Source organism: Flavobacterium limnosediminis JC2902 (assembly GCF_000498535.1).
Taxonomy (GTDB): Bacteria; Bacteroidota; Bacteroidia; order Flavobacteriales; family Flavobacteriaceae; genus Flavobacterium; species Flavobacterium limnosediminis.
This window is the reverse complement of record NZ_AVGG01000005.1, coordinates 57,672-173,014: the sequence shown is the minus strand read 5'-3', so window position 1 is coordinate 173,014 and position 115,343 is coordinate 57,672. Positions and strand designations below refer to the sequence as shown.

Sequence of the window (115,343 nt, the reverse complement as noted above, 5' to 3'; positions counted from 1 at the left end):
AATTCTGCTTACGCCATTTATTCCGGGTACCTCCATTGAGTGGACCGTGGTTCAAAACGGTGTAAGTGGTGCCTCTGACGGAAGTGCCTCTGAAACCACTCCGGGAGCAGGAATACCAATCAGTCAGATTTTAACAACAACCGGAAATACGCAAGGAACTGCTATATATACTGTTACTCCTGTATTTAACGGTTGTTCAGGAACTCCGGTAACTATTGTTATTGAAGTGAATCCTTTGCCGAGTATTAGCATTCCTGACGGAGTTGTTTGTATCGATTCCATAACAGGTGCTTTGATTTTTGGATATGAAATGAATACCGGTTTAAGTGATACTGACTATGATTTCCAGTGGTATTACGGCAGTGATATGACAACTATTATAAGTACAGCTAGTTCTTATACAGCCACTCAGGACGGTCTGTATACCGTTTCGATCATGAATTCGAGTACGAGTTGTGACGAGGTGTTTATGATTAATGTAAACGAATCTAACCCGGCGCAGAGCGCAACAGCGGTGGTTACGAATTACTTTGAGGACAGCCAGGCGATTACGGTTACTGTGGCAGGAACTGGTTCGTATCTGTACAGTTTAGACGGAGGTGCATTCCAGACAAGTAATGTATTCCTTCACGTTTTACCGGGAGAACATACAGTAACGATTCACGATACTGTTGGTTGTACAAATATTGTTCTTACAGGTATTTTGACTATTGGTTATCCGCATTTCTTTACACCGAACGGTGACGGATATAATGATACTTGGAACATCTGGTCGTTGAGTGGTAATCAGCCAGATTCGGAGATTCATATTTTCGATCGTTACGGTAAGTTAATCAAACAGATGGTTCCGGCAGGAACGGGATGGGACGGAACGTACAACGGACAGGTTATGCCATCTACGGATTACTGGTTCACGGTGAAATACAAAGAGAACGGTGCTGAGAAAATGTTTAAGGCACACTTCTCGATGAAACGATAAACATCGAAAATAGCAAGTAATAAAAAAAGTCATTCGCATTGCGAGTGGCTTTTTTTATTAACCCTATTACGGTACTTCAACAACCCCTTTGACCACGTCTGGTAACGTGGTAGACCACGTTCGAAATACCATTTACCACGTTATGGAAGGTGGTCAACCCCGTTCCAGACCCCGTTTACCCCGTTGGTTGACGTGGTAAACCCGGTTTGGAACCCTATTTACCCCGTTGGATAACGTGGTTAACCAAGTTGAAGACGCCTTTCATCCCGTTATAAGACGTGGTAAACCCCGTTTGAGACCTCACTTACCCCGTAAAAGGACACATTTGTATTTTTTTTCAATTGCCACTCCAAACAAAGAAATGGTTTCCCTAATAGCCCTGATGGAAGTGGCATCTTTTACACCTGACAGGTTTTTAAAACCTGACAGGTGTAAAAATAGAACGTCCCGATAGCTATCGGGAAGCAGGAATAAGGATAGCAAAAAAGCCCTAACCATTCGCTCCTGAAAACAAAAAAGACGATCCTTTCGAACCGTCTTTTCTGAATTATATAAAGAGAATTAAATTATGCTAATTTCTTCAAGATAGCGTTTAATGTTTCGCTCGGACGCATTGCTTTTTCGGTCAACGCAAAAGACGGTTGGTAGTAACCACCAATGTTTTGCGGCTTGCCTTGTGATCCGATTAACTCGGCATCAATCTTAGCTTCGTTTGCTGATAATTCGGCAGCGATAGGAGCGAATTTCGCTTGTAACTCGGCATCCTTAGTTTGGTTTGCCAACGCTTCTGCCCAGTACATTGCAAGGTAGAAATGCGAACCTCTGTTATCAATCTGACCCACTTTACGAGCAGGGGATTTATCGTTTTTAAGGAATTTGTCATTCGCCTCATCTAAGGTTTCTGCCAATACTAATGCTTTTGCATTGTTTTGCGTTTGCCCTAAATGCTCCAATGAAGCTCCTAAAGCTAAGAACTCACCAAGAGAATCCCAACGTAAATAACCTTCTTCCACGAATTGCTCTACGTGTTTTGGCGCAGAACCTCCGGCTCCGGTTTCGAACAAACCACCACCGTTCATTAACGGAACGATAGACAACATTTTCGCTGAAGTTCCTAATTCTAAGATAGGGAACAGGTCGGTTAAGTAATCACGTAATACGTTTCCGGTTACGGAGATTGTATCTTGTCCGTTTTTCAGTCTTTCTAAAGTGAAATTGGTTGCGTCAACGATATTCATGATTCGGATGTCTAATCCTGTTGTGTCATGATTTTTTAAGTATTTCTCAACTTTCTTAATCATTTCTCTGTCGTGAGCACGTTGGTCATCCAACCAGAAAACAGCAGGAGTATCAGATAATCTTGCTCTGTTTACCGCCAATTTAACCCAGTCTTGGATAGGTGCGTCTTTAGTCTGACACATTCTGAAAATATCTCCTGCTTCTACGTTTTGCTCCATGAAAGTTGTTCCGTTTCCGTCGTGAACTCTCATAATTCCGTTAGCAGTAGCCTGGAATGTTTTATCGTGTGAACCGTACTCTTCCGCTTTTTGCGCCATCAAACCAACGTTTGGTACAGAACCCATAGTTGTTGGATCGAAAGCACCGTTCTTTTTACAGAAGTTTACTGTTGCTACATATAAACCGGCATAGTTTCTGTCCGGGATTAATGCTTTAGTATCTTGTAATTCGCCTTTTGCATTCCACATTTTTCCTGAAGTACGTACAAAGGCAGGTACAGAAGCGTCTACAATCACATCCGAAGGAACGTGGAAGTTGGTAATTCCTTTATCAGAATTCACCATTGCTACAGCCGGACCATTGTTTAAAGCTGCTGCAAGTGCTGCTTCGATTTCAGTCTGTTGTGGGTGTCCTGCTATTTTAGCGTAAACATCACCTAAGCCGTTTTTGGTATTTACATTTAATGAAGTTAAAACATCCGCATATTTAGCGAATACTTCTTCGAAATATACATCTACAATGGCAGAGAAGATGATTGGATCGGACACTTTCATCATCGTAGCTTTCAAGTGCACGGATAATAATTGTCCTTTGGCTTTAGCATCTGCAATTTCTTTTTTCGCGAATGCTTTTAAAGCCGATAAGCTCATAACCGATGAATCAATCACTTCACCCGCTTTTAATTTAGAAGCCGGTTTTAAGTTGGTTACGTTTCCGTTTGCGTCGATGAAGTCAATTACGAATTGCGTATCATTTTCAATAGTTACTGATTTTTCACTTCCGTAGAAATCACCTGCATCCATATGAGAGATTTCAGTAATGGAATCCGAAGACCAAGCGCCCATTGAGTGTGGGTTCGCCTTAGCGTAATTCTTAACTGATTTCGGTGCACGACGATCGGAGTTTCCTTCACGCAATACCGGATTCACAGCCGATCCTAATACTTTAGCATATTTTGCTTTGATTTCTTTTTCTGCATCGTTTTGTGGTTCTTCCACAAAGTCAGGAATGGCAAAACCGTGAGATTGTAATTCGGCAATAGCTTCTTTTAACTGAGGAACCGATGCCGATATGTTTGGTAATTTGATAATATTTGCTTCCGGAGTGGTTGCTAACTGACCAAGTTCTGTCAGAGCATCTCCGATTTTCTGATCGTCTTTTAAAAATTCAGGGAAATTCGATAAAATTCTTCCTGCCAGAGAAATATCTCTTAATTCGATATCAATATTTGCCGGAGCGGTAAAAGCCTGTACGATTGGTAAGAAAGAATGTGTGGCTAACATTGGTGCTTCATCCGTCAGGGTGTAATGGATTTTAGATTTCTGTGTCATCGTTGTGTATTTTCAGAATAAATAATAGATGTGTATAATGTTGCTTAAAAAGCATCGCAAATATAAGAAAATCGGTGCGAAAAGTAATCGTGAATTTGATGGATTTCAGCGAATTATCAGATTGCTATTTTGGCAACTCTTAATTGTGAATCTGATAATTTGAGCGTGAATTTTTTGCAAAAAAAAAGCCCCAACAAAGTTGGAGCTGATTTTATAATCTTCAGAAAGTTGATTATCTTCTTCTTTCTTTGATTTTTGCTTTTTTACCAGTAAGTTCTCTGAAGTAGTAGATACGAGCTCTACGTACTTTACCTCTTTGGTTCAATTCAATTTTTTGTAGAGCTGGCATGTTTACAGGGAAGATACGCTCTACACCTACAGCACCAGACATTTTACGGATTGTAAAAGTTTCTGTTGCGCCAGTACCTCTTCTTTGGATAACTACTCCTTTGAAGAACTGTGTTCTTGTTTTTTCACCCTCTTTAATTTCGTAGTAAACTGTGATAGTATCACCAGCTGCGAATTCAGGGAAATCTTTTCTTGTTACTAATTCGTCTTGAACAAATTTTAATAAACTTGACATGATTATTAATGTTTAATGTTTGAATCAGAGCAACATTCACGGTTATCGTCAGAGGTTGGGCTGAATTAGGCTGCGAAATTACGAAATAATTTTAAAAGCAAATAATAAATTGAAAGAATTTGTTTGAAATCAACTTTTTTAGAATTTATTCTTTTATGAATTTAGTACTGCTTGTTCCATTGTCGGAAACAATCTTCAGAAAATAATTTCCTGTTTTCAATCCGGAAACATCAATAGTATCAGATGGGGACATTACGGTTTGAACCAATTGTCCTAAACTATTGTAAATGCTAACAGAGGTGATGTTAATGTTTTGTTTGTTATTAAAGTGTAAAACCTCTTTTGCCGGATTTGGGTGCAAACCAATATAGTTTTCAAACTCGAAATCCTGAGTGTCTAAAGTGTTGGAGACAATTGTTGAGGTTGTGTTTGTGATTATCGGGAAGTTGTAATCGAAATAGATATTTGCTGTATTCGTAAAAGTAGTTCCCAATGTTAACGTAGGTTTTGTTTTTATCTTGAATACAACATAACCGTCATTCAATTCATCTGCAAAAGGTAAGTTGATATTTTCGAAAATGAATTCTACGGTATTGGGGTTTGTGGTTTTTGTTACAAATGAATGACTGCCGGTAACCGGTAATAATGTTGCGATATCGAATTTAGAAGTGTCAATAATGTCTTTTACCACAATGTTTTCTGCGGGGTATGTTCCTGTATTTTCAAATCGAATCATGTAATGAACATAATCACCAACCTTGGCAGTAGGGATAGCATTTCCCTCCAAACACCTTTTGTCATTTGGGTCATATGAGTTTACTACAGTCTGGTTTAGTCTGAAAGTATTGTCAGATATTACCTGGTCAGTAGCGGAACTTGTGATTGTAGCTGTAAAGGATAGATTATTACCGCCATTTAAAGGAGGAGTATCCATTGGAGAATTAGCAGTCATGGTAATGTAAATTTCACGCTCCCCTAAAGGTTGTAAGTTGGTAAAACTCCAGCTTAAATTATTAGTTGTTTGTAATGTTGCTGTTGGAGCTGATTCTGCTAAATCTAAAACAGCATCATTAAAATTCAGATTTACTGTACCTGTCTGAGTAACAACACCTTTGTTTCGGTAAATGATCTTATATAGGGCATCAAATCCCGGTCTTGCCGGCATAAGTGGAATTATCTTTACATCAAGGTCATAGTATGCCCCGTTATAATCAATACAGAAATTTTGAATAAACGGGCTTGATGCCGAAGGGAAGCTCACGTTGGCTGTGGTAGGAGATACAGAAAAATATGTTGGATTTTCAAGAAACGGAGTTAAAGTGTGAGGGCCTGAGTTTAAAGGAATTAGATAATTTCCTGAGTTATCCGCAATGATGGATCCGGAGACACCTAAGTTTGTATAATTGATTTTTAAATTCGGGTAGTTGATGTCTGAAATATCGCAATCATTGTTGTTGACATCGAATTTTGAATTTCCCTGAACCGTGTAGTAGGTTCCTCCGGGAACAAAAGTGCAATAAGTATTTACGATACAACTTGAGCCATAACCATAAGAGTTGATTCTTGATTGATAAGTTGAAACTTCAAAATCGTCTGCACAAATGTAACGAATGTTGGGGTTTGTGGAAAAATCTATGGTTCCAGGGCCATTACCATTTTTGAGAATTAAAATATTTAGTTGGTTGTTTTGGCAGTAAATAGTGGTACAGTTAGGGGCAGTACTAACATCGATACTTGTAATTTGATTATTATTACAGCTTATGGATTGAAGTAGAGGAAGGTTATTGGTTGTCAATGATGTTAATTGGTTGTCCCAACAATGTAAACCCACAAGATTTGGAAGATTTGAAACGTCTAGTGTGTGTAACTGATTGTTAGAGCAATTTAAGCCTCCAAGATTATTTAGACCGCTTACATCCAAACTTGTAAGTGAATTTTGGAAACAGCTCAGGGCAGCTAAACTTGGTAAATTACCTAGGTTAAGTGTTGATAACTGATTTTGATAGCAAATTAAATTGTTAAGATTTGGCATGCCAGAAATGAGTAAACTTACTATTTGATTGCTGTTACAATCCAGTTTTATGAGATTTGTGAGCGGTCTTGCATCTAAAGTGGTTATCTGGTTGTTATTGCAATTTAATTCTCTAAGATTGGTAAACATCTCAATTCCTGATAAAGATGCAACAGAGGAATAATTCACATCAAGATAGGATACATTTTGAGCTTCACTAATTTCAATTTGGCCGTTATTGTTTTGATCGACCTGAAAATATTCGTTGGCTAAATTTTTAGCTACAGTATTTGTGCTAAGTGAGGAAATTATTTTTGTTTTAAAATTGTTATCATTAAAGATAACAACTTGAGCATTGGTTACGATAAATGAAAACAAAATCAAGAATAAACAGTAGTTTTTTTTCATTTGATTATTAATGGGTTGGGTGGTAAATGTAGCTATTTTTTTCGGATTGAGAATTATTCTTCCAATAAATCCGGTCGGCGTGTTTTAGTATGTTCATACGCCATATTCTCACGCCATTTTTCAATTTCGGCAAAATTTCCACTTAACAAAACGTCCGGAACTTTGTGTCCTTTGTATTCTGCCGGTCTTGTATAAATAGGAGGGGAAAGTAAGTTGTCCTGAAAACTGTCGGTCAATGCCGAGGTTTCATTACTCAAAACTCCCGGAATCAATCGGATAATGGAATCGCATAAAACAGCTGCTCCCAATTCGCCTCCCGATAAAACATAATCGCCAATGGAAATCTCTTTGGTAATGAATAAATCCCTAACACGTTGGTCGACACCTTTATAATGCCCGCAAAGAATAATAATATTTCCTAAAAGCGACAGCGAGTTTGCCATTTGCTGGTTCAGCGTTTCGCCATCCGGAGTCATGTAAATCACTTCGTCGTACTCGCGCTCGGCTTGCAATTTTTCGATACAGGCAGCAATCGGTTCCACACTCATCACCATTCCGGCACCGCCACCAAACTGGTAGTCATCCACATTTTTGTGTTTGTTGGTGCTGTAATCGCGAAGGTTGTGCATGTGTACTTCCACCAATCCTTTGGCGATGGCTCTTTTCAGGATGGAAGCTTCAAACGGGCTTCGGATTAAATCGGGTAAAACGGTAATGATATCGATGCGCATATTTTTGAGTTGCTGAGTTGCTGAGTTACTGAGTTACTGAGTTACTGAGTTACTGAGTGGTAAAGCGGCAAAGATACAAAGTTGTAAAGTATCTGCCAACTGAATACTGTAACTGCCAACTGAATTATACCCCAAACTGTCTCAAATGATGATCGAGATGTTTCCACTGCAGGTTGTCCCATTCCTCATTGGTCATAGGGCCAAAGAAAGGATGTTTGTTAGTTTTGATTACTTGTGGGCCTTGCGTGAACTTTTGGACTTTTTCGATTAATTCTGCTCTCGTGGCTTCAAAATCATAAGAACCTTTTCGTATAAAGGCCGGAGCTGTCGGGCTGTCTTTTTGAAATTGTGCCGCTTTAAGTAATTTTCCTTTAATAACATAACGGCCCAATAATGCCATAATAGGGTTCATTTTCAGATGAAGGTCTCCGTAAACAACGTCAAGCGGACCAATACAGTGTGACATCATCTGATCGACGGTCATTTTTCCCCAATGGGAAAGTGAGGTCGGTTTTAATTTGTTGATTCGGTTGATAATGTTTTGATTGCCATCGGCTGTAAATAAACTTTCCATATAAATTTTTATTTTTTGATTGCGGTTAGTGAATAGACCATCGGGATTTTATTTCCTAAATGTTTGATTCTGAATTTTCCGGTTTCGAATTCTTCGGTTTCATTGAAACAATTGTAGGGTGAATAATCATATTCGTTAAAGGATTTGATTTCCAGATCATTGTTGATTACGGCGTTTAAAACTTCTGAAAGAGGATGATTCCAGGTTACGGTTTGTGTCGAAATTTCGGCCTCTCTGTCTGCATACGTTCCGGATTCATCTTCGATTATCGGTTCCATATTAAAATAACTATAGAACACCTCTTTAAAATCATTGTCGAACATCCAGACAACCGGGTGAAATTCTGCAAAGACAAATTTTCCGCCGGGTTTCAGAAAGTTAGAAACCACTTTTGCCCATTTGTCCAAATCGGGAAGCCAGCCAATAGTTCCGTAACTGGTGAAAATGATGTCGAATTGTTCTTCGAGATGATTCGGCAAGTCGTAAACGTCACAATTGATGAATTCGGCATCAAGATGTAATTTCGAATTGAATTCGCGTGCTTTTTCGATGGCTTTATCGGATAAATCCACGCCGGTTGCTTTGGCGCCAAGTCTTGCTAATGAAAGTGTGTCCTGTCCGAAATGACATTGCAGATGCAGGATTTTCTTCCCTGAAACATCTCCTAAAAGTTCAAGTTCTATGTCATTCAGCGTGTTTTTTCCGTTGAGAAAACTTTCCGTATCATAGAAATCGGACGTAACATGTACATCGGTTTTGTTATTCCATGTTTTTTTGTTGATGTTGAGATAATCTTTCGGGATTTCCATAAATGCGTTTTTAATTTGTCTTAAAGATACAATTCCATTTGAATATCCGCACGAGCATAATCGGTTTCATCCATTGGTGTCTCCTTAAAATTATATTTTCTGTAAAGATTGAGTGCCGGAATTAATTTGGTGCTGGACAACAGCATGATTTTTTCTGCTTTTTTCTCTTTTGCAAAATCTATGCAGGCATCAATCAGTAAATTACTCAGTTTTTGTCCCTGGAATTTCTTGTCTACAGCCAGTTTTGCCATCTCGTAAACCGAATCATTTACCTTTTGCATCGCAACGGTTCCGGCCACTTCATCATCAATCAAGCAGAAAAAGATTTCTCCGCCGGGTTTTAATACCACTTCCTCAATATTTTCAAAGACTTCTATATCGTGAGGTTCCACAAAAAAGAATTCTTCCAGCCATGCTTTGTTAAGTGAAATGAATCGGTCTTTGTATTGAGGTTGAAAGGTAATTATTCGGGTTGTCATTTTTGATGATTTTATCTCTCAAAAGTAATCAGAATCCGAAATATCCGAAAACGGAAGTCGATTATTTATGAAACTTTTTACATTTTAAATTCGTAATTTTGCGGTTCAGAAATTTAAAGCAAAACAAAATGCAAGACGGAATTTACGCAAAATTTAATACTTCAAAAGGGGTTATTTTAGTAAAATTAACTCATGATAAAACACCGGGTACGGTTGGAAACTTTGTTGGTTTAGCCGAAGGGAATTTAGAAAACGATGTAAAACCACAAGGAAAACCGTATTATGACGGATTGAAATTTCACCGTGTTATTCCTGATTTCATGATTCAGGGCGGATGTCCGTTAGGAACAGGAACGGGTGACGCAGGTTACAAGTTTGATGATGAATTTCATCCGGAATTGAAACACGACAGACCAGGAGTGTTGTCTATGGCAAATGCAGGTCCCGGAACAAACGGTTCTCAGTTTTTCATTACGCATATTCCAACGGAATGGTTGGATAACAAACACACTGTTTTCGGACACGTAGTGGAAGGTCAGGATATTGTTGACGCCATTGTTCAGGGTGATATCATCGAATCATTGGAAATTGTTCGTGTAGGAGCAGATGCTGAAAAGTGGAATGCCATCGAAGCTTTCAGAACATTTGAAGGTTCAAGAGAGAAAAGAATCGCTGAACAAAAAAGAATGGCTGAAGAAGCATTGGAAAAATTGGCTGCCGGTTTCCAGAAAACAGAAAGCGGTTTACGTTACCAGATCATCCAGAAAGGAAACGGTAAACAGGCTGAAAAAGGTAAAACAGTTTCAGTTCACTATCAAGGTGCTTTGGATAACGGAATGGTTTTCGATTCATCTTATAAAAGAAAGCAACCTATCGAATTCGCATTAGGAAGAGGTCAGGTTATCGAAGGATGGGACGAAGGTATCGCATTATTACAGGTTGGTGATAAAGCACGTTTTGTCATTCCTTCTTATTTAGCTTACGGTTCTCGTGGCGCAGGAGGTGTAATCCCTGCTGACGCAACGTTGGTTTTCGATGTGGAATTGATGGATGTGAAATAAGCACTATTAATAAAATGCAAATTACAGGAATGTAAACGTAAAATTATTATCATAAAAGCGCTCTTTCAATTTTTTTGATTGAGCGTTTTTTTTATATTTGAAATTTAAATATGTAATTTTTTTCTTAAAATATGAAAATTAGACTTGTAATCGTATTGTCAGTGCTATTGGTTTCCTGTGCCAGTAAAAAAGAGAAAATAACTAAAGCGACCGCTCAAATTCAAATTGACGACCGGATCTCACTTTTCAGGAACGCCTATAATATGGCGGTGGAAGATAGAGAAGCCGATTCGATTTATCGCAATATGGTTAACGATTACTATTTTGAGTCCAGGAAAAAATACAGCAATCTAAGGAATCATCCGTTAATAGATTTTATAAGAGGAGGAAAGTACTGGGGAGTTGATCTGCCTTCCATAGCCCTGTGTTTTGAAAATGAAACGTATAAAATCAGGAAAAACGTCGATTTTGAAGATTTGAACGATAACTTTAAATGGTATGCGACACGGATGGATACGCTTTCTGTTTTATTGGCTGATTTTCATCAAAAGAGTAAAAACAATGTTGTTAAATTAGAAGAGATAGATTTTGAAAAATTTAACAATGAATTGATTTTGAATAAAGTAGATGAGAAGTTTAACGACTTTTTCAGAACAACCGTAAAAGCAAAAGTAAATATTTATTTTGATCCGCTGAACAACTACGTGAATAAATCGATTACGTTTGTTGATGAGGGGCCAAAAATCACCAATTTTCTTATCGGTTACTATTCAAAAGACATCAATGATACTCCGAAGCATTTTGATGTGCATTGGGATGAGAATTATAGAAGAGCAGTATTTCAGGGGATAACAAGTTCATTTACATCCAAATTGTTTCGGAAATATTATGATAAGGAATTGAAAACAGCTTTACTTCGTCCGAAATACCTAGATGTTGATTTGGAAGCTGAAATAAACAGAGGAATCGCTGCCAAACTCATGAGTGTTTATTATTCGGAGGAAGTAGGTGAGAAGGAATATGAAAGATTATCACCCAATACAAAAATTGTGTTTGATATGATGGGGAAATACGTTGATGATAAAGAAATGAGCATCAAAACCATATACAAAGAAATTATGATTGAAATGAAAAATGCTTATAGATAACCCCGCTTTTGTACCTTTGCGTTATCAAAACATACAAAATGCGTTACCTGATTTTTTTATTTTTCCTGACAATTTCCGTTAAAGCTCAGATTCCTGCCATGCATTGTGGCTTTGATTTTACGTCCTATCTGGTTTTGGATGTTCATGAAGACGGAAAAAAGGAAAATGTCAAAAATCTGAAAATTACAGTGGTTGACAGTTTAGGAAAAGAGGTGATTAATCTAAATAATATCTACAGTTTCAGGGACAGTGACAAACCGCTTCAGTTTTCCATGAACTATCAGATAGATGAAAACGGAAATAAGATAACAACTGAAAATCCAAAGGCACGTTGGTTTTTCCCATACGCGAAAGACAATTATCTATTATCCGTTGCCGCTACTTTTCCGGCAGACAATTTCAGCGTTAAAATAGAAGATCCAAATAAAAAATACAAAACACAAATCATACAGTTGTTTGCTTTTAATATGTATGTGTTGTGCGCAAGTCAGAGTGATAAAACGGTTCAGTTCGGACGAAAAGCCAACAGACCGATTGATGTAGTTTTGGAGAGGAGATAAAAAAAACACCTTCAAAAAAATGAGGTGTTCTTAAAGAGGTCTAATTGTCAGAAAGGTTTTCAACAGCAATTATTTTTAACGTTTTTATTCCCGCAGGTAATTCCCATTCTATCCGATCTTTTTCCTTAAATCCAATTATGGCAATACTTAAAGGTGCCAGAATAGAGACTTTATTTTCTTTTACATTGGCCAATGACGGTAAAACAATTTGAAATTTCATTTGCCTTTTGGCAGGTATATCTTCTACCGTTACAAAAGAATTTATCCGGATTATGTTATTTTCAATAACGCCGTCTTTAATTATAACCGCTCTGTCCAATTCGCCGTTTAAAAGAGCCATGTCTTTGGCATTGCTGGAGTTAATTTTTTGTTTGGCCAGATTTCGAAGTAACTGATACTCGGCTACCGTAAATGTTGGAATAGGTTTCATAATAGGTTAGTTTAAATTAATAATTTCTCTTTTTGATTTTATGCGGTCACTAAAGTAGATTTCTGTAAAATTCTGATTGGAGTTAAGGTCTGTCCTTTTGTAAAAAACGTCGGGAGTAATCTTCGACAGCGTATCAAAACCACAAGCTCCAATAAATTCACCGAGTGCTTTTAAAGTGTTCTTATGGAAATTCGCCACACGTACACTTTTATCCGTTACATCAAGTCCTTTGTATAATGATTTGTCCTGAGTTGCAATACCCACAGGACATTTTCCACTGTCGCATTGCAAGGCCTGAATACATCCTAAAGCAAACATCATTCCCCGCGCACTGTAGCAGGCGTCTGCACCTAAAGCTATTGTTTTCGCAATATCAAATGCGGATATGATTTTTCCTGAAGCTAAGATTTTTATATGTTCCCGAATTCCAAATTGGGTTAATGTCCTGTTTACGAATACTACCGCATCAGAAAGCGCCATTCCCATATAGTCAATGAATTCCAGAGGTGCTGCTCCGGTACCTCCTTCAGCGCCATCTACAGTTATAAAGTCAGGGTAAATTCCGGTTTTTATCATGGCTTCGACAATGTCTATGAATTCATCTTTACGACCGATGCAAATTTTAAAACCAACCGGTTTGCCTTTGGACAAAGTACGAAGTTTGTCAATGAAAAGTATCAGTTCGTGAGCATTTGAAAAGGCCGTATGTCCCGAAGGCGAATGAACCGTTGTATGTGGTTTAATGCTTCGGATGGCTGCAATCTCAGGAGTGTTTTTTTCAGCGGGAAGCAAACCTCCATGTCCGGGTTTTGCTCCTTGGGAAAGCTTCAGCTCAATCATTTTCACCTGAGGATAGTTGGCTTTATCGGCAAAAAGGGTTTCCGAAAAACCACCTTTCTCATCCCGACATCCAAAATAACCGGTTCCTATCTGCCAAATCAGATCACCGCCCTGCAAGTGATAATCGCTAATGCCGCCTTCGCCGGTGTTGTGTGCAAAATTACCCAATTGCGCTCCTTTGTTTAGGGAGGTTATGGCGGTTTTACTTAAAGCACCGTAACTCATCGCGCTGATATTATAAATGCTTGCGCTGTAAGGTTGCAGACATTGTGAATTACCGATTATGGTTCGGAATTGTTCAATATTTGTTTTTTTGGGATACATGGAATGAGCTGCCCATTCATAGCCGATACGATTTGGGTCGTCCTGCATACCGAAGGAAATGGTTTGCTTTTCGTTTTTTGCTCTTTGGTAAACAATAGATCGTTGTCTTCTGTTGAAAGGTTTTCCGTCCAATTCCCCTTCAAAGAAATACTGACGAAATTCGGGTCGGAAGGATTCGAAAATATAACGTAACCGTCCAATCAGCGGATAATTTTTTCGAACGGAATGTTTTGTCTGAAAGCTATCTGTCAAAACAATTGATAAAATAACCATAGGTGCGATAAGGAATGTGAAATATGCTTTGTACTGATATAACAAAAAAATAGTTCCCAACAGAAACCCAATGGAAATCATCCAGATAATTTGGCGTGCAGTCAGTTTGCTAAAAAGTTTTTTTTGAGCCATGATAAAAAATATGATGTAAAAAGAAATATCGCAGAAGATTACTCTTTTGCAAAAAAAATAGTGCGTGTTAAAAAGAAAACCCTCCGTCTAAAGAGAAATCAGAAAGCAGACGGAGGCCTAATTGATGAAGGCCTTGCTGTGTGAAAACAACAGCGTTACACCACTCTTGATGTAAGAGTGTTCCATAAGAACTAAAGATGTGAGTGTAACTTGCAAAGTTTGTGGTTTTTATTTACAATGCTAATTTAATAAAAGTAAATGATTTGCCTGTAATTTTAACGCCATTTTATGTTACAACCCAAACTTGGTTTCTGGTTCGGATTGATGCTTCGGTTGTAAATAACGCCGTCAATCGCACCACGCAAATCATTTCCGCTTAAAGGAATACCGTTTCCGGGGCGACTGTCATCCAATTGTCCGCGATAGACTAATTTATCCTGATTGTCGAACAAATAAAAATCGGGAGTGCAGGCCGCATCGTATGCTTTGGCGACTTCCTGTGTGGCATCAAAGAGATAAGGAAACTCGAATCGGTGTTTCATTGCGAAATCCTGCATCAGTTCCGGAGAATCCTCTGGATAATTAACGATGTCGTTACTTGAAATCGCAATAATGCCAAGGCCTTGTACGTGATAATCGTTGGCTAGCATCACTACTTCATCAATTACATGGTGTACAAACGGACAGTGGTTGCAAATAAACATGACAAGGGTGCCTTTTTTACCTTTTAAATCCGCGAAAGAAAACGAATGACTCGAATAGGTGTCTTTCAGATAAAACTCGGGTGCAATAGTGCCCAGCGGTAGCATGTTGGAAGGTGTGCGTGCCATGGTGTGTTTTGTTTGTACCAAATTACGACAAAAATAAATTTTTCGAAATTATTTTTTACATTAGTGCGGTAAATTCACAGATAATGAAAACGTTGCAGCAATGGTTTGATGAATATGAGGTCAGTCATCAGAATCCCGTAAATAAAAAAATACATTTCGTTTGTGTTCCGGCGATTTATTTTTCCATTATCGGATTGCTGATGTGTATTCCGAGTGGAATTTTGCAACGGATTTCGCCTTTTCATGAACCAATGATCGACAATTGGGCGGTTGTGGTATTGTTTTTTGTACTGTTCTTTTATTCCCGATTGTCGTTATGGATGGCCATTAAGATTTCGGTTTTCTCCGCGATTTGCATCATTGTAAATTATGTTATCGGTTTTCAGTATCTGTTGTGGAAAGTTTCCCTGATCATTTTTATTTTGGCGTGGACAGGACAATTTTACGGTCATCAGCTGGAAGGAAAAAAACCGTCGTTTTTAAAGGATATTCAGTTTTTACTGATTGGTCCGGCATGGGTAATGGAAAATCTGTTTTCATCTAAAAATAAAGGATAATGCTTACCTGGGAAGAATTTGAAAAAGTGGAAATGCGCGTTGGTACAATCATCGAAGTCAACGATTTCCCCGAAGCCCGAAAATCAGCTTACCAACTCACCATAGATTTTGGAGCCGAAATAGGTGTCCGGAAATCATCGGCACAAATCACCAAACGCTATACTAAAGACGAATTGGTAAACCGACAAATAGTAGCGGTGGTCAACTTTCCGAAAAAACAGATCGGGAAATTCATGAGCGAATGCTTGGTATTGGGATCTGTCGGGGCGGATAATGATATTGTGTTACTGGCTCCGGATGTTAAAGTTGAAAATGGTTTACGGATTGGGTAAATCCAGTAACGATAACAATGGGGATTTAGTAAAGTGATATCGAATGAGTTTTATTTTGCAGAGGACTCAATTATTTTATCTGCAACAAATTTTTTTGATGCTTCTCCCTTTTCCAGTTTGTAGTGTATAGTGCGTATGTTTCCCGTGGGATTGCTGTTGGGATCTTCTTCATTATAGGTTTTAAAACGTTGAATGAGTTTTTTTTCTGCAATAGAAAATTCATCGTGTCCCATATACCCTTTGTTGGCTTTGGGATTATCAGAAATAGTAGGGAAATAAATTTGACTGAGAGACTTTCCGTTATTTACCGAATATCCTATAACATTTCCATAGCTGCCACTTCCGGCGGACGTAGTGTAAATTAAAATCTCCGGAAATCCGTCTGAATCCAAATCTGAAATTTCTGCGTTTGTAACGGTTCCGTCAACTACCATCCTAATTTTTTTGTTGTCTGTTTTTAACCCGTAAGGTTGAATGGTAAGCTGTTGCAGGGAACCTCTTCCGGTTGAACTGATATCAAATCCGATATTTTGAAAAGTCAATGTTTTATAGAATACTCTCGGATCAATTTGTTTTTCATCCAAAGGGTCGTTTGTTTTTTTGTAGGTGTTTGCCAAACTTCCTCCGCCGGAACAGTAATAATTCAGGATGGTATTGTCATCATTATTCTCAGTAGCGATATTGATTGTGTTGTTCTTAAAAGCAAACAAAATGCTTTTACCATCGATAGTGCTTTTGAATAGGCTGTCGTTTATTCTGATCGCGTCAGTATCGAAAGTACAGGTTGGTTTTTTCTTATCGGCGCGGGAACGAACGGAAATATGGATTGTACTGTCCGATTTTTGTTCTACAGAAACGGCAACCCAATCATAACCCTCATTTCGTTTTGTGTAACCTTCAGAAACATAGTCTCCCATTAATACCGGCGAATCATCGGATTGTGCTGTTTTTTCTATGGTTTCGTGTGCTTTTTCATTTGTTTTCAGATTATGTTTACAACTTGCCAGAGTAATAAATCCTAATGTAATGAATGTGATGTTTTTTAAAATGTTCATTTTTTAATTGTTTTTCGTTTGCAGCATAATCGAAACCGGTTCGTAACTATTTAAAACACTGAATCCTGTTGTTTTAGTATTGTCAAAATAGTTTTTTACTTCAGAAGTCTTTTTCTCCGTTTCCATTTCAAAATTTCAATCCACAAAACAGAGACCGAACTGACCAAAAGACAAATTCCTAATTGCGAAACGGAAAGCGGTTCCACTTTAAAAAAATCAGCCGTAACGGGCAGGTATAAAATCAGCGCCAATAAGCTGAGTGTGGCACTATTCAAAGCTAACATTATGTTGTTTTTATATTCCAATGTGGTGAAAATCGAGTAGAGAAAGGAACGATTCGCAAGTGATAATATAATATTGGCAAATACCAAAGTCGTAAAAACCATGGTTCGCGTCAGTTGTTCGCTTGCGTAAGTTTGAGCGCTGAATTGATACATAAAAAGAATTCCGATGGTAATCGCCAATCCCTGAAGGATGCTCGTACTCATTTCCCTGAAAGATAAAAAGGTACTGCGTAACGCGCGGGGAGGCAATTGCATACTGTTTTTTTCTATCGGTTCGTTTTCGTATACAATGGAGCACATCGGACCCATTACCAATTCAAGGAAAATAACGTGAACCGGGGTGAAAATATCGGGATACTGCCAGCCTAAAAACAAAGGAAGCGACACGGTAAGGATGATAGGAATATGAATGGAAACAATATATTGCACCGCTTTTTTTATGTTGGTATAAATACGTCTTCCTGTTGCCACGGCCACAATCATTTTTGATAAATCATCGTCGATAAGAATAAGATCGGCGGCACTTTTTGCGATTTCGGTTCCTTTTTGTCCCATGGCAACTCCGATGTGTGAAGCTTTCAGTGCCGGGCCATCATTAACACCGTCACCAACCATTGCCACAATCTGGTTGTCGTTTTTCAATGCGTTGACTATTGATAATTTGGCTTCAGGAAACATTCGGGTGAGCAGGGTTGTCTTGTTGATGACATGAATCAGTTCCGAATTGTTCAATTGCATTAAATCGGCTCCGTTTACGAATTTTTCAGCTTCCGCAATTCCGGCTTTTTCCGCGATGGCTTTTGTGGTGATGTTATTGTCACCGGTAACGACTTTCACCTTAATGCCCGCATCATAAAATTGTTGGATAACCTTATGGATGTTCGCTTTCGGCGGATCAAAAAAAGCAATCAGTCCCACAAAATGAAACGGTAACTCTTGTTGGGTTTCCGGAAAATCATTTCCTTCAAAATCGGAGTAACCCACACCCAGTATTCTGAAACCATTAGAAGCCAATGAATCGGAAACGTGAAGAATTTGGTTGCGTTGTGTTTCGTTGAGGTTGGATATTGTAAGAAGCGCTTCGGTGGCACCTTTTGCGGCAATGATGCGTTTTCCTTCTTTGTTCTGAAACAAATGGGTCATCATGGGTGGTTTACCGTCAAGCGGATATTCGTGAAACATCTTGAAGGATGTTCTTTCGTCAACGGGTGTTATTTTTTCATATTCCTGATGCAGTGTTTTTTCCATCGGATCAAACGGAACGGGTTCGCTGGCCCACATCGCCGTTGTAATAACCTTTCGGATTTCCGGATCGTTCCAGTTTCCTTCTTTTGAAAGCTGATTGTTGGCAAAAGCATAAACGGCCTGCAGGCTCATTTTGTTTTCGGTCAGTGTTCCGGTTTTGTCGGTACAGATAACGGTGGCACTTCCCAAGGTTTCCACGGTTCGGGTCTTTTTTACGATGATGCCTTCCTGCATCAGCCGCCAGGAACCTAAGGCCATAAAAGTGGTAAAGGCCACCGGAATTTCTTCGGGAAGTATGGACATGGCAAGTGTCAGTCCTTTAAGCAAACTGTGAAGAATATCGTTGGTTTTCCAAAAATAAACGGCCCATACCAATACGAAAACGGCAATTCCCGCATAGGCCATTTTTTTTACAAAACGCTCAATCTGTTGCTGAAGGGGAGTGGCTTCTTCTTTAATATTGATGAGGGAAGAACCTAGTTTTCCCAGAACCGTGCCGCTGCCAATTTCGGTAACGCGGAAAACAGCCAAACCGGAAGCGACCAAAGTGCCGCTGAATACTTTTTTATCTTCTGTTTTTTCCGATTTGAAAACAGAGTAAGCTTCACCGGTAAGAGAAGATTCATTTACGGAAAAATCGTTGCTGTGAACAATTTCACCGTCGGCATTGATTAAGTTGCCTTCTTCGGCGATGACCAAATCGTTGATTACAATTTCTTTTGTGGGGATGCTTATTTTTTTGCCTTTTCGGAGTACGGTTGTAAGCGGTTCGTTTAGGGCTTCCAATGCTTCCAGTGCTTTTCGGCTGCGGTTGTCCTGATAAAAGGAGATTCCGGAAACGGCGATAACGGCACTCAGCATAAACCAGGCTTCACTGTTTTGTCCGAGAATAAAATAAATTACCGAAATCGCTACCAGTAAAATCAGCATGGGTTCTTTCAGTAATTCGAACAATGCCCGCCACCAATGGTATTGTGGCTTGTTAAGTTGTTCGTTGCTGCCAAACTGTTTTCGTGATGCAGCGACTTCATTGTCGTTTAAACCGGTGAGGTGTTCGGGAATATTTATTTTATCAGACATTGTTATCGGCTAACGTTCTACTCAAATTTACGTTTTTTCTGCCATATAACGGGAGGGTAGCAGTCGGTTTGTAAAAGCAAAAAGTCCAAAATTTCTCAACTTTGGACTTTCGGCTATATGTTTTTCGAAGGACTATTAAATATCGTCAAAATCGATATCGGTATAATTTCCGGAAACTTTTGTTTCAGTTTCTTCGGTTCTTTCGCTGAAATATTCTTTTTTGAAATCTTTTTGGTGTCTTTCTGAAATCACTTCTTCACCTTTATGGTTTAACACATAGGAAGTCATTTCGTCTAAAATCTCTTTAAAAGCGGCAAAATCCTCTTTGTATAAATAGATTTTGTGTTTTTTAAAATGGAAGGAACCGTCTTCTTCTGTGAATTTTTTACTTTCGGTAACAGTGATGTAGTAATCGTCAGCTTTAGTCGCTCTTACATCAAAGAAATACGTTCTTCTTCCGGCTCTTAAAACTTTAGAAAAAATTTCTTCTTTTTCTAACAAATCATTTTCTCTCATAATCCTTCTGTCAAATATTAATTGTGTTAAGTAGAAACCAAAAATCTAAAAAAAAACCAAAATATCCAACATTTTATTGCATTTCTTTTTCCGAAAGTTGCTTATAGAATAATTCTTTGTAATAACCCTCCTGATTTACAAGCTGATAGTGTGATCCCTGCTGAATTATTTTTCCGTCTTCCAGAATAATTATCTGATCGGCGTTTTTTGCCGATGAAACACGGTGACTCACAATAATGGTGGTTTTATCTTTGCAGAATTCCATCAGATTGTTCAGGATAGCTTCTTCTGTTTCGGTGTCAACGGCTGAAAGACAGTCGTCTAAGAGTAGGATGGGAGCGTTTTTAATCAGTGCGCGTGCAATGGAAACGCGCTGTTTTTGTCCGCCTGAAAGGGTTATTCCGCGTTCTCCCAAAACGGTGTCGTACTGGTTTTTGAATTTTACGATATTTTTATGAACAACCGCTTTTTTGGCTGCTGCGATAACTTCTTCGTCGGTGGCATCTTCTTTTCCGAATTTGATGTTGTTTTTTATCGAATCCGAAAACAAAAAAGCATCCTGCGGAACAAAGCCGATATGGTCACGCACATCATACAGGTTGAGGTTTCTGATATCGGTTTCGTCAATTTTTACTTCACCCTCTTTTACATCGTACAACCGACTTATAAGTGAGAGAACGGTCGATTTTCCTGAGCCCGTTTTGCCTAAAATAGCCAGGGTTTCTCCTTTGTTGATGGTAAATGATACGTTTTTAAGCGCTTCAATATTGGTGTCATCATAAGTGAATGAAACGTTCTCAAAAGCTATTTTTCCGTTGATGTCGGATTTTGCATCAACTGTATTCTGAATCTCCGGAACCACTTTCAGGAATTCATTAATTCGTTTTTGAGAGGCTTCGGCTTCTTGTACCATCGAAGAAACCCAGCCCAGGGAAGCTACAGGCCAAGTCAACATGTTGATGTATAAAATGAACTGAGCGATTACACCGATATCCGGAATAGAACCGTTGATGTACATCATTCCCCCCACATAAATTACAACAAGATTACTGATTCCGATCAGAAGGATCATCAGCGGACCAAAAAGTGATTGTACTCTTGCCAAGTCCAGGTTTTTAGTTTTGCTTTCGTCTGATAATGTAACAAAATCTTTTTGCTTGTCGTTTTCGATGGCATACGCTTTTATCACCCTTATTCCGGAAAACATTTCCTGCGTGAAAGTGGAGAGTTTTGATAAATTCTGTTGATAGGCAGTGCTTCGTTTGTTAATTTCGGAACTGATTTTGAAAATACTGTAGCCTAAAATAGGTAATGGTAACAACGAATACAGGGTTAATTCCGGGGAAACCACATACATTTGAACGGTTACCACAGCAAAACGGATAATCGTATTTATCGAATACATTACGGCCGGACCTACATACTGACGCACTTTACCAACATCCTCACTGATGCGGTTCATTAAATCTCCCGTACGGTTTTGTTTGTAAAAATGTTGTGTAAGTCTTTCGTATTGCTGGAAAACTTCATTTTTCAGATCAAATTCAATATGCCTAGACATCACAATTAATGTCTGGCGCATAAGGAAGGTGAGGAAACCGGCAATTAAGGTGGTGACTAATATCAGTATGATATTTTTAAGCAGCACGGCTTGAATAGCCTCTGGTGATAATTTACTGTGCTCCAAAACTTTAATGGAGTCTCCAACTAATTTCGGGGTGTATAAAGTAAAGAATTGTGCTACTATGGTAATAATAACTCCGAGAAGAAAACGGTATTTGTATTTTATAAAATATTTGTTTAAATATTGAAGTTCTTTCATTGTATTTTAAGTTTCTTAAGGAAATCTCATTTAAAATGTTAAAAAGATTGAGATGTGTTTTTAAAAACGATTAATCTGTTCTGAAAATAAATATTAATTAAAAATTAAAATAGACTTTTCATATTGAAATATTCTGAATAAAGGTGTAATTTTGCATCCTGTTTTTGAATATAATTCAACTTATAAAAACATTTACAACATGATAACAGAAGTTACAAACGCTGGTGAGCTTCATAAAATCGACCCTGTTTTTGGTCAGGTTTCATTTGATAATCATGAGCAAATCGTATTTTGTCACGACAAAGATACTGGTTTAAAAGCAATTATTGGTGTTCATAACACAGTTTTAGGACCTGCTTTGGGAGGGACAAGGATGTGGAAATATACGAATGAATGGGAAGCATTAAATGATGTTTTGCGTTTGTCTCGCGGAATGACTTTCAAGTCGGCGATTTCAGGTTTAAACCTGGGTGGAGGAAAAGCGGTTATTATCGGTGATTCCAAAGTGGATAAGACTCCGGAACTTATTATTAAATTCGGTCAGTTTGTAAATTCATTAAGCGGAAAATATATTACTGCTGAAGACGTTGGTTCTACTACAGCGGATATGGACTTGATCAGAGATTATACCCCTTATGTGACTGGAATTTCCGAGTCAAGAGGTGGTTCAGGTAACCCTTCTCCGGTAACGGCTTATGGTGTTTATATGGGAATGAAAGCTGCTGCGAAATATCAGTTTGGATCTGATAATTTAGAAGGTAAAAAAATCTTGGTTCAGGGTATTGGTCACGTTGGTGAAACTTTAGTGGAATTAATCACTAAAGAAGGTGCGCTAGTTCAGATTGCCGATATTAACGAAGCTCGTTTACAGGAAGTTGGTGCCAAATACGGTGCGAAAGTTTTCAACAGTGGCGATTTGTACAGTGCTGATGTGGATATCTATGCTCCTTGTGCTTTAGGTGCTACGATCAATGACGATACTATCGAAAAAATCAGAGCTAAAGTTATTGCGGGTGCTGCAAATAACCAGTTGGCTGTTGAGCAGGTTCACGGTGCAAGATTACAGGAAAGAGGCATTTTATATGCTCCGGATTTCTTAATCAACGCCGGTGGAATCATCAACGTTTACGGTGAAATCGCAGGTTACGGTAAAGAAGAAGCAATGCGCAGAACTGAAAATATCTACAACACTACGTTAGATATCTTCAACTATGCTAAAGAAAATAACATTACTACACACCAGGCGGCTATGAGAATGGCGCAGGAGCGTATCGATGCAAGAAAAAAAGAAAACGCTGTAAAGTAGTTTTTGAAAAATAATATTTCATAATTTTGCGGAGCGGAAGGCTTTCTTTCGCTCCGTTAATTTTTAAAGTTCTTACAACAAGATGGTAAACAGAAGACATATCCGTGTGAAAGTGATGCAATCCATTTACGCTATGCATCAAAACAATTCCGATAATCTTGAAAAGGAAGAGAAATTCCTGTTTCAGAGTATCGAAAATATTCAGGATTTATATCTTATCATGCTTTCTGCCTTGGTGGAAATCAAAAAATCGGAAGAAGATTTTATAGATAAATCCAGCAAAAAACATCTTGCCACAAAAGAAGAACGCAATCCCAATACCAAATTTATAAAGAATCAGGTGCTTGAATTATTGGCAGAGAATAATTCATTGAGCATTGCTTTGGAAGACAGAAAAATAACGAATTGGAAAAACAATGACGATTATATCCTGTTACTTCTTGAAGCGGTTAAAAGCAGTGAACTGTATGCCAAGTACATGCAGACAACCGTAAATAATTTCGAGGAAGACAAGCAGTTTGTTGTTGATATTTTCTCGGAAATTATTGCTCCGAATGAAAAACTGTATGATTATTTAGAGGATAATAAGCTAACATGGATTGATGATATTCCGTTAGTGAACACCATGATTGTGAAGCAGCTGAAACAAATCAAATCGGCTGAGGATACATCATTTTTCGTGCCGCGATTGTATAAAGATTCGGATGATAAGGAATTCGTGAGAAACCTTTTCCGTAAAACGGTTCTGAACAACAGTGAATTAGCCAAGGAGTTTATCGATAAGACTCCGAATTGGGATGCTGAGCGTATTGCCGAAATCGATACCATCATTTTAAAAATGGCGATTTGCGAATTTTTAAAATTCCCTTCCATTCCGGTTAAAGTGACAATTAACGAATATTTAGAATTAGCCAAAGAATATTCTACACCAAAAAGTAGTATTTTTATCAACGGAATTTTAGACAACTTAGTCAAAGAGTACCAAAAAGAAAATAAATTAATCAAAACCGGAAGAGGTTTAATGTAATTAACTTTTTTAAAACTATGATCAAAAGAACTTTTGGAATGTTGGCTGTTGCGGCTTTAGTACTGTCAACTTCATGTAAGAATGAAAACGCATCCGAAAAAGTAAAGGCGGAGAATGTTGAAAAAATAACGGCTGAAAATGCAACTTCAGGGAAATTGCCGGTAATCAAATTTGATAAAACCGAGCACGATTTCGGAAACATTAAAGATGGTGACAAAGCGGAGACTGTTTTTAAAATTACTAATGAAGGTGAAGCCGATTTAATTATAATCAATGCACAGGGGAGTTGTGGTTGTACCGTTCCGGAATGGCCAAAAGAACCGATCAAACCGGGAGCTTCCGCAGATATGAAAGTCACTTTTGACTCTAAGGGGAAACCGGGTCAGCAACAAAAATCGGTTACCTTGACAACAAACACGAAAGAAGGTTCTGAAAAAGTAACCATAAAAGCAAATGTATCACCAAAACCAGGTCAATTGGTAACAAGACCAGTAAATTAATAAGAATATGGGACAAATAAGTCAGTTTTTACCGATAATTTTAATGTTTGTGGTTGTTTATTTTTTAATGATCAGACCCCAACAACAAAAAGCCAAAAAAGAAAAAGAGTTTGAAGCAGCTGTAAAAGTAGGCGACAAAATCATAACTAAATCCGGAATCCACGGTAAAATTGCCGAATTGAACGATGATTCAGTGGTTGTTGAAACCATGGCAGGTAAAATTAAAATGGAGCGTTCTGCTATTTCTATGGAATTAAGCATGAAAGCTAATGCTGCAAAATAATTTTTTCAGTTGTATAAACGAAAAGTCCCGATTAGTGTCGGGACTTTTTTTTTTGGCATTTTAAACTTACTAAAAGTTTAGTTTTCGCTTAAATCTTGGGTTGGCTTTTTTTTATCCGCAAAAAACACTTCAGCTTTCACGAGCCAAGAAAAGGCAAACGCCCATAAAGCAAGAATTTCAAATGTGATGAAATAGGGAGTGTCTTCAGCTGAATTTTTTATAGCAGGAATGTTGTAGAGAAGCAACATGATAATACTAAAAACAATAGTCCATCCGCAGGTTTTATAAATTTTATTCCTGAAGATTTTCCTGGGGGTCAGTTCGCCTTTACTTTTGATAAACTGAACCAATGAGAAGTAGGCGAGGGAAGAAAAAAAGCAACCGGCAGCGATGTAATGGATCCAACTGACAGGATTCTGGGCAGCATTGAATTCAGCTGTCGGAAAAAAAGCAACTCCAAGCGCAAAAATACAAGCTATATTCCCTGTGATATTATCAGATAATAATTCCCCTTCTTCCTTATCATGTCCTTTATAGGTAAATAAAAAGATGGCAACGGCACACAATAAACCGACGAAAACGTCTCCCATGCAACTGTAATAATAATGGCTGATTGAAGGTTTTAGTATATTAGTCTTCTGTTGGATTATATTTTCCGCTATCTGCTGAATAATGTCTCCCGCTATAAGGACTATTGGTAGAAAAAATCCTGTTGCACCAACGAACAAACGTAACTGTTTGTATGAAATTAATTCAGGAGTGGATTTTAAGAAATTCATGATCAGTTGTTTTGAAGGCTTAATCAAATATAAGTATTTATCTTACATTTTGTAGTGATTCGATTAAAAATTCATCTTGATTTCTTAGTCCGGAAATAAGTATCAGAAGGATAATAGAGAAAGATTCCAATGATTTACAGAGATTAATCTGTGAAATTCGTGAAATCTGTGTTTTGATTATAGTAAAGCGGCTTAGAGGTCTTTGATCGCAGTATTTTCAATTTATCGGTATTTATCATTCAAACCAATACCTTCTAAAATCATCGGTTTTATTTTTTCAATACGGGTTAGTTTGGTTTTTTCCTGTTTCGCAGTTTCAATGTATTCCAGAAACTCACGTTGTTTATAAGGCGAGAAAGTATCGAAAGCTTTTGCCAGAGTTTTGTCATTTTTGAATTCGGCTTCCAGTAATTCGGAAATTATGGCTTCTTTCTTTTCCGGTTTTTTGGAAATTCCGGCTTTTTCATTGGCGATTGCCTCATTCATGTACTTCAGAATTAGTTTTTCGTTTTTCAGAAGTTCTTCTTTTGATGAAAAACGCCATTGACGTAAAGCCTTAGTAACCCCTTCATTGGCATTGACCAAAACCTTTTTCTCGTCTTTCAGGAAAACTCCGTTAAAAAACCAGATAGCCACATAGGATTTGAATCCGCCTACACCCACCACATTTTTTGTGTTGATAGTATATACCGAACCGCCCCATTTGGTCATTTCTTCCAATTCGGTTTTGGCAATAAGCGACTTTAAAAAGTCCATTTCTTCAGCCCATTGATTGTTTTTATTCCACGGATTTTTTTCTTCCATAATGAAACTATTTTGTCCATTCGATTTTGACTGCCGAAATGATATCCAGTTCCAAACGAATGGTATTGTTTGTCTTAAATTGATTTCTAATGTAAAAATTTATTGGCGATTTATAAGCGGAACCATCATTTTTTTTATCGTTATTATGATCGATTACCCAGCCGTTGAGTGTGTCAGTTTTGGATTTTAATCGCTCCAATAATTTTGATCCGAAGCCTTTTCCTTGTAAGGAAGCATCGATAATGATGGCAAACCAAATTTCATTTTCCCTTTCAAAAAGAAGAGCCCATCCAAGTATTTGTTGATTTTCATCCGTCAGTAAAAAGTGGGTCTTATTGTCAAGTTTATCGAGATAGTTTTCAAAATCAGACAGCGAGGGGTAATTTAATTTTACGGGGTACTCCTCATTCCAAAGGTCAAAAAGCTGAAGTTTTTGTTCTTCTGTGAGGTTTGTTTGTTCAACGATATTGTGCATTATGTTCTTCGGTTTGTGATTAATAAAGAAAACCGCAAATTCGAAGATTATTGTTTGTTATACAATCTGCGAATCTGCGGTTAAAATTTATTGGTTTTCAAATATTCAGATAGTTTTTATAACTCACCACTGAATACTGACCACCATTTTACTTCTTATACTTTTCAGCGGTCAATTCGGCAATCTTAATGATTACATCGATGGCTTTTTGCATACTTTCCACCGGAACATATTCGTATTTACCGTGGAAATTGTGTCCGCCGGCAAAGATATTCGGACACGGTAATCCCATGAAAGATAAACGCGAACCGTCTGTTCCACCGCGAATCGGTTTGATTAATGGTTTGATGTCTAAAGCTTTCATGGCTTGTTCAGCTAAATCAACGATGTGCTTCACCGGTTCCACTTTTTCACGCATGTTGTAATATTGATCTTTTACCTCAATTTCAACGATGTCGGCGCCAAATTGCTTCGCGTATTTTTTGTTGAATTTATCAGCGATTTTCACCACTTCTTTTTTGCGTTTTTCGAATTTCTTACGGTTATGATCACGGATGATTAATTGCACATTCGTTTCTTCAATGCTTCCGTCCAAATGCACTACGTGGAAGAATCCTTCGTATCCTTTGGTTCTTTCCGGCACTTCATCTTTTGGTAATTTGGAAATGTATTTGGTAGCCAAAAGCATGGAATTGATCATTTTTCCTTTGGCATAACCAGGGTGAACGCTTTTTCCTTTGAATTTCAGTTTTACACCGGCCGCGTTGAAGTTCTCATACTCCAATTCGCCAATCTGACTGCCGTCCATGGTATACGCCCATTCGCATCCGAATTTCTCTACGTCGAAGAAGTCTGCACCACGGCCAATTTCCTCATCAGGAGTGAAACCAACTTTCAGAGTTCCATGCTTGATATGCGGATTCTTAACCAGGTATTCCATCGCAGTAACGATTTCGGTTACCCCAGCTTTGTCATCGGCACCCAAAAGCGTAGTTCCGTCGGTTGTAATTAGCGTTTGTCCTTTATATAACAGTAAATCTTCGAAATAACTCGGAGATAACACGATGTTTTGTTCTTTGTTCAGGATGATATCGCCACCATCATAATTTTTAACGATTTGCGGATTTACATTCGCTCCGGTAAAATCGGGAGTCGTATCGAAATGCGCTACAAAACCAATGGTTGGAACGTCATAATCTAAGTTACTCGGCAACGTCGCCTGAATGTACGACTTATCATCAATAGTTACATCCTGTAAACCGATGGCTTTTAATTCTTCGACTAATTTATTGGCTAAATCCCATTGTTTAGCGGAACTTGGTGTTGTGGTTGAGTTTGGATCGGCTTCCGTATCAATAGTTACGTAACTGATGAAACGATCGATTATGTGTTGCATGTCATTTAATTTTTGAGAACACAAATATAGGGTTTATGCTTTAAAATCAAGAAGTAAATAAACCTCGATAAATAAAAAAAGCTCCGTTATTGGAGCTTTCTTTTGTATCGTAGAAATGGTTTTCAGGACTACCAATCGCTTTTGCTTGCGTTTGATTTTGCCATTTCTTTTTTAATATTTGATTTGATGGTTTCTATTTCGGCATTAATAGCAGCGTAGTAGGCTTTCAGCGTTTCTCCGGCTTTAGGTTTTTGAGCAGCTTTTTCGGAAGCAGTCTTGTCAAACAATTTTTCAAGAGGTGTTTCTGAAACTTCTGTCTTGGTCAGGATATTTTTTATTTCGTATTTGTATTTGTTGTCTTTTGACAGAATCGAAATCGTGTAAAACAACTTCACTTTTACCTCACTTCCGTTTGCCTTAATGGTCATAATTGAATACTGGGTGTCAGTAACCGAATATGATTCCTTATTCTGTTTAAGTTTGTCTTGTGTTACTTTATAAGTGTTCACGAAGAACATTTTAGAGTTGGTGTACAGGTCGTCTTTGGTTTTTCCTTCAGCCGGAACCACTTCCGTAAAAATAATTTGTCCGTTTTCATTTAAAGGGAATTCAAATTTTTCCTGTGCGATGCTGTTTAGACCGAATAATACTAATAATAAGAATATTTTTTTCATACTTAGGGTAATAAATTTTTAATTTAATGTTTGGGTTTGTTTTTATAGGGTTACAATATTACTGTTTTTTTTAAATTATTTATGAAAAAATGAAAAACTTGAAAATATTTATTTTGATGGGTTTTAATTAATGAAAGGATTTTTTTGACTGAATAAAAAATCATTTTCATATATACTACAGAGGTTGTTTAAAATTGTTGATTCGAAGGATTTTTAAGCCCCAGAAGATTCTTTTTTACTAATCCTTTACTTTGAATAAGTACTTTAAATTTCATTCCCATATCTAACAAAAGTGATTGGGTGAGCAATGCCTCTTTTTGAATTGTTTTGATCGGATCTTCATCGGTTGATGCCGTTTCCCGGAGATATTGCTTGAATCCGAGTGATAATAAGAAATTAGCTTGAGTTGTTAATCCGAGGCATTCTAAACCGTTTTTTAATCCCCAATGACACAGTGCTGAAAAATTCACATGCGATGTAATGTCCTGATTTCCGATATCATCATACGGATGTTCATTTATGGTGTGTTTGTTGTAGCATACCACGGTACCACATCTTTTCTGAGGAGTGTATAATTTCGAAGAAGGAAAACCGTAATCTATTGTTATTACGTATCCTTTTTTTAAAGAACTTGCGATTTCAGTGATCCATTGTGTGGCTTGTAGGTTTATTTCTGTTTGGAATCCTTTTGGTAAGTCAATATTCAGTTGTTTCAGGTAATCGTTCAGTTCTTTTGAAGCGGGTCGGAGCACTTCATGAAAATCATCTTTATAATCCACAAAAACCTCCATCAGTTCATCTTCCATGACAACCCTGTGTACCGAAAAATTATCGACTACCTCATTGGAAAGTATGCAGCCTGTGATTTCCGGAATGTCATGAATCGTATCGTACCAGCTAACATTTTCATGTAAATGTACTTTTTCTTTTTCTCGCATTACCGGACTTTTTTCAATAATGCAATAGTTCAGTTTTTTGTAAAAATCGGGAACACTTTTGAGATAATCGAGGATGTCATGGCACAGTTTACCAGTTCCAGCTCCATATTCAACAACAGTAAATGTTTCTTTTCCTGCGGCTTCCCACATTTCTTCAAGCTGATGTCCGATCATGGCTCCAAATAAAGGTGTAAGATAAGGACTTGTATAATAATCACCCTCAGTTCCGGTTTTTTCCCCTTCGGAAGTGTAGTATCCTAATTTCGGATAATACAAGGATATTTCCATAAAATCCCGAAATGATATCGGTCCTTCATTTTTGATTTTAGCTATTATGATTTCGGACAGCAGCATCATCGTAAAGAAGATTTAGCACTATTTATTTTGTGTTCTATTTAGTGTCAATTGCGTTCTGTTTAATGTGAAAAGTGTATGAATGGTGAGAATAGGGCAGCTAAATAATCGCATAAGACAGCATCGGTTATGGTTTTTTGCTGGGCCTAAAAACAAGTATTAGTCTTCATTCAATTTTATGAAAACCTTTGATTTTTAATAAACCCGGTTGCTCTACAGAAATTAAATTAATATTTCTTTCCGCCATCATTAGCTTCAGAGTCCTCTGGTTTTTTATAATCATTGTTTAAGAAATCTTCCAGATTTTTTTTATCCTTTTCATTTTGTATAATTAAATACGCCACTAAAAATAATGAAACAATGATAACCACTACAATTAGAAGTACAGAAACTTTCATGGTTATATTTTTTGTTAAAGGTAATTATTTTTTTGCTTAATTTAATCGTAATGCATTGTTTTTCAGTGATTTGCTAAATTTTTGTAGTGGTTTTATTAAAAAAGGATTTGTAGTTTGTAGCCTTATTTATGACTGTTAATTTATTTCGACTTCTACTTTAAAAATATGATCTTTAGTTTGTGAGTACCTTTGTTTACAGATTCATTCAAAGAATTCGACTACCTTTTTTGAATTAATTTTCGGGTAACCGAATTTGTCCCCTCACGAATGCGATTTAATGAATAATCTGAAAGGTTGTAAAATGCAAAAAGCCTGTAAATCATACGATTTACAGGCTTTTGCTTCAAAATGAATTTGTTTTAGTGGAGTCGGAGAGAACCTCGTGACCTGTATAAATGCTTTATTTAGAGTCTTTTAAGAAAGTTTTTATTTTAGGGTAACCGAATTTACCCCCTTATAATAACCTTTGTTTATTTACTAAATCGTATGGGTAAATATAGGAAATAATGAAGTGTTTACCAATGTTTTTGATTGATTTTTGTACTACTTATTGAACAAGTTTTAAAACGGTATAGTTTAGTTGTGGTCAGTGAATATGCCACAATATTTATCCTATTATCAAAGGAAGTACTTGTTCTAATTTAAGACCTGTATATTGACAGAATTCTTCAATTGTGATGAATTGATGTTCCTGTTTGTTTAAATGCTTTCTGAGGTCTATTAGAAGTAATCGTGAGTATCGATAACTTTTTCCAGTAATTCTTTGAACGTCTTTAGGATATATGCAAACTCTTTTTTGTTCTGTTTTCATACATTAACTATGCCTTATCTATACATGTGCCATACTTTATATGTTGACAATATGCAAGTGAAATAAAAGCATTTTCAAAGATATTTAATTCAGTTTATTTATTTGGTGTAAAAATGAGTATAAATAGTCCTTTTTGGGCATTTTGGTCTTGTAAGGTACGAGTCCTTTGATTTTAAGTTGAATAGTGAAAGCTTTGCATCTGTAAATCGGTTATAAGGATGCATCGTGGACGGGTTTATGAAATTTAAAAAGGCAAACTTGGTGTTTGTCTGAATTCATTAATCTAAATTATTTAAAAGTTATGGCAAGACAGAAAGGCATAATTAAATTAAAAGGTACTATTGGAGATATTACTTTTTACAAAACACAAGATGGACATTTAGCACGCGAGAAAGGTGGTATTGATGCGAGTAGAATTGCAAGTGATCCTGCTTTTCAGAGAACGCGTGAAAACGGTTCGGAGTTTGGAAGGGCAGGGAAGGCCGGCAAGATTTTGAGAACAGCCTTACGACCTATGTTGTTGAATTCTGCTGACAGTAGAATGGTGAGCCGTTTAACGCAAACCATGGTCAAAGTTATCCAGGCTGATACTGTAAGCGTTAGAGGTTTGCGAAATGTAATTGACGGAGAAATCGAACTGACCTTGGGCTTTGAATTCAATATTCGGGGGAAATTGGGAACCAGTTTGTTTGCACCTTTTACCTCAGCGATTGACCGAGTTGCCGGTACACTGGATGTTAGTGTTCCTTCGTTTATCCCTGCGAATATGATCGCAGCTCCTACAGGTACAACGCATTTTAAATTGATTTCAGGTGGTGCTGAAATTGATTTTGAAAATGAAACGTATGTTGTTGAAACATCCGAAACGGCAATTTTGCCATGGGACACGACTGCAACGGCGGTTATCAACCTCAGTAATGCAGTTACTGCCAACTCAACGCACCCGTTAGTTTTGGCTTTGGGAATTGAGTTTTATCAGCAGATGAACGGTCAAATGTATCCACTTAAAAATGGCGCTTATAACCCGTTATCTATTGTTAAAGTTGATGGAGGTGTTTAATATAACAAGAAAGGAGATTTGAAATGAACGTAGTTGAAAGAGCAAAAGCACCAACACCGAAGTTTTTTAAAATTTTGAGAACAGTTGGATTGGCTTTATTGGCCGTGAGCGGTAGTATTGTAGCTACTCCTGTTGCTATACCTTCGGTTATTGTTACTGTTGCGGGTTATGCCGCATTAGCAGGTGGGGTTTTATCGGCAGTAAGTCAAATTACTGTTGATGATTATGCCAAACGGGAACACGAAATTGTGAAGCGATTGCAGGAAGAAAATAAATACTTACCTCGCGATGGAATCAAATAATTCAATCCATGTGGGAACAGCGGCCGGAACAGTTTTGAGTATTGTGCCTAATATCAGTTCCGAAGATATTTTAAAAACGATTGTTTTGGCAATTGTCGGAGCAATCGTAAGTTTTACTGTCTCTCTTCTTTTGAAGAGGCTGACAAAAATCAAAAATAAATAGTCCGGTTTTGATTGGTAACCTTTTCCGGATAATTAGAAAGCCTAGTTTTTTTGACTAGGCTTTTTCTGTTTTTATGCTTCCTTAAATTGATTCAATGTTACTTCTTCAATTACTACTTTAGCATTTGAGGTATATAGTCCGTTATATTTTGCGATATCAATGGCTTTCATTCTACTGTCGAATATTCCAAAATAAATTCTCGATGATTTGGTTTTCCAAATATCTGTTTGGTACAAAATAAATAATTTCATAGGCTGTTCTTGTTATGTTTATGGGTTTACTTTATCGTTTGCAGTACCTGTGTAGGATGGTTCTGCGCAAATCGTTTATAAGATTGATACTATCATGAAACTGCTTTTCTTTTAATTCTAAGAGTCGTAATGTTTGAATGTCTTTTTGGTGTTGCTTGTAGTCCTTATAAATTTCTGTTACTCTTGGGAATAACTCTTTTTTAAATTCGTCTAATCGTATAAACGGAATAACCGAACCGATTAAAAACTGATGCCAAAATTTTGATTTCCATAAGCTGAAAGCTATCCAATAGATGTTTTCGCAGTCTTCTTCGTTTTGGAAGATGAGTACAAAACTGTTAGTGAAAGCTTCTTTTTGCGGCTTTCCGCTGTTCATTCCTTTGTTTAGAATGAATAAATGAGGTTTGGCATAAATAGTGCCTTTTCTGTGGGTTTTAACAATGTAGTTTATCATGGCTCCGGATGTTTGGGTTATGCTCGGCTCCTGCCTCGCACAAAAATTATTTCAAAAGAAAAAAGAGAAAAAAAGAAAGCCATCTGGTCAAGTGGAGGGTTTCAGAAAAGCAAGTTTTTCGGATAAAATACTACCCGATAGGGTGGAGATTTTAGCCGAAACCCGTAGGGCTTGAACTTGCTTTTTTGAAAACCGGAACTAAACTTTGCCTTCTTTTTTTTTCTTTTTTGTTTTGATGACCGAATTGTTTCAACTGAAAAACTCACAGGTGTATTTGCTACTAAACGAAAACGTGTTTCAATGTGGCTAGGGTCTTGAAAGGGTATAAAATTTTGGGGCAGGTTGAAATACCGAAAGAGAATCAATTAGAACTACTTTCAACCTGAACCAAAATTTTATACTCTTTCTTAGTGTTTGATTTTTGGGGATGCCAAAACAGTGTTCAGTGAACAGTTAGCAGTATTCAGAGGGGTTTGTTTTCTGAAAATGGAAGGCATCTCCAAAAAACAACTGTAAACCACTCTTAGTGCGATGGCAGTAGCGGAAGCATGGGTATTGTTTCTTTATTTGTTAACTAAAGGTCTGCTGATTGGTTTTATGCCGGCTTGATGCTTAAACGAGTGAAAAGGAGAAGTGAAAAGTGAATAGTTTATGAAAGGAAAGCATTGAGCTGGCGTAAAACCAATTACATCAATGCTACTGACAAATAAAGAAACAATACTTATGTGGGGTGCTTTTGGCTTTGTGGGTGCTGCTTACTGGAGATTCTTCGAAAAGCTCAGAATGACAACAAAATGTGTTATGAAAAATAGACAGCACTTACAAAGCCAAAACTATTACTACCGCTTTAAACACAAAGAAGCTAAAAACAGGAAACGGAAACTCCTGCTGAAATGAATTTAGCCTAAAAATTCCTTCTGGAAAACGACGCTTGTTAAAGGCGGTGGTGAAGGGCGGTATTTTTGGTAGCCGGGTGATGCGATGGAAGCTGCCAAAAATGTTGCCCTGGAGCCACCGACAATCGTGTGAGGTGTACGTTCGTGATTTTTAAGTAAGGAGGTGTTATGTGCAGGGGCTTACAATTGTTGTTCCCGGCTGGCTTTGTGAAGTTTGGGATAAGTATGCCTTTTGATTTCTCTTTATCGCTAGCCATAACAAGTATAAAACCAACACACCTAATTACCCAAACACCCGAATTGCACAAAACCACCGGTAACAGCAGTTGTTTTTTATGTCGTTGTCAGCACTTATTTCGAATTCTGGTTTAAGGAGGATTTGCCAGGTATAAAATGAAATTAGCGAAATGAAGCAAACAAAGAACCGGCTTTAGGAATGCCTGGACTAAAGACGGTTTTTGTGCAGGTGAATGAGATAATGAATTGTTTATTCTTTATATCCGTAGAATACATTGAAGCTGTACTCTTGGTTAAAGCGAAAAACGTAAAAAGGGTTTAATATTGTATCTTTTGGTAATACTTAAACATACTTTGTTGCCGATGTTTTCTTTTGTTTGCACATCCGCTTTTGCAATGCTAAGTGCAGTGCCATGCATTTTTTATTTTTTTATGCTTAATCAGTTTAGAAGCGGTATATTTATTCCCGCAGCTTTAGGATATTATTTTTTTTGAATGTTTGCTATCCGTTCTAATGTGAAATTGTCTCTGGATTGAATATAAGCTACTTTGGGTATAGCTGTTGCCCCAAGTTTTCTTTTTTCAAAAGTTGCTGAAAATCCGAAATTAACTTTTTTAAAATTAAGGTCTTTACTTCTTTTCAGAATTTGATATAAGATTTGTTTGTAAAGATTGACTTTTGTTAAATAATCGTAGTTCATACCGATAAGGAAAGGGCTGTAGCTATGATCATTACCTTTATAACAGAAAGCGATTCCAATTGTCCGGTCTGTGTTGTCTTTTTTGAGGTACATTAGAATAAATTCCCATTGCGGATGATTGTTCATTTTTTGAAATACTTCTATCGGATATGTGAATGTATTAATCGCGTAATTTTTATTTTTAACGCTTTCGTAAAGATTGTATGCGATATCTATTTCTGCAGCCGTTAGTTTGTTTTTTATTTTTACTGCAAAATCTTCTTCAAAAGCAAGAATTTCATCTTTAAAGTGTCTTCTCGAACGCTTGGATAAAATATTTTTAAAATCGTTACTATTTTTCCAGTCCATTTTATCAAAGATGCATGACTCCGGCATGTCTATTTTTATAAATCCATGATTGTGAAATAAGGAGTTCCATTTATTATCTGTTGCAAAATCTCGGAGCACCATTAACTCTGCATTTGATTCATGATAGATTTCCTCTGCCTTTTCCAATAGAAGTTTTAATGCTTCTTCTGCCAATGGATGAGCATTATCGATGTAAAAATGATTTCCTTCGGTAAATAGTGTACCCATAGCCAGCACTTTTGAAGTGAAGTGATACGGTTCTTTTTTTCTTATTTCTTCAATTTCCAGCGAAACAGACTCCGGAAAGAGCATATCATCTTTCCAAGTTGAAAGCGTAAATACAGTCGCTACTACAATTTGATTTTTTTCATCAGAAATCGAGCAGTAATAGAATTCCCAGTTATTTTCTGAAGCAGGATTGTTTTTGAAAACCGTTTCCAAATAGTGTAGTAAGTCCCAATCTAAGACCGTTTCTGAATTATGAACATTGTTCCAAGTATTTTTATCAAAATCATTTATCGTCTTTTTTATGTTAAACCTTAAAGGTGTTTTTAGTGGCACTTCTTTTGAAATGCGATATTCATTAGTATTAAAAGCTCTGCCTATTTTCTGCCTATTATTTCCAGTTTCAACCAGTGTTTCCTGTAGTAAATCATTCATGGTTTTAACCAGGGATTTAATTTCATCTGCATTATTGTGTCTTGATATTGTTATTCTTATTCCGGTATTTTTGATTGGTACTGCCGGATAGAGTGCCGGATTTGCAAAGTAGCCGGACTTAAAAAGTTTTTGAATTAATTTATATGTTGTGGCCGGCATGGCTGTACCAAGGAAAAAAACAGGAGAATTGTTGAGTTCTATCATGGGTAAGTCCGTTTTTGAAACGCATTGATGGAATAAATCAATTCTTCTTTCCAAATCCTTTTGTAAAAACTCAATTTCTTCCGAAAGATGTATGTTTGCCGAGGCAATGGCGGCTGCAACTGAAGCCGGTTCCAGTTGGGCTGAAAAGGTTAAGGGGCCTCCAAAATTTTTTATTTTTTCTCTCATTGCAGGATTTGAACAGATAAGGAATGCACCACTTGCTCCAAATGTTTTACTTAAAGTTCCCATTAGTAATATGTTTTCTGGAAGTTGATTTAATTTACTCATTACAAAGCCAGTACCGTTTTTTCCTTTCCAACTCATCCCATGAACGTCATCGAAGTAAATATGTAATTGCGGGTATTTTTTTGACAGTTCAAGTAGCTGAGCTATTGGGGCATAGTCACCAAACATTGAATACACCCCATCTGCCATGTACCACACTTTTTTATGTTTTGAGGAGTACAGTTTTAATTTGTCTTCCAGCATATTGCAATTGTTATGTCTTATAATATCAACCGGTATTCCCCTTAGTTTTAATTGGGAACAGGCATTTTGTACACTCCAATGTACCTGATGATCTAAAATAACAGCATCTTCATTATTGATGATGGAAGGAATGACTCCCAAGTGTCCCAAAGTGCTATTTTTTGTAATGATTGGTGGGATATTATACATCAGCTCTATTTTGCTTTCCAATTCATTATAAAGTGGGTTTGATAAGTAAGTTTTTGATAAGGGAAATTGAGTACCGTATTTACAGATGGCACTTATAGCTGCTTCTTTTATTCTTTCATCCTGTTCCAAGCCCAGATATCCCGTGGTTCCAAAATGAAATAATTCTTTCCCATTTATTTTAATAGTATTACCTGTAAGGTGCTCATCTTCTGAATATAAATGCAGTACGCCTTCTTTTTTAGCTTCAGCGATACTTTCATTTATCGTATCAAAAAAATTGTTGTGTCTGATTTTTGCCATAATTATTTAATATTAAAATGAGAATATTCTTATATTTAATTTTACTTTTGTACTATAAATTTCTTCATAAAAAACATATTTAGGAATCCATTAATCCACATAATACCTTTTAGACAACACTTACTCCCAAATTGATAACTAAACCGTTTTATTTTTAGAGGAGTTATTTAAGTGATTATTTGTTGTGGGGGAAGTGTAATTCTGGTGTGTTTAAAATTATGCGATTATGGATGCAGATTACTTTGAAAATGACTATGCCCGTTTATGGATTGCCAATCAAATTTTATTTTTTGAGTACAAAGAAAATGTAGTACTTGATTTAGAGGCCGCTCAAAAAGTAGTGCTTGACAGACTAATGATTCAGAATGAGAAAGAGTATCCCGTTTTATGCGATGTAAGAGGTATTATTGACTCGGATAAAGCAGGGAGAGATTATTTAGCTCAATCCGGCTCGATAATGTCAAAAGCAGTGGCGTTGCTGGTGCATCCCAATACTTCACAGGTGATGAGTAAATTTTATTTGGAAGTCAGTAAGCCCCGGGTTTCAACCAGAGTTTTTACCGATAAAAATGAGGCTGTAAATTTTCTACAATATTTTATATAAAAGTTATTCAACAATGGACAGACAAATTACTAAAGACAGGATTAGGAGAATTAGCGAAATGATACTTGAAATGGCTCAAGGAAATTTTGTGTTTCAGATTGAGCGTTCCAAAGAAGATGATGAATTGGAAGGTCTAACCGTTTTAGTGAATATGATGGCTCAAGAGATGGAAGCTTCACTTTTGCATTTACGGTATATTAATCCGCGGTATAATTATAAAAATTTATTACAGGCAGCATTTGTTTTGGATTGTGATTTTAAAATTATACATTTTACTACAGATGCTGTAGACCTATTAGGATTTGATGACAAATTTTTGAACAACTGCCTGTTTGAACATTTACTTACAGAATCATCGATTCTGTTATTGAATGACATAAAATCTGAATTGAACTACAATAATGGAAGTATTACAGTTTCTATAAACTATAAGACAAAAACGGATTTGATTTTGCCCACCTTATGCACTATTTCGAAATTGGTGGAAACAGAAAACTATATTATAAGTTTTGCAGTTATCTTGAGAGAAGAAAAGCAAGATTTTAATTTGTCAGGAACCGAGGAGAGGAATGATCTTATGGAGAAACTTTCCTATGCAGACATTCAATTGATTCAGAAAGTTTACGATTATATTTTAGCGAACATTGATTTACCACTTCCTACTATCCAAGAACTTTCCAGGATGTTTAATACAAATGAGTTTAAGCTAAAACATGTTTTTAGATTGATGTTTAATACCAGTATTTATAAATTTTATACCACCGAGCGATTGAAAAAAGCTCATTTACTGATTCAACAAACTACTATACCGTTAAAAAATATTGCAGACTTAACCGGTTTTTCCACCTATCCAAACTTTTCCAGAGCATTTAAAAACCACTATGGTTTTACGCCAAATGAAATAAAAAGGAGATAACTGCTATAATAAAATACTTTTTTGATAAATCTAACTCCCGATCTGATAATTCGTATGATTTTGTAATTCAGAACTTTACATTGTTAAATAAAAAATAATAATGATATGAGTCTGAGTGTTACTTTTCGCAGAAATTTAGTTGAGCTAATTTCTTTTCTGTTTATATTATTGTTTGTTTATGCAGCAGTAAATAAGATTCTTGATTTTGAAAACTTTCAAGTGCAATTGGGGCAATCTCCTTTATTAAGCGCTTTTGCAGGTTGGGTTTCTTTTTGGGTCTTGATTGTAGAAATTATTGTTGCAGTATTTTTAATATTTAACAAGTATCGATTTTATGCCTTAACAGGTAGTTTTATGTTGATGGTAATGTTTACAATATATATCATTATCATTTTAAATTTTAGTCCTTTTGTACCGTGTTCCTGTGGAGGAATTCTTGAAAAAATGACATGGAAACAACATTTGTTCTTTAATATACTTTTTGTCTTTTTAGCAATTGCAGGGATGTTGTTAACCGAGTTTAGAAAATTTACTATTAAAAGAAAGTTTTTAGTAGTTTCAGGAGGTTTCTTTTTAAGCGTAAGTATAATTACTATCCTTTTTCTGTTGTCTGAAGACATGATACATAACAGAAATAATTTTGTTCGTAGGTTTCCCCATCATCCTGTGAACCTGCAGAAAGAGTTTAACCTCAAATATGATTCCTATTATTTGGCCGGTCTTGATGGCGAAAAGGTTTATTTAGGTAATGTTACTGCACCAAGGATTGTTACAACAATAGACTTAAACTCAGGAAAAGAAGAAATACATACAATTGAACTTCCTAAAAACAGTTTTAAATTTTCCGGAGTTAAAGTGATCGTTAAGCCTCCTTACTTTTATCTGACCGATGGTACTGTGCCCTGTGTGTTCAGAGGAAGAACCAGTGACTGGAAAGCCAGTTTATGGAGTAATGACGCGTATTTTACCCAAATGCGGCCAATGGATTCCGTGAATGTTGCTATAAGAGCAATCAGCAGCCTGAACCATCAAAATGTAATTGGAACAATAAATTTTGAGAACCGACCAAAGGTGTCTTTATCATCTACATTACTTACCAAACAAATAGACGGCATGTTTGATACTGATGGGACACTTCTTTATAACCGCCAATTAAATCAAATAGTTTACACTTATTTCTATCGTAATGAGTTTTTCACGGCAAACAAAAACCTCAAATTGCTAAACCGTTTTCATACAATCGATACTAATTCCCGTGTAAAATTGAAAGTAGCTTACATTAAATCATTGCAAGAAATTAAAATGGCATCTCCGCCCCGTGATGTTAATAAAACTACGGCAACTTACGGTAATTATCTTTTTGTTCATGCTGCATTAATGGGCAAATATGAACCCAAGGAAATGTGGAGAAAAGCCTCTATTATTGATGTCTATAATTTACTTTCAGGCTCCTATGTTTTTAGCTTTTACCTGCCAAATAAAAGCGATTTTAAGATGTCTGAATATATCGTAGAGGGGGATTTGTTGGTAGCCATTACCGGTAATTACCTTTCCATTTATAAAATTAAAACAACGTATTATGACAATAGTACAGAAAAATATACCGCGCAGTATCAGGGAACAGATCGAAAACCTGAAAAAGAGTAGATCATAACGTAATACCTTATTTATTATGAAAACTAAATTTTTGCCAATGTTGGCTATCGTACTGGCTGTTGGAGGCGCATTTGCTTTCAATAAAGCACCTGAGAAATCAGCCCTTGTTGATATCAACGGGGTACTACCTGGTAGTTGTGAAGAGGTTTCTGTTATATGTACAACAATTCCAAATCCGAACTTCTGTACATCCGGAAGTAGCTGGTTGTACAGAATGAATGCCGCAGGAACTGCCTGTCCAGACCATTTGTACAGAAAACAATAGTTGTTTAGGACGACTAATGAGAAAGCCGGAGTTTTAATTCTCCGGCTTTTTTTATTCTTACTTGCGATATGTGTTGAACCAGTTATATATTCTTGCTGTTAAGTCTATCTATTCCAAATACCCTGCTTTCATTTGTTTTAAAATGGTCAAATTTTCTTCGATGTTATTCTCATAAAACTCAACCATAATTTTTACTATTTCAATGTCTTCTGTATTTACTTCCAATAAATCCTTAATTCTATTATAAAGAACTTCATTGCGTTTAGCGATTTTGTTCATCTCCCTACTCTTTACTCTTGCGGTTATTAAGGGAAAATCTAAATCTCCAAAAAAGTCATTATGGTTTTCATAGATTTTCTCATTATACATATTAAAAAAATGCTTTAAAACATTACTAACATCTTTTATATCACTTTGGTTTTTAACATATTTACTATTAGAAAATTCTAAGCACTCTGAAAAATGTTTTGCTTCTGTAATATTTATTTTATTATTTGGATTTGTTTCACAATCCCAAAAATCATAAGTATATGCTATTCCTTTAAAATTTCCAAACGAATTATCCTTATCAAAAAGATTTACTTCGGACACATATTTGTGAAATGACCATATTTAGGGCCCTTAAAATTCCTGGATCTTCGGATCTTAGTTTTATACGTTTACTTTCATAATCTGAAGCAAGTACCCCTTCTTTCTGTAATGTCTTTATGAAATTTCCATCATAAGCCATTTCATCTTATTGAGAAAAGTAAAATAACGTTAAAGCGTGTCTATCACAATATCCTAAAATTGGGCATCTATTAGGTAAATTATTTTCTTGACTTATTCTAAAAATACTCTTGTTTATTCATGGTTTAAAAGGGTAAATCATCATCATCAATTAACTGAGTGATTATAATAGGCTCAAAAAATTTTGGTTGTAATGAACCTATTTGATTCAGATATCTTGAATTATATTTTGAAAAATTAGTTAAACCATGTTCAAACAAATCAAAAAGTAAATTCACTTTATATCTTTGTTCTAAACTTTTTTTAATTTTTTCAGAATGCATATTTCCTTTACCAGAGATCATTAATGAAGGTGCAAGATGAAGAGGAAAATCTCTCTGTAGCTGTTGGTCTAACACTTCCTTTTTTAATTCATTATATAATCCTATAAAATTGAATAAGAGTTCTGGAAATGGATTGAAATTTTTGACCTCGCAAAACGTTTGAAGATTAGTATTCTCCACATAACAAAATTTCTTTGTTGAATTTTCAACAAGGTAATGTTCTTTATCTGAAACTATTGTGTCTTTATTTATTACTGAAATGTCAGGAGTAAGGTAAATATCGTTTTGATGTCCTGATTGAACTGTTAAGTTGTGATGGATTTCGAAACAAATTTCCTTTACCTCTTCTTCAAAAAAATTTCTTAATCGTATTTCAAAAAATGAAAAATTTTCAGGATAACCACTAGGTGAAAGTTTGTACTTAAATTTTTTAGCAAAAAGATTTTTTACTTCTAAAGCAAATCCTTGATTTTGATAAAATCTCACAATATGATTATAGCAACTCATTTCAAAATAGTCACTAATTCGCTTACCTTGATTTGAAATAAAAGTTTTATTCCTCTTGAGAAAATCATTTATTTCATTTTCAAAATCTTCAACCTTCTTGAATGGATTTGCCATTATTCATTATTGTTATTTTCATTGTAGTCTAACTTACTTTTCAAATTTTTTATTTTTTTTATAAGTTCTTTGGTTTCGATTGTTGTAAGTATGTCATGACTTATACTATATCTTTCAATCAAAGAATTATAATTTATTACAATAGCTGTAATTCTGTTCTTTTCACTACTTGTCAAATTATATGTACCTATTTTAATAGCTGTAGCTGAACTGTTATTAAATACAGTTCCGGCAAATTTTGTAGCTGCGTCCATATTAGCAATAACTCTCTTGTAGAATACTGATAATGATAGAATTAACTCTATTGTTCGCCTGTATTCCCTTAAGTGTTTATAGGAATCTCTATTCTCTAAAATGAAATTTATTTCTTTTAACCTATTATAATATTCATTATACATAGGGTTTGAAATTTCTCTTGGCAAACGACTACAAAATTGTTCAATCATATTTTTACATTATTTAACCAAATCATCAATTACAATCCATCCTGCATCCTTGTATTTTTGAATATCCTTTTTTACGTTTTCTTCTAAAACGGCAAAGCATAATAAATGTGTAGGTCTTGAAAAGCCAACATACATCATCTTTAAAGTTTCATTTGAACGAGTCTTATTTAATTCTGAGAAATTTTGTTCTTGAAAGTATAATGGGTTATTTCCCAAAACAGCTTCAGTTTTTTTAGTAGCTTTTTTAATTTCAACATCTAGTTTATATGTTTCGAAATTAAAATATTCAGTTTCAACGTACATTGTTGCGCAATGTGTTTGCCCTTTTACTGCATGAATTGAAGAAATTTTTATATCCAAATCATTATGATTTACGACATCTTTGGTAATTTTAGAATCTATTATTGAATTAAAATTGAAATCTTTTACTACAAATTCTATTGATTTGGTAATTTTAAAATTAGGTATGTAATTCACCAATTCATTTTCTATAAATGAGAAATAATCTCTAAAAACTTCTTCATAATTCTCTTTTGTTACAATTGAAAAACACCATTGGTATATTCGCTGATTAAAATCAGTATAATGTTTTTCACCTTTCTCTTTTATTATCCGAATTAATAAAGATTTCCTGAAATGCTTCTTTTTTTCAGGTTCGGAATAAATTTGTTCAATTCTCAATATTCTAAGTATACCATTCAATAACGACTTTCGGATTGCCTCTAAAGTTTTTTTCTCTCTATCAAAAAGGAAAAAATATTTTCGTAAGCTATCAAAATCTTCTTTCTTTTGCCTACTTTCCTTTGAATATTCAGGAAATATTTTCTTTAAGTACCATTTATTAGAATTTTCCTCCTTTTCAGTTGTCCAACCAATTATGTGATACCCTTTTTCTAAATTTTTAGTGCCCTTATCTAATTCATGTTCTTTAATTAGTTCAATAAATTTATTCTTAAGTTCTTTACCATCTTTTTCATCTTTGTATATAATCAAATGAGGAGCTATATTGTTGTTTGTAGATGTACCTACTACTTTATAATCTACATCACGTTTAAGAACAAAACCGTCCACTAATTTTGCAACAATGGGAGTTAATCTATGAGAATTGTTTAGACTTAAATTTTTTGGAAATTTAATTGGATCGATTTCATTTCTAGTTTTCCATAAAATGTCGTTTGAAACTGATTTTGCACTTGAATATATTGATTGATTTTTATCTCCAATTCGTTGAATTTTATTTGATGATTTCTCTTCGAAAAAGATATTTTCAATCAAATCTATCTGATCTTGGTCTAAATCTTGCATTTCATCTATAAACACATATTTGAATCTATTTTGAAGAATTTTTAATAATTCTTTATGATGTGTTATGTAATATTTAGAAAGAGATATTGAATCAGAATATCTAAGCACTCCTCTTTTAAATGATTGCTCAAAATAACTCAATAATTCTGATCCTGATTCACTTTCAAAATTCAAGTCCCCTGAAAAAGAAACAAACTTTTTATTAATAAAATCAATCTTATATCTGAGGCAAAATTTTTGCTTCTCATTTTTTACATTTTGAATTGCATTGTCATGAATGTTTTTGATATATAATAACAATGAATTTTCATCATTTACCAAAATTTCTTTTGTGATATGATAATTAAGAACTCCTGATTTGTTTAATGTTTTATTTTCTTTTAATTCCTTTATCAATTCTAATGATGTTTTGGAATCAAAATTCAAATCCCTCTCTAAATCCCTTTTTGATAATTTTGCGTATTGTGAAAATAATTGATTGAAAATGAATCCATTTAATTTTGACTTAAAATTTATTTTATAAAACTCACTAATTAATTCATTTTCGGATATTTCATCATCATTTTTTCTGATATAACTACCATATAATTCAAAACAAGCCTGGTTAGCAATAAATCGATTAGAGAACAATTGAATCGTTCCAACAAAATTGGGATATTCGAATAATTGTGGACAAATAGGCTTTAACTGTTTTTCAATTTCTTCGACTGCATGATTAGTATGAGCTAAAACCAATATCCCTGAATTATTTTTTAAAGGAAGTTGTTTTGCAATACAATATAATTTAGCCAGTAAAGCGGTTGTTTTCCCACTCCCAGGAACAGCTAATAAATCAATAGTTTCAAAATTTGAAATAAACTGTTTTCTTTCTTCATCAAACTCATTTCCTCCAATAAAGATTTTTTCCGCTTCTCTAATATGGTTCGGATTTATTTCCATAATCACATACGTGTTTGATTGCTTTTATTAAGTATTCAAGAAATTTGTCTTCTTCCAACTCCTTTTTTTGTATTGTGGTATCCTCACTTATTAATATAGCCAATTCGTTAGCAAGGGCTACTTTGTCAATTTTTGTTCCTCCATTTTGTTTACTCAAGCTCTTTATAAAGTATTTCTCATCAAAAGTTTTAAACACCTGAGGATGAGTTTCTTTGATGGCATTTTTAAATAATTCAGATAAACAGGATTTATACAAGCACCATTCTAATGTCCATTCTTTTGCTATCTCTAAAATTACATCAGTCTTTTCGAGCTCTGCTTTTAATTTATTTAGATTTGACTGTTTCGTCTTAACTTTATCATCTTCTTCTGAAATATCTTTAAAATTTCCATCTATATCTGGTCTATTATCTAAATCAGTTATGATTGAAATTGGAATTCCCATTTTGGCACCATCGTTTCTCAGAAAAATTTTTGCAAAATGTAAATAGGCAGTTGAAGCAACATTAATTATTGAAAACTCACTTTTTGTTAAATCATAACCAAGTTTTTTTGCCAACTCGGGAAGTAAAATTTCTTCTGACCAACCTTCAACAACAAAATTTCCTTTAGAAAAGAAGAGATTACTTTTAGTAACATCAAGAAAGCGTTCTAAATATTTATAATTTTTAGGCTCTAGTTTGGTATTTCCTTCTGATAATGTATATAACTGCTTATTTCTGCAAATGATTATGTTTTTTAAATCTGCCTGAGAAGTAATATTTGGACTATGGGTTGTTAAAATGTATTGAATATCTTTCTCTTCCTTTAGTCTATTAACAATTTTAAGTTGAGCCTGAGGGTGTAAATGAGCTTCTAATTCTTCAATCATGCACAACTTTAATCCGTTCCAATTTTCTTTTTTTAAATGCAACAATTCTGCAGCCATAAAAAGACGGTTCATGGTTCCCAACCCAAGATTTTTATGATCTAAAATTCCTAATGAAATTTTTTCAAGAATACTAGAGATTTCTGAACCTCCTAAATCGATTTTGCTTTCAGAACTTTCATTAATAAATGATTGAATATATTGATCAATAGTTTTTTTAATTTTTAAATAATATTCGCTTCCTGGCTTCTTAAATTCATCAGAGATTCTATCACTTGCTTCAATAAATATCTTTTCAAATTCTAATTTTACATCTTTGCTCTTTTTTTTAAATAAATCGTGCTGTTTTAGGATCTGCGATAATCTTGAATTTTTTTTAGCTGTAAGCTCATTGTCTGCATCTCTTAATGCTTTTAAGTACGTACATTTTAAGTACTCCTTTGCTTCAGCCGTCAATAAGTATCCATAACCATCCATCCCAGCTCTTACATCTGTAGGTATAATTTTTCCTTCTCTTAATTCTGCTTGATAAATGAGAATTAATTTAGGTCTAGGTTTAAGTTCTTTTATACCGGATTCATTTTCAACCTCTTCATCTTGCCAACCACACCATTCGGTAAAATTACTTGCTTCAAGATCATTAATCCCTGAAAACTCTATCTCTATCCTAGTAATACTTGCAATATCGTCTCCTTCATTATAAAAATCATTTTCCTCGATCTTAATCCATTCATAAGCGTGCGTTTTTAGAACCAATTTTATAGCATCAAGAATAGCTGATTTACCCGAATCATTTTCACCAATAAGTATATTCATTCCTTTTTTGAAATGAATTTCCAAGTTTGGAGAGTTTAAATTTATGGGTTGTAAGGAACCATATTTTCTAAAATTCCAAAGTTTTAGTTTAGATACATACATAGTCCTTAATTTATTAGTTACCTTGAGTTTTGATACCAACACTTAATTTAAATTGTATTCTATTATAGTTAGTAGATTTTGAAATATCTTCTTTGTCTATTCCCGTATTAAAGAAACTAACTACATTCAATTTACCTCCCATCCCTGTCTTTTCTTCTTCATTTGTAGTGATAGCGATATCAAAATTTACTTCGGTACAAGTAACATCCCTTACGCCAGATCCATAATCATTTGAAACGATATATTCATGACCTTCTCTAACACCATCTGTAATTTGTGTAATTGTCTGTTTTATAAACTCTTTTAATTCCATACTCTATTAATTTTTAGAATTCTCCACAATACTAATTTTCTCCTTATTCAAACCATACAACTCATACACCATTTTATCAATTTCCTTGTCCATTATATCGATTTCGTCTTTTTTAGTAAGTTGAGTTCCTCCGGAAGTTCTAATTACTTTATTATGTTTGTTGATGAAATTAACAAGAGTAAATTCGTTTCTGTTTTCTAACTTATTGGTTAGCTTTTCAAGACTTTGTTGTTTGAATACGGAGGCAGGGAATAATAACATTTGGTAACGCTTTTTATTAAGATTCTAAAAATAAGGAATTACTGTATATTTTGATGATTTTGTTATTAACAACAGTTCTCACCAATTTCGTTTAAACGAATTCCTTAAAAGCAGAATTGGCCAAATATCGACTATTCATTTGAAAAAAGAAATCCCCAAAAACAGTGATTTTCACTCACTGTTTTTGGGGACGGGTAATGCACTTTTTTGTTCTTACTTGAGATAAGTGTTGAACCAGTTGTGTATTCTTGCGGTTAAGTCGATTTGATTTTTTTTATTTAAAAGAATATGCGGCTCTTCAGGATAAACAAGGAAGACATTTTTTCTACCCAGCCTTCGTAATGCTAAGTGTAACGCCATACTTTGATTGTAATTTACATTTTTATCCGCTTTTCCAGACCAGCTTAAAAGTGGTGTATTTATTCCCGCAGCCTGGGCAATGGGGGAATTAGCCAGATAAGCATTAAAATCATCATAAAGAGGTTTTTCCATCCTTTGTTGTCCGGTTTCAAAACGCCACATGTTCGAATGTTCCGTTTCCCAATGCATTGAAAGGTAATAGTTGATAAAATCGATTATACCAGATCCTTGAACAGCTGTTGCAAAAAGATTAGACTTTGAGATTATATAGGCTACTTCGTAGCCACCAAAGGAATGGCCGATCAGACCCATTTTATTTTGATTAACCACTCCTAAAGATTTAACACTTTCAACAGCAGCGGTAACACATTCAAGAGCAGAATTTCCCGGTTTTCCAATTTGGTAACTAATATCCGGGAGGAGGACTAAATAGTCATCCTGAAGATAGTTTGCAAGCGGAAAACCATCCTCTTTAGCTAATACCGGTCTTTCAAAATTATGTAATCGATCAGAGAGTTTTTCATAGATGTATACAATCATAGGGTATTTTTTACCCTCTTGGTAATTAGCCGGGTAATATAATACTCCTTGTAAGCTATCGTTAAATGCTGTTTTGTAAGATACTAAAGTACTTTTTCCCCAATCGTAGTTTTTATATTTTTCGTTTGACTGATATACTGTTTTTTCAGCACCATTTCCATTTTTTGAAAACATTAATCGAGGCGGAACAGCAATACTTTCTTCTATCCAACTATATTTATCTGAATTGAGTGCTTTTCGAAAGCAACTTGTTTTTACAGCTTTATAGGTTATTTTATCTACGGATTTATTTGGCATCCATTTAAACCAACCACTGTCCATATTTTCAGCTTTACCCATCAAGAATAATCCATCAGACAGATTATAGTAGTTTGTATTGAGTTCGCTACCTTGAGGATTATCTTCGAAGATGCTAAATTTTATTTCAGATTCACGGCCCAACGTTATTCTTTGCGGTGTTTGACCATTTACAGGCAGTAACCATGTGTCGTATTGGTCGTATATAATAAGATATTTTCCATCAACGGACCAGCCAGGGTTGCCATAAGGTGGTAAGTCACCCGGTTCGTGTCTTTCACCATCGGAGAAAGTCGTATTAAGTTTTGCGGTTAAATTGAAGTGTTTATTTTTTTCTGTATCATAAATCCACCAATGTTTATCACGAAAATAATTTATGAATTGTCCGTTAGGTGATGCTCCCATTACTGCTATTGCCGTTGTGTATTTTTCGAGAAATAACCATTTTGCACCACTTTGAATGTCGGTAATGTAAAAATTGGCGGGTGCCGCAAACTCAATTTGGGGTTCGTAGTCTAATTTATTAAAAAGTATTGCTTTTTTTCCTCCCGGTAGTAAACGTGACTGTGGTAATGTATTGGTTGCAACCTCTTTTATGGTATTGTCAGTAAGTGACCATGCTGTTAATTTTGGTAAGAAATCGGGATTTCCATGGTATTCCTGCATTGGATATTCGAGTGGGGTAGAGGCGTCCCACACCTCAACTGTGTCTTTATCGGTTTTGTTAACAGGAGAAGACCGGTAAAAAAAGAGGGTGTTTTCATCTTTTGAAAACGATACGGAAGGGATTCCCAATGGTGTTACGATAATTTGATTTTCCAGTTGTTTACTTGCATGATCTATCTCTATAGTTACTTTATTTTTATCAGTATAGCAATAAAGCGAATGTTTTGGTCTGAGTAAGCCTGCCTGATTTTGTTGTTGCACAATTGCCAACTTATTACCGCTATTGCTCCAAAGCATTTTTTTAAATCTTCCGTTGCTTTGGCTCACTATTTTTGAGGATTGAAAATTTTCGTCCGGATCTATGAGGTTAATCAGTGTATCATTTGCGACGGCAATTTTTCCTTTTTTGCTCAAAGTATATTGTGTTACTCCATTAAATGCTATTTCCTTCCCCGTGGTCAAATTTTTAAGGATGAGGTTTGAAACGTCATTGGTTTTGGATAACACTACCATCCACTTGTTTTGAAGGATGAATTCCGATTGTGTGACGGATTGATACTCATGACTTTGATTTGTATCAAGACTTTGCAGTAATACCTTGTTTTCAGCATTTTTTATTATAACCCATTTTTCATTATCACTAAATGTGATGTCTGTTGCTGAAGGGAATAATAATTTTTTATTTGAATTTGTATTCTGAACAACAATAGTATCAACGCCATTGTCGTATTGAAGCTTATAGGAAGCCCAATTGCCATTAGCAGATAATTTGTTATTTGTTATCTGACATAGTTTGTCATAATCTGATAAGGATAAACATCTTTTAGCAGGTTGGCCGTAGCCAACCTGTAAAAGAAAAACTAACCCAAACCAAATAAAACTATAGTTAGCTTTATTTTTCATTTTAATATCCCGGATTTTGTGGTAATAAATTATTGTTTAGCATCAGTTCTGATTCCGGTAACGGTAATACCACCTGCGTGTCTTCCCATCCCGGTTTTATAGGGCTGAGTACATCAGCTGCTGTGCCGGTTCGTTTTAAATCGAACCACCGGTGTCCCATTTCTGTAAACAGCTCCATCCGACGTTCTTTTAAAATTGCAGTAATCAAAGAGGAGGAATCATTGGCTGGAGTATCCGGTAATCCGGCACGAGTTCTTATTTTATTCAAATCCTGTTGCGAACCCTCTATGTTACCAAGATGTGCTCTCGCTTCGGCACGAATAAGGTATTGTTCCGCTAAACGAAAAAGAATGGTGTATTCTTGTGACGTACCCGTGTTTAACGTTTTCTTGTACTTGAAAGAACAGAACCAAGTGTTGCTTACACCGGGTACCGTTTTTACCCAATTTGTTTTTCTTAAATCTCCTGTTTCGAAATTGTTTACCAAATCAGGCGACAGGGCAGGTTTGGAAGGTGGTCCAAATGAAAAGATAAATGTCCTGGCATCTTTTGTGTTTGCACCTGCAATTCCCGGATGTAATGCCATTATAATTCCCGGGTTGGATTTGAGAAATACATTTGCAACATTTGGTTCCCAATTGTAAAGCGGATTGTTTATGACTTCTGTTGCATAGGCTTCTGCCTGTGACCAATTCTGAAGGTAAAGGTGGATGCGTGCCAATAGGGCTTTTACAACTGCTTTATTTGGGTTAACTCTTTCCGTAGTTGGGTATTCTTCTGAAACAAGGCTTTCGGATTCGGTTAAATCGTTAATTATTGCCTGATACACTTGTGCTTCGGGTACTTTAACTGCCTTGGAATTTAAATGATAATCTGTTGTAGTGATGTAGGGTACCGATCCAAACAGATTGGTCAAATAAAAGTGAAGATACCCCCTGATAAATAACGCTTCACCACGAAGCCTATTACGATCGGTTTCTGTTAATGCGGATGAAGCATTGATCCCTTCGATGAGGGCATTTGTTTCGTAAATATGGCTGTATGTTGTATTCCACAGCGTGGACAGCAAACCGTTTGAAGGTGTAAGTGTGTGTAAATTGAATTGTTGTAATTCCATGTTGTTGCTATAAAAAATGAGTTCGTCTGAGTAATTACCCATAAGACTTGAAAGCCCATAGGCAGTACCTGATACCATACCGCCTTCCCGCATTCTTGCGTATATGTTGGCCAATGCTGCGTTTGCGGTTGACGCTTCTTCAAAAACTGCCGGACCTGTAAGTTGGGTTTCCGGAAGTCCTACTTCGGTAAAACTATCACAACCATAAAAGCCTAATGCTAAAAATGCGATTGCGATTATCCTGATGTATTTATTGTTTTTCATTTTACTTTTGTTTTAAAATTCTAATTGAACCCCTAAAGTGAATTGACGTAGTGGAGGGAGGTAGAAAGAATGTGTTTCCGGATCGGCTCCTTTATAGTTCGTAATTGTTGCTAAGTTTTGGCCTTGGACATATACTTTGGCAGAAGCAGATTTTGACCATCCTGACGGAACCGAGTAGGATAAACCAAGACTTTTAAGACGGATAAAAGAAGCGTCAGAAATAGTAACATCACTATCAATATATTTCATATAAGCATCCACAGCATCGGGGTTTTCTCCAGTGGAGTACAATTGATGTGATTCGTTATCGAGTATATCCAAAGGTTGATTTGAAAGCGTTCCCGGCATGGCGGTGCTATATCTATAGTTTCTGGCCTGTTGTTTTACAAATTGAAACAGAAAATCCAACGTCCAATTTTTGTAGGTTACCTGATTTGTAAGACCTCCATAGTATTCCACAGAAGTATCGGCTACATATTTTTTGTCGTCTGTTGCCGTGATCTGACCATCACCATTATAATCTTCAAAAGTGAACAAACCTGTAACAGGGTCTATACCTGTATAATGATAGGTTTTGACAATACTAAGCGGTTGGCCTATGACCAGCATGTTTTCGTAAGTAGAACCTATTAACCCCGGGAATTCTGTTAGTTTATTCTTTGGCGCCGTAAAATTTAGCATAGTATTCCAATTAAAGCCTTTTCGGTTATAGTTTACCGTTCTTATATCTATTTCCAGACCAGTGTTTTGAACCGTGGCACCCAAGTTTGACTGAATGGATGAAAAACCTGTTGTGCCCGGTAATGGAATACCTACCAATTGATTTGATGATTTGTTGTTGAAATAGGCCGCTGTTACCAATATATTATCTCTGAGGAAGCCCAGCTCTAAGGCCATTTCCAGTTTTTTATTGGTTTCCCAACCAAAATTGGGATTGAACAAACGTGTTGGCTGAATTCCGGTTGTGCCGTTATAGATATTCGGAGTGACCTCGTAAGTATCGAGATACTGATAGTCTCCAATTTGGTCGTTTCCGGTTATGCCGTAGCTACCCCTGATTTTTCCAAAACTCAGCGTGTTGCTGATTTTTTCGAATATCGGTTCCTTAGAGAATACCCATGCAGTGCCAATTGCTCCGAAATTTGCAAAACGGTTCTCAGGGCCGAAACGGCTTGAACCATCCCTGCGTCCGGTAAGGTTGACTATATACTTTTCTTTCCAATTAACATTTATACGGCCGAAAATCGCCTGATATTTATAATCCGTAACCGAATTGTTTAGGATTTCGATATTTGATGCTGCAGCAATGTTATTGATCATTGAATTCCCCGGAAAACCGGAACCAGCCTGAGCCAACAGCTGTGTTTTTTGCTGTTGGAATGTTGTACCGATAAGTGCTTCCAATTTAATTTGTGACCAAATCTTTTTCCAATTGAGTTGAGGTTCTATAATCCACGATTTGGTATTTCCGTTGTTTAAATACAAACGGGCCGCATCGAGACCTAATTCAAGAGCCGGATTGAACATTGTTGTAGGAATGGTGCGTTTTTCGGAAATACGCATTTCATTGTAGCCTAAAGATGTTTTTAGTTCCAGATTTGAATGTAATTTGTAAGACAGCACAGCATTTGAAATGAGGTTACCGGTGGTAACCAAATATTCCCCTTCGAGATACGCTAACGGATTGTTGAATGTTCCATTTTCCCAATTCAGGTTTCCGTTGGCATCATATAAAGCAGGTGCATTTGGTGCCAGAGTGTATGCTAAAGGTGTGAGGTCAAGACCGGGGAGCGTGTTTTTATCACCGGAATAGTCGGCTGAAAAATTAAGATTGAACCTATTGTTAGCCGATTTGTGTCTTATACTACCGTGGACTGAACCCTTTTTGTATGATTCGTCTCCCGGATAAACGGAAGTTTCGTGCCGGTATGCACCATTTAACAAGAATTGAGTTGTTTCGCTACCTCCTGAGACCGATGCCTGTGCATTGTTGATGAAAGCAGTACCACCGATAAGTTCCTCCTGCCAATCTGTATAGCTGTTGGGATCCCAGGTTCCATTTATGTCGTAGGCATTATCAGGGTATGTTGTGATACCATCGTTTACAAAAGCTTCTGCCCGCATTGCGAGGTATTGCTCCGTATTCATTAAATCCATCCTGCGGGTGACTTTGCCTATGGAACTGTATGTTTGAATATTGAAACGGGTTTGCCCTGCTTTTCCTTTTTTTGTTGTGATGAGAACAACCCCATTTGCGCCGCGGGAACCATAAATAGCGGTGGCATCGGCATCTTTAAGTACCTCGATACTTTCGATGTCGGAAGGGTTGATGCTGTTTAACGGGCTTACAGTACCCGGGAGTGACCCAACCGAAATGTTTTCGTTGCTGAGTGATTGTGAGGCGAAAGGCACCCCATCTACAATATAAAGCGGTGAATTACCATCACTGCGAATGGAATTTATACCCCGAACCTGAACGTTGAAACTACCTCCGGGATTACCGGTGGTTTGTGTGATGCTTACTCCAGACATTCGGCCTTGCATAGCTGCTAATGGATTGCTTACCGGCTGTTTTTCGATATCGGCTGCTTTAACTTTTGCGATACTGCCCGTGCGTTCCTTTTCTTTGACGGAATAGTAGCCTGCGTTAACCTTTACTTCCTGTAATTGGGTTGCATCTTCCTGTAAGGTTATGTTAATTGTTTTTTGACCATTTACAGGAATGAACCTTGTTTTGTAACCGATAAAAGAAAACACCAAGGTATCATTAGGTTGAGCCTCGATTGCGTATGAACCGTTGCTACCGGAGATTGTTCCCTTATTGGAATTTTTAATTGAAATGCTTACTCCAGGCAAAGTGCCGGAGTTGTCCGAAACGGTACCCGTTACCGTATGGGTTTGCAGTTCGATTACTGGAGGTACGCTTTTAGCGTGTAAAGTGAATGGCAGCACTGAAAAAATAAGACAAAATATTTCCAGCCTATGCCTACAAAATGAAAAATTTTTCATAGTATTGGATTGGTTAAATGAAACGAAAGTTTTGTTTACTCTTGGCTTCCTAACGAGTTTGGCGACGAGGTAGGAAGTCATTTTTGTTTGTAGTTTTATTGTAACATAGGCATACAAGTTTAGTAGTTAAAATAATTAACTGCGAAACTTAAAAAAAAAGAAGTAAATGCTAAGAATCTATGAGTTGCAGATATAAAAAAGGCGCGGAACTCAGCTTATCGTTTCAGAGGCATTGGCATACCCAACCACAAATAAGTGAGCCCACGCCTATAAGGTCGTGAGCATCTTACTTATCATCTCGTGGTTTTAAAAAACGCCAATTTTCTGAAACGAGATTCAAAGCGAATGCTTCAATATTGTATTTGAAGAATCGCAAAATTACATCAATCAATGTAATCGAAATACAAATATAAAAAAATATTTTAAATATGTATTATAGTACATAACGAAATGATTGTTTTTTCTTTCAATTTGACTATGCATGAATCGTTAGTTAAAATAGAACGCTATATTATCTCTAAAGTCAGAGAAATAAGAGAAACCAAAGGGGTTACTCAAGAACAACTATCGTTATCAATTGGTAAAAACATTACATTTATTTCTCAAATTGAAGCCCCTTCAAAAAAGGCAAAATATAATATTAGCCATCTTAATGAAATAGCTAAAGCTCTTGATTGTTCTCCAAAAGATTTTTGGCCTGAGAAGCCCTTGTAGCAATTTTGAAGATGCTCTACAAGATCTTTATCAGTAAAATTTTAATGTTAATATTCGTTGTTGAGTATATTTATGCATTAGTGGAAATTTTACAACATTACGTTTTCAAATGAACGAAGAACAAATAAATTCAAAAGACTTAGAGTTTTTGGCTCAAAAAACATCAGATTTTATTGATAAGCAACTGAATTCATATAGACAGAAACATGCAAATTCCGGTTCCATAATAACTGTGATCGCATTATTTATCCCTTTTTTTCTAAATGGACTGGATGATAGCTACTTATATGTGAAAATAATTTCAATTTTACCTGTTGCAATCTTACTTTATGCAATAGTTCTTCTTATTGGAGTTTTAAAAACAAAATCATTAGATCAGGGATTTCATATCGATAAAGTTGATGAGCTAGTAAATAAATCATATGAAGAAATTCTATTGTATGAAATCGGAGCTAATCGCTGCTCTTTTAATGACAATAAAACAATTATTGATCGTATAAATGTTAATTACTTTTTAGCAATTAATTCTACAGTTATTGCTATAATATTTTCAAGTTCATTACTTTTGGTAAACAAGTTTTGTAAACCTGAATTAAAAGAAAAAACAACTAAAGTCGAAATAATAAAACAAAATAATATGGCAACGGAAAAAGACAACTCAAAATCTGGAACTGAGAATAAACCTAATCCTGAGAGGTTAATTCCTCACGTTCCACCAACAGACAGAACTAACCTAAACGATCAAACCCCAAATTTGATTATTAAACAAAATGGTGAAGGTAAAACTAATTAAAAACTACCACCAACGGTGGTTTTGAGCAAGTGGGTTTAGGGAAAAACTAAAAACTTATTAATTGTTTATACAAAAGATGCCTTAGGCATCTTTTTGTTTTTGTAGAATGATTGATAAAGTCTTTGAATCATGAAAATACGTGTTTATACGTATTGCATGGGAGAGGGATTATTTGTTTTTTTGAGAGGCTTGAAATAAATAAAGAGCTCATAATTATATTAACAGTTGAATATATTTATGAGTTATTCATAAGCCTAAAATCAGCATAAGAACATTAAATAGCAAACAATAAATATGGCAATAATTCATTTTTTAAACGTCTTAGAAGGAGACTGTAACATAATACAACATGATACTGGGAGAACGACAGTAATTGACATAAGTAATGGTTATAATGATTATGATACAGTTGAAGAGATTGCTGTTAAAAATTCGGAGTTGAGAAGAGCCATGTATGAAAGAACGCAAGTACCTTCTGATAAAAAAGACTATAAACAGAAAAAGAATCCTGATAATCCAATATTTTACCTTAAAGAAAAGGGTATACAGAATATTTTTAGATTCATTGTTACTCATCCAGACATGGACCATCTTGATGGAATAAAAGACCTTTTTGACGAATTTTCAATTACAAATTTCTGGGACACTGATAATAAAAAAGAAATATCTGATAAAGCGGGCTCTGGAGGATACAACTTAGAAGATTGGAAATTTTATAAAAGCCTTAGGGACGGAAAAATATCTCCAAGCACACGATTAACATATTTTTCTAATAACTCCAACCTTTATTACAATCAAGATAATATTGAGATTTTGTCTCCAACTCCTTCAATTGTTAAAGCTTGTAACGACAAAGGGAATTGGAATGATTCCTCGTATGTAATTCTTTATACTCCTCCAAAAGCAACTGGAGGTCATTGGAAAATTTTATTTGCAGGTGATAGTGAAGATTTGACATGGGAACACATCGTAACTAATCATGCTGAGAAAGTGAAAAATATTGATATTTTATTTGCTCCTCACCATGGAAGAGATTCAAATAGAAATTTTGATTTTTTAAAGTCACTTACGCCAACAATAACACTTTTTGGTAATGCAAATTCTAACCACTTAGCATATGCCAAATATCCTGGAACAAGAATTACAAATAACCAAGCGGGTTATATAATTCTTGATATTTCTAGTCAACATATTAATCTATATGTTAAAAACGCTGAGTTCGCAAAAGATTTCAAAGCAAAACGTGGTTGGGGTATTCCAACATACAATACAACACATAAGGCCTACTCTATATGTCAATTAACAGCTAAATAAATATGGCAATCAATAATTATTATTTTAAAGCAAGACTTTTTCCAACTGTATTAACATCAATACCAGCAATAATACTATACAACAAGTTTGTATCAAATATTTATCACGACAAACTTGAAAGTATTTACACTGGATTACCAACGATTACTAATGTTATTTTTTCAGGAGCAATTATTTTTTTACTTGTCCAGATAAATCGGTTTTTATCCAAAGAAATATTTCAGAGACTTTATTTTAAAGATGAAATAAATATGCCAACGACAAACCTTTTGCTTAAATCAAATGGTGAACTTGAAACAGGTATAAAACAAAAAATAGAAGACAAAATAAAAAACAAGTTCGACATAATTCTGCTTACTTTAATTGAAGAATCAGCAGATGAGCAGAGAGCAAGAAAGCTAATAACTACAACTGTTTCACAGATTAGAAATCTTTTAAGAGACAACACTTTGCTTTTACAACACAATATTGAATATGGTTTTTTTAGAAATTTTATTGGTGGTTCATTTTTAGCATTTGTAATTTCATTAATTGTTGTCGCTTCTTCACATTACACAGGAGACATGGCAACAAGAAATCTAGGTCGGATTCTAACTTGTATTTACTTTTTACCAATTTTGCTTAGTAAATTTATAATAAGCAGATATGGGAAATATTATGCTAAAATTCTTTACGAGCAATTTTTAACCATCTAGTATAAACGGACGACAGAAAAAGGCCATAGCATAGCTCGGTTTAATGAAAATGGGGCTTTAAGGCTTAATTTATTTGTTGGTCTTGTGTTTGTAAACTTTATCTTAAATTTATATTTTTGGGAAAACAATTTCCCACATGCAGCAAGCTGGCGGGACGCTAGGCGTCACAGCACAAAATCATACTCATGATTAAGATAAACAAAAAAACACTTCTTTTATTTTTAGTAGTAATTTCTATCATAGTATTTATTTTCTACAATGGAGAATATATAAAAAAAATTGATCCAACTATTTTAACTTTAATTTCTGGATCTATAGGTTTTATTATTTCAAAGTTCATAGAAGATATTAAAGAAAGTAAGCAACGTATTTACGAGGAAAAGAGAAAATATTATACTGATTTAATAAGGCCATTTAGAGAATTATTAAAAAATACTAAAACTAAAAATGGTAATAACACACTAAACAATAAGCAAATTGCTGATGCTATGGATACAGCTTTCGATAATATACTTTATGCTTCAGACGATGTAATTGAAAAATATGGTAGATTTAGAAATAATAGCACAAATGAAGAAGTAAATGGTTCAAAAGATTCATATAAAACATTAAAATTGTTTGCTGAATTATTATTAGCAATGAGAAAAGATTTAGGAAATAAATATACTTCTTTGGACGAAGTCCATATTTTAAGAATGTTTATAAATATGTCTGAAACAGAGGAAGAATCGTATAGGAGAAAATTTAGAAGTCTTAAATAGCTACTGAGCCTAATAGTGGTTTCGAATAATTGGTGTTTTAGGGAAAAACCAAACTTTTTTTGTAAATTCTGCTTTAGGAATAAACAAACTAAGGTACAAATAATCCCCAACTTCTCAAAGCCGGCGAGATGTTAGGCGTTAGCATAAAAATTATAGCGTAAATAGCCCATGAAAACTGTTATTTTTCTTTCTTCTTTTCATTTAGAAACTGGCAAATGTAATTGGCTTGAATTATATTATGTAATCGAGAAGTTAAAACCAGAAGTTATATTTGAAGAGCTTTGTAATGAAACTTTTGAGGATATTTATTTTAAAGGTTATACCCCTCAATCATTAGAGGCAAAAGCGGTTAAAAAATATATCGAAAATTATACTGCAAAGCATTTTCCAATTGATACTTATGAAACGGATTTTTCAGAAATATTTGGAAACTATAGCATCATCGCTGAAAAGAATCCTGAATATTTAATGCTCCTTAATGACAAGCTCAAGTTGATAAATCAGTTTGGACATTCATTTATAAATAATCCAAAATGTGCCGAAATGTTGAGAGGATTACGGCAAATCGAAAAAACAACTCTGTTAGAAATAAATAACACTGAACTATTACAACGCTACGATTTAGAAAGGAAATTGCACGATAAACGCGAAATTCAAATGCTTCACAATATTTATGATTATAGTGAACACTTGGATTATCGCAAAGCTCTATTCATTTGCGGCGCAGAACATAGAGATGAAATAATTAATAAAATACCTGTGATTCAGGGGAATAAAAAAGAAAAACTCAATTGGATTTTCTACGAGTCATAAACGCCAGCACCTAACAACGGTTTTATTCAAATGGGTTTTAGGGCAAAACTCAAACTTATTTATTATTTATGCAAAAGATGCTATTAGGCATCTTTTTGTTTTTGTAGAATGGATTGGTAAAGTCTTTGAATCATGAAATTACGTGTTTATACGTATTGATTAGGATTGGGAATAGTTGTTTATTTGAGCGGCTTGAGATAAATAAAGTGCTCATAATTATATTAACAGTTGAATGTATTTATGAGTTGTGTACAATACTAAATAACTTTAAGGAAATGAATATAAACTCAGTTACAGATACTTTAAAATATGCATACAGTCTAAATCTTAACCAATCAACATTTCGTTTTAGAGGACAAGCAAATTTTGAATGGACTTTACAACCATCAATTTACAGATATAATTCCTTTAAAAGATACCAAACTGTTGATTTTGAAAGCAATTTACTATCAACTAAACCCAAACAAGCAACACCACCATTAACATTTACTGAATTTGACCTTGAATGGCTAATGCTTTGCCAGCATTATGAAATACCTACTAGATTAATGGATTGGTCAATGGATATATTAATTTCATTGTTTTTTGCTTGCTAAGGTGAAAATGATAGCGATGGTGCCCTTTTTGTATGCAATCAAAATGATTATCCGATATTTTCTGCATTTGAACAAAAAGTTATGGAAACCCAAGAGTTAGTATTTATCAATACAAGTGTCATAAATCCGCGAATGAGAGCTCAATCTGGTTGTTTTATGCTATGGGGTCACGCTCCTCTTGATAAAGAACTATCCACAGAAAGTTATGACTTATGGGAGTATCAAAAAAAGAACTCTAAGAATTACTTTATTGAAAAACTAAGAATCCCAAAAAACAAGAAAAAAAACATTTTAAATGAACTAGAAACTTTATATTCTATCAATAAAGACAGCCTATATGTAAGCAATGGCTTTTTAGAAAACAAATATAAAGAAGGATTTGAGCAACTAAAGGAACAAACTAGGCTTATGACACTTTATAAAACAGAAGCTGATAGATTAAGCGAAGAGGAAGAAAAAATTGCAAAATCGTTTTTTAGAGTAGACTGCAGAAATATGATAGGGAATTGTTACAGTTTAAGTAACATGGGATAAAAAGTACTTTACACAACAGTGGTTTCGCGAAATTTGGGCTTTAAGGCTTAAAATTAGGGTAGTTTTGCACTTGTAAACTTTATCTTAAATTGATCATTTGGTTAACCGTTCCCCAAACATCGCGAAGCCGGCGGGACGTTGTGTGCAACCCTTTCCAATGCGTCGTCCTAAAATAGGTTGACTGAAAATTAAACATCATGAAAAAATATAAATTCTTACTTACTATATTATTTTGCCTACATCTATCTAACTTTAAAGCACAAAATAAAATGCATATAACAGAACAATTATTAAATGGAACTATCCGAATTGAAGCGGTTAATGGAAGTCAAGTAAATACCGGAACTGGATTTTTTTTCAATTTTTACGCAGATAAAGATAAAAAGAAGGTAGTTCCAGTAATTATAACTAATAAACATGTTGTTGATGGTGCAATATCGATAAATCTTTTTTTTAAGAAAGAAAAAAATGGAGAGCCAGATTACGGTCCCGCATATGTTGTTACAATTCCCAATAAGATTCCTAATGTGATTCAACATCCAAATAAAGATATTGATTTAGTTGCTATACCAACAGCATGGATTTATGATGAACTTGCTAAAAAAAACATTGGTGTTTATTATATTGCAGCTGATGAAGATAGAATTCCAAATGATGAAACTCAGAAAAAAGAGTTGAAGTCAATTGAAAATATTTGGATGATTGGCTATCCAAGTGGCTTATGGGATACAAAAAATAATATGCCGATTGTTAGAGAAGGAATAACAGCTACAACTCCTTTTTTAGATTACAATGGAAAGAGAGAATTCTTAGTAGATATCGCCGCGTTTGGCGGCTCAAGCGGTTCTCCAATTATAATGTATCGTGATTTATATACAGATAAAGAAACCTATGTTGGAAAAATTGGTGTAAAACTTTATTTTTTAGGGGTTCTATATGCTGGACCGACCTATACAGTTGAAGGGAAAGTTGTAAAAACTAATCCTGGAGATCCAATGTCCAATGTCCAAACAAATATTCCAATGAATTTAGGTTACGTCATAAAAGCTAGCGAAATTTTGGAGTTTAAAAAGACTTTAATTCCATAATTCAATAAGGGTAGCACACAACAGCGGTTTTAAACAAGTGAGATTTTAAGGAGAAGTTGAAACTTCTTAAAAGTTGTTGTTAATTAAGAAGTGTTTATCAAAAAAGGGGATTAATATGCCATACTTTGCTTATAATATTTTTGAACTATTAAATTGTATGAAATATTTGGATTAGTTATAATAGTTATTGCTGGAGTTTTGATTCGAGGGAGACTGTTTGATTATAAAAGAGATTCCCGGTATAATTATAGTTGCAAAAACAGGAATAGGAAATAGAGAAACGTCGGAAGGCGTTTTTTTGTTTTATTGGGTATGAAATCACGTGTTTTTAAGTATTAGCAAGGGTGTGGAATAGTAGTTTATTTGGTGAAATTTAGATAAGTAAATGCTCATATATATTAGTAAGAGTTTTGAGTATATTTATGAGTTGTGTGCAATTATGACAAAAATGAACGGAAAAATTTTAGATTGGTTAAAAAAACTGGTTATCCATTAGAGCTATATGGTGAATCAATTTTATGAGAATTAGGTTTTCAAATAGTCAATTCTCTAATTTATACAGATCATGATAATAAATCACAAAGAGAAATAAATTTACTTACAAATTTTAATACCGGAAAAGATAACGTCGAATTATTTAGGGAAAGAAGTTGAGAATGCTGCATCCATGTAATATAAACAGAATAAGAGGTAAATCCAATACAAATTATCGCCAATGTATTCTTGAAAAACTTACCAGTTCTTATATAATCAGGATTTTTATACGAAAAAATCTCTGTATAGGATTGCATAGTTCCTATCATTGTAATAATTGGTAATAGTATTAACTCTGCTACCTTATAATTTCCTCAGGAATAAATGGATTAGATTGTAAATCGATTAAATCAGTGTAAAAATTGTAGAACTGTTTAGTGAAAAAGAATCGTTTTATGGGTAACTAGATAAGTAAAAAGGAAAGATAACAAAATCGTTTTTCTTTTACTTTTCATTTTAAAAAATAAATTTCTTCTTAATAGCAAAAAGGTTCTGTAAAATTTTACAGAACCTTTTTTAAATAGCACTATAGAAAGAAATATCCTAGTACTTATTTTTTAAAATATAAGCTTTTAAAAAATTTGATTTGATAAAGACAAATGTTTGTCTTATAAATATCTTTCTTCGCAATCAAACCTAAAGAATAAAGTCTATACCCATCAGTAAAATTTCTATAAATGAAATATAATAATACACCTAAAACAAAACATTCGCTTTCGCAATTAAAAGCCATCCAAATTAAAATTCCAATAGGCGATAAAATACTAATATAGTAAACAAGTAAATTTTTCATAATTTAATTATAAACAATTCTTATACATACAAGTTGCATAAACCAATATAGTCGTTTTAGGAATAAAAGCAGATGTTATTGTAAGGAGAACACTTGCTGTACCGTGACCACTGTAAGCATCAAGGAAACAACCCGATGAATTTCTTATACAATTCGCTTTTGAATATGAAGAATTTTCTACACCAGTTACAGTTTCATTACCTTTATCAATGTAAGTTGTTGAAACTAATTCCCTATCAATATCTAATAATTCAAGTGTAATTTCAGTATCATTACCTTTAGTATCTATAACATTCATAATTACTGGGTCACCAAAAAATTCGTCAGCAGATTCAATATAACCAATTGTAAGTGTTTCATTTGAAAGACTTTTTTCATCAAAATTTATTGATTTTGCAACAATTACACATTCACCGTCTTCTGTGTAAAGCTTTTCTGCATTTAAAAAATCAAATTCATCTTCCATCTTGCTTGAAGATAAAGCTCCGTAAACTCTATCTCTTAATTTTTGCGCTAACTCAGAATCAATTTTACTTGATGTTTTGCCATTATTTGTACTTTGAATCTCATTTTCTTTTGAGCAAGAAAATAGCATAGTCATTGTAATTAACCCAAAAAGAATTTTTTTCATTATATTTGTTTTTTAAAAATTAATTGCAGTCTTATTTTATTTCGTCCAAAATATTTTTCGATAAGGCTGCTTTTTTATTTTGGCTGGAAACTCGAAACATTTGAAAACCCAACCTTTATTTTCACATGTTTTTTTAAAGGTAGCTAACCCTTTGATGTAATTACAATTAGCTTTTAAAAGCGATTGCAAAATTAGATTTAATTTTCATAAATCGTGTACGTGAAAATACTGATACCGAAAACAGCAAATATGGTTACAGAAAATTCTTCTTCATTTTTTTTAAAGTAAAAAATAAAATGTAATTTATTGTTATTTAGTATTTTGTCTGATGGTTGTTCTTTTTTTATAGAATGTAAAAAAGACAATTTAATAAAAATAGAAAATGAATTAACAATACAATACTTATAAACTTTAGTTCGATTTATTTTTTTACAACAAAAAATATGTTTAAATGGTTTTTTTGAACATTTTTGTTGTAGATTTTTATTGTGTAAGAAGATTGGTTTCTAATATTAGATATACTAAATTAAGTATTGAGGATAATAGACGATTACTTTACAGTAAAAATATTCATGAAATAACATATAATTTAATGAAAGGTATGAAAAGAATGTGATAGGGACTAAGTCTTATAAAATAATTTATTAGTATGCATAGCTTTTTCTTTAACTATAAATGTTTAAAAACTACTTGTTAGACGGCCTCTTAAGCAAACGAGTTTTAGGGAAATCCAAAGTTGATTGAGATGGTTGTTAATTAGAAGAAGTGCTAAAAAATGGATTTAAATATACTGTACTTTTTTATTACATTTTAAACTATGGGATTATGGTTGGAGTTTTTATTAGAGGAAAACTATATTATGTTAAAAAGGATTTGGCTATGTCGATAGTTGGAAAAGTAGATGATAGGGAAACGCCGGAAGGCGTTTTTTTTTATGATGGTTGGAATTACGTGTTTATACGTATTGATGTTGAAGGGAAATAGTTGTTTATTTGGGAGAATTTAAATAAATTCTCGTGAATATATTTTAATTGAATATGTTTATGAGTTGGCAGAAAATTATAGAGACAGTGTGTCTTTATAGCTTTCAGCCTGATTTTAAAAATTAAGTTTAAAATTTTAGCAAAAAATGAAAAAAATTTTATTACTCCTATTAGGACTTTCCTTTGTGATGTCTTCAGCCCAAAATATATTTGAGAAAGACCCAAATTGGAATACCTACGAACTTCCCAACAACCAATATTATGTTGATGGATTTTATTTTGTCAAATCAGAAGTCCAGTCAGATGGCAAACTCATAGTTGCGGTAACCAACTATTCCAGTATCCCGACCACAAGCCTTGTCCGCCTTGACGGCAATCAGCGCGATACAAGCTTTTTGTCTGGTAATTTCAATGGATTAATTAAGGATTTTCTCATTCAACCGGATGGAAAAATTGTGGTTGTTGGTGCATTTACTACCTATGAAGGGATTGCAGCAAAATATATGGTACGATTAAATCCCGACGGAACGCGAGATAACAGCTTTGTTATGGGGAACGGTTTTACGATTCAAATGAACAGCACGTATACTTGGGCCGGAGTAGTTAAAATTCAACCTGATGGTAAACTTTTAGTTGGGGGTGACGCTATAGCTTCCTACAACGGACAAGCAGTGAGTTTAATTGTAAGAATAAACGCAGACGGTAGTCCGGATCCAACATTTGTTTATGACCCAGCAGCATACAAACTTGGAGTGCATAGTATTGCCATCCAGCCCGATGGTAAAATTATAATTGGTGATAATGGTCGTATTTACCGCACCTTGGCAAATGGCACTCTTGATCCGTCATGGACACGCAATACACCACAGGCATCACAACCTACTTTTATTTCAAATTATGCAGATCGTGAAATCAGGACTATAGTAGTGCTCCCAAATGGAAAGATATTGGTGGGTGGCGAATTTGAACAAGCTTTCAACTCTTCAAACCGCCGGGATTTAGTAAGGCTCAATGCAGATGGTTCTCTCGACCCCTCATTTTATGGCTGGGGATTCCGAACTGTGACAAATTCCCGTGTAGGAGTGAGTTCTATCGTAGTTTTGGCAGATGGTAAGATCATTATCGGAGGCGATTTTACTCGCTGGTCTAATGATCTAAACACGGTCATCAGTACTCCAAAATGTATCCTACGACTTAATTCTGATGGTACTCTAGACTCATCATTTACAGCTTATGCTAGCTTCTCAACCGATTATAACGATACCAATTCCATCAAAGATATTAAAATGACTTCCGATGGAAAACTTGTTTGTGTGGGTTCTATAAACAGTTACAACGGTGTCGCGGTAAACAACATTGTTCGAATTGACACCGATGGTAACCGAGACACTACTTTCCACAACATTTGTAAAGGCTTTAATGACAGAGTCGGAAAGATTTTACAACAACCTAATGGCAAAATATTGGTTAGTGGACGATTTAGTATGTACAATGGATCCACGCGCGATCGTCTTGTTCGATTAAACGAAGATGGTAGCGTTGACGAAAGCTTCGAAGCAAAATGCTACCAATTCATTGCCGATTACAATCAAATTACTGACATGGCACTACAAGCCGATGGTAAAATTCTTATTACATCATCGGGTATGTTTTTTTTCAATGGTCAGGCAGGCGGATCATTTGTACGCCTAAATAGTGACGGATCGCTTGATACCTCTTTTGTATCGCTTACTCCCGGTGACTATGGATTATACGGATCATACACCTGCGTACGTGTACAACCCGATGGAAAAATATTAACGGTTGGAAGAACTGGTAACGATAATGTCATTAAACGCTTCAATCCGGACAGGACACTTGATACAACCTTTAACTTTACTACTTATACCAATTGTAATGAAGTAGCACTACAACCCGACGGAAAGATATTATTCTCATATTATACTGGATGGGGAGTCGATAATTACAAAATGGGTCGGCTATTACCTGATGGTCAAATAGACACAAGTTTCAATCCGCCAACTACAACACCTGGTGTGACTAATTTTACGCTTCAACCTGATGGAAAAGTTTTGTGCTTTTCTGATGTTACAGGAGGCCATTCTGTATTCAGATTGAACGCTAATGGTAGTTTAGACACTGGATTTTCATTCCCTTCAACACAATCTTTTCAAAGTGAAAATACAGCCCACGCTCTCCTCCCTGACGGTAAGATTTTAATGGGTGTTCGGCTGGTTTCAGTTTTTCCAAATTATCTAGTTCGGAGAAATCCAGATGGTTCAGCCGATACAACATTTAATATTGGAAGTGGATTTGCTATTGGTATTAATTATGGACCAACCGATACAGAATATATTTCTGATATCGATATCGATAGTTATGGCAGAATTCTTGTGGGTGGTACATTCAGATTATTTAATGGCCAACCCGAAAATGCATTTGTACGATTACGACCTGAAGGCTTTCTATCTACTCCAGACATTACTGAGGAAGGCTCATTTGTTATTTACCCTAATCCAGTTAAGGACACAATCCATATTTCAACCCGAAAAGGCAAAACCGTCGATAGAGTCTCTTTATTCTCGCTATCCGGAAACTTAATTATGTCAGTTTCCGATACTAACATTGATGTATCCTTTTTGGAGAATGGCTTCTATATCATAAAAATATCGTCTGGAAACGAAATTGAACAATTTAAAATAATAAAAAATTAGGCTCCCTCCATTTCGACTATTGGAAAAGCGTTAAGAAGAAGAAATAGAATAATCTTTTGCCAACACAGGTTTTATGCTATTGCAGGTTTGGGATTTTTTGGAATGGTTTGTGCAAATTTTCTTTTTTAAACTAATTTTTTTTCTTTAGAAGGTAATTCTTAAATATGAAAAATATTAAAAAATGAACGGACTACAAGAAATGATTTTTATAAGTGAAATTGCGCTACAATCAAAAATTGCGCAAAGAGCAGCTGAATGCTTAAAAGCCAACGAGAACTCTTTTGATAAAATAGAAGTTTGGAGTTCAATCCAATCAATTCTTGTAGCGGCAGCAAATGTTTCCAAAATTCTATGGTCAAGTAATAAAAAGTACGAAAAACGCGGTGAAAGATTAAGACAAATACTCAGAGTAGAAAAGGAGAATATACTGTCTGATCGCAAATTTCGCAATCACTTTGAACATTATGATGATCGAATTGAAGAATGGTTTTGCAATAATTCAAATGGGGTTTACATTGACTTAGCGATGAATCCTTCTTTTCCAGGACGTACACTTAACAATAATCACCGTGGCTACAATTCATTTGATAATACTTTAGTATTTCGCGATCAATCGTTGGATTTAAATGAGGTATTGAAAGCACTTGAAGACATACTCAATAATTGTAAACCGCATACACTAACATAAATAAGGACAATCACTAGCAACGGTTTTGTAAAACAGATTTCTAAGGTAAATTAAACCTTCTTACTGGTTTTATATAGAAGATGCTTTAGAGCATCTTTTTTGTTTTTCTATTGGATATTGTTTTAGCTTTTTTATTATAAAATTACGTGTTTATACGTATTGGTAGAAAAGAGGAATAGTTGTTTATTTGGGAAGCTAAGCTATTGGTAAATAAAGCACTCGTAATAATATTATAAGAGTTGAATATATTTAAGAAGTAGAATCAAGCTTCACAAAAAATGAGAAAAAACCAAATGAAAATTATGGCAAAAGACAAAATATCTAAAGTAAAAAGAGTAATTAATTACTACGAATTAGAATTCAAATTCAGAGAAAATAACAATTTCAATGATTTATTTGAAACGATTACTACTTTAGCTAATACACGAGCTAAAATAAGATATCAAAAATATGGTGACAAATTAGTTTTTATTCAAGGTATTGAAAATTCAGAAAATTTTTTGAAAGCAAAAATGCGTTGTGTTAGAAAAGATTTATTACCGGAATTAATGAATACAAAAACTGACGAAACAAAAGAAATTGAAGCTGAAGAAGAAGAAGGTTTAGTCGAAACAACACATTTCATAATTGATTATAGAAACAATAAAATAATACTTGCTTTAGAGTACAATCATTACGGTTCAAAAATAAATGATTTAATACATTATATTCAAAAAATAGGTATCCATAAAGAAATATTAGATAATGTTGGTTTTAAAGCAATAGTAAAAGATGATTTGGAAAAATTTAAAGAAAGGATAAATCGTTTTTCTGAGTTTGTAGTAAAAGTCCATAAAGATAATTTAGCACAGATAAAAAAAATGGATGAAAAAATTTGGAGTTCCTTAAACGCCTCATTTGAAAATTTTCAAAGTGATTACGCAACAATAGTTTTAAAATTCGATTATAAACAACGATCTGAAACCCCATTAATTCAAAATTCAGTATTTAATATTTTAAACTATTTTAAAAAACATAAAAATCAAAAATATTTATTTAACAAACTCTGCCTTCGTGCAGAAGATGCAGAACACAATAATGTTTTAGAAAATTTCGATTTACTTTTAGAAAAAATACATAGTGAAATTAAAGTTGAAAGAAAAGTTAAATACAGAACTTTAATTTCGGTAGATATGTTTCAAAAAATGACTCAAGAATTACTCTCAACAGATTTCAAATGAAAAACTTCAGAACATTAGTTGATAACTATTTAAACTATGCATTTTCTATTGATGCTTTACTAATAATTTTATATTGGTTCTTTTTTAATAAATTTTATTTAATATCAATTATTTACAATTCTAAGAATTCAAATCTTGACATTTTAGGAAATGTTATTGGAGCTTCAGTTTCTTTGGCAGGTTTTATTTTAGCCTCATTAACAATAATTGTTGCTATTCGGTCAAATATTTCTAATAAATTACCTGAGCAATCTAAAAGCCCTTTGGAACTATTTTTTTCTATTGGGACTTTCAAAACAATTGTAAAAGTTTTTAAAATTGCAATAACAGAATTAGTACTTTGTTTTATAATCTCATATCTCGTTTGGGCAATATCTGAAAATGTAGCGAATGAATTTATTTTTAAAACTATAATTTCATTAATATACTTAATGTCTGTAAGCACGATTAGAAGTTTGTTTGTGTTGTTTTTATTAATAAATTCTGATATAAATAACAAAGCCGGACACTAACATAGTTTTGCGGAATTTGGGCTTTAAGGCTTAAAATAATGGTGGTTTTGCATTTGTAAGCTTTATCTTGAAATTAGTGCTTTTAGAAAAACTGTTCCAAAAACTCCGCAAAGTAGGCGGGAGTTAGCTATATAAAATCTCAGCATTCGAAAAAATATTTGATATGACATTTAATGAAATCGATCTAAATATCGTTATAACAATATTGACCTCAATTTTAATTCCAATAATAATAGGGTTTATCACCTATATAATCGCAAAAAAACAAATTATAAATACAGGAGTTACACAGTTTAGACAGCAGTGGATTAATTCATTGCGAGATACAATCAGTGTTTTTATTTCCAGAGCAGAATACACAAGCATACAGGAAAATCAAGAAAAAATTAAAGAAGCGTTTCGGGAAATCGTCGAAGCAGAATTCAAAATTGAATTACTTTTAAATCCATCGGAAGAAGATCATAATAAGCTTGTTGAAAAAATGAGAGAAATAAGAGATTTAATTTATTTCGTTCCAGATAATGACACACTTGATATTCACATAGAGGAACTTCTGGCAATTACAAAGAAAGTTTTAAAAAGAGAATGGAATGTTGTAAAAAGTGGAAAATAGCTATTGTAAACAGTATTTTTTTTGAACAAGAGGGGTTTAAGATTGAATTTAATGTTTGTTTTGCAATCATGAAATTACGTGTTTATACGTATTGATTAAGAAATGGATTAATTGTTTATTTGATAGGCTTGAAATAAATAAAATGCACATAATAATATAAGAGTTGAATATACTTATGAGTTAACATATATTTTATGACGAACGTTATGGAAAATAATGAATACATAAAAATTGATTTAGAAAGAATTGAAAAATATTCTTCTGAGTTTTTAGAAAAAAGTAAACCAAATCAATTTTACGATAAAAATGTTTTTTTTACACAAGACTTGAATGGTTCAAAACACAACCACTTTCAAATTATTGGTAACCTTGGAGGCTATCCTACAGAAAGTGAATTTTTATCCGAAACCAACTTTTATATAATCTCTGAAAAAATTATTGACGATATAAAAAATGGTATTCTTAATAACCAAATCATTGGGTTAGAGAAAAAATTAAACGCGAAAGGTAAAAAACATTCTAAACTAAAAGTTTTAACTGAAAAAGTTTTTCTAAAACATATTGAAGAACGAAGTCTAAATATTGGAGATATGGTTACTTTAGAACTCGTAAATAAAATATAATGAATTTTTTCGCAATTGACGTTGAAACAGCAAACGCAGATTATTCAAGTATCTGTCAAATTGGTATTGCAGAATTTAAAAATGGACAAATCATTGACAAATGGTCTGTATTAATAAATCCGGAAGATTATTTTGATCCTTTTAATGTTTCAATTCACGGAATAAGTGAAAAAGATGTAAAAAATGCTCCCACATTTAAAGAGATTTATAACGAATTAAAAAAACGTATTGAAGGACAAATATCAATTCATCATATGCCCTTCGACAGAATTGCAATTAACAGAGCTTGCGAAGCTTATAGTTTGGATTATTTACAACCTAAATGGCTTGATAGTGCTAAAATAGTTCGTAGAACTTGGGAAGAATTTGCATATAGTGGTTATGGTCTTTCAAATATTGCAAATCATCTTAATATTAATTTTGAGCATCACGATGCTTTAGAAGATGCAGTTGCAGCAGGAATGGTTGTCAAAAAAGCTTGCGAAATAACGAATTTGTCTATTGAAGAATGGTTTAAAAGAGTTGGACAACCAATTTTCTTGTACAAGAAAAATTCTTCCAATATTTATTTAGAAGGAAATCCTGAAGGACAACTTTACGGAGAAAATATTGTTTTCACAGGTTCTTTATCAATTCCACGAAGTGAAGCAGGAATCATTGCTTCCAAAATTGGTTGTAAAGTAACTAACTCTGTTTCAAAAACCACAACAATGTTAGTAGTCGGATTTCAAGACACAACTAAATTAGCTGGATATGAAAAAAGTTCAAAACATAGAAAAGCTGAGGAATTAATTGATAAAGGTGCAAAAATTAGAATTCTATCGGAAAATGATTTTGTAGAAATTTGTAATTTGCTTGAAAATAATTAAGAAAACTTGTTAATGGTAATTTTATACATGTGCAGTTTGAGTCTATATTGCATATTCTTTTGTATTGGAAAAACTGGCCACAAATCCTCTAAAACAGTATAAATGAATATAAATATACTTAAAGCTAATAATGGAGATTCTATTCATATTTCATATGCCGATGATATTGGTAAAATGAAAAATATTTTAATTGATGGCGGTACATCTACTACATATACATTTAAAAACAAAATCACAGGTAAAATCAATGATGGTGATTTAAAAAAAACAATTGAGGGCATTAGGCCAAACAAAATTGACCTTTTGATATTAACTCATATTGATGATGATCATATTGATGGTTTTTTAAAATGGTTCAGTAAGGACAAAGATGCTATTGAATCAATAAATGAAGTGTGGTTTAATTCAGGAAATTCGATAAAAAAAATTTTAAAGAATAAGGAAGCAGTGGTTGATTCTATTAAGTTTAAAGAAAAAACTACACTGACAAGTGTTAAACAAGGGAATGATTTTGAACAATACATAAAGGAAAAAGGTGTTTGGGATGAAAAAATCATTAAAAAAGGTGATGAGTTAATTTGGGATAGTTTGTCTTTTAAGATTCTTTCTCCAGGGAATGAAAAACTTGGGAAATTATTAAAAGAATGGAAAAGCAAGTCTCCTGAATCTCTATTTGATACATCTCGGAAAAATGACTATAAAAGAACTTTTCGAGAACTTATGGAAGAGGATAAATTTGAAGAAGACAATGATCCTTATAACGGAAGTTCGATTGCATTTATATTAAAAAAAGAAGATTTGAATTATTTGTTTTTAGGAGACTCGCATCCTTCTGAGCTAATAGATGAGTTAGGAAAACTTGGATACAATGGAGGTAATAAACTTGCTGTAGAACTGATAAAACTCTCTCATCACGGTAGTAAGAAAAACAACCCAGTTGAATTATTCAAATTAATAGATACGAGTAAATACATAATCAGTACAAATGGAGACCAACACGGTCATCCTGACAAGGCCACAATTGCGAGAATACTATCCGTAAATCAAAAAGCTGAGATATATTTTAACTATCCAACTTTGATATCAAAAATTATATTAGAAGAAGACAAGAAAGATTTTCCAGATGTTAAATATCTAGGAGTTGAATCGTTATAGAAAATGACTATGAAAGATGATTTACAATATTTTACTGTAAAGGTAGCTAATGGTAGCGGTTGTTTATTTCAACCATTAAATAGTGAGTACAGTTATGTGCTAACAGCTAAACACGTAATTAGTGATGTTGAAGAAATTGAAATAATTAGGCAATATATTAAGGAAGATGGAAGTAGAGAAGATGAAATAATAGAAATTTTAGAATCCCCATATTTGCATGGTGATCCAGATAAAGATGCAGCTATTATAAAGGTTAAGAAAATTGATGGATTAGAAGGCCTTTTAAGAGTCAATTTGAATACTACAGAAAAAGAAAATTGGTATTTATGTGGGCATCCGGATTCAAGAGAGAATAATGGTTTTTCATTTAGAAAGAATAAGCTAATAATAGTAAACCCTGTTGAATTTTATATTGAAGCGGAAATCGAAAAAAATGTCACCCATTCGGAAGTTATTGGACAATCAGGAGGTGGAGTAATTAAAAATGAAAGTTCTTGTTTTCTACTAGCTGGCATACAGAAAATGATGGCTGTTGATGATGATGATGAAACTCTTTCTCGAATTCATTTTGCACCATTATCTTTTTTTGATGAAATTATTGATGATAATAGTGATAAATTGTCAAAGTTATATCCACCTTATTTTGCTTCGTTGGAGATTATCTTAAATGATATATTTCCTTTACCGGGATTGCAATTAACAACACAAAAAGAAGAGTTATTAAAAAATCAGTTAAAGAGAATTGCTAAAGATCTTTCTATGTCATTTTCTCCACAAGCAGTATTAGAATTATATACTGATTCAATTCTTGCTTATGGAACAAATAAATCCTATATATCACATAAACAGCTTTGGATAGCGTTTCTAGAATTAATATCTATCAATCAGTTGCAAGTTAAAGATGGAAGTTTGGAATTTGACGATTTATTAGAAATAAGAAAGAAACATACCCTAGTATTTTTAGATTGTGATGATTGGGTTAAAAAGCTTGATTTGATTGTTAAATCTGATTTATCTTCATTAGAAAAAGGGGGAGCAGTTGTTGTAAGTAGTACTAGAGATACTAAGCCTACAACAGTTGAACTTGAAGCGGATTATATTCAAGATATCTGTACAGTTCTCCCTGAAGAAATGACAATATCCAGTGCCGTTGCCAAATCAGCTGAAGACATAAAAATTGTGCATATATACAAATTTCAAAAACATATAATAGATAATTATAAATCATTTAAAAATGTGACCTCTGGTAATGTAAAACAAATTATGATTGATGAAACAAGAAATGTTATATAAGGAGATAAACCATAAGGATTTAAATGATGAAATAAGTAAATCATTTGAAAGTATTATTTTTTTTGAACTAGGAGAAATTGATTATGGAGGTAAAATAATCATCTCTTTTGTTCAATTTAATGCTCAAGATAGTCTGAAACTAGAGTGGAAGGATTTTAATAATTTTATTACTGCTAAATATATCTCAAACATTAAAGATGAATATTCTAAATGGAATTTTTATGTTTTCTATTTATCTTCAGAAGTTATTTCAAAAGAGTTAAAATATGAAATTGAAAACAATAAGTTTAGTTCTAGAAAAATTATTGTTGATGATTTAAGTTGTGAAATAAGTCGTGAAATAAGTCGTGAAATATTTGAGAAGATAATTTCAGAACACATTATTAATGATAATATCCAATTTAGTGTGAAGGCTGATGAAGTAGATAGCTTTTCTAAAGATCCATTAATTAAAAGGGCCTTAATATCTTGTTCAATTAATAAATTGAAAAATATTAATGATGAAAACCTTATAGCCGTACTGAATAAAATCGAAACAGAACTAAAAGATGAAAATTAAAAGAGTAGAAATACAGGCTTTCCGAGCTTACGATAAAGTCGAGAATGGGACTTTTGACTTCAAGAGAAATGAAGATGGGGAATATGCGGACTTTATTTCTCTATATGCTCCAAATGGATTTGGTAAAACATCTTTTTATGATGCTGTTGAATATAGCTACACTAAAAATATTGATCGATTTTTAAAGAAAGATAAACTTAATCAGGAAAGTGCAAAATCTGAAAAAAATATTAACAACGCCGATAAGCAATTCATACTGAGAAATAGATATTCAGATTCGAGTCTGTCTAGTTACGTAAAACTATTAACATCTAATTCAGACACTTCGATTGTTAGGGATATCCCATTACCAAGAAAAGGAACCGCAGATTTCAAATTTGATGAAAAAGAAACAGAAAATAAATACTTTAGAGAAGTTATTTTATCACAAGATTGGATAAGCGGTTTTTTGAAAGAGGAGAAACCGGAAGATCGTTATAAAATATTTATCGAATATTTTGGAGATACAGAACTAGATAAATATTATAATGTTTTATCTCAGCTGATTTCTTTAAATGATAAAGAAATAAAAAATCTGACTTCAAATCTTAAAGGTATTCAATTAGAATTGAAATTCGAGGGTGATAAAGACGTTCTTTTTAAAGTAAATGAAAAAATAAATTCTTTGAATGAGAATGTAAAGTTCTTCAATATTATAGATTCGCAATCTTCTGAAACGGATATATTAAATCTTACTAATGACATATCTGAAAGATTAAACAACATTGAATTCGAAATTACAAAAAACCAAAATGTAATTTCTGAGTTAGATTCTTTAATTATTGGTACTGATGATTTTGTAAGCTTCAAACAATTTACAGAAAATATCAAAAATCTTAATAAATCTATAGAGAGGCAGTCTCTATTGGTTTCATTTAAAAAAAAGTTTGATGATTTAGCAAGGAAAAGGACAGAACGAAACTCGATTCAAGATTATGCTAAACGTTTGACATCAGAAAAGGAAAGAAAAGAAAAAATATTGAATCTTTTTGGTAAATATAATGAGGTTGAAAATCTTCGAAAAAACAAAGACAAAGAAATTAAGGTGGCAATTTTGTCGCAAGAATCTCTAAATAAAGAAATGTCTAGTCAAAAAATTCGACAATCAGAATTAGAGATTCAAATTTCTACTTCGCAAAGTCAAATAAATGATATTAATAAAATTGTTACAGACCTTCCAGAAATAAAGGAACGTATATTAAATACTGAAAGTAGCGTCTTAGAGTTAAAAAAGAATTTGGAAGTAAAGAAAGTTGATTTAAGTAAGAAATCTAATCTTATTAAACCAACAGAGGATTATATCAATGATTTGAAAAGTGCATTATCGAATTTGAGTAATGATATCTATCCATCTGAGTTTGATATCAATTTTGTAAAGTATTCGGAGCTACTGAAAAAAATAGATGATTTAAAAAGCAAACTAAATGAAGAGAATGGAAATTTACTCTTAATAAAAAATGAAATTATTGAGCAAGAAAAATTTCAAGCAGAATTAGATAATTTTATTTCAAAAGGATTATCAATAATTAATGATCAAAAAACTGATAGCTGTCCTTTATGTAACCATGATTATGAGTCTTACAACATCTTAGCTGATAAAGTTGCTAATAACAAATTGCTTTCTCAAAGAACAAATCAGTTGTTGAATAGGAGAAATGAAGTAGAAAATATCATTAATAATATTTCAGAAGAACAAAAAAAAATAATAGGTAAACTTACCGAAACGATCAAAAAAGATATTTCTGATAGTGAATTAAAGTTGCATGATTTTAAAATTCAAGCGCTTGATATTAGAAAATCAATAACCGAACTTGAAAATGAGATAGATAAAGAATCCAATACTTTATCAAACCATAGAAATTTGATTTCAAACAAATCAGTTGAAGAATATGGTGAATGGGCCAAAGATCACCTCAAGAAACTATCTGCTGATTTTAAAAGCTACCAGTTAGATTTAACTTCTATTAATGACAAATTAAAAACTAATCAAGAGCAATATAAAATCATATCTCAAAAAATTGAACTATTTGCGAAAGATAAAAAGTTATTTGAAGACAACAATGCCTTAAATGAAGTAAGAGGTTTCTTTTTAGAAAATTACCCAAATCTTGAGATAGATTCTAAGTATATTAATATTGACCTGAAAAGCCTTTCAGATAGTTTAAAAGAGTATTCAATTAAACTTGATGAATTAAAAGGAGACATTAAAGTAAATGAAAATGATTTAATTAGTATAAGTGAAGATTCTGTAAAAAAAGAATTGGAAGAACTTAGTAACAGTATCATGACTTTATCACGAGTGATTGAAAATTATAAAAGTCATTCAGATAAATATATTGATTTAAATGTAAATGAAATAAAAGAAGAGGTCTTCCTTGATAAAATTAATGATATTAAAAAATCAAAAGAGGATAAGCTTTCAGATTATCAAAATGAAAGAAGAGAATTAAGTCTTCTATATCAGTTAAAGGATAATGTATTGCCTTATTTAAAATTTGAGGGATCCAAACGAAAAGAGAGTGAAATTAAGATTAGAATCAAATTACTGAAAGATAAAGTTGGGAAAAGTTTATCAGAAGAGATCAAAAAAGTTTCTGAACACATAGAGAAACAAATAAAATCATTCTTTTATGAAGAATTGATAAATGATTTGTATAAAAGAATAGATCCACATCCTGAGTACAAAAAAGTTAAGTTCATTCCTGATTTTAAAGATTCTAAACCTAAGTTGAATGTTTGTGTCTATAAAAATAATGAGGAATCAGACTTTATTATACCAAACTTATATTTTAGCCAGGCACAATTAAACATTTTAAGTCTATGTATATTCTTAGCTAAAGCTCTAAACGCAAAAGACGATAGAGACAATGCAATAGATTGTATTTTTGTAGATGATCCAATCCAATCAATGGATAGTATCAATATTTTATCTACAATTGATTTATTGAGAAGTATAGTTGTGAATCAAAAGAAGCAAATAATACTGTCTACGCACGATGAAAATTTCCATAACCTGTTAAAGAAAAAAATTCCTTCTGATTTGTTTAAATCAAAATTTATGGAATTGGAAACATTTGGGAAAGTAAGAGGTTAATAGTTTTTCTCTTTACTGCGATTTTTTCAATTTGAGTTTCTTGAAAAACTAAAATGTAATTGTGAGAATAACAATTAGTAATAATCAGGAAATTTCAGATTAAAAGTCCAGACTATTTGCAACTTCATGATATTAAAAATAAGTGTAAAATGCCCAATCTAAAGGATATGGATGCTAAAGAAAAAAATAGAAATAATAAATGCATTCTTGCAGTTTGGAATTCAGGAACTAAAGGTAAAACAGAAACTGTAAGAGAATTTGCAAAACTTTTATTAGCAACATATACTAATTATATTGAAATATTTCCAATTCCTGCAAGCATACCTTCTAAAAACGATTTTAGACTTGTTGTAAATATTAACGGATTAATAGTAGGTATAGAAAGTCAAGGTGATCCTAAAACTGGTTTAGAGAAAAGGCTTTTAGAGCTCTCCGATATTTACAAATGTGATTTAATAGTTTGCACCTGTAGAACTAGAGGAGAAACTGTTTGGGCTGTGGACAGCGTTGCTGGATCAAGAGGTTATGAGACAATTTGGTCGTCTACATATCAAGTAGTCGGGAAAAATCAACAGCAAGTTTCAAATAATTTAAAAGCTAAACATCTTTTAGAGCTTTTAAACTCGCTGGGAAAAATATAAGTCCCAATTATAAAATTTGAACGGGTTATAGCCTATAACCACTAAAGATTCTGTTTACAGAAGAAGGATTTTACAGCTTAAAGCGATATTAGTAAGTTAGAAGAAAAAATAAAAAGCCTTATTTGTAAGATTTTTTTTTAAATTAGTAGTCAGATATTAAATGTCAAATACTATGAAATTTTTAAGAGAAGACTGGATGTTTAAAGACTACTGTATTTTTATAGTTGCACTTATTTTATTAATAGTTAATAGTTATTTATACTATGATTATATCATGTAAATAATTGAATTGGCAACCCAGTTAAAATGCTCAATGAAATTGGTTAAAGCTTGTGATAATGCAAAGCGATTGAATAATTTTTTTGAATAATTTGAAATTATGCAACTCCCTAAAAACCGGTCAGAAGAAGGGGCTTATTTTAGAGAGCTGCATAGTTTTAGTAATAGGTTACTTCGGATGCATAGCCGCCGCTTTCTATACCATTTGGTTCATTACGTTTTGCAATATTACCTTTAAAGCGCATTAATTTTTCCTGTTTACTAGGACCATCTAACCAAATAATACAATGTTCACCGTCTTTCTCAACCCCAAAAACTAAACGATTATAATTTGATTTTTTACCTGTTTGTGAATTAAAATATGGTTTAGTGAAACGATTTGCAAAATCTTTAGGCAATGGAATATCTGTGCAATATAATTTTGATTTTTCTTTATTCTGCCAACTTAATTTTAAATGAACCGGTAACTGAAGTTTATATGAACTTATATTTTTATCTTTTGCATCGGTATAAAAAATAGTATAAGTAAGTTGTGAAGCTATACCTATAGGGGAATTCCACTTAGCATCTATGAAAGATTGATATCCGATTCTGTTATTTAGTCCTTCTTTAGAAATGGTGTACATAAAAACTACTTCATAATTGCCATCTTCACTACAAAACCCAAAATCAAGTTCATAAGTTGGGTCCGGTTTTTCCCAAATACTATAATCTACAGGATGATGTTTTAAATAATTATTGATTTCTATACTATCACCAAAATTTATTGCAGGATATTCCACATATTTATCCTTTAGTTTAACAATTCCTCTTTTAATTTCAACATGATCAACCCAAACACAAATTCTTCCTCCTGGGGCCATTCCTGTAGTTATGTTTGTAAATTGTTCTTTCTTCCCATCTTTTATATATCCTTTTTGAAATAAATTTATGATTTTTTTAGTGGGTAAAGACATTCCTCCATTAAAAGTGCAAGTTTCTAATTTATCATTTAAACCTCCGTAGTCAACAGCAACACTGTCCGGAAATATTTCAATGTCTCCATTATTTCTGGCTGCATCTCCTATGCTCCAATTTCCTGAAATATCCGTTAAAGTTTCTGCACCACTTATTAGTTCTCCTTTGTAAAAGTAATAAATATGTGGCCCGTCAGTAATATAATAATCAGGCCTACTCATCGCTGCGGACCAGCTTGTTTTTTCTTGTTGTTCTTTGTTTTTACAACTTAAAAAAAATATACTATTGAGGATGAATATAAGTTTCGCGAAGGTAACTATCCTTGTTTTCGTTTGCATATCTTGGTGAATTAATGTAAAGTAACTTGTCTATTTTTTTTATATCAAAAATAGGTTCGCCTTTCCGCTCTATTAATTTTGCTAAATTATAGTTAGCGGATAGATGTATGAATTTAATTTTAGATAATTTATTTTTTATTTGTTTTGCTTTCTTTCGGTGAAGTTCTAGTTTAAGCTTTTCAATTAGTTCTTTTTGATATTTAACGAGTTCTTTTGGAGTATCATATTCAAAAGAATATTTATAATTTGGTTTATCATTTTTGAAAGGAACATTCGATAATTGAGCTAATTCTTTCATAGCATACATATTAACCACAGAATAGCGGGGCGTTACTTTTCTTTTAGCAACAAGTTGCCAATCAATAACTTCAATCATGTCATAATTTGTTTGATCCTTTCTTTGCTTCCTAACATTTATCTTGAAATAAAAATCTTTGTTTGTACCTAATTCATTACGTATAAAAAAGTTCCTCAGGTTATGTAAATTAGGAGGAACTAATCTTTGATGCCCAGCATCAATGATTGTTTGTTCGTACGCTATAATATCATAATCTTCTTTTATTGCCGCGTAACCACCACCTATATCTGAATGTGCGCCTGGTAATTTTACTTCGAAAATATTCTTTTTATTACCGACTTTTGTTAACGCAAAATTTTCTCTCCATTCGTCCTCTGCAATAAAATGGACAATTTGCTGGATCGGTAAATTATCTATTTTTTGCTTAACAATGTTTAAGGCTAATTCAGTTGCAGATCCAATTCCTGGCGGTAATTTTAAAGGTGAAGGCATAAGTAAATTGAATAGATCAATTTTTTTACCCAGATGATCTTTTACAATCATTTGAGAAACAACTGTGTCAAACAAACCGACAAATCTAATTTTTACTGGACTTTTTTCTAATCTTTCGGTTTCTGTTTTTTTTGCTATTTTTAATAAATCCTCTACATTTGAGCTTTTTACAGCTCTAGGTTTTTCAAAATAATATTTTATATTGTCTTGAGTTTTATTCAGTTTTAAACTTTGACCTAGAAGTCCTAAATTATATTTATACCCAATTGGCATTATAGCATTTTGTTGTTTGACAGAAGTATTTTCAATATGCTTTGATGTGTTTTCTTTATCAAGGATTTCAAAAATATCTGTAATTGATTTTTTTCCTAAAATTTCATTGCAAAAATCTCTTGCTGCTGCTGCTCCTCTACTAAAGCCAAAAATATCAAAAGTTATTGAGCCTATTTCTTTGTCATTGCTTAATATTTTTTTTATGTTTTTTGAAAGTTCGTGACAACCTTCAATAACTTTTCCTTTAATACCGCTAATTCCTTCCCCTAGGGCAAATCCTTTTGGATCGTCTTCTTCATTTTCTATTGTGCCTATGCCTTGTATGTATTGCTTTAATGTTATAAAGATATTATTTTCGTCTTTATCGTTTTTTGTCGTTTCATATAAGTCATGAAGCAATACGATATTACTATATGGATTCCAATAACTACTTTCGGAATCAATTTTTTTACCATTAGGCAATTCCTTTTCCTTAGGAATATGACTGTAAACCAAACGGTCATTATTTAATTTTTCATAGTAGACCTTTTCAGAATTAGACTTGTTATTTCCTGTACCATCAAAAAACATTCCGACTGTAAAATGCACTTTTATTTTTTGTTTAACAGCGATGTTATTTTTGCCTATAACAGTTCCGGTTTTTACTACTCTAAATTGCGACCAATCACTAAGAATGAGTTTTGAGGTTGTTTTAATGTCATCAACTTTTACAAACTCAGATTTTAATGGATTTACATTAATAAATATCTGCGCTTTAGCATGCGTAATTTTATCGAGGTCAACGTTGTATAAAAAAGCTTTTATCTCTATGTCCGGTGCATTTCCTCTATTTTGTAATTCGTTGTTTTGCGGAAGTGTAATCACTACATCTGCAATGCCGTTTTTTACCTCGTAAACCTTATTACTTACTTCTACTAATACTTTTTCATTCTTCGGATTTACATCTTTAATTTTAACCAGTACATGATGTGTGGCTTTTTTTTGATTTTCCTTTGGAATATTTTTAAGGGTGATGTATAATTCTTCAATCATTTTGAATTGGGTTAAAAACCATCCTAACATTTGGCGCTAGGATGGTTTATGAATGTTTACTGTATTAAATTTTTTTAACTTCCAATAAAACTTCTATAGTTTGGTCGTCTTCCAATTCAACTACCTGGTCTTTTTGTCCTTCCATTATTGTAAATTCACTATTTGGGAAATCATTATCAGCATCTAATAATAATTCATATTTACCTGCCGGAATATTATTTAATTCCCAAGTTCCATCTAGTGACTCACAGTAGGTAAGGTCTTTTATGGAACCATCTATATGTTTAAGTAATATTTTGGAGCTTACATTTGAATTACCTTCTATTTGACCCTTTAGGTTAGCAGATGCAATTTTTATACCTGATCCACCAATCTGCGCTTCATTTAAGGCAATTTGCGAGGATTGAGGTACTTGTTCCGGGTGTTCAAAATCTGATAAATTAGTGTTGAAAGGTAGGGCAGAAGTGACATTCAGACCAATACTTTGTGCCTGCAGAATTGTCATGGAAGTCGGTATTCTTGTCGGCCATGCTTTTCCTACTTTTTCACCTTCCGGTTTTTGCATTTCCTCTACAATTGATAAGAATAATTCGTCGCCAATAACCGGTACTTCACCACCATTCCAAATTTGTCCGGTTTGCATATAGTAACGAACAGCCTCTTCAAAACCTGGACGAACAGTTACAATAACACGCGCCATACCACTTTGCATAAAGGCTCGGAAAATATGGTCATTGGTTTTATCGAATTGATACATTTCTACCCAATTTTGTCGATTACCCCAATAGTACGGATAAAAATTATAACTCATGATATCCCATTCAAAAGCTTGTTCCATAAACTTAACAAATGATGAATAATCATCTAAATCAGCATTCTGATCAATTATAGTATTACCCAAACTAAATGTGTTATCATTATTGTTTTTTGTATAGAAGTTTTTACCAAAAGTACGTTTGACATCAGGATTAGATGATATCAAATATGAAATACAATTTTTACGCAAAATGGTATTTTCGATTTGACGATAGAATCCCGGATTTGTTCCTAAAATTTGAACTCCATTGGCTTCTTCTGTAGCCAATGCTTCATTATATTTATCCAAAGCGTCATCATAGGCATTAATAATAGCGTTAAAAGTTTCCTGTTGCCATTTTGTTTTTGCTTCGACAGTTAATTTACAGGTAACACTTGCGTTAATATTAGCATGAAAATGATTTGACATAGTATATGATACCGGAACCTCATTCTTATATCCAATAAGTGAAAAAGATGTGCTTTTTTGAAGACTTCTTGTGGCCGAAAAAACGCTATTAAAAGAACCAAGTGAAACCATCATACCTGAATAGACCATACCATCATTATCACTCGATGAATTATATGTAAGGTTTCCAGTTATTGTTTCATATCCTTCGGGAATTGTAATTTTTGCTTTACCTGAATTACCTTCATGCCTACCGATTGAACTCCCATCATGAACAGCATTTATTGATTCACCAATTACAATAATCTCTTTAAGTTTTTCAGGAATTTCAACATTATATTTACCGGTCCAGTATTTTAAACGAGTATCGTCCAATTGCGAGTAGTTTTCCAATTTATTAGTTGCAGATGTTCTTGGATCTTCCGGCTTTACTAATACTGTTGCTTTATTTTGAAGCACCAATGTTTCCATTGCTAATTTATGTAAACGTGCAGGTTCAGGTATCATGAACTCAAACATTAAGCGTTTTCCATAGTTCACGATTTGATTTTTAAATACTTTATCTACCCAGCGGTAAACTCCTACTACATGTTTGTCTCCTCTTCTATTGTCAAAGCCATGAATATTATTCTCTTCAAATTCTTCAATTATTTTTTCAATACGCTCTTCTTTTACTTTGCTTACAATTCTGCCTAAAGCTCTTTCAGTAATTTCTTTAGCATTTGTTACTGCTTGGCGTGTACTTTCTTCTTTTGAATTATGAGTTGCAAAGTTTGCATTTGCTGAAAGAGAAAGTTGAGGAGTAGGACTATATGTCATCCCTGCTCCAGCAGAAAAGTCTTTAGCATTTGCTATTACTTTTGCTACTTCACTTTGCATTTCAAAACGATCAACAGATGTAGTATCTGATAATTGTTCTTTTTCTGTTTCGGTGGACGTAGTTTCTGTTATTTCGCTTCTTCTTAGTTTTCGTGTAGATTTTTCCTTGAATTCGCGAGCCATAACGTTTTCTATATGTGCTACTTCTCCTTCAACATAACCTTGAATACTCTGTTCTACTTTATTATAATCAGCTATTCCAATTTGTTTTACTCCAAAACCTTTAGGTATAAAAGCAGTCTGCGGGGAAACCGTTGAATTCCCACCTGAAGTATTTCCCCCAGTTTGATTGTCTGCAGGTAAACTGATAAAGTTTTTGTAAATTGAGGAAAGTGCGAAATTTAATATTACTACAGATGCACTTTTTCCATTAGCAAATTGAAAGGTTATGGAAAGTTCTTTTAAATTGGATGTAATGCCGGTCATGCTTAAATTTAAGAGGGCATCATAGCCAAGATAATGAGTTACACTACTTGATGTTTTCTCTACAAAAGAATTATCCGTACGAGTCATTTTGTATTTCACAGCAGTTATTTTCCAAGAAGGGTCGGGAATACCCACCATTATCTGTAATGTTCTTGAAACTGAAGTTATAAATCCGCTTCTTCTTCTAGTTTTAATCTCGTATTGGAAAGGTGTCAGAGGGACAGTGGTATTTGGGACCGTAAGCGTTGTTCCACCTATCACTACAGATGTACTACCATTGTCAATGGTATTATTGATCACTGTTTCACTTTCGACGTCAATAAGTTGATTAATACTATTTTTTACAGATTCGAAAGAATCAAATGATAGAGAATTCCCTATCGCGATCCTACTTAAAATATCTATTTCAAAATCATCCTCAGGATTTTGTGGATTTTTTAGATTTTGATATACTTCTAAACTTTCAGGACTTAATTGAGAAGCTAAGAAATCCTCATCCAATTCGGGTCTGAACGAGAAATCGAATTCAGGTAATTCAGGTGCAGGTACAGCAGGAGGTTGCTGACAAGGGTCTATTGGATCATAAGGTGAGGTATTGGACGGATCTTTTATACTGCACCAATTTGTTTTAGCAGTTTCAATATCACTATTATATTGGTCAATAATAGGTTTTATGTCTGCTTGGTACGTTTTGTATTCCGTTTTGTGTTTCTCCTCATATTCTTTTTTAAACACCTTTTCGGCAGCTTCTAATTCAATTTTTAATCTGTTTAAAACTAGGGTGTTTTCTTTTGAAATTGCTTGTTTTTCAAGCCTATTTAATGTGGCAGTTGTAAAGTTTACTTCAGAAGTATTATCAATTCCATTTAAAAGATCATCAGTTTCGGGTATTAAATTGTTTTCAACGAAAAGGTCTTTAGGTAATACTATCTTAGCTAAAGCTCTCTCTTTATATTTGCCTTTATTATCATTGCAAACATAATGTGCTAAAAATATTTGAATTAAGACTTCTTTCGCATAAAAATCTTTTTGAGTAATAACTTGATAAAATAGATTTTCCCAGATTGTTTTTAAATCTAAATTTTTGTTTATTACTATTTCAGCATTGTCTTCGATTTCAGTTTCGGTAGCTTTAATTTTATTTTTTGCTAACCAAACCGAAAATTCATATAGTTCGGGATTTAAATTTTTTAAATCATCTATACTTAAAGCATTGACTGAAAAATTAGTCGCCTCATTTTGTAAAGCGGTTAATTTAGAAGCACCTTCCGGTAAGTTGTCAATAGCGTCATTGAAAACTCCTTTTAGATCATTCGTTTGAGTTATAAAGCCTGGTTTTGTTTCATGATCGGAATTTAATTCTGGGGCTCTCATACTCACAAAGTGGAAAAGCGTACTTTTAATTTCGGTGTCCATAGTTTTGAATTTTATATTTTTTACATAAAAGCCAAATTTATATGGACGGTCGTGCAGTGTCAATTCGTATTAATACGTCTTTTAATAAGTAGTTTTACAATCAAAATATTTTGGTTAAACGTCTTCGTTTCTAAGATTTAGTATATTTTTATAATAGATTCTTTTATTGTTTTATTAAAAGGGATAAAATTTTAACATTCCTTATAATAAATTTAAGTGTGCCAATTTCTTTTTAGTATCTGAGTGTATTACGTGTTTATACGTATTGATTATCAAATTGATTAGTTGTTTCTTTGAGAAGCCTTAAGTTGTTGTATTTGTAATTGTTTAAAAAGTTGAATATGCTTATTAAATGACTGTCAGGTCAGATGGGGGCATAAAAAACGAAATATAAGACAATAATAGTACTGCCTATTAAACTCTCTGATAAAATAAATAATTAACGACTTGAAAGTAAAACGCTTTTATGAATAACTCAACCAATCCATCACAAACAGGTTCACCTTCACTTTATGATTTAATGGAGAAGGTGTTATCAAACACTACTCTTTCGGCTGAAGAAAAGATTAACCTAATTGATGAATTACGCAAGAATAATCCAGCAGCATCAGACCGATGGGCTCCTCGTGTAGCTATTTGGATTCTTGGGCTTGCTGTATTAACAACCATAATATGTATCACTTATCTAAGTCATGAAAACAGTGAAATTTCTGAAGGTCTGATTGCTATTGGTTCAGCTGCTGCAGGAGGACTTGCAGGGTTATTGTCTCAGGTGCAACGTACAACTGGTGATAATCAATTTTAAGGTTATAGGTAGTCTTAAATTGTTTTAAAAGCCTTTTGCATAATCCTCTGTTCTACTCTTGGTATAGATAGTTCTTCTGCTATTGTTTCCCAAGCACTTGTGGCCTGAATAACCTCATGAATAATTGTATCCATTTGCTGATTGGTTAACCGGAAATATTCGCCAACACTTTTGGCTAGTTCAAAATCCAACGAATTGTCATCAGTATCTATATTTATTGCCAAACCATCCTTATCGATTGAAGGGTTGAGGTCGTAGGCAGGGGAGAGTATCCATCCTTCATTGGTTAAGATAAATCCGTGGTTTCGTAGATGGTCATCGGTATTTGAGATAGCAATGTTGAAAATTATCCTTCTCCATAATTGGTGCAAATTTGCTTCGATATTTGCGCCATAATTACTGATGAATTCCGCTATATCTAAATAACTAGCATGATTGTCGCGAATGGTATCTTCATTATTACCGGTCATAGTCATGGCAGATGCAAAATGTATTCTTTCCCCATTTTCACGATCGAATCGTTTTGTGAAAAAAGTGTGGTGATTACCCATTATTTTCTCAATACGACATGGCGCCATTTCTATTCCAGCTCTTATTGCCAGTTGATAGGCCAGAAATTCCCATAATGCTTTATCTACAGTATCTGTTTTGGACGGAAATTTGGCAATCCACAGGTTCTTATCATTATCTAAAATATTTGCTTTTGGTCTTGCACCACCCAAAGATGAGCCCGGAGCAATCAGGACCGAGAGCCATTTTTTTACCTCGTCATTGTCTTGATCGTTTTCTAAATTTTTAGCAGCGTTTTGCAGCTCTCTAATGGATGACCATGGAGGTGTGGAAGCCGTTTTATTGTTATCGAGAAAATCGCCATTTTGATCTATTTTAAATCGTAAAGCCCCCATGCGGCTTTCGTCGAACACTCCTAAAAGAAAATCAATTTCATATAGAGTAAGTGCTTTTTTATTATGTTCCTTCGCCCATTGTGCAGCCCTACGTTTCATTAATGTTCTACCCCAGGTATCAGGCATACTGTCCGTAAATATTCCGAAATTCTCTTTTTGGTTTGGAAATTGTGGACCGCGGTAGAATTCTATATCCGGGTCGAGCAAAAACTTCTGTTCTGTTTTAATCCACTCTTTATCGTATTCAAAGCTAAAAGATTTTTTTCCTTTTGCCTGATGTGCCGACAGAATGCCTATTATTTTGGGTTCAGGCATTCCTTTCCAGTGTGCGTAAACGTATATGTCGGTTTTATTTTGAGACATCTTGGATTGTTAGATTGGTTGGTTTTTTGAAGTTTTTTACGCAATGTAACGAAGTAAACAACCCGGACTCGCGTTTGATTACTTTATTTAAGCAGCTCAAGGTCCTGAAGTTTTCTGCCCAGTTCGTCATCTGCAGCAAGTTTTAGGAAATCATCTTGTAAACCTAATACTCTAAGAACATTAAAATAAGCTCCCATAGCAACTCTTGGGTTGCCTTTCTCGATTAGGTATAAAGTTGACCTGACTACATCAGCTCTTTCAGCAACCTGTATAGCTGTTAGTTTTCTTCTTTTTCTGGCTAACTTTATATTTTCTCCCATCTGTTCCAACACCTTTTGATGCTTTGGAAAGATTATTTGTTTTTTTCTATTCATTATATTAAATGTATATTAATATAGACAAAAATACTGATTTTGTATATAATAACAATCATTTTGTTTGTATTAAATAGAGTTGTAATCTTATGTTCAGTATAATTTCCTAGTTTGATTTGGATAGTTTTATTGAAGGGGGGGGAGAAACTATTCAAAATAATGAGTTTTAAAAATTACTTTTTTTTGTATTTGCTATCTTTTTTATCACAAGAATAGAGACATGTTGGGTAAAATAATTATTTATTTTCCATTAAAATCACACACATTGCTGCTATCTCTGTGGTTAGTTGATTGTCTGCTGCCTCTGTTCCTTTACAGGCTTCGTTGATACAGCTTTTTAAGCTTTCTGCTTTTGGTTTTATTTCTTCAATCGATAAACCTTTGTCAATATTGGCTACAAAATCAGCGCAAGTTGCTAATTTGTTTTCTTCAGAAGCTTTTTTCCAATCGGATATTTTGGACTTATGTAATGTGCCTCCGGAATACCACTTTGGAGCGGTATCTGTTGTTGAATCTTCTGAAGAAGAGTTAAAAAATTAACTGCTATTAGTAATACCAGTATGCCTCCGGCAATATATTTCAGGCTTTTCATTTTTAGTTTTTTTACTTTATGGATAGTAGTCTCTAATGTTTGGTTAAAATCTAAGGTTTATTTATTTTACCAAAACGTATAGATAGTATGGTGCATTACCATTTGGACCTCCACCTCCACCTCTTATATTCGAGACGATTTCCCAATGATGATCTATTAGTATTTTTTCCATTTCGTTTATATATCTAACGGAAGAAGTTTCATACTTGACAATCATCTTTTTCCAACCTTGACCGCTAGATTTGTGCTTGCTTTTTCTGGCATCAGGATTTGAAGTGATTCCAATTTTTACATTGTCGTATAAATAAGCATATCGCTGAATACTCCTAATTAATGAGGTTTTTACGTAACTGAAATTGCCTGTCCAATAGTCGTATTTTAATTCCATTTATGTTTTATAGTTGAGTTATTTTTTATACCAGTTGGTAGCAATCCATTCAATTAAATTTTGGCGATTATCTTCTCCTTTTAATTCATCATGATGTAATAATCGTTCAACTTTTTGAAAACTTTCTATGGTTTTCGGGACATCATACATTTTTAAAAATCTATTGCAGAAATATATCACTTCGTATTCCTCTGTTTTGTCAACTTTAATTCGGTCTAAAACTCCTTTGTATTTTGGATTATCACCTCCATCAACAGTTGGAGAATACCCTGTGAGCCCTAAATCATTACCTGTAAAATTTGTCATATTTTCTTTTCTTTAATTTAAATTTACTTTTATTGTTTCGAATTGATCAGAATGTATTCCTGCCCTTTTGAAATCTTCAAAATCTGTTTTAACCATATCTATCCAGCTAAGATTTTCTGAAATGTTTTGTGATTTGTATTTAATGTACATTGATTTTGCAAGTTCAACATCTCCATTGAGAAGGTAAGCGTGAGCTAGATTACCTTTTATCAATAAGTCCGTTTCATCCAGTTTTTCACCTTCCTTGAGGTATTTAATGGCCTTTAAAAACTGCTTTGTAAGGATATAGGAGTAGGCTAAATTATTGTAGTCTTCAAGTTTTGGAGTAGTGTTGGAAATTATATCCAAATATTTATTTATTGCTAAAGAATATTGGTGCCTTTGAATATAAGTGTTTGCGGTGTTTCGTTGTTCATTGTAAATTTTATCTAGTTCTCCTGTAGTGTTTAGACATTGGATATTGATATCCTGTAGAATTTTGTTTTGTTCTTCCGGGATTAATTTTTGATACTCCTGTAATTTATATTTTTCTTCAAGTTTATTTAAAAGACAAAGGCAATATTGTTCGGAATTGCTTATTTGGATTTTTTTCGAATTTGTTTTGCAATTTTGTATGAACTTGTTCTTGATATCTTTTGTCCACCCCCTTGAAGCTTTATAGTCTACCCATGGCATTACTTCCAAAACAATCTTCTCACTCATAATCATATTTGTGTTTTTAAAACCAAACCAGATATATCCGGTATCTTCTTTTAAACAAGCGGAATTGTTAAGAGTGATTCTATTAACTTCCCGATTAATTTCGTTTGGATTACTGTAACATGCAGTTTGGTAATTTCCTGTTTTAGAATAATTGTCAGCAGCCTCATAAGTTTTAAAAATAGAGTAATAACATTTATCATCTCCGGCTGCTTTTGACATGAGAGAGATGGCGACAGCGGATCCTTTACTAACACGGGTAGGGTCAGGTAGTATTGTTAAAACAGAGGCTAAATCATTGACCATTTTTTGATCTTCATCAAGTAAAGTGATTCTGTAAACTACCTCAGTAGTGCCAATTGGAAGGTCGTCTGTTCTTACCCATGTCCTGTCTCCGGCACCCAGTACTATTTCCCGAGTAGTAGCTCTTTCTTTATCCCAGTAGCCATAAATGTTTTGTGAATAGGATGTAGATAGATTTATGAAGTAAAGTATAATTATTATTACAGTTCTTATCATCGTTTTAATTTAATTTTTAAGACTCATAGGAAATTCCTCGGCAATTAATTCTTCCACAGATTTTGTTTCCGGTTGCTTGTTCATTTTTTCAAGAATAGCCAAGGTTTCCCTGTATTCCATTGCTTCCGGAAGTCTTGTGAATTCAGCTTCAATACCTAATTCGGTAATTTTTTCTTCAATTTCATCTAGGGTTACTTTGAAAAATTCTTTTCTGTAGTTGAGCATGTTTACTTTTTTATCGGTAAATGCTTTGTGAAGTTCGTTTTCAAGTGCCGGTGCCTCATCTGAATATATCATGGCGTGAATATCGAATTGGAATGGGACAGAGGCATCCCCTAATTCTTTAACTCTATCTTCGGGTTCTAATCGACGTGTCATACCGATTTTGTAAACCTGCTCTCCAAATGAACCTATATTAGAGATCACATAAACATGGCCTCTTTTGGTTTGTTGCGCCATGGATAATGCTCTTTCTTTTTTCTCGTGAGCCTCTTTTAATTGTTGTTCCAATTTTTCGATTTGTGCCTGCAACTGATCGTGTTTTTCCCCTGAGGATTGGTCAAATTCTTTTCGTGCTTTTTCGAGTGCTTTCTGATAGTTCGATTCTTCTTTTTCTGCTGCTTTTTGGGCTTGCTCAAATTCTCTTCTGGCTTTTTCTTCTTCTCGCATTTCTTCCTGAGCGGCTCTCATTTGTTCTTTTTCCTGTTGTTTTTTGGCTTGGAATTCGTATTCCAGAATTAGTTCACTTTGTTTCAAATCGAGGTATTCACGGTTTAAATAGACATTGAACCCTTCTCCGAGTTTGTTGATCGCATCGAACAATTTTTCCATGCGTTCTTTCATTTGATTAACGTTGTTCCATTTGACTTTTGCAATCAGTACATCACATTCGCCATTGAATGCTCTCAACATTAATTTTTTGAATCGGTTAATAACAGCTCTTCCTTTTGCCTCGCTATTTTCGACTAACCATGGAGTATCGCATATTGCTGCTTGGTCTAAACTTATTAATGTTTTTTGTTTTTCCCGTATTCTGAATTGTTCAGCCCTATAATCGTCTGATTTTTCAAAATCATATACCGGTTCGTAAATTCCAAACTCGATTAAATCCAATTTGGATTCGAAGAGACCTACTTCTTTTCTTAATTTAGTATAGGTTGAAAGTCCCTCCTGATAGTTTGTATTTAATTCGGTTATTTTGTTTTCAATCCCTTTTGCTTCACCCGTTTTTTGAGCTATTGTATTGTTGAGCTCAGCTTCTTTTTTGGCAATAAAGTCTTCTAGCTCCTGCTTTTTGTCTTTGGCTTCTTTCTCGATATCTGAAATCGGTTTGTATCTTTCAAGTTGGTTTTTTAGCTGCTTTATTTCTCCTAATTCTTTTTTCTTTAAAAAGTCGAATAATCCCATGGTTTATTGAGTGTTAAGATTGTAATTGTAAGTTGAAATTAATGTCATAATTATATGGAAACTGATGATTATTTCATATAGGTGTTTTTACTGAAATTGATAAGTGTTTTTTGTGGATTTGTATTTGGTGTATTGGTGTTGTGAAATACATACTCCGAAGTGATGGACTTCGGAGTATAAGAAAATATAATTTGAAATTAATTTTCTATTTAAAACTTAGACAAACTTTTGACTGAAGAGCCTAATGATTCCCACCAATCTTTATTTTTCCATCCTAAAATTTGATTACTATTTTTATCTCTCTCTAATGTAGTTTGAACATTGTCATCAAACATTCGAACAATAATGTTTTGCACACGGCTGTCACGAAGAAACATACCGTGAAAATCAATATTATCTCCCAGTTCAGAAAAAATGTCTTCTTTTTGAACTTCTATAGTTCTAATATGATCTTTATAAATTGTTGAACTATCAAAAGGAACTGTTCCGTCTCCAGATCCTATAACTAAATCATCTAATCGAATAAAGCTTTTTATTTCCCCTTTCTTTTTTATTACCTTAAGTCCAACTACCGTTTTGTCTTTTGAACCGGCTATTATAATCATTTTAGAACGTAATTCTTCAGGGAGTTTGGAAAGATCGTACATTTTGGTCTTTTTAAAATCATCGAGTGATTTCAATCTTGCTTGGAATAAAGGTTCAATATCGTCCCATATATTGGATTGCCAGTGATTGATATTGGTAAGGTCGATAGTTGTACCGTCTTCAAAAAGCATTGCATTTTTATACCATGGGGATAATTCAAATAGGGAGGGGTATGTTCTAACTACTTTTCTTATGTCTTCGTCACGACCAAAAATTTTATTTAGGAAACTTTTTACACCTCCATCACCTTTGATTAAATGAATTATTGCATACGGTGATCCTCTAAAAGGAGGGGCACATAAAACCACTTTGTTAATATCACCAAAATTTTCATTTAATTCGGAAAGATAACAACTAAACACTAGGGCACCCATGCTATGTGTAACAAAGCGAAACCCTTCCAGATTTTCTTTATGAAGCTTGTTTTTAAGATATTCTAAAAAAATGGCTAATTTTTTTCCGTTGACTGCATTTGATAATCGCCAGTCATACCCAAAAAGATAAATTGGATCGGAATTATATTTTTCGGCTATATTGCGAATTGTTTTTTCGTAGGGAAGCCTTGCGATATGGTTACGTTCAACAATTACATTGTTGTTTTGGTCATAGAGTGGATTGAGTTGTAATTTTTCTTCTATATAAGGTCCTGATATTGTAGTTCCAATAGAAGTGAGTAATGTATCATATGCATTCCACTTTGTTTCGAAGTTAAATGTGTTACTGTCTACTAAGTTTGTAGCCTCAATTCCTGGAATAAAAATGATTGGTTTCATAGTTTGAATTATTTTAAGCCCAATAAAAATCGCTTGGAAATCCTTTAATATTGTTTAGATCTAATTCTAATTCTATTCCATTTTCTAAACGTGCACCGACAACAAAGGCTTCCCATGCAGTTATAGTAATTTCAGCTCTATTGTTGATGGCTTTTGTATAACGAATTGGATCTCTAAATGTGTCATGAAGGAAAAAGGCAACATCACCGTTTAATGGCTTTTCAGCGTCGAGTGAACGGATAGAAAGTGTAATAGAGTGCATACCAATTGTTGACGATTGACCGCTATTGTAGTTGGCTTCAAATATGTAACCTCCTGCTTTTGATTTACTCCCCCAGCGCCCTTTTTGTAAATCATCTTTGTATTTTATAGCTTTAGAATTATAGATAACCTCTGTTGCGTTTTTGAAGGCATCGCTAATTTGATAACTTATATTGTTTATTGATTCATCCAGACTTTTATTCATATCGTGAGCAGGGGCATTTTCATTTTTGAGTTCCTGAATTGTTTTTACAAGATCTTTTTTCTCAGATATTAGTTTTTTCTGTTTTGACATAAGTGAAAAAATTACTGAAAGATTTGTTCTTGCCCAAAGATAAAGTAAGCCACCACCTATTAGAAAATATAATATTATTACACTATATGCAAAGGCATAGAAGTCGAAGTTATATCCTTCTATACATGATTCTTTGTAGGGATTAGAGAAATTAGTTGCAGCATTTTCTAACCATGAAAAGATTGTATTTATTTTTATTAAAGACAGTCCTACTATTATTTTAGTTAGCCAATCTGATACTTCCTGTAGATTAGTGTTATCTTCGAAATCGTTGTGGTGTATATCGGTTTCATTTTTACCATTACTTACATTGTTTGATTTTCCATTGGATTTCGGTAAACCAAAAAGAAAACCTATTGCACCCCCACAAGCAAAACAGGCGCCAGCTACCATAATAAATGTAATGATACCAGCAATTGAATTTTTTGTTATAAAGGATAGCATAATTGATATTATAATGGTAATAGTCAAAATTGTAACTATGATTCCCTTATATAAACCATTAGGGTTTTCCTGACGAGAAGACATGTCGCCAAAAAACCATTCTATTATTTTTGTCATGTATTTTATCTTAGTAGGGTTGAATTTTAGCGTTTATTCCCAAAACCAAAAACTAAACCTAAAGCAGCGATTAAATTTCCATCTTTGGTAGTTGTTCCATCATAATTTCTACCAAAAGAGAAAGTCAATTTCTGGTTCTTAAGGATTGCATAATCCAAATTGAGCATAATTCTCCATGATGGATCTACTGAATTATCTGTGAGGATGCTTCTGTAAATTGCTTCAAGACTACAATTGAATTTTGCTTGAGAATTACCTAATATATATCGTAAACCTGTGTCGAGAGTTGATATATTGTCTGTGATATTCTCATTGCTATTTGGTGTGATTGTTTTGTCAGGATTGTATAAGTATCTCATTATACCTAAAAGAGACCCCGATTTTTCCCAAGTGTAACCCAATGTAGTCCATACACCGGCGTTGTAAATTTTTGAATTGTTAAAATTTTTGTTTCTGAATTCAGAACTAACACCTCCTGAGATATCCCAAGTAAAACCTATTCTGGCTAATTGAAATTTGTCTGCTAACCGCTTAATTTGTTCATCTATTTTTGATATCGGCTCATTTTTATCACTGTTTAATAAAAGAACTTCAATTTTAGAACTTATAATGGAATCCAGTTTGATTTGTTTTTTAGTGAGTAACTCTCCCAAAAGAATGTTGTCTGGCGATTCATCGTTTGTATCGAATCCTTCAAAGATTTTTTTTCGTTTATCTTTCAAACTATCTATTTCTTTTGGAACATTCTCATAAATTGAATTTTGATTTTTTTCCATTAGCGATAGTTTGAGTTTTTGCAGATGGCCAATTTTATCTAAACTAGTTTTTGTTGTTTGATCATATTCTCCTCTATTTATTGTAAGTTTAAAAGCAAGGGCCCCGTATGTGCTTTGTGGGTCAAAATTTCCAGAGATAGAGTCGGAATTTCGGACAGCAAATGAAAGAACTAAACTTTGCTTTAGGACATTTTTACCTGATGAGTTTCCTAATCCTTTTGTTGTAATATCACCTAAGCTTTCCTTTTTAAACAACCAATATGGAGCTATGTCTATTGCATAATTGGATGGTAATTGTGTGAATGAATTACTTGCTGTTTGTAATGAAGTCATGAATGCAGAAACATCCGTGGGTTTGTCTATATCACTTTGTGAAAATCCTAAAAGATTTGATGCGGGTGAGATAGGAGCTTTTAATAAATCAAATTCCGGATTTGAATTGGTTTCCTGAGCTTCAATTGCTGTTGATATCAAGAAGAGACTCCATAGGAATATTTTTCTATAATTTCTCATATGAATTATTTTTCGGAAGGGTTATAGAATTCAATTTGACAATAATAATCTGCAGAATCACCTTCTTCACTTACCATTTTGTAAAGGGGATATGTCCTTGTTAAAAAACCACCCGATATCTTAATATTAAGATACGTTACATTTGTTTCTCTTGATGTGTCAGTTACAGTAGCAACAATCTTTAATTTTTTACCATTTAAGAGATTGTTTTCTAAGATTGGCATTTTTTCAAGATTCCCAGCATGGTTCTCAACGATTTTAGTTTCATCTAAAGTCATATTTAATAATGAAGTTTGCCCGGTATCACCAATTGCTATCTCGATTTCGACTTTTTTGCTGCTATTTTTGACAAGATAAAGTGTGTCCAATGTTGTTTTGTTTGTTCCCATTTTAAAGAATTTTTTTAATAAATTTAGCAAAATAAAACTGTAAGTCAATACGTATAAACACGTAATTTATGTAGGTCTGATATCATTTCTTTTTTTTGGTTTTTTGTTAACGCTTGTCTTTGGTGTTTTTGTCAAAGGAAATTTGATTGACCATCTCTCTCATCCGACTTCGTACTCTATTTCCATAAGTCATTTCGATTTCGCTTGCGGAAAGGTTTGTTGTTATATGTGTGATTAATTTTTTATGAGTAAAGAGTTCATATCGACTCAGCAAAATTTCTGCCATGACATTGCATTCGTTGCCAAAGTACTTTAGGTTGTTTTCTGCTCCGAGATCGTCGAAACAGATGATTTTGGAATTGGACTCATACAGTTTTCCTTTGCTGTATCTATGGATTATTTCATAACCGTCTTGTATGAACTCAAAGCTTATTTCCCGACATGATTTTACTGAAAATTTCGTCTCTTTTACAGCAATATGCCTCATAAGATTCATGAGAGATGTTTTTCCGCTTCCGACCGGACCGGATAGCATTATACCTTTGTTTAATGATATTCCTAATTGGTGACATGTTGGCTCGTCTTTGGTATAGTAGGCGAGTAGTTTATGGATTACAGGGTAGTCTGGTTCCAGAATTTTAAAGTGGTTATCAAATTGTTCCTGACCTTTTTTTTCGAGCCAAGCGGTGAGTTCGATGTAATTGTATATTGGGTGCATTTTGTGAGTTTATTGATTTTAAGAGATTGCTTCTTTTCTCTCGGTGACGTGATTGTTAAAGAGGCTCGGAGTAGTCTTTGATTGTTGCTGTGTGTAAGTATTTGGCTCTGTCGTTTTTGATTGGAGCTGACTGGTTGTATTTTGTTGCATTCAGCATCCAGTTTTGTGCTGCAGCTTCCCAGTTTGCCATTGGGGTTTTGCCACCTATTAGCCATCCATTGCTTGAGAAGTAATGGAAAAATTTTTGTGCCTCTATTTCCGGATAATTATTCTCGCTAAAGAATTCCTGGACGATTTCCCATGCCGGGGGAGTTTTTATTTCTTGGTTTGTACCCTTTTTTTCGCGCAACTTTTTTTGGGTGTCGTTTTCGTTTTTTAAAATTTGATTTTCCTTTTTTGATTTTGTTGCTTGCTCTCCCAAGTTTGAATTATTTGAAATGTTTGTTTTGTTTATATAGTTTATAGAAGGTACTACTGCTTGTTCAATGCCTGTTTCATTACTTGTTTGCCGGTTGTTTAGAGCTTGTTCATTATTTGGTAAAATTTTTTTCGGTTGAGAGGTTCTTTTTTGAACAGGTTTCAGGTCATCTGAAAAGTTAAAGAAATGCACCATGCTGCCTTTAAATGGATTGAATGAAGGTTCGTAGCGTATGTATCCTTTTTCGTGTAATTCTCTCATACATTTGTGATAAGTCGCTTTTGATGCAATTTTGCTAATGCGCATTACTTCGTCTCTGCTGATGCTTACAGGGCTGATGAAACGGTTAACGTTCCAATGTTGGAAGAGGCCAATGTATAGGCTTATGTGTGTTGGATTCAAATCGTTGTCGCGGATAATACGGTCAAAAAAGGCTGTTAGGTGTTTTATGTAGTTCATTGGTTATTTATTTAATAGTTTATTAATGTCTTCCTGTTTATAATAAATGATACTGCCTATTTTAGTATAGGGCAGGGTGCCATTTATTCGTAAATTTTGTAATGTGCCTGGTGAGATGTTTAACAGTTTGCGGACATCTGGGGATTTTAACCATTGTTTTTCTTGCACTGGTTTTGCGTTCAGGATTTCTCTTAAGTCGTTTATTAGTAAGTGACGAAACTCATTTAAGTCTTCTCGGGTAATAATTTCTACTGCCATAAAATTTGTTTAAATCTTTAGTTGCAAAAATGTTTTACTCTGCATAAAATTTCACCCAAGTTGTTTGGGTCTTGGGTGATTTAGTTAGTAAATCGCTGAAATACAGTTATGGTATTTTTAAAACTTGATTTTTTGCTGTTGTATTTTGAACTTTTCTTTCAATGTAATTATTGATTGTAAATGCAAAAGATTTATTATTAGTGTTTTACGTCGTAAAACCACCCAAGTTGATTACTCATCTTGGGCACACATACGTTGGTTGAGGTTGTCTCTTAAAGTGTCTATGAATTTTGTTTTTGATATTTTCCGGGAACGAAGCTCTAAATAGCTTCTATAATAATCTCCTAATTCAATCCCAAACATTTTCTCAAAATATCTGGCAATGTCCTTGATTTCGGTTTTGCCGTTATTGAAAGCACCCTGTGTATGCAGACCGTATATGAGTTCGATGAGGGCATTTTTATTTTCTGTCCATTTTAAGGGATGGTGTGTCGGTATTTCTATTAGTGGTATATTTTTACTAGTTGTCTGCTTCTTTGTAAGTTTACTCTCCAGATATACCTGAATTAAATCATTTGCCAATATTTTAGCCACTTTAAAGTCATGGGTGGTTGAAAAATCTTTGTCTGTTTCAAAGTATAGACTGTCAATGTTTAGTTTAATATCAATATTTCCCCTGATAAAGTATTGATGATCCAAAAAACAACTTCCGGTTCGGTAATACTTATAAAATTCAAGATTATTGTCGAAAAATCTTTTGAGCGACTCGAGTTCATTTGAAATGAATTTTTGTAAAGCCTTATTACCTGCATTAGGCTTCCGAGTTTCGAAATTATATATTGTATGGTAGTAAATTAGTTTTGAAACAAATTTTGGCTTCAGTACTTTAAAAAAATGTATTTCCTCTTGTTGCGATTTAAAACCTTTTTTAAGAATTTGTTTTTTGACTTTTTCAATTGACTGAAGAATAGCATTGACTGCTATTTCAGCCTGCTGTATAGTATTGTCTGCTTCTAAACTTATAAAATAGAGGTGTTCTTCGAGTTCTGCAATTGCTTTTTTACAGTAATCGTTCATGGTTTTGATTGGTGGTTAAGTTAATTGTGGCGATGCTGGGATTTGGAGTTATTTTTTAAATCATTTTCGTTGGTTTAAGTTATTTGTAGGATTTGTCTTTTAAAATACAAGTGTAATAATTTTAATTGCGTAAATAATTACGTGTTAATACTTAAAATACGTGCGTGTTTTTACGTAATTTTTAAGTGTTTCTGCATGGATTGGATGATTAATGTGCCTTGTGATTTTAAAAAATATCATTTTATTAAGTGTAAATACTTAATGAAATCAGTATTTATTGGTATTTCTGACGGATTCCACAAACTCTAATTTCGGAGTATTAACTTTAAAATTTTAAATTATGTTATTAGACGAAAACACGGGTGAAGTAATTAGTTTGGGAGAAGCAAAAGGGTATATTGATGAATTTTCAAAACAGTATCCAAATGAAGTAAAAGGCTTTTTTGTAGGATCAAATAATGTTAAGGCAATATTGGAGCAGGAAGATTGTATAGGGGTTAGAATTTATAATGGATATAATTCAACAGAGGGTAGAATGAATCAGGTATTTGTTGGTGTAGATACATCTGAAAAAGATATGACAAATGGTATAATTGTTGACCGAACAGTCGCTTGCCCAGATTATTGTGATTTTGATAGTGAATTGATCAAATAAATATACCTTTGTGCCAAGTGTAAATGAAGAAAGCCTGTTTTTTAAACAGGTTTTCTTTTAATTTAATTTTCGATGACATTAGGTTTAATTATATTAGTAAATGTTTTAGGATTTATTCCGTTGATTTATTTATTAATTTCTAAAAATCAGATTAATTCTAGTCTTAAAGTTTTGTACCCTTATTTGATTCTTGTTGCATTTGCTTCATTTTATGAATTAACAGGATCCTTGGTTTTTAAAGTAAGCGTAAAATATTGGTTTAGAATTTATTTGCTACTTGAGTTCATTGTTATTTATTTTTTTTTTAAACAAGTTCTGAATGGAAAATATGGAAAATTATTTGTCCTTTTTGGATTAATGTATTTGATACTTTTTCTAGGATTATTATTTTTTTGGAATTCTGCATCAATAAGTAATTTAACAGCAGATTCATATTTATCAACTTTGGAAACAATATTTGTTTATGTTTTTTCTTTTTTGTGGTTTAAGGATCTTTTTGAAAAGATGACAGTAAGTTCACTTTGGAATTCGTCATATTTTTACTTTATTTCAGGGATGATTTTGTACTTTTCAGGAACATTGTTTCTTTTTTTGCTAGGAAATTTAATTCATGTAAATTCTCATTTTAGTTTTAAGGATTTCTGGATGCTAAATATTATTTTCAATATAATTTTTAGATTAATTTTAATAGTGACAGTTTGGAAGGGACGAGTGAAATAAAATCGGTATTTTGGATAGGGACAGCTGTGATGTTGTTTTTTGCTTTTGGATTAATATTTCTTGTATTGTTTTATCAGAACTATTTTATAAAGATGAAGCGAAAAGAAGCAGAATTGTTGCTTAAAGCTTCATTAGATAGTGAAAAGCAAGAGCGGCAGCGGATAGCTTCGGATTTACATGACGGTGTTTCCGGTGATTTGAATGCTATCCGGAATTACCTTTCAGTACTGCAAAAGAGTGAAAAAGATTTAGATAAGCAGGAGCTGTTTGCAGAAATTAAGGAAAGTGTTGAGGCAGCTTTAGAGAATACCAGACAGGTATCGTATAAATTGATGCCTCCATTGCTTGAATTGGCTGGATTTACTGTTGCACTTCAGGATTATTTTGAGCGATTGTCTAAAAATTCAACTATGCAATTTGAGGTTGTGTGTAAGGATCCTGTTCCTGATTTTTCACCAGAAACCAGTTATGAATTGTTTCGTGTTGTTCAGGAATTTACAACTAACATGATTAAGTATGGCTCCGTTTCTCATTGTTGTGTCGTTTTGTATTCTTTAGAGACATCTAATTTTATTGAAATAATAGATGATGGGGTGTCTTATGACTTTAAATCATTATCGGCCAGCTCTAAGGGGAGTGGTATTAAAAATATTAATTCGAGATTGAAAGTGCTTGGAGCTGCATTATTGCAACGTGATGTTTCTGAAGGCAATCATTTTGTTATTACTTTAAAAAAATAATTATGTTACGAATAGGTTTGGTTGATGATCATCGTCTTTTTAGAAAGAGTTTGGCACTTTTGATAGACTCGATTGAGGGAGCGGAGGTAGTGTTACAAGCCGGTAACGGAAAGGATTTGTGTGAGGAATTGGAATCTACTTCATTGGATTTAGTTTTGTTGGATATTCAGATGCCTGAAATGGATGGTTTTGAAACGTGTAAACTCCTTCGGAAGAATTATCCTGACATTAAGATTTTAATTATTTCCCAGCTTACCACTAAAGAGAGTATTTATAAGGTAATGGAGTTGGGTGCAAATGGATTTTTCTCCAAAGATGCGGAACCTGAGAAACTTGAAAAAGCTATACAAAGCATAAAAGAGAAAGAGTACTTTTTTGATGACGATTTGGCTTCAGTAATCAGAGAGGCTATATTATGGGAAAAGCGTATGCCTGCCAGTAGACTGACGGCTGCGGTATCCATTAGTCATCGAGAAATGGAAATTATCCGATTAGCTTGTAAAGAATTGAGTAGCGGCGAAATTGCTGATAAGTTGTGTATTAATGTACGCACGGTAGAAACCCACCGAAAGCGTATTATGGAGAAAACGAACTCTAAGAATTTTATAGGGGTTATCTTGTTTGTTCTAAGAAACGGATTGTTGTTAGTTGAAGAAATATAACTAATCGTTCCTTTCTTTTATAGTTTAAATTCAGTATTTTCCGGTATTGTTTTGTGTGGTTAATTTCTTGAGTTTTGGTAAATAATCTTAACCAAAATGACACGAATACTATTTTCTCTTCTTTTTGTGCTGTCCTTAAGCACAACTGTTTATTCACAAACGAAACTTAAATCTAAACTTATTGCTTCCAGTTGTGATGTTGGAGGGCGTTGTACCGGATCATCTTATTGTACGGCTTGTTCTAATTGTTCAAGATGTAAACATTGTTCTCAAAATGGTGGAAGTTGCGGTGTTTGTGCTGGTGGAAGTAGTGCTTCCAATTTTACTTCTTCAAGTTCAGGAGGTAGCAAAAGTACCAAAAGAAAGAAAAGCAGTTCTAGTTCTACTGCTTCAAGATATTCTTCAGCATCGTACGGTTTGTATGGCAATGAAGCAACTTCAACTCCAGCAAATGAAGAGTTGTCTTACGATACGGTTTTGACCGTAATAACACCAATACTTAATGTTCGTTCCGGACCAGGAAAAGACTATCCCGTTTTAGTTAAGCTTGAAAAAGGGGAGTATGTACGTTGTATCGAAACGACTACCTCAGACTGGGTAAAAGTTGAAGTTGTAGGTATTGGTACCGAAGGATATGTTTATAGAAAAAACCTAAAGTAGTTTTTTATGAAACGATATTACTATATAGTTGATGAAGTTCAGCATGGGCCAGTTTCTTTTAACGATTTAAAGAAAATTAAAATTGTTAAGCAAACAATGGTTTGGTATGAAGGTATGTCGGATTGGAGTAGTGCCGGCGATCTTGAAGAATTAAGAGATTTGTGGGTTTCCATGCCTCCACCAATTAAAAAAGACCCACCAGTTTACAAACCAATTTTAAATGAATCAAAGGTTTCCTTTTTGCAAGACAATCGTTCAAAAGTGTTGTTAGGAAGTTTTTTGGGGGTTATTGTTTTGGTTTTGTTTTTCTCTTTTTCAGATAGAGAGAATACACTATTAATTCAAGAGACAAAAGCTAATAGTGAGATGCTTAATGAACAACAGAAACTGATAGATGAACAGAACAGAAAAATAGCCGAACAGGAGAGGATTGAGAGAGAACGTTTGGAACAGCAACAAAGGGAGGAAAGACAAAAGAAAATTAACGAATTGCAATTTAATCTTGTTGAGGCTCGTAAGGAAAGAGAAGAAAGTGTCAGACACTTAAATGATGTTTCTGCATTTAAATTTTTGCGTTCATCAAGTGAACGTAACAGGCAAATTAATGAAGCAAATGAAAAAATAGCTTTCCTGGATGCTAAGATTAGTGAAATCGAAAGCGAGTTATCCAATTTGGGTGTTGTGTATTAAAAAAAGTAACTGATTTTCTATTGATAATATATACTTAAAAACAAAAATTTTAACAATTATGAAGAACAAATTTTTATTGCTAGTAGCCTGTTTGGGAGTTTTATCGTCTTGTAATAATGATGATAATGGGGGAAATAACTCAACAACAAATCCTGTTGGGACCTATAAACTGACTGCATTTAACATTTCTGAGGCTCAGGATTTGAATGGAGACGGGACACCTTCTGTTAATCAAATGAGTGAAACTGCTTGTCTTAACGAGTCATATATGACGCTTAATGCTGATAATACATTTACTTATGACGACAAGGGGATTGAAATTATAATGAATGGTGAAAGTGAATCCATTGGTTGTTATGAAGATGGAGATGTTACCGGTACGTGGAGCGTTTCCGGAACGACATTGACTTTAACTTATTCATTTGACGGTGATGTGTATAACGATGTTTATGCTGTTTCCGGATCTACAATTACTTTGACGGTTCCTGATGGTGAGGCAATTGGAACGACGGAACAAGGAGCCCCTGTTTATGTCACCACTGATATTAACGCAGTATATACAAAACAATAATTTTAGTGCTATTTTAATAAATCTGATTAAAATCACCTCATACTAATTTGGGGTGGTTTTATTATTTAAACAATCTATGATAAAAATGAGAAAACTATTAGTGTGTTTGTTAGTGTTGGTTTCTATTTCTGCATTAGCACAAAAGAAAAAAGTTACTGTTGTAACTTTTTATGCCAATAAAATGGTTGAGTTTGACGATTTGGGAGCCGGGTATGACTTTTTGCTTCAGGATATACTGAAGCTTAGGGACGATCCTAAATTTAACCTGGCCCCGTTACTGGAGCAATATCATAATAATTTTTTTAATGATTATTCCAAAGAGTTTCCTTTTGACTTAGTACCTGAGGCTGAAGTTTTCAATAATGATACTTATCAAAATTTTATACCAAAATATGATGTAAAGGATTATGATGCAGCAAACTATTTGGTTTATGATAAGTATAAATATATTTATGAAGGTTTTATGGGTAAAGATAATGAGCAAGCTCTTGCCAAGATGTTTACTGATAAATCTGATGGTGTATTGTTTGTGAATGTTAATTTTGCTTTTGAAAAAGGTTTTGGAGTAGGTAGTACGGCAACTATAAAAATGAGAGCTACTACCCGCGTAGCTTTGTATGACAAAAATGGGAATAAGGTTTTTGCGTTTACTGAAAACGAACGTTCAAAAAAAACCGGTGTTATGGTAGGTGGCGTTCCTATTGTTAAACCTGAGAAAATTTTACCGATGTGTGAAAGTGCGTTAACCGAATTGATGGGTGATTTGAAGAAACGAATTTCGAAGATTGTAAAGAGGTCTGAAGTGATGTTGTAGTCATCACTTTTATAAAATTAATGTTAAAAGCTATCCGTTGGGGTAGCTTTTTTGTTTTTAAGCTAGTAGTTAACTGAACAGTTTGATTTTTAGTTGATTAAGTTTTTGTCTTAGTTTTAAATATATTAAAATTGATTTATTTTGGAAAAATTCAGTATAAATACGTACGGTGTAAAAGGGAATATCTTGTTAGTTTTAAGGACTTCGAAATTGAATAATTCTTACTAAAGCAGATAATTGTTAAGGGGTTCTTAATGAGGCTTTTGGGATGTTTATTTTGAATTGCTAACTAAATCCCTTCGTTTTTTATGTCGGTATCATCCGTATCTCACTTTTTTATTGAGCAAAATGCTTTTTCTCAGCAGTCTTCAAATCAGGTTTTTGGCCCCACGGACATTAATAATTTTAGATTGACTTCAAAATTCACGTTAACCGATCCTAAAAAGGCATATTCGATATGTAAGGGTATAGTTTTAGTGCAGCCGCAATCAGGTGCCGGAAACTCGAATAAGGTGAATTTAATTTTAAGGCCATTTAAACAACCGTTTCCAGGATTAAATATAAAATACTTTATATACAGGGGGTTGCAAAAAACTGATTTTTTTAATGGCTCTGGTAATATTATCGCATCAGGGTCTGATTTTATTGTAAAAATAAATGCAGATTATGATGCGTTTTATGCAGAAAACCCAAGAGGAGAGAATGGACAGACAATAACGAAACCTCCTTTTGCATCTAGATTTATAGGCTACGATCCTAACATAACTGATGAAAGTATTTTGTTATCGGATTATTTTTTTAAGAATTCTGAAATCGCAAGTGGAACAGAAAATCACCCGTTTGAATTGCCTATGATTGATGCGGGTAAAAGTCTGGGACATTTTGCCAGTGGAGAATGTGGTATAGATGTAGTGCTGAACTATGGGGACTACAAGCATAATTTTGAAAATGGCGAGTTTGTGTTTGATTTAGGCTATGCCAGAAAACCCGAAGCTACGATTACTTTGGTCGGTACTGATTACGAAAATAAACTGCAACGCGAACAAATTACCCAATTTATAGATATAGCCGCTTTTTATGGTTTGTTTGCAAAAGAAGGTAAAGTATCTGTTTCTGATGGTTCCGGAGTGAAAACGGAATTTGCAGGAAATGCTATTTACAGCAGTGTTATCAACAATTTTGATACTAAGAATAACTGGTATATTTATATTCAGGGGGATCGTACCCGTAGTTATGATTTTTATGGGAACTATAAAATTACCGAATCAGTTCCTGATAATATAAAGCAAGGGGTGTTGGAGAATTCTTTGATTGAAACTATTTATGGTACAGATAACTGGCCTGTTATTATAAATACACAAACAACAACTTCAGAAGCTGTAACTAATAATATCTTTTTACAATTAGTGACCGATAATAATGTGAACACTGTGTTGTATGGACAGATAGGTACTATTGATAATGCTCAACAGAATAATTTTTGCAATTCGGATGATTTATGCCTGCCGCCGGATATCGAAGGGAACTACGGTCGATTGACTAAAGTAATCAAATTGAGTACGCCTTCGGTTAGTGGAAATACTATTTCTTCCATCAGTTTATTAATTTATCAGGCAGTTGCTTATGAATATGAAGCCGGTACTGTACTTGACGAGAACGAGCAGCCGGTACCCGTCATGGCCAGACCTAATTTTTTTGATGATGTTTTTGACCTGATTCAATCTGAGCCTTTATTAAAGGGAGGTGAAGGCGATCCGGTATTCTCTAAAATGACCTCCGAAAAACTGAAGCTTATTAATCATTACTATAATAAACAACAGCAGGGGATAAGTGCTGTGCAAACACTTACGGTAAATGATGCAATTGATACCGGTATTGAAGCTACTCCAAGTTTGGCCAGAGTTACTTATGTAACTGAAACGGCTGATGTTATGAATAATACTGTTTCAGCAACAGGTAGTGTGACTCCTGATACTAAGACCAGTGCTTCAGCCGGAGGGACAGTAGCTAAAAGCAAAACCTATCAATTACCGGAACCTTATTATTATAACCTAAAGTTGTTTACCGACAGTACCCAAACCATAACCGGACTGGAATTAAAAACACTAGATGGTTCAACCCCCAACAAAATACTGTTAGGATTGACTAAGGAAGAAAATGATAGTATAAAGGCTTTAATACCTAATGACGGAAATCTTAAAAACCCGCGACTGTTTTTGATTGATTTGTTTGAGGATGGTAATGAACTTATATCACCAGAGAATATTAAATACCAAAAATATAAAGTGGGAATCGTTGCAGAGGATTCTGATGAAGAAGGAATGACAAAACTAGTATTACCTACCAGCGATGTTATTGTGTACTCGTTGGATAGAAAATATCATTTTAGTAAAGGGTATAGTGAATATATGCCAAAGATGGAGATTAATGTTTCTTCTATAATTATTGATGATGAATTAATTGTATTGTAAAAATGGCGGATCAAGCAGCGATATTAGCAGGAAAGGAAGTAGTGAAAATTAATGACTTTACTGATTTAAAGTACTCTATAGATGGTTTTCTATTAGGATTTACCCATCATAGCAAGGTTTATAGACATTTTGTTGAAGATGATGTTGTTAAAGTTGAAAATTCAGCTTTTCAACAAAAAATAGCAAAGGGATATTATGACGAAGAAAAGTTTTTACTTTATAGAAAAGGTAAAATGGCAGATAGTTTTTCTACTTTCATTAAAACTAAATTTGACGATGCTTTTAAGGTTGCCGCCAATGGTGATCAGGTAAAAGTAAAAAAGATAAAGTTAGTAGCTCCATATACGGGTTCTGAAGATTTTGGTCAGTGGCTTACTTACACATTACCTTATAATGGAAGTTCATTACTGAATAGCGATGGTAGTATTTTAAATCCGATTGGAGATGTTGTTTTAGAAGACATGCATTTAGAAGCAATATCTACAAGTTTCTACTTAGCTAATATACCTCATGCCAATGCTCCAGATGATTTAGCTGAAAGATATCAAAGAGCTTTATTAATTGCTAAAATCGCTATCAATATAAATAATATTGTAAACGGCATATTTCCCTTATTTGAAGATGAAGCGGTATTTACAGAAATTAAAAACAGTCAGATCTATTATTGGGCTGGAAATGTATTTGTAAATCCAAATCCAACTACGCAAGAATTAAAAGACTTTTTAAATGCAACTTATAACTTTTGGCGTTCCGGGTATTTAAATAAAAAAATTATTCAAGATTCAACAGGTATACACAAGTTATATAACTTGGTTGTTGGAATGTCAGTTAGCGCCTTAACAGTTTTAACTGCAGAGAGTAAATTAAATTTATTGCAATTTATCGTTAGAAATGCTACAATTCGTCAAGGTTACTTACTTTTTAATAATAATGAAGATCTGGTTTTAAGGGTTGTAAAAGCTGTAGTACCAGATCAGGCTGATGAATTTCTAAGAGATTTAGTTGATGCTTCAAAATATAGTTCCTTAAATTCCTGGTCGCTTTTTGACCGATTGTTTAATGATGTGGATGATTCTTTTATTGGCATTGGTGATGATAATAGGAAACTATTGGCAATGAATTTATATTTAGTATGGCAAGTAAGTAGCTGTAATCCATATCAGAATAGTACTTTTAGTCAAACTAATCTTGAGAGATTTACGTATAATCGTTCTTTGGCAACAAATCCAGATCCTAATGATTCAGCATTTGATTTACTTATTGAAAATTCTGTTTTAAATTTTCAAGCGGCTCCAATAACATTAAATTATGTGTCAGATTCTTCATCTGGTTTTTATTTTGATAATTTTGATTTTTATTCAACAAATGTAGATTCGGAAGTCAAACAGTTTGTCTTAGATTTTACTAACTTTAATAATGAAACAGGTTATCCAAGAAATAAAATTTTAGCAGTTCAAGATAATTATAAAGCCAGTGGTGAAAAGGGGTTGTATGGTACATATGATTATTATCAACCAGTATCTTTAATAAATGCAAATCAAAGTGCTGCCATTAGTATTCCGGTAATTAATGTAGAAGGAACTCCTAATGAAAGTAATATTAACAGTTTAATACCAATTTTTGTTTTAAAGTACATTGATGGTAAAAACAGAGATAGTAATTTTAGAACAGGATTTGGATATTTTATTGATTTTGCATCACTTTTTGTGGGAGGTTATGGAGCTATAAGCAAAATAAGGCATTTGAGAGCTTTATCGGGTTTTGCAAGTGGAACGATTTTAGCTGGGACAGAAACAGGTTCAGGTGTAATTGTTAGTATGTACGTTGCTACAGGTGCAGAAGCAATAAATTTTACAGGAGCATCAATAAGCTTATATTTAAAAATAATTACTAATTCGGCTAATGCGAATGCTCCTTGGTTGGTAGACTTGAAGAATAAAGTAATGTGGCTTGAAATCTTATCTGCAACGGGAAGTGTACTTGCGGAAAGAATGGTGAGAACCACATCAAGAAATTTAGTTAATAAATTTAATGAAAATGGTTGGCCACAAGAATTTGTGGACGATCCTAGAGGACTTGGAGCAAGACATGTTTTAGAGGAAGCTTCAGGACTTGTGGCTGATATTTATAATGCTGCAAAAACTAAGATTAGACAAAGTCTCGAAAGAAGAATATCCGATCAATCAGATTTGTTTACTTTAAATTTTAATGATTCTCAATTGGATCAATTAATGCAATTGGGGTTAGAAAATAATTTGCCTAATGATGAAATAAAGGGGATTTTATTTGCTTCTTGTAGAAATGCTAAACTAAAAGATTTCACAGAAACAAGTAATCGATTATTGAACTGGTCACAAGAAATAAAGCCTAGAGGGTATTCATATAAGTTTAATAGTTTAGCATTACAAAATGAATTTGGTTTAAGTATTAAGAATTGCTTAAATCAAAGGGGATTGCCAATTGATGATGTTAGAATTCAAGGATCATCACTTTTGACTTCAAGTGCAGATGACTCCGATATTGGAATTTTTATAGGCGAAGATAAAATCGGAGAAATTAAAAAATATTTCAATGAAATTTACTCAAAAAAATGGGTAGACCCTGATGGTAATAAAATGTATGAAAAGATTAATAAATCAATGAATGAACTTGAAGAATCAATAAAAAAAGGAATTATAAAATCTAATGAATTTGGAAAAAAAAATGGATTAAATTTTGTTCAAGAATTATATCCTCCTTATCCAAATGGTCAACGATTAAATATTTCAATAATTATAAAAGGAAGAAATTTCGATGTTCCTCCATATATAAAACTTTAATTAAATGAGTATGTCAATTAAATATAGTAATGAGTTTGGAAATGAAATTAGCTTTTTACAAGCTAATCAACTTGAAAATTATTCAAAAATTTACTTGGAAAATAATTTGCCCTTTAAAGAAGAAAGATATCAAAATGGATTATTAGTTAATACATGTTTTCATGTGATTTCTCAATCTCAAATAAATACTATCTTATCAACATATCCGAAGGTATCATTTAAATATGAACATTTTGTTAATGGAAATAAGATTCAAGAATTTTTAAGTTATAATGATAATATATTAACATATAAAAGTGTTTTAGTGTATAATGCAATTGGCGAAAATATTTGCTATTGTAAATATAAATTAGAAAATAGTGTTTTTATTCCTGAAACAACGGAAAAATATTATTATGAAAATGGGGTACGTAAGTACACATTTGATTATAATGACAATGATGGAACTTTATATATGATTTATGATGATGTGATTCCTCAATCTGATATTTATCCTTCAGATATTGGTAATACAAGTATTACAAATTTTACCTGGTCTGGCTTTGAATATTATCAAAATGCAGAACCTATAATTCCAAATTAATTAATAATAATGAAAACTTTTATTGTAGGAGATATACATGGCTGTTATGACGAGTTCGTAGAACTAATTAATAAGGCTAAAATAGAAAAAGAGGATTTTATCCTTTCATTAGGAGATATAGTTGATAGAGGCGCTATGTCTAAAGAAGTCTATCATTTTTTCAAGAATCGACCTAATTCAAAAGTTTTAATGGGTAATCATGAACGAAAGCATATTAATAATATTTTGAGTTATGCACAAGAGATTGTAAAAGTTCAACTAGGTCATGAATATGATGAGTTTGTTGATTGGTTGAAAAAGCTTGACTATTATTATGAAACTGATGATGCTATAATTGTTCATGCCGCCTTTGAACATGATAGAGATTTGTATGCACAGAGAGAAGATGTTCTTAGTGGTTCCACTTCCGGTGAGCGATATTTAGAAAAAAAATATGTTCCGGAAACCTATTGGAGCGAGTATTACAAAGGTGATAAGCCAATAATTTATGGTCATCATGTGGTTGGGGATAATGTAAAAATTGTTGGTAATACTTATGGTATAGACACAGGTGCCTGTCATGGTGGTTATTTAACAGCAATTGAATTGCCGGGTTTTATTATTCATCAGGTAAAATCTAAAAAAGATTATTGGGAGGAAGAGCAAAAAAAGTGGCAGATAGAAGTATTAAAATCTAAGCCATGGATGACAATGAATTTTGAGGCAATAAATAATTTGTTGGATAAATTAAGTTACATAAGTGATCCAAGAGTAATCGATTATTTGAAAGATACCAAAAATAGGATTGAAAAATTTGACGATTTACTTGCATTAATAAAGTTGAAAATAGAGCAAGTAGTAAAGGAGATATTAGAAACTGAAGATGTTGATTTTTCAAAAGAAGCAAATAAATATTCCTTTAGTAGATTTCTTTTTATGAGCAGGTCTAACAAGTTAAATATCAAAGATCTTGAGAAAGTTTTTGATACACCAGAAAGCAGAATTGATATGGGAAGGGAATTAGGAATTGATACTGACTATTTAGAAATGATTGGGTAAGTATTATAAGCTGAGTAAAATAAAATTTGACAAAAAATAAAGGGGTTTTTATGGCCCCTTTATTTTTTATACTTACACAGGTAGTGAAACAATAAGAATATAAAGTAATCCGGTTTTCACGGAAGATGTTGTAAGGATCAGTAAGCTCGCTATACCTTTACCTGTTTAAATTTTGGTTATGTTTATTAAAATATCACAGGAAGTATTTGTTTTGTTATTAAGGGGTTGAGGATTTAAAATTCAGTATAAATACGTACAGTTAAAAAATGGTTTTCCACTTAGTTTTACATCATAGATAATCGTCGTATATATTCTACTCTAAATTTTTTGTAAAGCGGTTTTTACGGGTTTTTATTAATATTTTTTTACACTTTGATATTATTTTTCTTTTATGGCCTCACCGTTCGCATCTCACTTTTTTATTGAGCAAAATGCTTTTTCTCAGCAGTCTTCAAATCAGGTTTTTGGCCCCACGGACATTAATAATTTTAGATTGACTTCAAAATTCACGTTAACCGATCCTAAAAAGGCATATTCGATATGTAAGGGTATAGTTTTAGTGCAGCCGCAATCAGGTGTCGGAAACTCGAATAAGGTGAATTTAATTTTAAGGCCATTTAAACAACCTTTTCCAGGATTGAATATAAAGTACTTTATATACAGGGGGTTGCAAAAAACCGATTTTTTTGATGGCTCGGGTAATATTATCGCATCAGGGTCTGATTTTATTGTAAAAATAAATGCAGATTATGATGCGTTTTATGCAGAAAACCCAAGAGGAGAAAATGGACAGACAATAACGAAACCTCCTTTTGCATCAAGATTTATAGGCTACGATCCTAACATAACTGATGAAAGTATTTTGTTATCGGATTATTTTTTTAAGAATTCTGAAATCGCAAGTGGAACAGAAAATCACCCGTTTGAATTGCCTATGATTGATGCGGGTAAAAGTCTGGGACATTTTGCCAGTGGAGAATGTGGTATAGATGTAGTGCTGAACTATGGGGATTATAAGCACAACTTCGATAATGGTGAGTTTATTTTTGATTTAGGTTATGCCAGAAAAGCTGAGGCAATCATTGCATTAACAGGTACAGATTATGAAAAGAGGCTGCAGCGAGAACAATCTACCCAATTTATTGATATTGCCGCTTTTTACGGTTTGTTTGTAAAGGAAGGAAAAGTTAGCGTTGTTGACAATGCTGAAGTAAAAACAGATAAGGCAGGTACTGCTATTTATAGCGATGTGATTAACAATTTTGCGACTAAGAACAATTGGTACATCTATATTCAGGGAGATCGTAACAGAAGTTACGATTTTTATAACAATTATAAAATTACCGAATCTGGGGCTAATAATATTAAGTGTGGCGCACTTGAGAGTTCTATGAGTGAGACAGCGTATGGAACTAATGGTTGGCCAGTTATTATTAATATACAAACGCAAGACCCGATTGTAACAAGTAATAACCTCTTTTTGCAGTTGGTGACCGATAATAATGTTAATACGGTTTTATATGGGCAGCTAGGTGCAATTGACAATGCCCAGCAAAATAATTTTTGTAATGCTGATGATTTGCGATTGCCGCCTGATAGTGAGGGCAATTATGAACGATTGACCAAGGTAGTTAAATTGAGTGCACCTGCAGGAGATGGAAATAATATTGCCTCTATCAGTTTGTTGTTATACCAAGGTATATCTTATGGATATGGAGCGGGGACAGTGCTTGATGAAAATGATCAGCCAATTCCTGTGATGGCCAGACCTAACTTTTTTGATGATGTTTTTGATTTAATTCATGCCGAACCTTTATTAAAATCGGTTGAAGGAAACACGGAGTTTTCTAAGATGACCTCTGAAAAATTAAAGGTGATTAATCACTATTATAACAAACAGCAGCAAGGTATAAGTGTGGTGCAAACATTGACTGTAAATAATGTCATAGAAACCGGGATTGAGGAGACACCTACATTAGCCAGAGTAACCTACATTACTGAAACGACCGATGTAATGAATAATGCGGTTTCGCCAACAGGAAACGTAACACTTGATACTAAAACAAGTACCTCAGCCGGAGGGACTATTGCCAAAAGTAAAACCTATCAGTTGCCGGAACCTTATTATTACAATTTAAGGCTGTTTACAGATAGTACGCAAACCATTACCGGGCTGGAATTGAAAACACTGGACGGCTCAACTCCAAATAAAATACTGTTAGGATTGACCAAAGTTGAGAATGACAGTATTAAAGACTTAATACCGACAGACGGTAGTCTTAAAAACCCACGATTGTTTTTGATTGATTTGTTTGAAGACGGTAATGAACTTATATCTCCTGAGAATATAAAATATCAAAAATATAAAGTGGGGATAGTTGCAGA

105 protein-coding genes (2 of these 105 cut by a window edge) are annotated in these 115,343 nt (G+C 33.7%); 53 read left to right on the top strand and 52 right to left on the bottom strand.

Annotated features, from left to right (window positions below):
- On the top strand, positions 1-979 hold the 3' end of the coding sequence (locus FLJC2902T_RS15765) for an Ig-like domain-containing protein (RefSeq protein WP_023579034.1). 4,082 nt of this gene lie to the left of the window's left edge; 979 of the gene's 5,061 nt are visible here — the last part of the coding sequence; its start codon lies beyond the left edge, outside the window; the stop codon is at positions 977-979.
- Positions 980-1,545: 566 nt separating this feature from the next.
- Here the strand turns inward: FLJC2902T_RS15765 and FLJC2902T_RS06705 are convergent.
- The 7 genes from FLJC2902T_RS06705 to FLJC2902T_RS06675 form a co-directional block, all read right to left on the bottom strand.
- Positions 1,546-3,768, bottom strand: coding sequence for an NADP-dependent isocitrate dehydrogenase (locus FLJC2902T_RS06705; protein ID WP_023579033.1), 2,223 nt, complete (start codon positions 3,766-3,768; stop codon positions 1,546-1,548).
- Positions 3,769-4,000: 232 nt separating this feature from the next.
- Positions 4,001-4,351, bottom strand: coding sequence for a 50S ribosomal protein L19 (gene rplS / locus FLJC2902T_RS06700; protein ID WP_023579031.1), 351 nt, complete (start codon positions 4,349-4,351; stop codon positions 4,001-4,003).
- Between the two features lie 145 nt (positions 4,352-4,496).
- Positions 4,497-6,770 (bottom strand): DUF7619 domain-containing protein, encoded by a 2,274-nt coding sequence (locus FLJC2902T_RS06695; RefSeq protein WP_023579030.1) that lies wholly within the window; start codon positions 6,768-6,770, stop codon positions 4,497-4,499.
- Positions 6,771-6,823: 53 nt separating this feature from the next.
- Entirely contained in the window at positions 6,824-7,501 is a 678-nt protein-coding gene (gene trmD, locus FLJC2902T_RS06690) for a tRNA (guanosine(37)-N1)-methyltransferase TrmD (protein WP_023579029.1), read from the bottom strand.
- A gap of 124 nt (positions 7,502-7,625) precedes the next feature.
- Positions 7,626-8,075: a DUF1569 domain-containing protein gene (locus tag FLJC2902T_RS06685; protein WP_023579028.1), complete on the bottom strand. Its 450-nt coding sequence runs from the start codon at positions 8,073-8,075 to the stop codon at positions 7,626-7,628.
- 8 nt (positions 8,076-8,083) lie between these two features.
- A complete protein-coding gene (locus FLJC2902T_RS06680; RefSeq protein ID WP_023579027.1) occupies positions 8,084-8,884 on the bottom strand; it encodes a class I SAM-dependent methyltransferase in 801 nt (266 codons plus the stop codon).
- 20 nt (positions 8,885-8,904) lie between these two features.
- Entirely contained in the window at positions 8,905-9,363 is a 459-nt protein-coding gene (locus tag FLJC2902T_RS06675) for a GNAT family N-acetyltransferase (protein ID WP_023579026.1), read from the bottom strand.
- Positions 9,364-9,491: 128 nt separating this feature from the next.
- Between FLJC2902T_RS06675 and FLJC2902T_RS06670 the strand changes: the two genes are divergently transcribed.
- The 3 genes from FLJC2902T_RS06670 (at position 9,492) to FLJC2902T_RS06660 (ending at position 12,132) form a co-directional block, all read left to right on the top strand.
- Positions 9,492-10,424: a peptidylprolyl isomerase gene (locus tag FLJC2902T_RS06670; protein ID WP_023579025.1), complete on the top strand. Its 933-nt coding sequence runs from the start codon at positions 9,492-9,494 to the stop codon at positions 10,422-10,424.
- A 131-nt stretch (positions 10,425-10,555) separates the two neighbouring features.
- Positions 10,556-11,572, top strand: coding sequence for a hypothetical protein (locus tag FLJC2902T_RS06665; RefSeq protein WP_023579024.1), 1,017 nt, complete (start codon positions 10,556-10,558; stop codon positions 11,570-11,572).
- Positions 11,573-11,610: 38 nt separating this feature from the next.
- Entirely contained in the window at positions 11,611-12,132 is a 522-nt protein-coding gene (locus FLJC2902T_RS06660) for a hypothetical protein (RefSeq protein WP_023579023.1), read from the top strand.
- A 40-nt stretch (positions 12,133-12,172) separates the two neighbouring features.
- Here FLJC2902T_RS06660 and FLJC2902T_RS06655 read toward each other — a convergent pair whose 3' ends face one another.
- The 3 genes from FLJC2902T_RS06655 to FLJC2902T_RS06645 form a co-directional block, all read right to left on the bottom strand.
- Positions 12,173-12,562: a GreA/GreB family elongation factor gene (locus tag FLJC2902T_RS06655; protein WP_023579022.1), complete on the bottom strand. Its 390-nt coding sequence runs from the start codon at positions 12,560-12,562 to the stop codon at positions 12,173-12,175.
- A 6-nt stretch (positions 12,563-12,568) separates the two neighbouring features.
- Positions 12,569-14,131, bottom strand: a complete 1,563-nt coding sequence (locus tag FLJC2902T_RS06650; RefSeq protein ID WP_023579020.1) for an FMN-binding glutamate synthase family protein — start codon at positions 14,129-14,131, stop codon at positions 12,569-12,571.
- A 275-nt stretch (positions 14,132-14,406) separates the two neighbouring features.
- Entirely contained in the window at positions 14,407-14,961 is a 555-nt protein-coding gene (locus tag FLJC2902T_RS06645) for a thioredoxin family protein (protein ID WP_023579019.1), read from the bottom strand.
- A gap of 83 nt (positions 14,962-15,044) precedes the next feature.
- Between FLJC2902T_RS06645 and FLJC2902T_RS06640 the strand changes: the two genes are divergently transcribed.
- Together FLJC2902T_RS06640 and FLJC2902T_RS06635 are read left to right on the top strand one after the other, a co-directional pair.
- Positions 15,045-15,518 (top strand): Mpo1 family 2-hydroxy fatty acid dioxygenase, encoded by a 474-nt coding sequence (locus FLJC2902T_RS06640; RefSeq protein WP_023579018.1) that lies wholly within the window; start codon positions 15,045-15,047, stop codon positions 15,516-15,518.
- A complete protein-coding gene (locus FLJC2902T_RS06635) occupies positions 15,518-15,850 on the top strand; it encodes a tRNA-binding protein (protein WP_155958873.1) in 333 nt (110 codons plus the stop codon). Before FLJC2902T_RS06640 ends, FLJC2902T_RS06635 begins: the two co-directional genes overlap by 1 nt.
- 50 nt (positions 15,851-15,900) lie before the next feature.
- Here FLJC2902T_RS06635 and FLJC2902T_RS15760 read toward each other — a convergent pair whose 3' ends face one another.
- From FLJC2902T_RS15760 to FLJC2902T_RS06615, 4 genes are all read right to left on the bottom strand, one after another.
- Positions 15,901-16,905: a PliI family lysozyme inhibitor of I-type lysozyme gene (locus FLJC2902T_RS15760; protein ID WP_023579016.1), complete on the bottom strand. Its 1,005-nt coding sequence runs from the start codon at positions 16,903-16,905 to the stop codon at positions 15,901-15,903.
- 95 nt (positions 16,906-17,000) lie between these two features.
- Positions 17,001-19,514, bottom strand: coding sequence for a cation-translocating P-type ATPase (locus FLJC2902T_RS06625; RefSeq protein ID WP_023579015.1), 2,514 nt, complete (start codon positions 19,512-19,514; stop codon positions 17,001-17,003).
- A gap of 135 nt (positions 19,515-19,649) precedes the next feature.
- Positions 19,650-20,030 (bottom strand): PUR family DNA/RNA-binding protein, encoded by a 381-nt coding sequence (locus tag FLJC2902T_RS06620; protein WP_023579014.1) that lies wholly within the window; start codon positions 20,028-20,030, stop codon positions 19,650-19,652.
- Between the two features lie 73 nt (positions 20,031-20,103).
- Entirely contained in the window at positions 20,104-21,852 is a 1,749-nt protein-coding gene (locus FLJC2902T_RS06615; protein ID WP_023579013.1) for an ABC transporter ATP-binding protein, read from the bottom strand.
- Positions 21,853-22,051: 199 nt separating this feature from the next.
- Here FLJC2902T_RS06615 and FLJC2902T_RS06610 point away from each other — a divergent pair, with 199 nt between their 5' ends.
- From FLJC2902T_RS06610 to yajC, 4 genes are all read left to right on the top strand, one after another.
- The gene (locus tag FLJC2902T_RS06610) at positions 22,052-23,158 is read left to right on the top strand and encodes a Glu/Leu/Phe/Val dehydrogenase dimerization domain-containing protein (RefSeq protein ID WP_035677727.1); all 1,107 of its coding nucleotides are present in this window, start codon (positions 22,052-22,054) and stop codon (positions 23,156-23,158) included.
- Positions 23,159-23,240: 82 nt separating this feature from the next.
- Positions 23,241-24,185 carry a transcription antitermination factor NusB gene (gene nusB / locus FLJC2902T_RS06605; protein ID WP_023579011.1) on the top strand — a complete coding sequence of 315 codons (945 nt, stop codon included), beginning with the start codon at positions 23,241-23,243 and terminating at the stop codon, positions 24,183-24,185.
- Positions 24,186-24,202: 17 nt separating this feature from the next.
- On the top strand, positions 24,203-24,685 hold the full coding sequence (locus FLJC2902T_RS06600; protein WP_081712537.1) for a DUF1573 domain-containing protein: 483 nt from the start codon (positions 24,203-24,205) through the stop codon (positions 24,683-24,685).
- A gap of 7 nt (positions 24,686-24,692) precedes the next feature.
- Positions 24,693-24,968: a preprotein translocase subunit YajC gene (gene yajC / locus FLJC2902T_RS06595; RefSeq protein ID WP_023579009.1), complete on the top strand. Its 276-nt coding sequence runs from the start codon at positions 24,693-24,695 to the stop codon at positions 24,966-24,968.
- A 77-nt stretch (positions 24,969-25,045) separates the two neighbouring features.
- On the opposite strand, the gene FLJC2902T_RS06590 is transcribed toward yajC, so the two are convergent.
- The 7 genes from FLJC2902T_RS06590 to FLJC2902T_RS16225 form a co-directional block, all read right to left on the bottom strand.
- Positions 25,046-25,747 carry a DUF7103 family protein gene (locus FLJC2902T_RS06590; protein WP_023579008.1) on the bottom strand — a complete coding sequence of 234 codons (702 nt, stop codon included), beginning with the start codon at positions 25,745-25,747 and terminating at the stop codon, positions 25,046-25,048.
- A gap of 222 nt (positions 25,748-25,969) precedes the next feature.
- Complete coding sequence (locus tag FLJC2902T_RS06585; RefSeq protein WP_023579007.1) at positions 25,970-26,551, bottom strand: YdeI/OmpD-associated family protein; 582 nt, start codon at positions 26,549-26,551, stop codon at positions 25,970-25,972.
- Between the two features lie 7 nt (positions 26,552-26,558).
- Positions 26,559-27,026 carry a GNAT family N-acetyltransferase gene (locus tag FLJC2902T_RS06580; protein ID WP_023579006.1) on the bottom strand — a complete coding sequence of 156 codons (468 nt, stop codon included), beginning with the start codon at positions 27,024-27,026 and terminating at the stop codon, positions 26,559-26,561.
- Between the two features lie 148 nt (positions 27,027-27,174).
- Complete coding sequence (gene pepT / locus FLJC2902T_RS06575; protein WP_023579005.1) at positions 27,175-28,422, bottom strand: peptidase T; 1,248 nt, start codon at positions 28,420-28,422, stop codon at positions 27,175-27,177.
- 128 nt (positions 28,423-28,550) lie between these two features.
- Positions 28,551-29,096, bottom strand: coding sequence for a DUF4468 domain-containing protein (locus tag FLJC2902T_RS06570; RefSeq protein WP_023579004.1), 546 nt, complete (start codon positions 29,094-29,096; stop codon positions 28,551-28,553).
- A 188-nt stretch (positions 29,097-29,284) separates the two neighbouring features.
- On the bottom strand, positions 29,285-30,391 hold the full coding sequence (locus tag FLJC2902T_RS06565) for a class I SAM-dependent methyltransferase (protein ID WP_023579002.1): 1,107 nt from the start codon (positions 30,389-30,391) through the stop codon (positions 29,285-29,287).
- A gap of 224 nt (positions 30,392-30,615) precedes the next feature.
- Positions 30,616-30,786, bottom strand: a complete 171-nt coding sequence (locus tag FLJC2902T_RS16225; protein WP_023579001.1) for a hypothetical protein — start codon at positions 30,784-30,786, stop codon at positions 30,616-30,618.
- 1,112 nt (positions 30,787-31,898) lie between these two features.
- On the opposite strand from FLJC2902T_RS16225, the gene FLJC2902T_RS06560 reads away from it, so the two are divergent.
- From FLJC2902T_RS06560 to FLJC2902T_RS16380, 3 genes are read left to right on the top strand one after another with little or no spacing between them, the layout of a single operon-like run.
- Positions 31,899-32,657: a hypothetical protein gene (locus FLJC2902T_RS06560; protein WP_023578999.1), complete on the top strand. Its 759-nt coding sequence runs from the start codon at positions 31,899-31,901 to the stop codon at positions 32,655-32,657.
- 23 nt (positions 32,658-32,680) lie between these two features.
- Complete coding sequence (locus FLJC2902T_RS06555) at positions 32,681-32,959, top strand: hypothetical protein (RefSeq protein WP_023578998.1); 279 nt, start codon at positions 32,681-32,683, stop codon at positions 32,957-32,959.
- Positions 32,946-33,122, top strand: coding sequence for a hypothetical protein (locus FLJC2902T_RS16380; protein ID WP_169727952.1), 177 nt, complete (start codon positions 32,946-32,948; stop codon positions 33,120-33,122). The genes FLJC2902T_RS06555 and FLJC2902T_RS16380 overlap by 14 nt, the downstream gene beginning before the upstream one ends.
- A 71-nt stretch (positions 33,123-33,193) precedes the next feature.
- Here FLJC2902T_RS16380 and FLJC2902T_RS06550 read toward each other — a convergent pair whose 3' ends face one another.
- From FLJC2902T_RS06550 to FLJC2902T_RS06535, 3 genes are all read right to left on the bottom strand, one after another.
- Positions 33,194-33,358, bottom strand: coding sequence for a hypothetical protein (locus FLJC2902T_RS06550; RefSeq protein ID WP_245594745.1), 165 nt, complete (start codon positions 33,356-33,358; stop codon positions 33,194-33,196).
- A 46-nt stretch (positions 33,359-33,404) separates the two neighbouring features.
- Positions 33,405-33,827: a DUF6943 family protein gene (locus FLJC2902T_RS06545; RefSeq protein ID WP_023578995.1), complete on the bottom strand. Its 423-nt coding sequence runs from the start codon at positions 33,825-33,827 to the stop codon at positions 33,405-33,407.
- A gap of 1,615 nt (positions 33,828-35,442) precedes the next feature.
- A complete protein-coding gene (locus FLJC2902T_RS06535; protein ID WP_023578991.1) occupies positions 35,443-37,851 on the bottom strand; it encodes an aminotransferase class I/II-fold pyridoxal phosphate-dependent enzyme in 2,409 nt (802 codons plus the stop codon).
- A 226-nt stretch (positions 37,852-38,077) separates the two neighbouring features.
- Here FLJC2902T_RS06535 and FLJC2902T_RS06530 point away from each other — a divergent pair, with 226 nt between their 5' ends.
- The 4 genes from FLJC2902T_RS06530 (at position 38,078) to FLJC2902T_RS06515 (ending at position 41,292) form a co-directional block, all read left to right on the top strand.
- Positions 38,078-38,455 (top strand): DUF7793 family protein, encoded by a 378-nt coding sequence (locus FLJC2902T_RS06530; protein WP_023578990.1) that lies wholly within the window; start codon positions 38,078-38,080, stop codon positions 38,453-38,455.
- 13 nt (positions 38,456-38,468) lie between these two features.
- Entirely contained in the window at positions 38,469-39,371 is a 903-nt protein-coding gene (locus tag FLJC2902T_RS06525; protein ID WP_081712535.1) for an AraC family transcriptional regulator, read from the top strand.
- A gap of 105 nt (positions 39,372-39,476) precedes the next feature.
- Positions 39,477-41,018 (top strand): MauE/DoxX family redox-associated membrane protein, encoded by a 1,542-nt coding sequence (locus FLJC2902T_RS06520; RefSeq protein WP_023578988.1) that lies wholly within the window; start codon positions 39,477-39,479, stop codon positions 41,016-41,018.
- A gap of 25 nt (positions 41,019-41,043) precedes the next feature.
- Positions 41,044-41,292, top strand: a complete 249-nt coding sequence (locus tag FLJC2902T_RS06515; protein WP_035677629.1) for a DUF6520 family protein — start codon at positions 41,044-41,046, stop codon at positions 41,290-41,292.
- Between the two features lie 108 nt (positions 41,293-41,400).
- Here the strand turns inward: FLJC2902T_RS06515 and FLJC2902T_RS06510 are convergent, their stop codons facing one another.
- The 10 genes from FLJC2902T_RS06510 to FLJC2902T_RS06465 all read right to left on the bottom strand — a co-directional run bounded on the left by FLJC2902T_RS06510 (position 41,401) and on the right by FLJC2902T_RS06465 (position 55,114).
- The gene (locus FLJC2902T_RS06510) at positions 41,401-41,883 is read right to left on the bottom strand and encodes a hypothetical protein (RefSeq protein WP_023578986.1); all 483 of its coding nucleotides are present in this window, start codon (positions 41,881-41,883) and stop codon (positions 41,401-41,403) included.
- Positions 41,884-42,146: 263 nt separating this feature from the next.
- Positions 42,147-42,965 carry a hypothetical protein gene (locus tag FLJC2902T_RS06505; RefSeq protein ID WP_023578985.1) on the bottom strand — a complete coding sequence of 273 codons (819 nt, stop codon included), beginning with the start codon at positions 42,963-42,965 and terminating at the stop codon, positions 42,147-42,149.
- On the bottom strand, positions 42,965-43,411 hold the full coding sequence (locus FLJC2902T_RS16220; RefSeq protein ID WP_155958871.1) for a hypothetical protein: 447 nt from the start codon (positions 43,409-43,411) through the stop codon (positions 42,965-42,967). Before FLJC2902T_RS16220 ends, FLJC2902T_RS06505 begins: the two co-directional genes overlap by 1 nt.
- A gap of 9 nt (positions 43,412-43,420) precedes the next feature.
- Positions 43,421-45,655: a UvrD-helicase domain-containing protein gene (locus FLJC2902T_RS06495; RefSeq protein ID WP_035677624.1), complete on the bottom strand. Its 2,235-nt coding sequence runs from the start codon at positions 45,653-45,655 to the stop codon at positions 43,421-43,423.
- The gene (locus FLJC2902T_RS06490) at positions 45,630-47,441 is read right to left on the bottom strand and encodes an ATP-dependent nuclease (RefSeq protein ID WP_035677620.1); all 1,812 of its coding nucleotides are present in this window, start codon (positions 47,439-47,441) and stop codon (positions 45,630-45,632) included. The genes FLJC2902T_RS06495 and FLJC2902T_RS06490 overlap by 26 nt, the downstream gene beginning before the upstream one ends.
- A gap of 13 nt (positions 47,442-47,454) precedes the next feature.
- Entirely contained in the window at positions 47,455-47,754 is a 300-nt protein-coding gene (locus FLJC2902T_RS06485; protein WP_023578982.1) for a hypothetical protein, read from the bottom strand.
- A gap of 6 nt (positions 47,755-47,760) precedes the next feature.
- Complete coding sequence (locus FLJC2902T_RS06480) at positions 47,761-48,015, bottom strand: hypothetical protein (protein WP_023578981.1); 255 nt, start codon at positions 48,013-48,015, stop codon at positions 47,761-47,763.
- A gap of 213 nt (positions 48,016-48,228) precedes the next feature.
- The gene (locus FLJC2902T_RS06475; RefSeq protein WP_023578980.1) at positions 48,229-50,781 is read right to left on the bottom strand and encodes an alpha/beta hydrolase family protein; all 2,553 of its coding nucleotides are present in this window, start codon (positions 50,779-50,781) and stop codon (positions 48,229-48,231) included.
- A gap of 1 nt (position 50,782) precedes the next feature.
- Positions 50,783-52,162 carry a RagB/SusD family nutrient uptake outer membrane protein gene (locus FLJC2902T_RS06470; protein WP_023578979.1) on the bottom strand — a complete coding sequence of 460 codons (1,380 nt, stop codon included), beginning with the start codon at positions 52,160-52,162 and terminating at the stop codon, positions 50,783-50,785.
- A 12-nt stretch (positions 52,163-52,174) separates the two neighbouring features.
- On the bottom strand, positions 52,175-55,114 hold the full coding sequence (locus tag FLJC2902T_RS06465) for a SusC/RagA family TonB-linked outer membrane protein (RefSeq protein ID WP_023578978.1): 2,940 nt from the start codon (positions 55,112-55,114) through the stop codon (positions 52,175-52,177).
- A gap of 534 nt (positions 55,115-55,648) precedes the next feature.
- On the opposite strand from FLJC2902T_RS06465, the gene FLJC2902T_RS06460 reads away from it, so the two are divergent.
- The 9 genes from FLJC2902T_RS06460 to FLJC2902T_RS06420 all read left to right on the top strand — a co-directional run bounded on the left by FLJC2902T_RS06460 (position 55,649) and on the right by FLJC2902T_RS06420 (position 62,479).
- Complete coding sequence (locus tag FLJC2902T_RS06460) at positions 55,649-55,885, top strand: helix-turn-helix domain-containing protein (protein ID WP_035677718.1); 237 nt, start codon at positions 55,649-55,651, stop codon at positions 55,883-55,885.
- A 109-nt stretch (positions 55,886-55,994) separates the two neighbouring features.
- Positions 55,995-56,678, top strand: a complete 684-nt coding sequence (locus tag FLJC2902T_RS06455) for a hypothetical protein (protein ID WP_023578977.1) — start codon at positions 55,995-55,997, stop codon at positions 56,676-56,678.
- Positions 56,679-56,972: 294 nt separating this feature from the next.
- Positions 56,973-57,992 carry a ComEC/Rec2 family competence protein gene (locus tag FLJC2902T_RS06450; RefSeq protein WP_023578976.1) on the top strand — a complete coding sequence of 340 codons (1,020 nt, stop codon included), beginning with the start codon at positions 56,973-56,975 and terminating at the stop codon, positions 57,990-57,992.
- Between the two features lie 2 nt (positions 57,993-57,994).
- On the top strand, positions 57,995-58,687 hold the full coding sequence (locus FLJC2902T_RS06445; RefSeq protein WP_023578975.1) for a hypothetical protein: 693 nt from the start codon (positions 57,995-57,997) through the stop codon (positions 58,685-58,687).
- 185 nt (positions 58,688-58,872) lie between these two features.
- A complete protein-coding gene (locus FLJC2902T_RS15755) occupies positions 58,873-59,448 on the top strand; it encodes a hypothetical protein (RefSeq protein ID WP_023578974.1) in 576 nt (191 codons plus the stop codon).
- Between the two features lie 168 nt (positions 59,449-59,616).
- Entirely contained in the window at positions 59,617-60,261 is a 645-nt protein-coding gene (locus tag FLJC2902T_RS06435) for a hypothetical protein (RefSeq protein ID WP_023578973.1), read from the top strand.
- A gap of 275 nt (positions 60,262-60,536) precedes the next feature.
- Positions 60,537-60,857, top strand: a complete 321-nt coding sequence (locus tag FLJC2902T_RS06430) for an FRG domain-containing protein (protein WP_023578972.1) — start codon at positions 60,537-60,539, stop codon at positions 60,855-60,857.
- An 81-nt stretch (positions 60,858-60,938) separates the two neighbouring features.
- The gene (locus FLJC2902T_RS06425; RefSeq protein WP_023578971.1) at positions 60,939-61,391 is read left to right on the top strand and encodes a hypothetical protein; all 453 of its coding nucleotides are present in this window, start codon (positions 60,939-60,941) and stop codon (positions 61,389-61,391) included.
- 197 nt (positions 61,392-61,588) lie between these two features.
- Entirely contained in the window at positions 61,589-62,479 is an 891-nt protein-coding gene (locus tag FLJC2902T_RS06420; RefSeq protein WP_023578970.1) for a S1 family peptidase, read from the top strand.
- Positions 62,480-63,813: 1,334 nt separating this feature from the next.
- Here the strand turns inward: FLJC2902T_RS06420 and FLJC2902T_RS06410 are convergent.
- Positions 63,814-64,437, bottom strand: a complete 624-nt coding sequence (locus tag FLJC2902T_RS06410) for a hypothetical protein (protein WP_023578969.1) — start codon at positions 64,435-64,437, stop codon at positions 63,814-63,816.
- A gap of 1,129 nt (positions 64,438-65,566) precedes the next feature.
- Here FLJC2902T_RS06410 and FLJC2902T_RS06405 point away from each other — a divergent pair.
- From FLJC2902T_RS06405 to FLJC2902T_RS06350, 12 genes are all read left to right on the top strand, one after another.
- The gene (locus tag FLJC2902T_RS06405) at positions 65,567-68,134 is read left to right on the top strand and encodes a T9SS type A sorting domain-containing protein (RefSeq protein WP_023578965.1); all 2,568 of its coding nucleotides are present in this window, start codon (positions 65,567-65,569) and stop codon (positions 68,132-68,134) included.
- A gap of 181 nt (positions 68,135-68,315) precedes the next feature.
- The gene (locus tag FLJC2902T_RS06400) at positions 68,316-68,822 is read left to right on the top strand and encodes a hypothetical protein (protein WP_023578964.1); all 507 of its coding nucleotides are present in this window, start codon (positions 68,316-68,318) and stop codon (positions 68,820-68,822) included.
- A gap of 278 nt (positions 68,823-69,100) precedes the next feature.
- A complete protein-coding gene (locus FLJC2902T_RS06395; RefSeq protein ID WP_035677607.1) occupies positions 69,101-70,042 on the top strand; it encodes a hypothetical protein in 942 nt (313 codons plus the stop codon).
- Complete coding sequence (locus FLJC2902T_RS06390) at positions 70,039-70,554, top strand: hypothetical protein (RefSeq protein ID WP_035677605.1); 516 nt, start codon at positions 70,039-70,041, stop codon at positions 70,552-70,554. The genes FLJC2902T_RS06395 and FLJC2902T_RS06390 overlap by 4 nt, the downstream gene beginning before the upstream one ends.
- Positions 70,555-70,717: 163 nt before the next feature.
- Positions 70,718-71,167 carry a hypothetical protein gene (locus tag FLJC2902T_RS06385; RefSeq protein ID WP_023578962.1) on the top strand — a complete coding sequence of 150 codons (450 nt, stop codon included), beginning with the start codon at positions 70,718-70,720 and terminating at the stop codon, positions 71,165-71,167.
- A 194-nt stretch (positions 71,168-71,361) separates the two neighbouring features.
- Positions 71,362-71,790 (top strand): hypothetical protein, encoded by a 429-nt coding sequence (locus FLJC2902T_RS06380; RefSeq protein ID WP_162147679.1) that lies wholly within the window; start codon positions 71,362-71,364, stop codon positions 71,788-71,790.
- Positions 71,790-72,659, top strand: coding sequence for an exonuclease domain-containing protein (locus tag FLJC2902T_RS06375; protein WP_023578961.1), 870 nt, complete (start codon positions 71,790-71,792; stop codon positions 72,657-72,659). The genes FLJC2902T_RS06380 and FLJC2902T_RS06375 overlap by 1 nt, the downstream gene beginning before the upstream one ends.
- Before the next feature lie 102 nt (positions 72,660-72,761).
- Positions 72,762-73,814: a ComEC/Rec2 family competence protein gene (locus FLJC2902T_RS06370; protein ID WP_023578960.1), complete on the top strand. Its 1,053-nt coding sequence runs from the start codon at positions 72,762-72,764 to the stop codon at positions 73,812-73,814.
- 9 nt (positions 73,815-73,823) lie between these two features.
- Positions 73,824-75,107, top strand: coding sequence for an ABC-three component system protein (locus tag FLJC2902T_RS06365; protein WP_023578959.1), 1,284 nt, complete (start codon positions 73,824-73,826; stop codon positions 75,105-75,107).
- Positions 75,085-75,666 (top strand): ABC-three component system middle component 1, encoded by a 582-nt coding sequence (locus tag FLJC2902T_RS06360; protein ID WP_035677600.1) that lies wholly within the window; start codon positions 75,085-75,087, stop codon positions 75,664-75,666. Before FLJC2902T_RS06365 ends, FLJC2902T_RS06360 begins: the two co-directional genes overlap by 23 nt.
- Complete coding sequence (locus tag FLJC2902T_RS15750) at positions 75,656-78,799, top strand: hypothetical protein (protein ID WP_023578958.1); 3,144 nt, start codon at positions 75,656-75,658, stop codon at positions 78,797-78,799. Before FLJC2902T_RS06360 ends, FLJC2902T_RS15750 begins: the two co-directional genes overlap by 11 nt.
- A gap of 167 nt (positions 78,800-78,966) precedes the next feature.
- Positions 78,967-79,440 carry a hypothetical protein gene (locus FLJC2902T_RS06350; RefSeq protein WP_162147678.1) on the top strand — a complete coding sequence of 158 codons (474 nt, stop codon included), beginning with the start codon at positions 78,967-78,969 and terminating at the stop codon, positions 79,438-79,440.
- Positions 79,441-79,877: 437 nt separating this feature from the next.
- On the opposite strand, the gene FLJC2902T_RS06345 is transcribed toward FLJC2902T_RS06350, so the two are convergent.
- The 3 genes from FLJC2902T_RS06345 to FLJC2902T_RS16420 form a co-directional block, all read right to left on the bottom strand.
- Entirely contained in the window at positions 79,878-81,014 is a 1,137-nt protein-coding gene (locus tag FLJC2902T_RS06345) for a DUF2931 family protein (protein ID WP_035677597.1), read from the bottom strand.
- Positions 80,959-83,109, bottom strand: coding sequence for a phospholipase effector Tle1 domain-containing protein (locus FLJC2902T_RS06340; protein ID WP_162147677.1), 2,151 nt, complete (start codon positions 83,107-83,109; stop codon positions 80,959-80,961). The genes FLJC2902T_RS06345 and FLJC2902T_RS06340 overlap by 56 nt, the downstream gene beginning before the upstream one ends.
- A 64-nt stretch (positions 83,110-83,173) precedes the next feature.
- Positions 83,174-87,034, bottom strand: coding sequence for a hypothetical protein (locus FLJC2902T_RS16420; protein ID WP_023578954.1), 3,861 nt, complete (start codon positions 87,032-87,034; stop codon positions 83,174-83,176).
- A gap of 466 nt (positions 87,035-87,500) precedes the next feature.
- Between FLJC2902T_RS16420 and FLJC2902T_RS06330 the strand changes: the two genes are divergently transcribed.
- The gene (locus FLJC2902T_RS06330) at positions 87,501-87,839 is read left to right on the top strand and encodes a hypothetical protein (RefSeq protein WP_023578953.1); all 339 of its coding nucleotides are present in this window, start codon (positions 87,501-87,503) and stop codon (positions 87,837-87,839) included.
- A 14-nt stretch (positions 87,840-87,853) separates the two neighbouring features.
- On the opposite strand, the gene FLJC2902T_RS06325 is transcribed toward FLJC2902T_RS06330, so the two are convergent.
- On the bottom strand, positions 87,854-89,107 hold the full coding sequence (locus FLJC2902T_RS06325; protein ID WP_023578952.1) for a type II toxin-antitoxin system HipA family toxin: 1,254 nt from the start codon (positions 89,105-89,107) through the stop codon (positions 87,854-87,856).
- 83 nt (positions 89,108-89,190) lie between these two features.
- Positions 89,191-89,481, bottom strand: coding sequence for a helix-turn-helix domain-containing protein (locus FLJC2902T_RS06320; protein ID WP_035677592.1), 291 nt, complete (start codon positions 89,479-89,481; stop codon positions 89,191-89,193).
- 390 nt (positions 89,482-89,871) lie between these two features.
- Between FLJC2902T_RS06320 and FLJC2902T_RS06315 the strand changes: the two genes are divergently transcribed.
- Positions 89,872-90,021 carry a hypothetical protein gene (locus tag FLJC2902T_RS06315; protein ID WP_162147676.1) on the top strand — a complete coding sequence of 50 codons (150 nt, stop codon included), beginning with the start codon at positions 89,872-89,874 and terminating at the stop codon, positions 90,019-90,021.
- Between the two features lie 113 nt (positions 90,022-90,134).
- Here the strand turns inward: FLJC2902T_RS06315 and FLJC2902T_RS06310 are convergent, their stop codons facing one another.
- The 12 genes from FLJC2902T_RS06310 to FLJC2902T_RS06255 form a co-directional block, all read right to left on the bottom strand.
- Positions 90,135-90,461 carry a hypothetical protein gene (locus tag FLJC2902T_RS06310; RefSeq protein ID WP_023578949.1) on the bottom strand — a complete coding sequence of 109 codons (327 nt, stop codon included), beginning with the start codon at positions 90,459-90,461 and terminating at the stop codon, positions 90,135-90,137.
- Positions 90,462-90,479: 18 nt separating this feature from the next.
- On the bottom strand, positions 90,480-90,767 hold the full coding sequence (locus FLJC2902T_RS06305; protein ID WP_023578948.1) for a hypothetical protein: 288 nt from the start codon (positions 90,765-90,767) through the stop codon (positions 90,480-90,482).
- A 12-nt stretch (positions 90,768-90,779) separates the two neighbouring features.
- Positions 90,780-91,985: a tetratricopeptide repeat protein gene (locus FLJC2902T_RS06300; RefSeq protein WP_023578947.1), complete on the bottom strand. Its 1,206-nt coding sequence runs from the start codon at positions 91,983-91,985 to the stop codon at positions 90,780-90,782.
- A 9-nt stretch (positions 91,986-91,994) separates the two neighbouring features.
- Complete coding sequence (locus FLJC2902T_RS06295; RefSeq protein WP_023578946.1) at positions 91,995-93,392, bottom strand: DUF4041 domain-containing protein; 1,398 nt, start codon at positions 93,390-93,392, stop codon at positions 91,995-91,997.
- Between the two features lie 209 nt (positions 93,393-93,601).
- Positions 93,602-94,810 carry a lipase/acyltransferase domain-containing protein gene (locus FLJC2902T_RS06290; RefSeq protein ID WP_023578945.1) on the bottom strand — a complete coding sequence of 403 codons (1,209 nt, stop codon included), beginning with the start codon at positions 94,808-94,810 and terminating at the stop codon, positions 93,602-93,604.
- Between the two features lie 13 nt (positions 94,811-94,823).
- Positions 94,824-95,927, bottom strand: coding sequence for a pYEATS domain-containing protein (locus tag FLJC2902T_RS06285; RefSeq protein WP_023578944.1), 1,104 nt, complete (start codon positions 95,925-95,927; stop codon positions 94,824-94,826).
- A gap of 26 nt (positions 95,928-95,953) precedes the next feature.
- A complete protein-coding gene (locus FLJC2902T_RS06280) occupies positions 95,954-97,216 on the bottom strand; it encodes a hypothetical protein (protein ID WP_023578943.1) in 1,263 nt (420 codons plus the stop codon).
- A gap of 5 nt (positions 97,217-97,221) precedes the next feature.
- Positions 97,222-97,605: a hypothetical protein gene (locus tag FLJC2902T_RS06275; RefSeq protein ID WP_023578942.1), complete on the bottom strand. Its 384-nt coding sequence runs from the start codon at positions 97,603-97,605 to the stop codon at positions 97,222-97,224.
- A gap of 106 nt (positions 97,606-97,711) precedes the next feature.
- On the bottom strand, positions 97,712-98,323 hold the full coding sequence (locus tag FLJC2902T_RS06270) for an AAA family ATPase (protein WP_023578941.1): 612 nt from the start codon (positions 98,321-98,323) through the stop codon (positions 97,712-97,714).
- A 55-nt stretch (positions 98,324-98,378) separates the two neighbouring features.
- Positions 98,379-99,200 (bottom strand): hypothetical protein, encoded by an 822-nt coding sequence (locus FLJC2902T_RS06265; RefSeq protein ID WP_023578940.1) that lies wholly within the window; start codon positions 99,198-99,200, stop codon positions 98,379-98,381.
- 3 nt (positions 99,201-99,203) lie between these two features.
- Entirely contained in the window at positions 99,204-99,458 is a 255-nt protein-coding gene (locus FLJC2902T_RS06260) for a helix-turn-helix domain-containing protein (protein WP_035677582.1), read from the bottom strand.
- 231 nt (positions 99,459-99,689) lie between these two features.
- Positions 99,690-100,535: an RteC domain-containing protein gene (locus tag FLJC2902T_RS06255; RefSeq protein ID WP_023578939.1), complete on the bottom strand. Its 846-nt coding sequence runs from the start codon at positions 100,533-100,535 to the stop codon at positions 99,690-99,692.
- Positions 100,536-100,875: 340 nt separating this feature from the next.
- Between FLJC2902T_RS06255 and FLJC2902T_RS06250 the strand changes: the two genes are divergently transcribed.
- From FLJC2902T_RS06250 to FLJC2902T_RS06185, 13 genes are all read left to right on the top strand, one after another.
- Positions 100,876-101,190: a hypothetical protein gene (locus tag FLJC2902T_RS06250; RefSeq protein WP_023578937.1), complete on the top strand. Its 315-nt coding sequence runs from the start codon at positions 100,876-100,878 to the stop codon at positions 101,188-101,190.
- Between the two features lie 72 nt (positions 101,191-101,262).
- The gene (locus FLJC2902T_RS06245; protein ID WP_023578936.1) at positions 101,263-101,910 is read left to right on the top strand and encodes a hypothetical protein; all 648 of its coding nucleotides are present in this window, start codon (positions 101,263-101,265) and stop codon (positions 101,908-101,910) included.
- Between the two features lie 92 nt (positions 101,911-102,002).
- On the top strand, positions 102,003-102,650 hold the full coding sequence (locus FLJC2902T_RS06240; protein WP_162147675.1) for a sensor histidine kinase: 648 nt from the start codon (positions 102,003-102,005) through the stop codon (positions 102,648-102,650).
- A gap of 2 nt (positions 102,651-102,652) precedes the next feature.
- A complete protein-coding gene (locus tag FLJC2902T_RS06235; protein ID WP_023578934.1) occupies positions 102,653-103,312 on the top strand; it encodes a response regulator transcription factor in 660 nt (219 codons plus the stop codon).
- 96 nt (positions 103,313-103,408) lie between these two features.
- The gene (locus FLJC2902T_RS16020; RefSeq protein ID WP_023578933.1) at positions 103,409-103,972 is read left to right on the top strand and encodes an SH3 domain-containing protein; all 564 of its coding nucleotides are present in this window, start codon (positions 103,409-103,411) and stop codon (positions 103,970-103,972) included.
- A gap of 6 nt (positions 103,973-103,978) precedes the next feature.
- On the top strand, positions 103,979-104,662 hold the full coding sequence (locus FLJC2902T_RS06220) for a DUF4339 domain-containing protein (RefSeq protein WP_023578932.1): 684 nt from the start codon (positions 103,979-103,981) through the stop codon (positions 104,660-104,662).
- Positions 104,663-104,720: 58 nt separating this feature from the next.
- Positions 104,721-105,233, top strand: coding sequence for a lipocalin family protein (locus tag FLJC2902T_RS06215; RefSeq protein WP_023578931.1), 513 nt, complete (start codon positions 104,721-104,723; stop codon positions 105,231-105,233).
- Positions 105,234-105,318: 85 nt separating this feature from the next.
- Positions 105,319-106,047: a hypothetical protein gene (locus FLJC2902T_RS06210; protein ID WP_155958867.1), complete on the top strand. Its 729-nt coding sequence runs from the start codon at positions 105,319-105,321 to the stop codon at positions 106,045-106,047.
- A 512-nt stretch (positions 106,048-106,559) separates the two neighbouring features.
- Entirely contained in the window at positions 106,560-108,518 is a 1,959-nt protein-coding gene (locus FLJC2902T_RS06205) for a hypothetical protein (RefSeq protein ID WP_155958865.1), read from the top strand.
- A gap of 2 nt (positions 108,519-108,520) precedes the next feature.
- Positions 108,521-111,337, top strand: a complete 2,817-nt coding sequence (locus FLJC2902T_RS06200) for a hypothetical protein (protein ID WP_023578928.1) — start codon at positions 108,521-108,523, stop codon at positions 111,335-111,337.
- A 4-nt stretch (positions 111,338-111,341) separates the two neighbouring features.
- A complete protein-coding gene (locus FLJC2902T_RS06195) occupies positions 111,342-111,920 on the top strand; it encodes a hypothetical protein (protein ID WP_023578927.1) in 579 nt (192 codons plus the stop codon).
- A gap of 9 nt (positions 111,921-111,929) precedes the next feature.
- A complete protein-coding gene (locus FLJC2902T_RS06190; protein WP_035677559.1) occupies positions 111,930-112,958 on the top strand; it encodes a metallophosphoesterase in 1,029 nt (342 codons plus the stop codon).
- Between the two features lie 391 nt (positions 112,959-113,349).
- Positions 113,350-115,343: the 5' portion of a hypothetical protein gene (locus tag FLJC2902T_RS06185; protein WP_023578925.1), read on the top strand. It continues 169 nt past the right edge of the window; the window shows 1,994 of its 2,163 coding nt (coding positions 1-1,994); its start codon is at positions 113,350-113,352; its stop codon lies off the right edge, out of view.

Excerpts from the sequence above, each read along its gene's own strand:
- FLJC2902T_RS06360 (WP_035677600.1), top strand. The coding sequence starts at position 75,085 with ATGAAACAAGAAATGTTATATAAGGAGATAAACCATAAGGATTTAAAT.
- FLJC2902T_RS06520 (WP_023578988.1), top strand. The coding sequence starts at position 39,477 with ATGAGTCTGAGTGTTACTTTTCGCAGAAATTTAGTTGAGCTAATTTCT.
- FLJC2902T_RS06475 (WP_023578980.1), bottom strand. The coding sequence starts at position 50,781 with ATGAAAAATAAAGCTAACTATAGTTTTATTTGGTTTGGGTTAGTTTTT.
- FLJC2902T_RS06665 (WP_023579024.1), top strand. The coding sequence starts at position 10,556 with ATGAAAATTAGACTTGTAATCGTATTGTCAGTGCTATTGGTTTCCTGT.
- FLJC2902T_RS06265 (WP_023578940.1), bottom strand. The coding sequence starts at position 99,200 with ATGAACTACATAAAACACCTAACAGCCTTTTTTGACCGTATTATCCGC.
- FLJC2902T_RS06410 (WP_023578969.1), bottom strand. The coding sequence starts at position 64,437 with ATGAAAAAAATTCTTTTTGGGTTAATTACAATGACTATGCTATTTTCT.
- FLJC2902T_RS06650 (WP_023579020.1), bottom strand. The coding sequence starts at position 14,131 with ATGGCTCAAAAAAAACTTTTTAGCAAACTGACTGCACGCCAAATTATC.
- FLJC2902T_RS06375 (WP_023578961.1), top strand. The coding sequence starts at position 71,790 with ATGAATTTTTTCGCAATTGACGTTGAAACAGCAAACGCAGATTATTCA.
- FLJC2902T_RS06455 (WP_023578977.1), top strand. The coding sequence starts at position 55,995 with ATGAACGAAGAACAAATAAATTCAAAAGACTTAGAGTTTTTGGCTCAA.
- FLJC2902T_RS06645 (WP_023579019.1), bottom strand. The coding sequence starts at position 14,961 with ATGGCACGCACACCTTCCAACATGCTACCGCTGGGCACTATTGCACCC.
- FLJC2902T_RS06560 (WP_023578999.1), top strand. The coding sequence starts at position 31,899 with ATGGCAAGACAGAAAGGCATAATTAAATTAAAAGGTACTATTGGAGAT.
- FLJC2902T_RS06280 (WP_023578943.1), bottom strand. The coding sequence starts at position 97,216 with ATGAGAAATTATAGAAAAATATTCCTATGGAGTCTCTTCTTGATATCA.
- pepT (WP_023579005.1), bottom strand. The coding sequence starts at position 28,422 with ATGCAACACATAATCGATCGTTTCATCAGTTACGTAACTATTGATACG.
- FLJC2902T_RS06270 (WP_023578941.1), bottom strand. The coding sequence starts at position 98,323 with ATGCACCCAATATACAATTACATCGAACTCACCGCTTGGCTCGAAAAA.
- FLJC2902T_RS06345 (WP_035677597.1), bottom strand. The coding sequence starts at position 81,014 with ATGCAAACGAAAACAAGGATAGTTACCTTCGCGAAACTTATATTCATC.
- FLJC2902T_RS06640 (WP_023579018.1), top strand. The coding sequence starts at position 15,045 with ATGAAAACGTTGCAGCAATGGTTTGATGAATATGAGGTCAGTCATCAG.
- FLJC2902T_RS06425 (WP_023578971.1), top strand. The coding sequence starts at position 60,939 with ATGGAAACCCAAGAGTTAGTATTTATCAATACAAGTGTCATAAATCCG.
- FLJC2902T_RS06320 (WP_035677592.1), bottom strand. The coding sequence starts at position 89,481 with ATGAATAGAAAAAAACAAATAATCTTTCCAAAGCATCAAAAGGTGTTG.
- FLJC2902T_RS16020 (WP_023578933.1), top strand. The coding sequence starts at position 103,409 with ATGACACGAATACTATTTTCTCTTCTTTTTGTGCTGTCCTTAAGCACA.
- FLJC2902T_RS06460 (WP_035677718.1), top strand. The coding sequence starts at position 55,649 with ATGCATGAATCGTTAGTTAAAATAGAACGCTATATTATCTCTAAAGTC.
- FLJC2902T_RS06470 (WP_023578979.1), bottom strand. The coding sequence starts at position 52,162 with ATGAAAAACAATAAATACATCAGGATAATCGCAATCGCATTTTTAGCA.
- FLJC2902T_RS16225 (WP_023579001.1), bottom strand. The coding sequence starts at position 30,786 with ATGAAAGTTTCTGTACTTCTAATTGTAGTGGTTATCATTGTTTCATTA.
- FLJC2902T_RS06620 (WP_023579014.1), bottom strand. The coding sequence starts at position 20,030 with ATGAGAGAAAATGATTTGTTAGAAAAAGAAGAAATTTTTTCTAAAGTT.
- FLJC2902T_RS06275 (WP_023578942.1), bottom strand. The coding sequence starts at position 97,605 with ATGGGAACAAACAAAACAACATTGGACACACTTTATCTTGTCAAAAAT.
- FLJC2902T_RS06635 (WP_155958873.1), top strand. The coding sequence starts at position 15,518 with ATGCTTACCTGGGAAGAATTTGAAAAAGTGGAAATGCGCGTTGGTACA.
- FLJC2902T_RS06485 (WP_023578982.1), bottom strand. The coding sequence starts at position 47,754 with ATGGAATTAAAAGAGTTTATAAAACAGACAATTACACAAATTACAGAT.
- FLJC2902T_RS06705 (WP_023579033.1), bottom strand. The coding sequence starts at position 3,768 with ATGACACAGAAATCTAAAATCCATTACACCCTGACGGATGAAGCACCA.
- FLJC2902T_RS06525 (WP_081712535.1), top strand. The coding sequence starts at position 38,469 with ATGGACAGACAAATTACTAAAGACAGGATTAGGAGAATTAGCGAAATG.
- FLJC2902T_RS06660 (WP_023579023.1), top strand. The coding sequence starts at position 11,611 with ATGCGTTACCTGATTTTTTTATTTTTCCTGACAATTTCCGTTAAAGCT.
- FLJC2902T_RS06395 (WP_035677607.1), top strand. The coding sequence starts at position 69,101 with ATGAGAAAAAACCAAATGAAAATTATGGCAAAAGACAAAATATCTAAA.
- FLJC2902T_RS06530 (WP_023578990.1), top strand. The coding sequence starts at position 38,078 with ATGGATGCAGATTACTTTGAAAATGACTATGCCCGTTTATGGATTGCC.
- FLJC2902T_RS06495 (WP_035677624.1), bottom strand. The coding sequence starts at position 45,655 with ATGGAAATAAATCCGAACCATATTAGAGAAGCGGAAAAAATCTTTATT.
- FLJC2902T_RS06680 (WP_023579027.1), bottom strand. The coding sequence starts at position 8,884 with ATGGAAATCCCGAAAGATTATCTCAACATCAACAAAAAAACATGGAAT.
- FLJC2902T_RS06675 (WP_023579026.1), bottom strand. The coding sequence starts at position 9,363 with ATGACAACCCGAATAATTACCTTTCAACCTCAATACAAAGACCGATTC.
- FLJC2902T_RS06420 (WP_023578970.1), top strand. The coding sequence starts at position 61,589 with ATGAAAAAATATAAATTCTTACTTACTATATTATTTTGCCTACATCTA.
- FLJC2902T_RS06235 (WP_023578934.1), top strand. The coding sequence starts at position 102,653 with ATGTTACGAATAGGTTTGGTTGATGATCATCGTCTTTTTAGAAAGAGT.
- FLJC2902T_RS16380 (WP_169727952.1), top strand. The coding sequence starts at position 32,946 with ATGGAATCAAATAATTCAATCCATGTGGGAACAGCGGCCGGAACAGTT.
- FLJC2902T_RS15760 (WP_023579016.1), bottom strand. The coding sequence starts at position 16,905 with ATGAACATTTTAAAAAACATCACATTCATTACATTAGGATTTATTACT.
- FLJC2902T_RS06220 (WP_023578932.1), top strand. The coding sequence starts at position 103,979 with ATGAAACGATATTACTATATAGTTGATGAAGTTCAGCATGGGCCAGTT.
- FLJC2902T_RS06400 (WP_023578964.1), top strand. The coding sequence starts at position 68,316 with ATGAACGGACTACAAGAAATGATTTTTATAAGTGAAATTGCGCTACAA.
- FLJC2902T_RS06240 (WP_162147675.1), top strand. The coding sequence starts at position 102,003 with ATGAAGCGAAAAGAAGCAGAATTGTTGCTTAAAGCTTCATTAGATAGT.
- FLJC2902T_RS06480 (WP_023578981.1), bottom strand. The coding sequence starts at position 48,015 with ATGTTATTATTCCCTGCCTCCGTATTCAAACAACAAAGTCTTGAAAAG.
- FLJC2902T_RS06405 (WP_023578965.1), top strand. The coding sequence starts at position 65,567 with ATGAAAAAAATTTTATTACTCCTATTAGGACTTTCCTTTGTGATGTCT.
- FLJC2902T_RS06515 (WP_035677629.1), top strand. The coding sequence starts at position 41,044 with ATGAAAACTAAATTTTTGCCAATGTTGGCTATCGTACTGGCTGTTGGA.
- FLJC2902T_RS06190 (WP_035677559.1), top strand. The coding sequence starts at position 111,930 with ATGAAAACTTTTATTGTAGGAGATATACATGGCTGTTATGACGAGTTC.
- FLJC2902T_RS06195 (WP_023578927.1), top strand. The coding sequence starts at position 111,342 with ATGAGTATGTCAATTAAATATAGTAATGAGTTTGGAAATGAAATTAGC.
- FLJC2902T_RS06625 (WP_023579015.1), bottom strand. The coding sequence starts at position 19,514 with ATGTCTGATAAAATAAATATTCCCGAACACCTCACCGGTTTAAACGAC.
- FLJC2902T_RS06250 (WP_023578937.1), top strand. The coding sequence starts at position 100,876 with ATGTTATTAGACGAAAACACGGGTGAAGTAATTAGTTTGGGAGAAGCA.
- FLJC2902T_RS06590 (WP_023579008.1), bottom strand. The coding sequence starts at position 25,747 with ATGAATTTCTTAAAATCCACTCCTGAATTAATTTCATACAAACAGTTA.
- FLJC2902T_RS06285 (WP_023578944.1), bottom strand. The coding sequence starts at position 95,927 with ATGACAAAAATAATAGAATGGTTTTTTGGCGACATGTCTTCTCGTCAG.
- FLJC2902T_RS06305 (WP_023578948.1), bottom strand. The coding sequence starts at position 90,767 with ATGACAAATTTTACAGGTAATGATTTAGGGCTCACAGGGTATTCTCCA.
- FLJC2902T_RS06600 (WP_081712537.1), top strand. The coding sequence starts at position 24,203 with ATGATCAAAAGAACTTTTGGAATGTTGGCTGTTGCGGCTTTAGTACTG.
- FLJC2902T_RS06200 (WP_023578928.1), top strand. The coding sequence starts at position 108,521 with ATGGCGGATCAAGCAGCGATATTAGCAGGAAAGGAAGTAGTGAAAATT.
- FLJC2902T_RS06580 (WP_023579006.1), bottom strand. The coding sequence starts at position 27,026 with ATGCACAATATCGTTGAACAAACAAACCTCACAGAAGAACAAAAACTT.
- FLJC2902T_RS06255 (WP_023578939.1), bottom strand. The coding sequence starts at position 100,535 with ATGAACGATTACTGTAAAAAAGCAATTGCAGAACTCGAAGAACACCTC.
- nusB (WP_023579011.1), top strand. The coding sequence starts at position 23,241 with ATGGTAAACAGAAGACATATCCGTGTGAAAGTGATGCAATCCATTTAC.
- yajC (WP_023579009.1), top strand. The coding sequence starts at position 24,693 with ATGGGACAAATAAGTCAGTTTTTACCGATAATTTTAATGTTTGTGGTT.
- FLJC2902T_RS06310 (WP_023578949.1), bottom strand. The coding sequence starts at position 90,461 with ATGGAATTAAAATACGACTATTGGACAGGCAATTTCAGTTACGTAAAA.
- FLJC2902T_RS06365 (WP_023578959.1), top strand. The coding sequence starts at position 73,824 with ATGAAAGATGATTTACAATATTTTACTGTAAAGGTAGCTAATGGTAGC.
- FLJC2902T_RS06445 (WP_023578975.1), top strand. The coding sequence starts at position 57,995 with ATGGCAATCAATAATTATTATTTTAAAGCAAGACTTTTTCCAACTGTA.
- FLJC2902T_RS06685 (WP_023579028.1), bottom strand. The coding sequence starts at position 8,075 with ATGGAAAGTTTATTTACAGCCGATGGCAATCAAAACATTATCAACCGA.
- FLJC2902T_RS06325 (WP_023578952.1), bottom strand. The coding sequence starts at position 89,107 with ATGTCTCAAAATAAAACCGACATATACGTTTACGCACACTGGAAAGGA.
- FLJC2902T_RS16220 (WP_155958871.1), bottom strand. The coding sequence starts at position 43,411 with ATGATTGAACAATTTTGTAGTCGTTTGCCAAGAGAAATTTCAAACCCT.
- FLJC2902T_RS06490 (WP_035677620.1), bottom strand. The coding sequence starts at position 47,441 with ATGTATGTATCTAAACTAAAACTTTGGAATTTTAGAAAATATGGTTCC.
- FLJC2902T_RS15755 (WP_023578974.1), top strand. The coding sequence starts at position 58,873 with ATGATTAAGATAAACAAAAAAACACTTCTTTTATTTTTAGTAGTAATT.
- FLJC2902T_RS06585 (WP_023579007.1), bottom strand. The coding sequence starts at position 26,551 with ATGGAAGAAAAAAATCCGTGGAATAAAAACAATCAATGGGCTGAAGAA.
- FLJC2902T_RS06670 (WP_023579025.1), top strand. The coding sequence starts at position 9,492 with ATGCAAGACGGAATTTACGCAAAATTTAATACTTCAAAAGGGGTTATT.
- FLJC2902T_RS06430 (WP_023578972.1), top strand. The coding sequence starts at position 60,537 with ATGAATATAAACTCAGTTACAGATACTTTAAAATATGCATACAGTCTA.
- FLJC2902T_RS06545 (WP_023578995.1), bottom strand. The coding sequence starts at position 33,827 with ATGATAAACTACATTGTTAAAACCCACAGAAAAGGCACTATTTATGCC.
- rplS (WP_023579031.1), bottom strand. The coding sequence starts at position 4,351 with ATGTCAAGTTTATTAAAATTTGTTCAAGACGAATTAGTAACAAGAAAA.
- FLJC2902T_RS06565 (WP_023579002.1), bottom strand. The coding sequence starts at position 30,391 with ATGATGCTGCTGTCCGAAATCATAATAGCTAAAATCAAAAATGAAGGA.
- FLJC2902T_RS06260 (WP_035677582.1), bottom strand. The coding sequence starts at position 99,458 with ATGGCAGTAGAAATTATTACCCGAGAAGACTTAAATGAGTTTCGTCAC.
- FLJC2902T_RS06340 (WP_162147677.1), bottom strand. The coding sequence starts at position 83,109 with ATGATTGAAGAATTATACATCACCCTTAAAAATATTCCAAAGGAAAAT.
- FLJC2902T_RS06300 (WP_023578947.1), bottom strand. The coding sequence starts at position 91,985 with ATGATAAGAACTGTAATAATAATTATACTTTACTTCATAAATCTATCT.
- FLJC2902T_RS06435 (WP_023578973.1), top strand. The coding sequence starts at position 59,617 with ATGAAAACTGTTATTTTTCTTTCTTCTTTTCATTTAGAAACTGGCAAA.
- FLJC2902T_RS16420 (WP_023578954.1), bottom strand. The coding sequence starts at position 87,034 with ATGGACACCGAAATTAAAAGTACGCTTTTCCACTTTGTGAGTATGAGA.
- FLJC2902T_RS06555 (WP_023578998.1), top strand. The coding sequence starts at position 32,681 with ATGAACGTAGTTGAAAGAGCAAAAGCACCAACACCGAAGTTTTTTAAA.
- FLJC2902T_RS06245 (WP_023578936.1), top strand. The coding sequence starts at position 101,263 with ATGACATTAGGTTTAATTATATTAGTAAATGTTTTAGGATTTATTCCG.
- FLJC2902T_RS06450 (WP_023578976.1), top strand. The coding sequence starts at position 56,973 with ATGGCAATAATTCATTTTTTAAACGTCTTAGAAGGAGACTGTAACATA.
- FLJC2902T_RS06380 (WP_162147679.1), top strand. The coding sequence starts at position 71,362 with ATGACGAACGTTATGGAAAATAATGAATACATAAAAATTGATTTAGAA.
- FLJC2902T_RS15750 (WP_023578958.1), top strand. The coding sequence starts at position 75,656 with ATGAAAATTAAAAGAGTAGAAATACAGGCTTTCCGAGCTTACGATAAA.
- FLJC2902T_RS06505 (WP_023578985.1), bottom strand. The coding sequence starts at position 42,965 with ATGGCAAATCCATTCAAGAAGGTTGAAGATTTTGAAAATGAAATAAAT.
- FLJC2902T_RS06695 (WP_023579030.1), bottom strand. The coding sequence starts at position 6,770 with ATGAAAAAAAACTACTGTTTATTCTTGATTTTGTTTTCATTTATCGTA.
- FLJC2902T_RS06535 (WP_023578991.1), bottom strand. The coding sequence starts at position 37,851 with ATGGCAAAAATCAGACACAACAATTTTTTTGATACGATAAATGAAAGT.
- FLJC2902T_RS06350 (WP_162147678.1), top strand. The coding sequence starts at position 78,967 with ATGGATGCTAAAGAAAAAAATAGAAATAATAAATGCATTCTTGCAGTT.
- FLJC2902T_RS06295 (WP_023578946.1), bottom strand. The coding sequence starts at position 93,392 with ATGGGATTATTCGACTTTTTAAAGAAAAAAGAATTAGGAGAAATAAAG.
- FLJC2902T_RS06655 (WP_023579022.1), bottom strand. The coding sequence starts at position 12,562 with ATGAAACCTATTCCAACATTTACGGTAGCCGAGTATCAGTTACTTCGA.
- FLJC2902T_RS06615 (WP_023579013.1), bottom strand. The coding sequence starts at position 21,852 with ATGAAAGAACTTCAATATTTAAACAAATATTTTATAAAATACAAATAC.
- FLJC2902T_RS06570 (WP_023579004.1), bottom strand. The coding sequence starts at position 29,096 with ATGAAAAAAATATTCTTATTATTAGTATTATTCGGTCTAAACAGCATC.
- FLJC2902T_RS06390 (WP_035677605.1), top strand. The coding sequence starts at position 70,039 with ATGAAAAACTTCAGAACATTAGTTGATAACTATTTAAACTATGCATTT.
- FLJC2902T_RS06610 (WP_035677727.1), top strand. The coding sequence starts at position 22,052 with ATGATAACAGAAGTTACAAACGCTGGTGAGCTTCATAAAATCGACCCT.
- FLJC2902T_RS06330 (WP_023578953.1), top strand. The coding sequence starts at position 87,501 with ATGAATAACTCAACCAATCCATCACAAACAGGTTCACCTTCACTTTAT.
- FLJC2902T_RS06210 (WP_155958867.1), top strand. The coding sequence starts at position 105,319 with ATGAGAAAACTATTAGTGTGTTTGTTAGTGTTGGTTTCTATTTCTGCA.
- trmD (WP_023579029.1), bottom strand. The coding sequence starts at position 7,501 with ATGCGCATCGATATCATTACCGTTTTACCCGATTTAATCCGAAGCCCG.
- FLJC2902T_RS06290 (WP_023578945.1), bottom strand. The coding sequence starts at position 94,810 with ATGAAACCAATCATTTTTATTCCAGGAATTGAGGCTACAAACTTAGTA.
- FLJC2902T_RS06370 (WP_023578960.1), top strand. The coding sequence starts at position 72,762 with ATGAATATAAATATACTTAAAGCTAATAATGGAGATTCTATTCATATT.
- FLJC2902T_RS06215 (WP_023578931.1), top strand. The coding sequence starts at position 104,721 with ATGAAGAACAAATTTTTATTGCTAGTAGCCTGTTTGGGAGTTTTATCG.
- FLJC2902T_RS06385 (WP_023578962.1), top strand. The coding sequence starts at position 70,718 with ATGACATTTAATGAAATCGATCTAAATATCGTTATAACAATATTGACC.